The organism is Nesterenkonia sandarakina (assembly GCF_003003175.1).
Classification (GTDB): domain Bacteria; phylum Actinomycetota; class Actinomycetes; order Actinomycetales; family Micrococcaceae; genus Nesterenkonia; species Nesterenkonia sandarakina_A.
Genome location: NZ_PVTY01000004.1, coordinates 1 through 112,369 on the forward strand (window position 1 = coordinate 1; position 112,369 = coordinate 112,369).

At 68.2% G+C, this 112,369-nt stretch carries 107 protein-coding genes, 1 tRNA gene and 1 pseudogene (1 of these 109 cut by a window edge); 69 read left to right on the plus strand and 40 right to left on the minus strand.

Features of this window, described 5'->3' with window-relative positions:
• The 5 genes from BCL67_RS03840 to BCL67_RS03860 form a co-directional block, all read left to right on the plus strand.
• A partial coding sequence (locus tag BCL67_RS03840; RefSeq protein ID WP_146131069.1) for a transposase occupies positions 1–311 on the plus strand: 311 nt, incomplete at its 5' end.
• 138 nt (positions 312–449) lie between these two features.
• On the plus strand, positions 450–1,286 hold the full coding sequence (locus BCL67_RS03845; RefSeq protein ID WP_106122149.1) for a type II secretion system F family protein: 837 nt from the start codon (positions 450–452) through the stop codon (positions 1,284–1,286).
• Positions 1,283–2,191 (plus strand): type II secretion system F family protein, encoded by a 909-nt coding sequence (locus BCL67_RS03850; RefSeq protein WP_258174741.1) that lies wholly within the window; start codon positions 1,283–1,285, stop codon positions 2,189–2,191. Before BCL67_RS03845 ends, BCL67_RS03850 begins: the two co-directional genes overlap by 4 nt.
• Positions 2,191–2,835: a prepilin peptidase gene (locus tag BCL67_RS03855; protein ID WP_106122341.1), complete on the plus strand. Its 645-nt coding sequence runs from the start codon at positions 2,191–2,193 to the stop codon at positions 2,833–2,835. The genes BCL67_RS03850 and BCL67_RS03855 overlap by 1 nt, the downstream gene beginning before the upstream one ends.
• 442 nt (positions 2,836–3,277) lie before the next feature.
• Positions 3,278–4,237, plus strand: coding sequence for an ice-binding family protein (locus BCL67_RS03860; protein ID WP_258174742.1), 960 nt, complete (start codon positions 3,278–3,280; stop codon positions 4,235–4,237).
• A gap of 225 nt (positions 4,238–4,462) precedes the next feature.
• Here BCL67_RS03860 and BCL67_RS03865 read toward each other — a convergent pair whose 3' ends face one another.
• From BCL67_RS03865 to BCL67_RS03885, 5 genes are all read right to left on the minus strand, one after another.
• Positions 4,463–5,464, minus strand: coding sequence for a sugar phosphate isomerase/epimerase family protein (locus tag BCL67_RS03865; RefSeq protein ID WP_106122151.1), 1,002 nt, complete (start codon positions 5,462–5,464; stop codon positions 4,463–4,465).
• Between the two features lie 5 nt (positions 5,465–5,469).
• A complete protein-coding gene (locus BCL67_RS03870) occupies positions 5,470–6,720 on the minus strand; it encodes a Gfo/Idh/MocA family protein (RefSeq protein ID WP_106122152.1) in 1,251 nt (416 codons plus the stop codon).
• Between the two features lie 9 nt (positions 6,721–6,729).
• A complete protein-coding gene (locus tag BCL67_RS03875; RefSeq protein WP_106122153.1) occupies positions 6,730–7,785 on the minus strand; it encodes a substrate-binding domain-containing protein in 1,056 nt (351 codons plus the stop codon).
• 67 nt (positions 7,786–7,852) lie between these two features.
• The gene (locus BCL67_RS03880; protein ID WP_106122154.1) at positions 7,853–8,914 is read right to left on the minus strand and encodes an ABC transporter permease; all 1,062 of its coding nucleotides are present in this window, start codon (positions 8,912–8,914) and stop codon (positions 7,853–7,855) included.
• Positions 8,911–10,431, minus strand: a complete 1,521-nt coding sequence (locus tag BCL67_RS03885) for a sugar ABC transporter ATP-binding protein (RefSeq protein ID WP_219886395.1) — start codon at positions 10,429–10,431, stop codon at positions 8,911–8,913. Before BCL67_RS03885 ends, BCL67_RS03880 begins: the two co-directional genes overlap by 4 nt.
• A gap of 107 nt (positions 10,432–10,538) precedes the next feature.
• Between BCL67_RS03885 and BCL67_RS03890 the strand changes: the two genes are divergently transcribed.
• Positions 10,539–11,756 carry an ROK family protein gene (locus BCL67_RS03890; RefSeq protein ID WP_106122156.1) on the plus strand — a complete coding sequence of 406 codons (1,218 nt, stop codon included), beginning with the start codon at positions 10,539–10,541 and terminating at the stop codon, positions 11,754–11,756.
• A gap of 86 nt (positions 11,757–11,842) precedes the next feature.
• Here the strand turns inward: BCL67_RS03890 and BCL67_RS03895 are convergent, their stop codons facing one another.
• Complete coding sequence (locus BCL67_RS03895) at positions 11,843–12,058, minus strand: hypothetical protein (RefSeq protein ID WP_106122157.1); 216 nt, start codon at positions 12,056–12,058, stop codon at positions 11,843–11,845.
• The gene (locus BCL67_RS03900; RefSeq protein ID WP_106122158.1) at positions 12,055–12,294 is read right to left on the minus strand and encodes a hypothetical protein; all 240 of its coding nucleotides are present in this window, start codon (positions 12,292–12,294) and stop codon (positions 12,055–12,057) included. Before BCL67_RS03900 ends, BCL67_RS03895 begins: the two co-directional genes overlap by 4 nt.
• Before the next feature lie 124 nt (positions 12,295–12,418).
• On the opposite strand from BCL67_RS03900, the gene BCL67_RS03905 reads away from it, so the two are divergent.
• Complete coding sequence (locus BCL67_RS03905; protein WP_106122159.1) at positions 12,419–12,745, plus strand: hypothetical protein; 327 nt, start codon at positions 12,419–12,421, stop codon at positions 12,743–12,745.
• A gap of 19 nt (positions 12,746–12,764) precedes the next feature.
• On the opposite strand, the gene BCL67_RS03910 is transcribed toward BCL67_RS03905, so the two are convergent.
• The 8 genes from BCL67_RS03910 to BCL67_RS03945 are packed head-to-tail and all read right to left on the minus strand — an operon-like array spanning position 12,765 to position 20,416.
• Positions 12,765–13,307: a Na+/H+ antiporter subunit E gene (locus BCL67_RS03910; protein ID WP_106122160.1), complete on the minus strand. Its 543-nt coding sequence runs from the start codon at positions 13,305–13,307 to the stop codon at positions 12,765–12,767.
• On the minus strand, positions 13,304–15,163 hold the full coding sequence (locus BCL67_RS03915; protein WP_219886397.1) for a proton-conducting transporter transmembrane domain-containing protein: 1,860 nt from the start codon (positions 15,161–15,163) through the stop codon (positions 13,304–13,306). The genes BCL67_RS03910 and BCL67_RS03915 overlap by 4 nt, the downstream gene beginning before the upstream one ends.
• On the minus strand, positions 15,163–16,716 hold the full coding sequence (locus BCL67_RS03920) for a complex I subunit 5 family protein (protein ID WP_106122161.1): 1,554 nt from the start codon (positions 16,714–16,716) through the stop codon (positions 15,163–15,165). Before BCL67_RS03920 ends, BCL67_RS03915 begins: the two co-directional genes overlap by 1 nt.
• Positions 16,710–18,395: a complex I subunit 5 family protein gene (locus tag BCL67_RS03925; protein WP_106122162.1), complete on the minus strand. Its 1,686-nt coding sequence runs from the start codon at positions 18,393–18,395 to the stop codon at positions 16,710–16,712. Before BCL67_RS03925 ends, BCL67_RS03920 begins: the two co-directional genes overlap by 7 nt.
• An 8-nt stretch (positions 18,396–18,403) precedes the next feature.
• Positions 18,404–18,829, minus strand: coding sequence for an NADH-quinone oxidoreductase subunit K (locus BCL67_RS03930; protein WP_258174743.1), 426 nt, complete (start codon positions 18,827–18,829; stop codon positions 18,404–18,406).
• Positions 18,826–19,815 carry an MnhB domain-containing protein gene (locus tag BCL67_RS03935; RefSeq protein WP_106122163.1) on the minus strand — a complete coding sequence of 330 codons (990 nt, stop codon included), beginning with the start codon at positions 19,813–19,815 and terminating at the stop codon, positions 18,826–18,828. Before BCL67_RS03935 ends, BCL67_RS03930 begins: the two co-directional genes overlap by 4 nt.
• Positions 19,812–20,138, minus strand: a complete 327-nt coding sequence (locus BCL67_RS03940) for a cation:proton antiporter (RefSeq protein WP_106122164.1) — start codon at positions 20,136–20,138, stop codon at positions 19,812–19,814. The genes BCL67_RS03935 and BCL67_RS03940 overlap by 4 nt, the downstream gene beginning before the upstream one ends.
• Complete coding sequence (locus BCL67_RS03945; protein WP_106122165.1) at positions 20,135–20,416, minus strand: hypothetical protein; 282 nt, start codon at positions 20,414–20,416, stop codon at positions 20,135–20,137. Before BCL67_RS03945 ends, BCL67_RS03940 begins: the two co-directional genes overlap by 4 nt.
• A gap of 257 nt (positions 20,417–20,673) precedes the next feature.
• Between BCL67_RS03945 and BCL67_RS03950 the strand changes: the two genes are divergently transcribed.
• From BCL67_RS03950 to BCL67_RS03985, 8 genes are all read left to right on the plus strand, one after another.
• Complete coding sequence (locus BCL67_RS03950; RefSeq protein ID WP_106122166.1) at positions 20,674–21,603, plus strand: carbohydrate ABC transporter permease; 930 nt, start codon at positions 20,674–20,676, stop codon at positions 21,601–21,603.
• Between the two features lie 95 nt (positions 21,604–21,698).
• Entirely contained in the window at positions 21,699–22,559 is an 861-nt protein-coding gene (locus tag BCL67_RS03955) for a carbohydrate ABC transporter permease (RefSeq protein WP_106122344.1), read from the plus strand.
• A 94-nt stretch (positions 22,560–22,653) separates the two neighbouring features.
• Positions 22,654–23,973: an ABC transporter substrate-binding protein gene (locus BCL67_RS03960; RefSeq protein ID WP_106122167.1), complete on the plus strand. Its 1,320-nt coding sequence runs from the start codon at positions 22,654–22,656 to the stop codon at positions 23,971–23,973.
• Between the two features lie 149 nt (positions 23,974–24,122).
• Complete coding sequence (locus BCL67_RS03965) at positions 24,123–24,836, plus strand: dienelactone hydrolase family protein (protein ID WP_106122168.1); 714 nt, start codon at positions 24,123–24,125, stop codon at positions 24,834–24,836.
• A gap of 96 nt (positions 24,837–24,932) precedes the next feature.
• Complete coding sequence (locus BCL67_RS03970; protein ID WP_106122169.1) at positions 24,933–25,502, plus strand: dimethylamine monooxygenase subunit DmmA family protein; 570 nt, start codon at positions 24,933–24,935, stop codon at positions 25,500–25,502.
• On the plus strand, positions 25,499–26,434 hold the full coding sequence (locus BCL67_RS03975) for a PDR/VanB family oxidoreductase (protein ID WP_106122170.1): 936 nt from the start codon (positions 25,499–25,501) through the stop codon (positions 26,432–26,434). Before BCL67_RS03970 ends, BCL67_RS03975 begins: the two co-directional genes overlap by 4 nt.
• Positions 26,431–27,450, plus strand: coding sequence for a heme-dependent oxidative N-demethylase family protein (locus tag BCL67_RS03980; RefSeq protein WP_106122171.1), 1,020 nt, complete (start codon positions 26,431–26,433; stop codon positions 27,448–27,450). Before BCL67_RS03975 ends, BCL67_RS03980 begins: the two co-directional genes overlap by 4 nt.
• A gap of 4 nt (positions 27,451–27,454) precedes the next feature.
• Entirely contained in the window at positions 27,455–28,225 is a 771-nt protein-coding gene (locus BCL67_RS03985; RefSeq protein ID WP_106122172.1) for a LysR family substrate-binding domain-containing protein, read from the plus strand.
• On the opposite strand, the gene thiE is transcribed toward BCL67_RS03985, so the two are convergent.
• The 4 genes from thiE to BCL67_RS04005 all read right to left on the minus strand — a co-directional run bounded on the left by thiE (position 28,122) and on the right by BCL67_RS04005 (position 32,295).
• Entirely contained in the window at positions 28,122–28,850 is a 729-nt protein-coding gene (thiE, locus tag BCL67_RS03990; RefSeq protein ID WP_106122173.1) for a thiamine phosphate synthase, read from the minus strand. The genes BCL67_RS03985 and thiE overlap by 104 nt on opposite strands.
• 86 nt (positions 28,851–28,936) lie before the next feature.
• Positions 28,937–30,760, minus strand: coding sequence for an ABC transporter ATP-binding protein (locus tag BCL67_RS03995; protein ID WP_219886399.1), 1,824 nt, complete (start codon positions 30,758–30,760; stop codon positions 28,937–28,939).
• Between the two features lie 191 nt (positions 30,761–30,951).
• On the minus strand, positions 30,952–31,506 hold the full coding sequence (locus BCL67_RS04000; RefSeq protein ID WP_106122174.1) for a type 1 glutamine amidotransferase domain-containing protein: 555 nt from the start codon (positions 31,504–31,506) through the stop codon (positions 30,952–30,954).
• 177 nt (positions 31,507–31,683) lie between these two features.
• A complete protein-coding gene (locus BCL67_RS04005) occupies positions 31,684–32,295 on the minus strand; it encodes a malonic semialdehyde reductase (RefSeq protein ID WP_106122175.1) in 612 nt (203 codons plus the stop codon).
• Between the two features lie 179 nt (positions 32,296–32,474).
• Here BCL67_RS04005 and BCL67_RS04010 point away from each other — a divergent pair.
• From BCL67_RS04010 to BCL67_RS04075, 14 genes and pseudogenes are all read left to right on the plus strand, one after another.
• Positions 32,475–32,990, plus strand: a pseudogene (locus BCL67_RS04010) (RNA polymerase sigma factor); the annotation flags it as partial.
• Positions 32,987–33,496 (plus strand): hypothetical protein, encoded by a 510-nt coding sequence (locus tag BCL67_RS04015; RefSeq protein ID WP_106122177.1) that lies wholly within the window; start codon positions 32,987–32,989, stop codon positions 33,494–33,496. The pseudogene BCL67_RS04010 and the gene BCL67_RS04015, both read left to right, overlap by 4 nt.
• Entirely contained in the window at positions 33,489–33,881 is a 393-nt protein-coding gene (locus tag BCL67_RS04020; RefSeq protein ID WP_146131071.1) for a hypothetical protein, read from the plus strand. The genes BCL67_RS04015 and BCL67_RS04020 overlap by 8 nt, the downstream gene beginning before the upstream one ends.
• Positions 33,871–34,320, plus strand: a complete 450-nt coding sequence (locus tag BCL67_RS04025) for an Asp23/Gls24 family envelope stress response protein (protein WP_106122179.1) — start codon at positions 33,871–33,873, stop codon at positions 34,318–34,320. Before BCL67_RS04020 ends, BCL67_RS04025 begins: the two co-directional genes overlap by 11 nt.
• Positions 34,321–34,495: 175 nt before the next feature.
• Positions 34,496–34,566 (plus strand) — tRNA-Gly (locus BCL67_RS04030).
• A 2-nt stretch (positions 34,567–34,568) separates the two neighbouring features.
• Complete coding sequence (locus BCL67_RS04035) at positions 34,569–35,813, plus strand: FAD-dependent oxidoreductase (protein WP_106122180.1); 1,245 nt, start codon at positions 34,569–34,571, stop codon at positions 35,811–35,813.
• A 118-nt stretch (positions 35,814–35,931) separates the two neighbouring features.
• Positions 35,932–36,171 carry a sulfur carrier protein ThiS gene (gene thiS / locus BCL67_RS04040; RefSeq protein WP_106122181.1) on the plus strand — a complete coding sequence of 80 codons (240 nt, stop codon included), beginning with the start codon at positions 35,932–35,934 and terminating at the stop codon, positions 36,169–36,171.
• A 12-nt stretch (positions 36,172–36,183) separates the two neighbouring features.
• Positions 36,184–36,993, plus strand: coding sequence for a thiazole synthase (locus tag BCL67_RS04045; RefSeq protein ID WP_106122182.1), 810 nt, complete (start codon positions 36,184–36,186; stop codon positions 36,991–36,993).
• A 15-nt stretch (positions 36,994–37,008) separates the two neighbouring features.
• The gene (gene moeB / locus BCL67_RS15175; protein ID WP_146131072.1) at positions 37,009–38,316 is read left to right on the plus strand and encodes a molybdopterin-synthase adenylyltransferase MoeB; all 1,308 of its coding nucleotides are present in this window, start codon (positions 37,009–37,011) and stop codon (positions 38,314–38,316) included.
• A 29-nt stretch (positions 38,317–38,345) separates the two neighbouring features.
• Entirely contained in the window at positions 38,346–39,323 is a 978-nt protein-coding gene (locus tag BCL67_RS04055) for a carbohydrate kinase family protein (RefSeq protein ID WP_106122183.1), read from the plus strand.
• A 4-nt stretch (positions 39,324–39,327) separates the two neighbouring features.
• Entirely contained in the window at positions 39,328–40,284 is a 957-nt protein-coding gene (locus tag BCL67_RS04060) for an HAD family hydrolase (RefSeq protein WP_258174744.1), read from the plus strand.
• The gene (locus tag BCL67_RS04065; protein ID WP_106122184.1) at positions 40,285–41,118 is read left to right on the plus strand and encodes a glycerophosphodiester phosphodiesterase family protein; all 834 of its coding nucleotides are present in this window, start codon (positions 40,285–40,287) and stop codon (positions 41,116–41,118) included. It abuts the gene before it with no gap.
• Between the two features lie 6 nt (positions 41,119–41,124).
• Complete coding sequence (locus BCL67_RS04070) at positions 41,125–41,670, plus strand: AbrB family transcriptional regulator (protein ID WP_219886402.1); 546 nt, start codon at positions 41,125–41,127, stop codon at positions 41,668–41,670.
• Between the two features lie 13 nt (positions 41,671–41,683).
• Entirely contained in the window at positions 41,684–42,232 is a 549-nt protein-coding gene (locus BCL67_RS04075) for an AbrB family transcriptional regulator (protein ID WP_106122185.1), read from the plus strand.
• A gap of 45 nt (positions 42,233–42,277) precedes the next feature.
• Here the strand turns inward: BCL67_RS04075 and tctA are convergent, their stop codons facing one another.
• Genes tctA through BCL67_RS04090 form a run of 3 tightly spaced genes read right to left on the minus strand, consistent with a single transcriptional unit; the run spans position 42,278 to position 45,394 of the window.
• On the minus strand, positions 42,278–43,783 hold the full coding sequence (tctA, locus tag BCL67_RS04080) for a tripartite tricarboxylate transporter permease TctA (RefSeq protein WP_106122186.1): 1,506 nt from the start codon (positions 43,781–43,783) through the stop codon (positions 42,278–42,280).
• Between the two features lies 1 nt (position 43,784).
• Positions 43,785–44,381, minus strand: a complete 597-nt coding sequence (locus BCL67_RS04085) for a tripartite tricarboxylate transporter TctB family protein (RefSeq protein ID WP_258174746.1) — start codon at positions 44,379–44,381, stop codon at positions 43,785–43,787.
• Positions 44,378–45,394 carry a tripartite tricarboxylate transporter substrate binding protein gene (locus BCL67_RS04090; RefSeq protein ID WP_106122187.1) on the minus strand — a complete coding sequence of 339 codons (1,017 nt, stop codon included), beginning with the start codon at positions 45,392–45,394 and terminating at the stop codon, positions 44,378–44,380. The genes BCL67_RS04085 and BCL67_RS04090 overlap by 4 nt, the downstream gene beginning before the upstream one ends.
• A gap of 195 nt (positions 45,395–45,589) precedes the next feature.
• On the opposite strand from BCL67_RS04090, the gene BCL67_RS04095 reads away from it, so the two are divergent.
• A complete protein-coding gene (locus BCL67_RS04095; RefSeq protein WP_106122188.1) occupies positions 45,590–45,955 on the plus strand; it encodes a universal stress protein in 366 nt (121 codons plus the stop codon).
• Positions 45,956–45,958: 3 nt separating this feature from the next.
• Here the strand turns inward: BCL67_RS04095 and BCL67_RS04100 are convergent, their stop codons facing one another.
• Entirely contained in the window at positions 45,959–47,728 is a 1,770-nt protein-coding gene (locus tag BCL67_RS04100) for an alpha/beta-hydrolase family protein (RefSeq protein ID WP_106122189.1), read from the minus strand.
• Between the two features lie 236 nt (positions 47,729–47,964).
• Here BCL67_RS04100 and BCL67_RS04105 point away from each other — a divergent pair, with 236 nt between their 5' ends.
• The 5 genes from BCL67_RS04105 to BCL67_RS04125 all read left to right on the plus strand — a co-directional run bounded on the left by BCL67_RS04105 (position 47,965) and on the right by BCL67_RS04125 (position 53,961).
• Positions 47,965–48,351, plus strand: coding sequence for a PLD nuclease N-terminal domain-containing protein (locus tag BCL67_RS04105; protein WP_106122190.1), 387 nt, complete (start codon positions 47,965–47,967; stop codon positions 48,349–48,351).
• Entirely contained in the window at positions 48,335–49,678 is a 1,344-nt protein-coding gene (locus tag BCL67_RS04110; RefSeq protein WP_181255876.1) for a sensor histidine kinase, read from the plus strand. Before BCL67_RS04105 ends, BCL67_RS04110 begins: the two co-directional genes overlap by 17 nt.
• A gap of 116 nt (positions 49,679–49,794) precedes the next feature.
• Positions 49,795–50,451 carry a response regulator gene (locus tag BCL67_RS04115; RefSeq protein WP_258174763.1) on the plus strand — a complete coding sequence of 219 codons (657 nt, stop codon included), beginning with the start codon at positions 49,795–49,797 and terminating at the stop codon, positions 50,449–50,451.
• 109 nt (positions 50,452–50,560) lie between these two features.
• Positions 50,561–51,310 (plus strand): ABC transporter ATP-binding protein, encoded by a 750-nt coding sequence (locus BCL67_RS04120; RefSeq protein WP_106122193.1) that lies wholly within the window; start codon positions 50,561–50,563, stop codon positions 51,308–51,310.
• Entirely contained in the window at positions 51,307–53,961 is a 2,655-nt protein-coding gene (locus BCL67_RS04125; RefSeq protein WP_106122194.1) for an FtsX-like permease family protein, read from the plus strand. The genes BCL67_RS04120 and BCL67_RS04125 overlap by 4 nt, the downstream gene beginning before the upstream one ends.
• Positions 53,962–54,237: 276 nt before the next feature.
• Here BCL67_RS04125 and BCL67_RS15355 read toward each other — a convergent pair whose 3' ends face one another.
• The 5 genes from BCL67_RS15355 to ectA form a co-directional block, all read right to left on the minus strand.
• Positions 54,238–54,414: a hypothetical protein gene (locus BCL67_RS15355; RefSeq protein ID WP_181255877.1), complete on the minus strand. Its 177-nt coding sequence runs from the start codon at positions 54,412–54,414 to the stop codon at positions 54,238–54,240.
• Between the two features lie 105 nt (positions 54,415–54,519).
• A complete protein-coding gene (locus tag BCL67_RS04130; RefSeq protein ID WP_106122195.1) occupies positions 54,520–55,668 on the minus strand; it encodes an ABC transporter ATP-binding protein in 1,149 nt (382 codons plus the stop codon).
• 320 nt (positions 55,669–55,988) lie between these two features.
• Positions 55,989–56,387: an ectoine synthase gene (locus tag BCL67_RS04135; RefSeq protein ID WP_106122196.1), complete on the minus strand. Its 399-nt coding sequence runs from the start codon at positions 56,385–56,387 to the stop codon at positions 55,989–55,991.
• Between the two features lie 47 nt (positions 56,388–56,434).
• Positions 56,435–57,721, minus strand: coding sequence for a diaminobutyrate--2-oxoglutarate transaminase (gene ectB / locus BCL67_RS04140; RefSeq protein ID WP_106122349.1), 1,287 nt, complete (start codon positions 57,719–57,721; stop codon positions 56,435–56,437).
• 122 nt (positions 57,722–57,843) lie between these two features.
• Positions 57,844–58,389, minus strand: a complete 546-nt coding sequence (ectA, locus tag BCL67_RS04145) for a diaminobutyrate acetyltransferase (RefSeq protein WP_106122197.1) — start codon at positions 58,387–58,389, stop codon at positions 57,844–57,846.
• Between the two features lie 287 nt (positions 58,390–58,676).
• Here ectA and BCL67_RS04150 point away from each other — a divergent pair, with 287 nt between their 5' ends.
• Both BCL67_RS04150 and BCL67_RS04155 read left to right on the plus strand, forming a co-directional pair.
• Positions 58,677–60,074 carry a uracil-xanthine permease family protein gene (locus BCL67_RS04150; RefSeq protein ID WP_106122198.1) on the plus strand — a complete coding sequence of 466 codons (1,398 nt, stop codon included), beginning with the start codon at positions 58,677–58,679 and terminating at the stop codon, positions 60,072–60,074.
• Positions 60,075–60,192: 118 nt separating this feature from the next.
• On the plus strand, positions 60,193–60,393 hold the full coding sequence (locus BCL67_RS04155) for a CsbD family protein (RefSeq protein ID WP_106122199.1): 201 nt from the start codon (positions 60,193–60,195) through the stop codon (positions 60,391–60,393).
• Positions 60,394–60,535: 142 nt separating this feature from the next.
• On the opposite strand, the gene BCL67_RS04160 is transcribed toward BCL67_RS04155, so the two are convergent.
• Positions 60,536–62,062, minus strand: a complete 1,527-nt coding sequence (locus BCL67_RS04160; RefSeq protein ID WP_106122200.1) for an amidase — start codon at positions 62,060–62,062, stop codon at positions 60,536–60,538.
• A gap of 87 nt (positions 62,063–62,149) precedes the next feature.
• Between BCL67_RS04160 and BCL67_RS04165 the strand changes: the two genes are divergently transcribed.
• From BCL67_RS04165 to BCL67_RS04175, 3 genes are all read left to right on the plus strand, one after another.
• Positions 62,150–62,479 carry a rhodanese-like domain-containing protein gene (locus BCL67_RS04165; RefSeq protein WP_106122201.1) on the plus strand — a complete coding sequence of 110 codons (330 nt, stop codon included), beginning with the start codon at positions 62,150–62,152 and terminating at the stop codon, positions 62,477–62,479.
• Positions 62,476–63,495 (plus strand): prephenate dehydratase, encoded by a 1,020-nt coding sequence (gene pheA / locus BCL67_RS04170; protein WP_106122202.1) that lies wholly within the window; start codon positions 62,476–62,478, stop codon positions 63,493–63,495. The genes BCL67_RS04165 and pheA overlap by 4 nt, the downstream gene beginning before the upstream one ends.
• Before the next feature lie 344 nt (positions 63,496–63,839).
• Positions 63,840–65,297, plus strand: coding sequence for an endo-1,4-beta-xylanase (locus BCL67_RS04175; RefSeq protein WP_258174748.1), 1,458 nt, complete (start codon positions 63,840–63,842; stop codon positions 65,295–65,297).
• Between the two features lie 52 nt (positions 65,298–65,349).
• On the opposite strand, the gene BCL67_RS04180 is transcribed toward BCL67_RS04175, so the two are convergent.
• Positions 65,350–66,555: a diacylglycerol/lipid kinase family protein gene (locus BCL67_RS04180; RefSeq protein WP_181255878.1), complete on the minus strand. Its 1,206-nt coding sequence runs from the start codon at positions 66,553–66,555 to the stop codon at positions 65,350–65,352.
• Between the two features lie 126 nt (positions 66,556–66,681).
• On the opposite strand from BCL67_RS04180, the gene serS reads away from it, so the two are divergent.
• The 3 genes from serS (at position 66,682) to BCL67_RS04195 (ending at position 69,234) form a co-directional block, all read left to right on the plus strand.
• Positions 66,682–67,971 carry a serine--tRNA ligase gene (serS, locus tag BCL67_RS04185; RefSeq protein WP_106122204.1) on the plus strand — a complete coding sequence of 430 codons (1,290 nt, stop codon included), beginning with the start codon at positions 66,682–66,684 and terminating at the stop codon, positions 67,969–67,971.
• 115 nt (positions 67,972–68,086) lie between these two features.
• A complete protein-coding gene (locus BCL67_RS04190) occupies positions 68,087–68,590 on the plus strand; it encodes a Dps family protein (protein ID WP_106122205.1) in 504 nt (167 codons plus the stop codon).
• Positions 68,591–68,760: 170 nt separating this feature from the next.
• Entirely contained in the window at positions 68,761–69,234 is a 474-nt protein-coding gene (locus tag BCL67_RS04195) for a ribose-5-phosphate isomerase (RefSeq protein WP_106122206.1), read from the plus strand.
• On the opposite strand, the gene BCL67_RS04200 is transcribed toward BCL67_RS04195, so the two are convergent.
• The gene (locus BCL67_RS04200; protein WP_181255879.1) at positions 69,235–70,194 is read right to left on the minus strand and encodes a sugar-binding transcriptional regulator; all 960 of its coding nucleotides are present in this window, start codon (positions 70,192–70,194) and stop codon (positions 69,235–69,237) included. It abuts the gene before it with no gap.
• A gap of 149 nt (positions 70,195–70,343) precedes the next feature.
• On the opposite strand from BCL67_RS04200, the gene BCL67_RS04205 reads away from it, so the two are divergent.
• The 10 genes from BCL67_RS04205 (at position 70,344) to BCL67_RS04250 (ending at position 83,920) form a co-directional block, all read left to right on the plus strand.
• Positions 70,344–72,074: a dihydroxyacetone kinase family protein gene (locus tag BCL67_RS04205; protein ID WP_106122207.1), complete on the plus strand. Its 1,731-nt coding sequence runs from the start codon at positions 70,344–70,346 to the stop codon at positions 72,072–72,074.
• A complete protein-coding gene (locus BCL67_RS04210) occupies positions 72,071–72,841 on the plus strand; it encodes a triose-phosphate isomerase (protein WP_106122208.1) in 771 nt (256 codons plus the stop codon). Before BCL67_RS04205 ends, BCL67_RS04210 begins: the two co-directional genes overlap by 4 nt.
• Positions 72,842–72,950: 109 nt before the next feature.
• The gene (locus BCL67_RS04215) at positions 72,951–73,907 is read left to right on the plus strand and encodes a sugar phosphate isomerase/epimerase family protein (protein WP_106122209.1); all 957 of its coding nucleotides are present in this window, start codon (positions 72,951–72,953) and stop codon (positions 73,905–73,907) included.
• A 187-nt stretch (positions 73,908–74,094) separates the two neighbouring features.
• Positions 74,095–75,063, plus strand: coding sequence for a 3-hydroxyacyl-CoA dehydrogenase family protein (locus BCL67_RS04220; protein ID WP_106122210.1), 969 nt, complete (start codon positions 74,095–74,097; stop codon positions 75,061–75,063).
• Complete coding sequence (locus BCL67_RS04225; protein WP_106122211.1) at positions 75,060–76,463, plus strand: GntP family permease; 1,404 nt, start codon at positions 75,060–75,062, stop codon at positions 76,461–76,463. Before BCL67_RS04220 ends, BCL67_RS04225 begins: the two co-directional genes overlap by 4 nt.
• Positions 76,464–76,585: 122 nt before the next feature.
• The gene (locus BCL67_RS04230; protein WP_106122212.1) at positions 76,586–77,881 is read left to right on the plus strand and encodes an extracellular solute-binding protein; all 1,296 of its coding nucleotides are present in this window, start codon (positions 76,586–76,588) and stop codon (positions 77,879–77,881) included.
• Positions 77,882–78,215: 334 nt separating this feature from the next.
• Positions 78,216–79,502, plus strand: coding sequence for an extracellular solute-binding protein (locus BCL67_RS04235; RefSeq protein WP_106122213.1), 1,287 nt, complete (start codon positions 78,216–78,218; stop codon positions 79,500–79,502).
• 150 nt (positions 79,503–79,652) lie between these two features.
• The gene (locus BCL67_RS04240; RefSeq protein WP_106122214.1) at positions 79,653–80,501 is read left to right on the plus strand and encodes a carbohydrate ABC transporter permease; all 849 of its coding nucleotides are present in this window, start codon (positions 79,653–79,655) and stop codon (positions 80,499–80,501) included.
• Entirely contained in the window at positions 80,498–81,439 is a 942-nt protein-coding gene (locus BCL67_RS04245; protein ID WP_258174749.1) for a carbohydrate ABC transporter permease, read from the plus strand. The genes BCL67_RS04240 and BCL67_RS04245 overlap by 4 nt, the downstream gene beginning before the upstream one ends.
• 114 nt (positions 81,440–81,553) lie before the next feature.
• Positions 81,554–83,920 carry a glycoside hydrolase family 3 N-terminal domain-containing protein gene (locus BCL67_RS04250; RefSeq protein ID WP_106122215.1) on the plus strand — a complete coding sequence of 789 codons (2,367 nt, stop codon included), beginning with the start codon at positions 81,554–81,556 and terminating at the stop codon, positions 83,918–83,920.
• 126 nt (positions 83,921–84,046) lie between these two features.
• Here the strand turns inward: BCL67_RS04250 and BCL67_RS04255 are convergent, their stop codons facing one another.
• The 7 genes from BCL67_RS04255 to xylA all read right to left on the minus strand — a co-directional run bounded on the left by BCL67_RS04255 (position 84,047) and on the right by xylA (position 93,022).
• Positions 84,047–84,703, minus strand: coding sequence for a hypothetical protein (locus BCL67_RS04255; RefSeq protein WP_106122216.1), 657 nt, complete (start codon positions 84,701–84,703; stop codon positions 84,047–84,049).
• Positions 84,704–84,765: 62 nt separating this feature from the next.
• Positions 84,766–86,481, minus strand: coding sequence for an ABC transporter substrate-binding protein (locus BCL67_RS04260; protein ID WP_258174750.1), 1,716 nt, complete (start codon positions 86,479–86,481; stop codon positions 84,766–84,768).
• A gap of 93 nt (positions 86,482–86,574) precedes the next feature.
• Positions 86,575–87,444, minus strand: coding sequence for a carbohydrate ABC transporter permease (locus BCL67_RS04265; RefSeq protein ID WP_374955625.1), 870 nt, complete (start codon positions 87,442–87,444; stop codon positions 86,575–86,577).
• 74 nt (positions 87,445–87,518) lie between these two features.
• Positions 87,519–88,562 carry an ABC transporter permease gene (locus tag BCL67_RS04270; protein ID WP_106122217.1) on the minus strand — a complete coding sequence of 348 codons (1,044 nt, stop codon included), beginning with the start codon at positions 88,560–88,562 and terminating at the stop codon, positions 87,519–87,521.
• A 379-nt stretch (positions 88,563–88,941) separates the two neighbouring features.
• Positions 88,942–89,979, minus strand: a complete 1,038-nt coding sequence (locus tag BCL67_RS04275; RefSeq protein WP_106122218.1) for a LacI family DNA-binding transcriptional regulator — start codon at positions 89,977–89,979, stop codon at positions 88,942–88,944.
• 215 nt (positions 89,980–90,194) lie between these two features.
• Positions 90,195–91,640: a xylulokinase gene (xylB, locus tag BCL67_RS04280; RefSeq protein ID WP_106122219.1), complete on the minus strand. Its 1,446-nt coding sequence runs from the start codon at positions 91,638–91,640 to the stop codon at positions 90,195–90,197.
• A gap of 200 nt (positions 91,641–91,840) precedes the next feature.
• Positions 91,841–93,022, minus strand: a complete 1,182-nt coding sequence (xylA, locus tag BCL67_RS04285; protein ID WP_106122220.1) for a xylose isomerase — start codon at positions 93,020–93,022, stop codon at positions 91,841–91,843.
• A 107-nt stretch (positions 93,023–93,129) separates the two neighbouring features.
• Here xylA and BCL67_RS04290 point away from each other — a divergent pair, with 107 nt between their 5' ends.
• Positions 93,130–94,509, plus strand: coding sequence for an ROK family transcriptional regulator (locus BCL67_RS04290; RefSeq protein WP_146131073.1), 1,380 nt, complete (start codon positions 93,130–93,132; stop codon positions 94,507–94,509).
• Between the two features lie 131 nt (positions 94,510–94,640).
• Here the strand turns inward: BCL67_RS04290 and BCL67_RS04295 are convergent, their stop codons facing one another.
• On the minus strand, positions 94,641–95,966 hold the full coding sequence (locus BCL67_RS04295) for an aldose epimerase family protein (protein WP_106122222.1): 1,326 nt from the start codon (positions 95,964–95,966) through the stop codon (positions 94,641–94,643).
• A 320-nt stretch (positions 95,967–96,286) separates the two neighbouring features.
• On the opposite strand from BCL67_RS04295, the gene BCL67_RS04300 reads away from it, so the two are divergent.
• Positions 96,287–97,075 carry an HAD family hydrolase gene (locus BCL67_RS04300; RefSeq protein ID WP_106122355.1) on the plus strand — a complete coding sequence of 263 codons (789 nt, stop codon included), beginning with the start codon at positions 96,287–96,289 and terminating at the stop codon, positions 97,073–97,075.
• 80 nt (positions 97,076–97,155) lie between these two features.
• Here the strand turns inward: BCL67_RS04300 and BCL67_RS04305 are convergent, their stop codons facing one another.
• A complete protein-coding gene (locus BCL67_RS04305; RefSeq protein WP_106122223.1) occupies positions 97,156–98,871 on the minus strand; it encodes a carbon starvation CstA family protein in 1,716 nt (571 codons plus the stop codon).
• Between the two features lie 207 nt (positions 98,872–99,078).
• On the opposite strand from BCL67_RS04305, the gene BCL67_RS04310 reads away from it, so the two are divergent.
• The 14 genes from BCL67_RS04310 to BCL67_RS04375 all read left to right on the plus strand — a co-directional run.
• Positions 99,079–100,422 (plus strand): cytochrome P450, encoded by a 1,344-nt coding sequence (locus tag BCL67_RS04310; RefSeq protein WP_106122224.1) that lies wholly within the window; start codon positions 99,079–99,081, stop codon positions 100,420–100,422.
• Positions 100,423–100,475: 53 nt separating this feature from the next.
• Entirely contained in the window at positions 100,476–101,213 is a 738-nt protein-coding gene (locus tag BCL67_RS04315) for a GNAT family N-acetyltransferase (protein WP_106122225.1), read from the plus strand.
• Positions 101,206–102,489, plus strand: coding sequence for a DNA glycosylase AlkZ-like family protein (locus BCL67_RS04320; protein ID WP_181255880.1), 1,284 nt, complete (start codon positions 101,206–101,208; stop codon positions 102,487–102,489). The genes BCL67_RS04315 and BCL67_RS04320 overlap by 8 nt, the downstream gene beginning before the upstream one ends.
• Positions 102,490–102,640: 151 nt before the next feature.
• Positions 102,641–103,120: an inorganic diphosphatase gene (locus tag BCL67_RS04325; RefSeq protein WP_106122356.1), complete on the plus strand. Its 480-nt coding sequence runs from the start codon at positions 102,641–102,643 to the stop codon at positions 103,118–103,120.
• Positions 103,121–103,279: 159 nt separating this feature from the next.
• Entirely contained in the window at positions 103,280–104,110 is an 831-nt protein-coding gene (locus tag BCL67_RS04330; RefSeq protein ID WP_106122227.1) for an oxidoreductase, read from the plus strand.
• 114 nt (positions 104,111–104,224) lie between these two features.
• Positions 104,225–105,295, plus strand: coding sequence for a zinc-dependent metalloprotease (locus BCL67_RS04335; RefSeq protein ID WP_106122228.1), 1,071 nt, complete (start codon positions 104,225–104,227; stop codon positions 105,293–105,295).
• Entirely contained in the window at positions 105,292–106,299 is a 1,008-nt protein-coding gene (tilS, locus tag BCL67_RS04340) for a tRNA lysidine(34) synthetase TilS (RefSeq protein WP_258174751.1), read from the plus strand. The genes BCL67_RS04335 and tilS overlap by 4 nt, the downstream gene beginning before the upstream one ends.
• Before the next feature lie 39 nt (positions 106,300–106,338).
• Complete coding sequence (gene hpt, locus BCL67_RS04345; RefSeq protein ID WP_106122230.1) at positions 106,339–106,890, plus strand: hypoxanthine phosphoribosyltransferase; 552 nt, start codon at positions 106,339–106,341, stop codon at positions 106,888–106,890.
• Between the two features lie 111 nt (positions 106,891–107,001).
• A complete protein-coding gene (gene ftsH / locus BCL67_RS04350) occupies positions 107,002–108,963 on the plus strand; it encodes an ATP-dependent zinc metalloprotease FtsH (RefSeq protein WP_106122231.1) in 1,962 nt (653 codons plus the stop codon).
• Complete coding sequence (gene folE / locus BCL67_RS04355; RefSeq protein ID WP_106122232.1) at positions 108,956–109,576, plus strand: GTP cyclohydrolase I FolE; 621 nt, start codon at positions 108,956–108,958, stop codon at positions 109,574–109,576. Before ftsH ends, folE begins: the two co-directional genes overlap by 8 nt.
• 106 nt (positions 109,577–109,682) lie before the next feature.
• Complete coding sequence (gene folP, locus BCL67_RS04360; RefSeq protein WP_106122233.1) at positions 109,683–110,507, plus strand: dihydropteroate synthase; 825 nt, start codon at positions 109,683–109,685, stop codon at positions 110,505–110,507.
• Positions 110,508–110,511: 4 nt separating this feature from the next.
• Positions 110,512–111,480, plus strand: coding sequence for a 2-amino-4-hydroxy-6-hydroxymethyldihydropteridine diphosphokinase (gene folK, locus BCL67_RS04365; protein ID WP_106122234.1), 969 nt, complete (start codon positions 110,512–110,514; stop codon positions 111,478–111,480).
• The gene (locus BCL67_RS04370) at positions 111,477–112,025 is read left to right on the plus strand and encodes a DUF3180 domain-containing protein (protein ID WP_106122235.1); all 549 of its coding nucleotides are present in this window, start codon (positions 111,477–111,479) and stop codon (positions 112,023–112,025) included. Before folK ends, BCL67_RS04370 begins: the two co-directional genes overlap by 4 nt.
• A protein-coding gene (locus tag BCL67_RS04375; protein WP_106122236.1) for a PH domain-containing protein crosses the window boundary here: on the plus strand, positions 112,006–112,369 show its 5' portion. The gene runs 149 nt beyond the window's last position; the window shows 364 of its 513 coding nt (coding positions 1–364); it begins with the start codon at positions 112,006–112,008; the stop codon falls past the right edge of the window. The genes BCL67_RS04370 and BCL67_RS04375 overlap by 20 nt, the downstream gene beginning before the upstream one ends.

The window sequence follows — 112,369 nt, forward strand, 5'->3', positions numbered from 1 at the left end:
CACACCTGGGCCGCATTCGATCCGAGTCCGCGTTCGCCAGCCTCGCTGGAACCAGCCCCATCCCCGCGTCATCGGGCAACACCGTCCGGCACCGGATCAACCGGGGTGGCGACCGGCGCCTCAACCGAGCACTCCACATGGCCGTCGTCACCCGCATGCGAATGGACCCGCGAACCCGCGCCTACGTCGAGCGCCGTACCGCCGAAGGGCGCACCCTCCGGGAGATCCGTCGCTGCCTCAAGCGCTACCTCGCCCGCGACATCTACCGCCGCCTCAACACCGCCGCTCAGAATGAGCTCACCGGGGCTTGACAGACATAGGAGATTCAACGGACGGCTCGAACACCTGCGCGGCTCCGCACTCGGGTTCCGCAACCTGACCAACTACATCGCCCGAAGCCTGCTCGAGACCGGCGGCTTCAGACCCCAACTCCTACACCCCCGATTGGGATGAGCCGCCAACCTGGCCATGAGCCTATGCCGGGCGCCTTGGAACGCGGAGCGGGGACAGTGACGGCACTGGTGGAGCGGCTGATCCACCGACGGGGCACGCCGGTGGACGCCTCGACCCTGGAGCTCGCCGCGGTGAAGCTGCGACCTCAGGATTTCGTCTTCCTGGTGCTCGTGGGCTCGGTGGTGGGGTTCGCGCTCGGCCTGCTGCTCAGCGGAGTGCTGCTCGCCATCTTGCTCGCCGCAGTGGTGCCGCTGGGCGCGAAGATCCTGCTGGGGCTGCGGATCTCCAAACGCCAGAAACAGTTCGCCGACCAGCTCGACGATTCGCTGCAGCTCATGGCCTCGAACCTGCGCGCCGGGCACAGCCTGCCGAAGGCGCTGTCCTCGGTTGCGAGAGAAGCGGAGAGCCCCACCTCAGATGAATTTGTGCGGATTGTCAACGAGACTCGGGTGGGACGCGACCTCGGTGTCGCGCTGGACATGACCGCCGCTCGAATGGCGAACGAGGACTTCTCCTGGATCACCCAGGCGATCGCGATCAACCGCGAGGTCGGCGGAAACCTCGCCGAGGTGCTCGACGGCGTGGCCAACACCATCCGTCAGCGCAACGAGATCCGCCGCCAGGTGGCTACGCTCAGCGCCGAGGGTCGACTCTCGGCACTGATCCTGATGGTGCTTCCCTTCGGGCTCGCGGGATTCCTGCTGATGAGCAACCCCGGGTATCTCGCCCCCTTCACCGAGACCACGCTCGGCTACGGCCTGATGATCCTCGCCGTGGTGATGCTCACCATCGGGGGACTGTGGTTGCGCAAAGTTGTGGAGATCAAGTTTTGAACCCGGCGACGACACCGGTGGTTCTTGCCGCGACCTGCGCCGCGTTCGCAGTGGGGATGGCGGTCTGGCTCATCTGGACCGCGCTGGATCCCACTCGACGCCGGGTCCGCGAGAACCTGCGCCGCGCGGGCGTCACCTTGGTCGCGAGCGCGGACGGTGAGGGTCAGCGTGATCCCGGCTTCTCGCTCGCCTCGCTGGCCAGAAGAACAACGCCTCCAGCCATCGTGAAGACTCTGGACAGACAGCACGCCCTGGCCGGACGCCCCGCCGCATGGACGGTGGAGAAGCTCCTGGCGCTGAAGCTGGTGTGGCTCGTGGCGGCCATAGTGGTCAGCACGCTCATTCTCTTATCGGGGCCGCCCCCGCTCTTGGTGCTGATGACGTTGGGCGTCTCAGTGGTGGGCTATTTCCTTCCGGAGCTGCTGCTCAACAGCGAGGGGACCAAGCGCAACCAGCAGATCGAGCTCGAGCTCGCCGACACCCTGGACCAGATGATGATCGCGCTGGAAGCCGGGTTGGGATTCGACTCTGCGATGGCGCGCGCGGCGCAGAACGGCAAAGGGCCGCTGGCCAATGAGCTGGTCCGCACGCTGCAGGACATCCAGATGGGCAACTCGCGCCGGCAGGCCTTTGAAGCCCTGACTGTCCGCACCACGGTCGTGGATCTTCGCCGTTTCGTCCGTGCCGTGATCCAGGCGGACGCCTATAGGGTCTCGATCGCCGGTGTGCTGCGGACCCAGGCGGATGAGATGCGGCTCAAGCGGCGCCAGCGCGCGGAGGAGAAGGCTCAGAAGATCCCGGTGAAGGTCCTGGCACCGCTGATGCTGTTCATCCTGCCGGTGATCTTCATCGTGGTCATGGGGCCAGCCGCGATCAACATCGTCGACTCCTTCAGTGGCATGTGATGAGTGAACCCTTCGTGATCCCACTGGCGACGGCGCTGTTCGCCGCACTCCTGGGCTGGCAGCTCACTCCCGTCCTGCGCCCCTTCCTCGAAGGCGATTCCGAGAAAGTCGGAGCCCTCCTGCGGGTGCCCGTCGCGGCGCTGGCCGCCCTGTCGGGACTTGGGGCCGCGAACCTAGCACAGAGCGCCGCCGAGCTGGTGGCCTTCGCCGCCGTCGGAACCGGATGCTCGCTATTGGTCGTGATCGATCTGATGGTGCGTCGGCTGCCCGACGTTCTGGTCGCAGGGACGACTGTCGCCCTGCTGGCTCCCCTTGCGGTGGCAGCAGCCATGTCAGATGAATGGTCTGCGTTCGGCCGGAGTCTGTTCGCCGCCGTCGTCCTTCTCCTCGGGTATTTCCTGCTGGCGCTGATCGCTCCTGCGGGGCTGGGGCTGGGCGACGTGAAGTTCGCTTTTCTGATCGGCGGGTTCCTGGGCTGGTTCGGTTGGTCTCACGTGGCAGTCGGCACGGTGCTGGGATTCGTCATCAATGGGGCCATCGCGCTCATGGTGCTGCTGAGTAGGCGTGGTAGTAGAGACACGCAGATTCCTTTTGGGCCGTCCATGGTGCTTGGCACGATCTGCGCGTTGGTGTTCCTGCGGTGACTGCAAAGACCGACGTCTCGCAGCCGTTTGTGACGGAGTGCGGACCAGAGGAGTACTGGTGACACTCGGTCAATAGCCCGTCATTTCGAACCACGCAGAATTGTGACACAGGCTTTCGGACTGCGATTTCTCGGTATCACTGCACCTCAGGTCGTACCTGGTGATTCTTGCGGGGCCTGGTGACAAGAGTTGGCTTGTGGATCTTAGGTTCGCCCCGTAATCTCAGCAATAAGTGACCCAGATCTCCCGTTTCGAAAAGAGTGAAGAATCTGTTGGGCCTTATGCGAACGACTAGGTTCGATCGGCAACAATTGAATTCCTTTCTGGGGGAAAAATGAATAAGACGACCGGCTCGGCTCGCTCTGCGTCAGCAGCCCAGCGGCCTCACTTCACCGCACAGGCGAGGCTGCTCTTGGCAGTCTTGCTGGCCTCGTTCTTGGCGATGGCAGTCACCTTGTCCTATTCATCAGTCGCGTCGGCGGTGACCACACCGGGTGTGGGGCTGGGAACCGCCGGGTCGTATTCCGTACTTGGTGGACAGACTGTCACCAACACGGGGACCACCACCCTCAGTGGAGCGCTCGGTGTGAGCCCCGGAACAGCCGTGACCGGTTTCACCGCTGAGCAGGAGAACGCCGCGAACGTGGGCGGCGCCGCCGCTCAGCCCCAGGCTGATGCCAGCACCGCCTATGGCGTCCTGGCGGCGCAGGAATCGGACGCGGATCTCACTGGCCAGGACCTCGGGGGTCTTTCCCTCGTGGGAGGCGTCTACTCAGCCTCGAGCTCCATGGCGCTGACGGGAACGCTTACCCTCGATGGCGGAGTCGAGGACGGAGGCGTCTCCGATTCCGTCTTCATCTTCCAGGCTGGTTCCACCTTGAACGCGGCTACGGGAAGCGATGTCGTGCTCACCGGAGGCGCTCAGGCCTGCAACGTCTATTGGCAGGTGGGAAGCTCCGCGACGCTGGGCACAGGATCCAACTTTGTGGGGACGATCATCTCGTTGGCCTCGATCTCGGTTCAGACCAACGCGACGGTGCAGGGCCGGGCACTTGCACTCTCGGCAGGATCGGTGACCTTGGACAGCAACGTCTTCACGGACGCGAGTTGTGCCGCGGCTCCGCCGACTGACACCGGATCGCCGACCCCGACCCCTGATGCCGGGTCACCGACCCCGACCCCCACCGAGTCCTTGGTACCGACCGAGGTCCCCACCGAGTCGGAGTCACCTGAGGCGAATCCGACAGAGTCGCGGGGCGGTCCAGATTCCCGCACTGGCTCGGATACACCGGACGGCTCGGATTCCCCACCGGATCTGGCGTTCCAGCAGGATCCGACAGCGACTCAGGCGAAGCTGTCGCTGATCAGTCAGATCTCCCGGCCACCGGGCCCGGCGCGCTGACCAGCGTACTGGTCGGGCTGAGCGCGCTCCTGCTCCTGGGTGGCGCCGCGCTGCTGATCATCCGGCACCAGCGGTCACACTCGACCGACTAGTTCAACCCCGGACCTGACGCCTGGTCCAGGCAGCAGAAGGGCCCGATCTCGGAACCCGGTGGATGCAATCACCAGGGGCCAAGATCGGGCCCTTCTACGTGTCCTGCGATGCGGCCTCAGCCCCTGCGCAGAGTCAGGATGAGGAGAACGCCGCATCGAAGGCGGCATCCGAGGGTTCAAACGCGTTGGCCCGCACAAACTCCAGAGCCTGGGGTGCTCCGACCAAACGGTCCATGCCGGCGTCCTCCCATTCGACCGAGAGCGGACCGGTGTAGCCGATGGCGTTGAGCATCCGGAAGGCATCCTCCCACGGCACGTCTCCGCGTCCGGTGGAGATGAAGTCCCAGCCGCGTCGCGGATCGGCCCAGGCCAGATGCGAGGACAGCCTTCCGTTGCGCCCGTTGAGCCGCTTCTTCGTGTCCTTGCAGTGCACGTGATAGATCCGGTCCTGGTAGTCCCAGAGGAACGCCACCGAATCCAGGTCCTGCCACACCATGTGGGACGGATCCCAGTTCAGCCCGAAGGCCGATCGATGTCCGATGGCTTCAAGCGTGTGCTGGGTCGTCCAGTAGTCATAGGCGATCTCGGAGGGATGCACCTCGTGGGCGAACCTCACCCCCACCTCGTCGAAGACGTCGAGGATCGGGTTCCACCGGTCGGCGAAGTCTCGATACCCGGCCTCCACCAGCTCCTCGGAGGCGGGAGGGAACATCGCCACGTACTTCCAGATGGCAGAGCCGGTGAAGCCTGTCACGGTCTTGACCCCCAGGCGGGCGGCGGCCCGCGCGGTGTACTTCATCTCCTCAGCCGCCCGCTGCCGCACCCCCTCCGGGTCTCCGTCACCCCAGATGTGATCGGGCAGGATGTCCCGGTGGCGGGCGTCGATCGGGTCGTCACAGACGGCCTGGCCGCGCAGATGATTCGCGATCGTGTAGACCTTCAGTCCGTTCTTCTCCAAGATGTCCAGGCGGTCCTTCACATAGGCATCGTCCTCCGCCGCCCGCCGTGGGTCTAGGTGATCCCCCCAGCAGGCGATCTCCAGGCCGTCGTAGCCCCATTCGCCGGCGAGCCGGGCGACCTCCTCGAAGGGCAGGTCGGCCCATTGTCCGGTGAACAGCGTGACTGGTCGTGCCATGGTCTTCAGCTCCGTTCCTGATCGTGGATCTCGGTCCATTGGTGGGATGCCCCGCTCGAGTGTTGGATCGCCTCCAGCACCCGCTGCACGTGGAGTCCGTCCTCGAAGGAGGGCCGCGGGTCCTCCCCGGCGGCGATCCCACGCACCAGATCCACCACCTGATGGGTGAACCCATGTTCGTAGCCCAGCCCGTGGCCTGGCGGCCACCAGGACTCGAGATACGGGTGCTCCGGTTCGGTGGCCAGGATCCGGGTGAATCCCGAAGTCCGCGCCGGTTGAGTCGCATCGTAGTAGTGCAGGACGTTCATGTCTTCGAAATCGAAGCTGACCGCCCCCCGAGATCCTGAGATCTCGATGCGCAGCGCATTCTTCCGACCCCATGCGAAGCGCGAGGCCTCCAGGATCACCGGGGCTCCCGAGGTCAGCCGGGCGGTGACCAGCGCGGCGTCGTCCACCGTCACCGGACCCATCCCGACGGCGCCGGGCTCCTCGACCGCGGTGCCGAGACCGCCGCCGAGTCCACCCCCGCTGCCACCGATGCCCCCCGCCGCGACGGCGACCTTGGCGGCGAGCGGACGTTCCGCGACGATGGTGTCGAGCATCCCGGAGACCCCGGCGAAGCGCTGACCGGTGAGGAAGTAGGTCAGATCCACGATGTGGGCTCCGATGTCTCCCAGCGCCCCGGATCCCGCCCGGGTCTTGTCCAGCCGCCAGGACAGCGGTGCGGTCTCATCGCCGAGCCAGTCCTGCAGGTACTGGGCACGCACCTGTCGCACCTCACCGATCCGACCTTCGGCAATGAGCTCCTGCGCCAGCTTCAGTGCCGGCACCCGGCGGTAGGTGAAGCCCACCATCGCGTGGACGCCCTGGGCTCGGGCACGGTGGGCGGTGTCGTTCATCCGCTGCGCCTCCGCGACCGAGTTGGCCATCGGCTTCTCCACCAACACGTGCTTGCCGGCTGCCAGTGCCGCCTCGGCGATTTCCGCGTGGGTGTCGCCCGGGGTGCAGATGTCGATCAGATCGACATCCTTGCGCTCGAGCACCCGACGCCAATCGGTGGCGGATTCGACCCAGCCCAGCCGCTGCGCGGCCTGTTTGCTCCGCTGCGCGTCACGACCGACCAGCACCCGCATCCGCGGCTCCATCGGAAGGTCGAAGAACCGCGAGGCGGACCGCCAGGCCTGAGAGTGGACCCGGCCCATAAAGGCGTGTCCGATCATGGCCACGCCCAGACGTGGCTTCTCCAGTTCAGCCATGGCCGCGGCTCAGGACTCGAAGGCGTCGGGCAGGTACTGGTCCACGTTCTCTTCAGTGACCACCGGGGCGTAGAGCTGGATCTCGCGAGGAACGTCGCTCTGCACCAGGTCTCCCATGGCGCGACCCTGGGCGAGTAGCCGGGCCAGGCGGACACCGTCAGCGGCCTGGGAGGCCGGATACACGACCGTCGCCTCCACCACGGAATCCCCGGACTCGATCTCCCGCATCATGTTCGCCGAACCGGCACCGCCGACCATGAAGAACTCGTCACGCCCGGCGTTCTCGATGGCGGCGAGGACACCGACGCCCTGATCGTCGTCGTGGTTCCAGATGGCATCGATCTCCGGTGCTGCCTGCAGCAGGTTCGCGGCGGCACTCTCCCCTCCGGCGACCGTGAAGTCGGCCGCGACGCGGTTGTCGACCTCGAGGCCGCAGTCGCTGAGGGCCTGTTCGAAGCCTTCACTGCGATCCTGGGTGAGCGGCAGCGAGTCGATGCCGGCGATCTCGGCGACGACGGCATCTTCCTGGTCGCCGAGCTGTTCACAGATGTAGTTGCCTGCGGAGACGCCCATCCCGTAGTTGTCGCCGAGGATCGTGGTGCGTGCCGCGAAGGGGCTGGAGAATTCGCGGTCGACGTTGACCACGGGGATGCCGGCCTCCATCGCCTCGGTGGCGATCTCGGTCAGGGCCGCGCCGTCGAAGGGAAGGACCACGATCGCATCCACCCCGTCATTGATGAACTGTTCGATGTGGCTGATCTGCTCGTTGACATCATCAGTGCCTTCCGAGACCCGCAGATCGATGTCCTCGAAATCCTCGCCCTGGGCCTGGGCACCCTCCGTGATGGCGCCGATCCATCCGTGGCCGGCGGCGGGGCCGGAGAATCCGATGACGACCTCTTCGCCAGGTTCGGCGTTGTCACCGGCTGGCTCGGCGGCGGCCGCTGATCCGGCGTCGTCCTCGGACTCGACCTCCTCGGGGTCATTGGAGAGACAGCCGCTCACCAGCAGGGTGGCTGAGATGAGCGCGGCGGCCGAGAGATAGCGGGGGGTGAAGCGAGACATGGTTCCTCCTGGTGAGAGTTGATCAAGCGGTGCGGAGTGATTGCGGTAGGCGGGTGGTGGGCTGTCTCTATCTGGTCCGGTGCGCCGAGAAGCGCTGCTGCAGCAGGACTGCGGCGACGATGATGGCGCCGCTGACCACTGCCTGGACCGACGAATCGAGGTTGTTCTGGACGAAGACGTTGGTGAGCACGGCGAAGACCAGGACGCCGAGCACGGTGCCGAAGATGGTGCCGCGTCCACCGGCCAGCAGCGTGCCGCCGATGACGACGGCGGCGATCGCGTCCAGCTCGTAGAGGTAGCCGTGGGTGGAGGAGCCTGATGTGGTGCGGCTGATCATCATGACTGCCGCGATGCCGGCACAGAGACCGGCGAGGGTGTAGACCATCACCAGGTGACGATTGACCTTGATGCCGGCCAGCCGGGCGGCCTCGGCGTTTCCACCGACCGCGATCGTGCGCCGTCCGAAGGTGGTCCGGTTCAGCACGAACCAGCCGGCTGCCGCGACGATCAGGAACATCCAGACGATGATCGAGATGCCAAGGAAGTCCCCGCGGAAGACGTCGTTGAACTCCTGCACATTGACGATCTGGGTCTGCCGCCCGGAGATCAGCTCCGCGAAGCCTCGGGCAGCGACGAGCATCGCAAGCGTCGCGATGAACGGCACGACTTTTCCGTAGGCGATGATCACCCCGTTGATCACTCCTGCGGCGGCTCCGACGGCCAGCGCGGTGAAGAACATCACCGACCAGTGGATGTCTGTGGCCATGGCCTGGGTCCCCAGCGTGGTCGCCCAGATCGTGGCCAGTCCCATCACGGAGCCGACCGAGAGGTCGATGCCACCGGAGGTGATCACGAAGGTCACCCCGATGCTGATCACGCCGATCACAGCCGCCTGCTGCAGGATGACCATCAGGTTCGCCACACTGAGGAAGCGGTCGCCGCCGGTGATCACGCCCAATGCGATCAACGCCCCGAGGGCGAGGACCAGACCCAGGCTGTGTCCGAGGCTGAGCTTCGACCCCGCGACGGCCTTGGTGGACTTGTCCTCGACCGGGCTGAGGTCCCGACGCGGGGTCTCTTCATCGGCAGGGATTCCGGCGGGGGAGCCGGTTGCTGTCGTCTCACTCATCGGTGAGCTCCTTCCATCACAAGATCAAGCACCTGGTGTTCGTCCATGTCCTTGGATGCTCCGGTGTGGACCACCCTGCCGTCGGCGACGACGAGGACTCGATCGGCGAGCCCCAGGACCTCCTCGATCTCGCTCGAGACCATCAGCACTGCCGTGCCCTGCCGACTGAGCTCCCTGACCAGCCCGTAGATCTCTGCCCGGGCTCCGACGTCGACGCCGCGGGTGGGCTCATCCAGCAGCAGCACCTCGCATCCATGCACCAGCCAGCGGGCGAGCATCGCCTTCTGCTGGTTTCCGCCCGAAAGTGTGCGGATGTTGCGCTGGACGTCGGCGGGGGAGAGGTGCAGCGCCTCGGCCTGCTCGCGCGCCGCTGCGCGCTCTGCGCGTTCGTTGAGCAGGCCCGATCGGGCGAAGCGCGCAAAGGTGGAGAGGGTGATGTTGCGATAGATCGGCTCGTCCAGCAGCAGCCCCTGGCTCTTGCGCTCCTCGGGGGCGAGTCCGACCCCATGGCTGACCGCATCGGCGATGGAGCCGCGGCGCAGCTTCTTGCCCTTCACCCGGACCTCGCCGGCGGTGGCTCGGCGAGCTCCGTAGATGGTCTCGAGGATCTCCGAGCGGCCCGCACCCACCAGACCAGCCAGGCCGACGACCTCGCCGGGGCTGACCTCGAAGGACACCGGATCGAAGACTCCCTCGATGCTGAGTCCATCAACCTCCAGCAGCGGCTGGTCGCTGGTCGGCCCGACGGCGGTGCCGCCGAAGTCGGAGATGACCTCGTGGCCGGTCATCAGGGAGATGAGCTCTCGGGTCGGAGTGTCTTCGACCTCGAGGCTGGTGGCCACGGTGCGTCCGTCCTTGAGCACCGTGATCCGGTCCCCGATCCGCCGAATCTCTTCGAGACGATGCGAGATGTAGACCACAGCGACGCCCTGGTCCCGCAGCGCTCGCACGACGCGGAAGAGGTTCTCCACCTCTTCGGGGTCCAGGACCGCGGAGGGTTCGTCCATGATGATCAGCTGCGCATCATGGGAGAGCGCGCGCGCCATCGAGACGATCTGTTTCCCGGCCGCCGGTAGGCGTCCGACCTCGCGCTGGGCGGGGATCTCGGGGTGCCCCAGGCGGCGGAGCAGATCGCGGGTGCGCTCCAGGGCGGTGCCTCGGCGCAGCACGCCTCCGGAGCTGAGTTCATGGCCGAGGAAGATGTTCTCCGCGACGCTGAGCCCGTCGACGACGTCGAGCTCCTGGTACATCGTGGAGATGCCCAGGCGCAGCGCGGCCATCGTCGTCGGGATGGTGACCTCCTCGCCCTTCCAGAGGATCTCGCCCTTGGTGGGCTGGTGGGCTCCGGAGAGCACCTTGATCAGAGTTGATTTGCCGGCGCCGTTCTGACCCAGCAGGCAATGGACCTCACCGGCGCGAATCTGAAGATCGACGCCGTCGAGGGCCTTCGCGCCGGGGAAGTGTTTGATGATTCCTCGCATCCGGAGGAGCTCGGATCCACCATTTTGTGTGACCATGCTCACAATTTAGGCGGTACTTCTGTCGAGTGTCAATCAAAAGTCGACGGTCAGTTTGAAAACTTTCGGACTCTCAGTGACTGAAGCAGGGGTGGTTTACTTATCCCATGGCCTACGTCACCGTGATCGATGAGCAGAACAGCGCGGCCGCCGGCCCGGCAGCTAACGCCCTCCCCAACAGCGCGGGAGCACTGTTCCAGCTGCTGCGGGACGGGACCCCGCGGACTCGGTCTGACCTGACCGCGATGACGGGATTCGCCCGATCCACCATCTCCGCCCGGGTGGAGGAGCTTCTGGACTCCTCGCTGATCCGACCCGCGGGGGAGAACTCCTCCACCGGCGGCCGGCCGCCGAGCACCTTCAGCTTCAACCCCGATGCCCGGTCGGTGCTGGCCGTGGACCTGGGCGGCACCCATGCGCGGATCGCCGTGACGGATCTGGCTGCCCGGGTCCTGGCGGAGAAGGAGCAGGAGCTCGACATCACCCGCGGCCCGGTGGCCGTGCTCGATGCGGTGGGAGCGATCGCCATGGAGCTGCTGCAGGAGGCGGGCCGCAGCCCGGAGGACCTGCTGGGCGTCGGGGTGGGCGTGCCGGGCCCGGTGGAGTTCGCCACCGGCCGGCCGATGAGCCCGCCCATCATGCCCGGCTGGGACCACTTCGACATCCCCGGACATCTGCGCCAGTGGTTCCCGGGCCCGATCATGGTGGACAACGACGTCAACGCCATGGCCCTGGGGGAGCATGCGGTGACCTACCCCGGCGTCGCGAACATGATGTTCGTCAAGGTCGCCACCGGCATCGGCTCTGGCATCATCAGCGACGGCCGGCTGCAGCACGGCGCTCAGGGAGCAGCCGGGGACCTCGGCCACATCGCGACCCCCGACGGCGACACCACCCCGTGCACCTGCGGGAACTCCGGCTGTCTGGAGGCGGTGGCCTCGGGGCCGGCGATCGCGGCGCAGCTGCGCGAAAGCGGCTTCGACGTGCCGCATCATGCAGCGATGCTGGAGCTGGTGCGTTCTGGTGACTTGGAAGCGCTGCGCACCGTGCGTCAGGCGGGGCGGCAGGTCGGCTCGGTGCTGGCCGGCTGCGTGAACCTGCTCAACCCTTCGGTCATCGTGATCGGCGGAGTGGTCTCCACCGCAGGGGAGCATTTCCTCGCCGGCATCCGCGAGGCGGTCTACTCCCGCTCGCTGCCGCTGGCCACCCAGCATCTGCGCATCGTGGCCACCCAGACCAAGGCGCGCGCCGGGGTGCTCGGCGCCTCGACGCTGGTCACCGGTCACGGGCTCTCGATCGAGAACGTGAACCGGCTGATCGGCTGAGACTGACGCTGGAGAGATCAGGCGTCAGCTGCTCGGGTCGATGATCAGCACTCCGCCGATCAGGATGCTCAGGCCGAGCACCACGTTCACACTGAGCTCTGCTCATATCGGCGACGCCGGGCGAGCACGACGAGCCACAGGTTCAGTGCGACCGCCACAAGCACGGTCAGTCCGAAGAGCACATAGCTGGAGGTGGTCGTCTCTGCAGAGTTCCAGATGTTGACGAACTGCCACATCGCAGCTGCGGAAGACAGGAACGAAGCGATGGTCACGAGGATGTATGTGACCTTGGGGCTGCTCATGATTGCGCTCCTGATTCTGCACGCTTGTGTTCTTTGTGGTCTTGCGACTCGTCGCGCCGGGCGCGCTGGGCCTGGGCGCGCCGCAGCGCCAGAACCAGGGCGGTGCCCAGCATCACCAGGGCAAGGCCCCAGCCGAGTGTCGCTGTGTAGTCCGGCGCCTGCGGAATGGCCGAGAGCACGATGCCGATCGGGGCGAAGAACAACAGTCCATTGATGACGTTGTTGCGGCTTACCATGTGTTCAACCTCATCGTCGGGGGTAAAAGTGATCCGAGTCTCCAGACTATCGGAACACCGGTGACCCTCAGGAAACCTCATGTCAGGGGTTGACGGACGTAGGGAGAGTCGATCTAGTGGAGATATGGAGCTGCTGCTGCTGACCATTTCACTGATCATCGGGTCGACATTGTTCACGATGTCATTCCGAATGCTCAGCCAGGCCAACCCCAGCGAGCGCATTCCGCAGGTCTGGGGTCGTCCCACGCGCCACCCGGGCAGGATCTACGCGACCCGCGTGGCGGCCCTCACCTTCCTGTTCCTGGCCGTCTCTGGACTGAGCGGGTCGATCGGCTATTTCAGCGTGCTGCTGTTCGTGCTGGGCTGCCTTCCGGCGTGTGCGTTGAACATCGCGCACAACCGTCGAGTCGCACGAGGCCAGCACGGTCGCCCGGCAGAACAGCCAGCGTGAGCTGTGCGTCTGCCGCACCTCACACCCCGAACGCGGCACCGACCCGGCGCTGCAGCCGCGCCCACTGGTCGGCGGGATCCAGCTGCGGGGAGAGCGTGTGAAGCTGCACTGCGGACGGCGGCAGGACCGGGCCCTCGGCGGTGTTGTCCGCAGACTCACCGTCCGCGGTGACCACTTGTTGGACCATGGATCCGGGCATCAGGTTCATCATCACCAGGGCGAGCTGGCGGGCGTGACCAGGTTCTAGTGCGAAGGGCGCGACCACCACGCTGGGATCGACGTCGACCGGGCGGGAGAGCACCCGACGGGCCACATCCACCCCGCCGAGCACCGACTGCCCCAGGAACCAGCCGAGCAGCACGATCGAGGACCTGATCCGGCGCGGCAATTTACGCTGGGAGCTCCGTGACGAGGGTGGAAGCAGCACCAGGCTCAGCGCCGTGGCCAGTGCCACCGAGACCACCCCGTAGATCGCGTAGTCCGCGCCACCCCCGGAGAGCGCCCACCAGAGCAGTCCCAGGACGACGCCGCGCAGCACTGCTGCCAGCACCAGGGCACTCATAGGATCCTCCCTGCCACGAGCATCGTGATCACCGTGACCACGCTCAGCAGCATAACCAGCGTCAGCCCGGTGGATTCCCAGCCGCCCAGGCGGGCCTCCACCCAGGAGACTCCGTGCCGGCCGCGCTCCGCCGCGGCGGAGAAGAAGCTGCCCCACCGCTCCGCCGCCGAGCTGGTGAATCCATGCGCAGCATCCAGGGCCGTGCCTCCGCCGGACCCGACCCGGCGCAGCAGCGACTCCTCCGCCACCAGCAGGTCCCCGGGGGGAATCGCAGCCTTCTCGCTGCTGCTCAGCCGTGCCGGCAGCCACCCGCAGCGGGCAGCACCCCAGGCCAGCCCCGCAAGGAGGATGCCGAGCAGGATCGGCCAGGTCGCGTCCCACAGGGTGCTCGGCTCCCAGCTGGGCATGGCGACGCCTTCGGCCTGCACCGGATCGGTCACCCACCGGGCGCCGATCACCCAGGGCACCAGGATCCCCGCCGCGCAGACGCCCAGCCAGGAGAACAGCTCCCCATCGGCTCGACGGCGCGGGTCACGGTCTGCCGCCCAGATGACTGCCGCGAAGCGCAGCAGCAGCAGCGTAGAACCGGTCGCGATGAGCGGGAGCAGCTGATCGAGCCCCACTCCGAGCACCTCGATCCCGCTCACCGCCTCCTTGGACACGTACTTGCCGAAGGCGCCCGAGGTCAGCGGGGCGCCGGCCACGGCCAGACCTGCGCCGAGCATCCCGAGCAGCACCAGGCTCCCAGTCCGGCCCCGGGCGTAATGCTTGACCACCGGCACGCCCAGGAACAGGGCGCCCTTGGCCAGACCATGGTGGACCGCGTAGATCACCGCCGCCGCCGACGTCGCCGCCTGCAAGTCCGGGACCATCAGGCCCACTGCGACCAGTGCGGTGATGAACCCCATCTGCGAGATGGTCGAATAGGCCAGGACCACCTTCGGGTCGTGCTGGAGCACCCCGAGGACGACGGCGGCGAAGGCGCCGGTCAGCGCGAGGGCCAGCAGCACAGCCCCGGCGGTCTCGCCGTCGGGCAGGAAGCGCAGCCAACCGATCAGCCCCGCCTTGACCATGGCCCCGGAGAGCACCGCCGAGGCGGCCGGCGGCGCGGCAGGATGCGCCAGCGGCAGCCATACATGCAGCGGCACCGTGCCCGCCTTGACCCCGAAACCGAAGATGAGCAGCCCCTGGATCAGACCGGTGTGCGCGGTCCCTGCGGCGTCCGCAGAGTCGGTGAGCAGGAACCCGCCGGCGGAGGTGACCAGGATCAGCGCCGCCAGGATCGCGGTCTCGGACAGCACCGACATCACCAGGTAGACCCGGGTGGCACGCCGCGCGGCAGGGGTGCGGTAGTGGATCACCAGTCCGGCCGCCGAGAAGCTCATCAAGGCGAAGGCCAGGTAGAAGCTGGCGGCGTCGGCGGCGAGGTAGGTGCCGATGTTGCCGGTGAAGCTGAGCAGCAGGAACGCCGAGAGCGCACCCGAGCCGCGCTCGGCGTCGCGCAGCTTGATCCAGCTGATCGCCAGCAGCGCGGCCCCGTAGAGCAGCGCCGCGATCAGCAGCAGCGGCCTGGCGTAGAGATCCACCCCGAAGTGCGCACCGAAGAGCAGCCAGGGCACCTCCAGGGCGGCGGGGTCGGAACCGGGCTCCGCCAGCAGTGCGAGCAGCACCGCGGGAGCCACGGCCAGCGGCGCGAACAGGGTCAGCCGGCGACGCAGCGTGAAGGCCTGACCCGGAGGCAGCAGCCCGGCCAGCCCGAGCGCCAGCACGAGGACCAGCGGGGTCAGCAGGGACAGTGGGATCAGCAGCGATGGTGAGAACAGCGATAGTGACGACAGCGCTGGAGTGGCGAGCATCAGCCCAGCACCCCCTCGGCGATGAAACGGGCGATCTGCAGCGGGGCGAAGGCCAGGGAGGCGGCGATCCCGACGAAGAGGGTCAGCCCGGCGGTGATCAACGCCGGAGCCAGCAGGCTCTTCGGCTCTTTGACACGCAGCGGATCGGCCGAGTCGGCGTCGCCGCTGACCAGCGTCTCCGGGGCCACCTCATCGGCATCGACGAACCATAGCGCGTAGACCACGGGCAGGAAATAGGCGGCGTTGAGCAGCGAAGAACCGACCAGCACCCACAGCACCCAGGGGTGTTCCGAGGCGAGCGCCCCGGTGCCGAGCTGCCATTTGGAGATGAACCCTGCGGTGGGCGGCAGCCCGATCATCCCGAAGGCGCCCACGGTGAACGCGGCCGAGGTCAGCGGCATCCGGCGTCCCGCTCCGCGGAGCTGGCTCACCGTATGGGCCCGGATCACCTCGGCGAAGAGTCCCGCGCAGAAGAACAGCGTCACCTTCATGAGTCCCTGGTGCACCAGATGCACGATCCCGCCGCTGGTGGCGAGCACGTTGACCATCGCGACTCCGAGCACCACGTAGCTGACCTGCGAGATCGTGGAATAGGCGAGTCGCTTCTTGATCTCCTGCTGACGCAGCGCCTGATAGGAGCCGTAGAGGATGGTGAAGGCCGCGAGGATCAGCAGCGGGGTCAGCACTCCCAGCTCCGCGGCGGCCTCCACTCCGAAGACGTCGTGGAGCACCCGCACGATCCCGAACACGCCGGCCTTGACCACCGCCACGGCGTGCAGCAGCGCCGAGACCGGAGCCGGAGCGACCATCGCCAGCGGCAGCCAGCCGTGCAGCGGGAACAGCGCCGCCTTGACTCCGAGACCGCCCACGAGCAGCACGAAGATCAGCAGCGCCGGCACCGGGTTCGCGCGCACCAGCTCGCTGACGCCCTCGGCGCCGCCGTCGGCGAAGTCCACCGGACCCACATACATGGTCAGCCAGACCACCCCGATGAGCACGGCGAGTCCGCCGCCGAGCGCATAGCGCAGGTAGATCCGAGCGGCCCGCAGCGAAGCGGGGGTGCCCCAGTGCGCCACCAGAGGATAGGTCACCACGGTGAGCAGCTCATAGAACACCAGGAAGGTGATCAGGTTCCCGGAGAAGGAGATGCCCACGGTGGCGGTGACGCACAGGCTGAAGAACCCGAAGAACCTGCTCTTGTTCTTCGACCCGCGCAGGTAGCCGAGCGCATAGATGGTGGTCAGCAGCCACAGCAGCGCGGAGAGCCCGGCGAAGAACAGGGCCAGCGGATCCACCCGCAGGACCAGATCGATGCCCGGCAGGAAGGGGGCGGAGAACTCGGGCCGGGCGCCGTCGGCCACCACCGCCGGGACCAGGGCGATGATCAGCAGCACCTTGGCCACCGCGGCGGTCAGGTTGATCCCGGCGCGCAGCTTCACGCTGTTCTCGGGCAGCGGGAAGATCGCGACGGCAGCGGTCAGCGACAGCAGCACCATCACCACCGGGATGGCGGGCAGCAGCTCCGCCGGGATCTGCTCGAGCCAGGTCACCATGGGGCGCCCACCTCCAGGACTCCGGTGAGCCAGGCCCCGAGGAATCCGGTGAGCACGGTCAGCAGGCCCAGCACGAAGGGCGCCAGCTGGGCCTTGCCCGTCAGGGCGCGGTCATCCGGGTGGGTCTGCGCCTGCGGCAGGGTCAGCGCGGTCTGATCGTCCTCGCTCATCACCAGCAGCGGGGCCACCGCCTTGAGCAGGTAGGCGGCGCTGAACAGCGTCCCGGCGACCAGGACCACCAGGATCCAGTAGTGTCCGGCGGCGACGGCGGAGGTGGCCAGCAGCCACTTCCCGGTGAACCCCAGGGACAGCGGCAGCCCGATCAGGCCCACCGCGCTGAGTCCCATGCTCATCACCAGCATCGGGTGCGCCCGGCCGGCCCCGCGCAGCTCGTCGATCTCATCGGTGCCATAGAGATCCTTGAGGTGCCCGGCGGCCAGGAAGAGGCTGGCCTTGGCCAGACCGTGTCCCAGGGCCAGTGCCACGGTCCCGCCCAGAGCGCCCGCCAGCACGGCACCGTCCTCAAGGGTGGTGCCGGTCTGGCCCTCCAGCGCGGTGGTCTCCGGGTCCAGCAGCAGCGGCAGCAGCAGGAACCAATAACCGGCCTGCGCCACCGTCGAATACGCGATCAGCGGCTTGAGCCGGCTCTGCCGCAGCGCCATCACCGAACCCACCAGGATCGCGACGGCACCCATCCCGGCGAGCACCCAGGCCAGGATGACCAGTTCCGGGAGCGGGCCGGCGACCCACAGCCAGACGCGCAGCAGCACGAACAGCGCCGCCTTGATGACCAGCGCGGAGAGCAGCGGCGAGACCGCGCTGGGCGCTGAGGAGTGCGCCGGGATCAGCCACCGGTGCAGCGGCACCAGGGCGACCTTCAGCGCCAGTCCCAGGCTGATCAGGCACAGCGCGAGCACGACGGCGGCCAGGTCGGCGTCGTGCGAAGCGGCGAGCTCCGCGATGACCTCACCCGAGGCGATGATGTCCAGGGTGCCGGTCACCGAGTAGATCAGCGCGACCCCGATCAGGAACAGCAGCGAGCCCAGCACCGCGATGAACAGGTAGCGCAGAGCGGCGGGCCAGGCGTCGCGACCGCCCAGGGCGACCAGTGCGACGGCGGTCAGCCCCACCAGCTCCAGGCCCACATAGGTGTTGAACAGGTCGCCCGAGACGAACACCGCATTGAGCCCGGACCAGCAGCCCAGCCACAGCGGCCAGAACCCCGCGTGGCCCGCCCGCCAGACCGGGGAGGGGTCGGCGTGGACGACCGAGCGCGCCTCCCGGTGAGCGGTCGCTTCCGCACCGATGCCGGCGTCGGCGGGGTGGCTCCGGCGCCGCTGTTCGGCAGCCGGGACCAGCCGCTTTCCGGTGGCGGCGGGCCGCGCGGCGGCGTAGCAGCTGACCACCGCGCCGACGATCGCGGTCATCGCCAGGAACAGGGCGGAGAGGCCGTCGGCGCGCAGGGTGATGCCCAGCGGGGACTCGAAGCCGCCCAGAGCGAGCTCCAGGGTCTGCCCCGAGGTCACCTGGATCAGGATCGGGGTGACGAGGCCGAGCACCGTCACCGAGGTGATCACGCCCATGACCCGGCGCGCAGCCGTGCCCAGCAGCACGCTCAGCGCGCTGGCCAGCAGCGGGAGCAGCACCACGGCGGCCAGGCAGAACAGGGTGAGACTCATCGGTGCGGTCATTCCCGGTCCCCCGCGTCCCCGGAGCGTTCCGGGTCGTGGACGTCGTCGAGGGTGTGGGCGCGCTCCGCGTCCTGGGCACCCTCGATCCGGCGGATCAGCACCGCACCCAGTCCGGTGAAGGCCACCGTGATCACCAGCCCGGTGATCACCAGCGCCGAGAGCACCGGATCGATCCCTGACCCGGCAGCCTCTGTCCCGCCGGTCGCGTCTCCAGACTCCGCCGTCCGGGCCGCCAGGGCGAGGATGATCATCAGCGAGCCGATGCCGGTGACGTTGAGCGCGATCAGCCGGGCGAGAAGGTCTCGGGTGAGCAGCATCCGCACCAGCCCGATCACCGCGATCGCGGTGCCCACCAGCAGGTACCACTGCATCTGGGTCAGCTCCACCGCGCCCATGCTCAGGGCCCACTGCGCGAGCATCATGAGCCGGCCGCCCGCCGCACCGGGTTCCCCGAGCGGGGGTTCGCCAGGTTCGGGTTCTCCGAACGGGGATTCTCCAGGCTCAGGTAGATCGCATAGAGTCCGGCCGCGATCCCCAGGGTCAGCAGGACCTCCACGGCGAGCAGCACCGGGAAGGAGAAGGGCGCATCCAGATGCACCAGGGCGGCCAGGATGAAGACGACGACGCCGGCCACCAGCGCTCGCCGCAGCCAGCCTACGGTGAGCCGCTCCAGCGGCACGTGGGCGCTGCGCAGCAGGATCAGCACCGCGCAGAGCACCGCTCCGGATTGGAACGCCCCGCCGGAGTCGGTGCTGCCGGCGAAGAGCAGCCACAGCCCGACCAGGAACAACACCGGAGCGGTCACCCGGATCAGCCAGTGCAGGCTCGACGGGATCGCCGGCTGTGGGCTCAGCGCCGCCGAGAGCCCGGCGCGGGATCCCACGTCACCCTGGCCCAGCGCGAGCACCGCGACGCCGGTGAGCATCAGCACCGCGGACTCCAGCAGCGTGTCGTAGAAGCGGAAGACCAGCAGGACTCCGGTGATCTCATGCTCCACCCCGGTCAGGTCCATGTCGGCGGTGAGCGCGGCATCCCAGGCGGGCAGCGACTGCTCGGCTCGCAGCCAGACCGCCGCGGCGACGACGATCAGCGCGATGGCGCTGAGGGTGCCCACCACCGGGCGCAGCCAGGGCCACTTCGGGGCGGCGGCAGCATCGGGTGCGGGCTGGGCCGGTGAGCTCACCGAGACCCACACCAGCAGCGCGGCGAGGATCCCGCCGCCGATCCCGGCCTCGGCCAGCGCCACATCCACGCTGCCCAGCCGGAGCCAGGCCAGCGTGGTCAGCACGCCCAGGCCGAGCAGGCCCATGGACTGCGCGAACCGCGACCCGGGAAGGACGGTGCACAGCACCGAGGCGAGCAATCCGATCCCCAGCACCAGGTCGGCCCAGGGCACGCCGCCGATCATGACCGGGTCTCCGGCGATTCGGGTTCAGCTGGCTCGGCTGGCTCAGGCTCAGCGTCGAGCCCGCCGAGCACATGCGCCGAGATCGAGGCCGCGCCCAAGGCCAGCACCCAGGTCAGTGCCAGCACCACGGCGCCGGTCCAGCTGCCCAGCAGCAGCGCGATGCCGGTGAGCACCAGTCCGAGGCCCAGATTGTCGGCCTTGGTCAGCGCGTGCAGCCGGCTGCGAAGATCCGGGAAGCGGATCAGGCCCAGGGTTCCCACGGTGAAGAAGAAGGTCCCGGCCAGGATCAGGGCCAGCGCCACCACCTGGCTGAGCTCGCTCATGCCGGCCCCTCTGCGGCCGAACGGTGCCGGGCCAGCCCCGCGCGCACCGCCGCAGCGACCGCCGCCGTCCCGGTGAGGACCAGGGCCACATCGAGGTACCGAGAGCTGTCCTCGGACAGCGCGGCGAGCACCGCGGCCAGTGCCGCACCGGTGGTGCCGGTCAGCAGGACCACCAGCAGCCAGTTGCCGGCCAGCCCGCGGCGCGCGAACACCGCCAGTGCAAAGACGTAGTTGGCGAGCAGCACTGCGAAGACGCCCAGCAGCACCGCTTCGATCATCGCCGCTCCTCATTCGCCGGGCAGTCGTCGCTCACCCGGATCGTGTCGTCGTCTCATCAGTCTTCGTCCACGTCAGTCCTCGGGCTGCGCGGTCGACCCCACCAGCCTAGCGATCCGCGCCCGACTGTCAGGACATACACTGAGCACCTGTGATCTGTCTCTCACTTCGAGCAGGTTCACGTGGAGTTCACCCGTTGTCATCCTCTCCGTCGGTGACGTGGCTAACATGAGGTGAGTAATTACTGGAAGGAACCTGGATGAGCCCTGCTGTGCAGACTGAGCTGGAGCGGAAGCGTGTCCGTGCGCACCGGCGACGGCAATCGAAGAACTGGTCGCTGTTCCTGCTCTTCGCCGGCCCGAACATCCTGTTGATCCTTGCGTTCATCTACTACCCGCTGTTCTCCAACATGTACTACTCCACCCTGGACTGGCGGCTGGGCTCCTCCACCGCCACCCAGATCGGGCTGGAGAACTACGTGGCGTTCTTCACCTCGGACTCCGGACTGGAGGTCTGGCGGGTCACCGGCATCTTCACCGCAGGCGCGGTCCTGGGCTCGATGATCCTGGGACTGCTGATCGCGCTGGTGCTGAACAAGAAGATCCCGGGCAAGACCGCGGCCCGCACCGCGGTGTTCTCCCCCTATGTGCTCTCCGGCGTCGGGGTCGCGATGGTGTGGAACTTCATCTTCGACCCCACCCGCGGCGGCCTCTCGCACATCCTGGGCTTCTTCGGGATCAGCTCCCCGGAGTGGTACCTCAACGAGGACTGGTCGCTGTTCATGGTGATCATCGTCTACGTCTGGAAGAACCTCGGCTACTGCGCGGTGGTCTTCCTCGCCGGGCTGCAGTCCATCCCGAAGGACCTGATCGAGGCCGCCACCATCGACCGTGCCGGCCCGATCCGCCGCTTCGTCTCGGTCACGCTGCCGCTGCTGACCCCCACGGTGTTCTTCCTGCTGGTCACCAACATCCTCTTCTCGATGACCAACGCCTTCGACATCCTGCGCACCATGACCCCGACCGGTCACGGCACGAACACCATCATCTTCGAGATCTATCTGCAGTCCTTCGGCGCCTATCAGCGGGCCGGCTACTCCGCGGCCATCGCCGTGGTGCTCTTCTTCACCCTGTTCTTCATCACCGCTGTCCAGCTGCGCTTCGTCGAGCGGAAGGTGCACTACTCATGAGCCTCACCCGATCGCGACCTCCCAAGGACGACGCGCAGCGCCGCGGCATCGCCCCGGAGAAGAAGCCGAAGCTGACCAAGGCCGAGCGCAAGCAGATGCGCCGCGGCGGCTGGCTGGATGCGTTCAGCCGGCAGAACCTGGCAGACACCCTGCTGACCGGGTACCTGCCGATCATCGTGGCGCTGATCGTCATCGTGCTGCCGCTGGCCTGGATGGTCTCCTCCAGCTTCAAGCCGCCCAGCGAGATCGTCACGCTGAACCCCACGCTGCTGCCCCAGGACCCCACGGCAGGGAACTACAGCTCCGTCGTGGACCGGGTGCCGCTGCTGACCATGTTCGGCAACAGCATCTACGTGACCGTGGTCGGCTCCAGCATCAAGGTGCTGCTCGCGGTCACCACCGCCTACGCGCTGGTCTTCATCAAGGTCCCCGGCCGGAACTTCATCTTCCTGGGCATCCTGGTGGCGCTGATGGTCCCGCCCGAGGTCTCGATGCTGCCGAACTACCTGACCATCACCGGGCTCGGCGGCCGCGACACCCTCTGGGGCATCATCCTGCCCGGGCTGGGCACCGCCTTCGGCACCTTCCTGCTGCGCCAGCACTTCATGGCGCTGCCCAAGGAGATGTTCGAGGCCGCCGAGCTCGACGGCGCCGGACACTTCCGCAAGCTCTTCCAGATCGCGGCACCGGTGTCGATCCCGGCCATCGCGACCGTCGGACTGGTCACCGTGGTCAACGAGTGGAACAGCTTCCTGTGGCCGCTGGTGATCACCGGCAGCGCCGAGAAGATGACCCTGCCGGTGGGCCTGAACCTGCTGCAGTCGGTCGAGACCCAGGCCGGCAGCTACGGGATCCTGATGGCCGGCGCCGTCATCGTGATCGCCCCGATGCTCGTGATCTTCGCCGCGCTGCAGAAGTACATCGTGGCCGGACTGACCCAGGGGTCAGTGAAATGACCCCCGCCGCCAAGCGACGCGCCGGGCCGCCGCGCGGCACCTAGACCTCCCTGTATCGAACCCGAATCATTCACCGCACCACAAGGAGCACCTGATGAAAAAGCTGAACAGCAGGACGACGACGGGCGTGGCAGCCCTGAGCATCGCCGTACTCGCGCTGAGCGCCTGCGGCCCCGACACCTCCGGCGAGGAGCAGGAGGCCGGCGACGGTGTGGACTGGGCCGAGGTCGAGCCCGCCGAGGAGATCGTCTTCTGGTCCAACCACCCCGGCGGGTCGGTGGATCAGGAGGAAGAGCTGATCGCCGCCTTCACCGAGGAGACCGGCATCGAGGTGACCCTGGAGAACTCCGGCGCCACCTACGAGGAGACCTCCCAGGGCTTCCAGACCTCCCAGGGCACCGGCGCGACCCCCGACGTCGTCGTCCTCTCGGATGCGACCTGGTTCCCGAACTACCTCAACGATTCGCTGCTGGCGGTCGATGAGGTGCTGGAGGCCGCTGAGATCGAGACCGACGGCTACGTCGAGGCCCTCTACGAGGACTACGTCTACGAGGACGCCCACTACGGCGTGCCGTATGCGCGCTCCACCCCGATCTTCTACTACAACGCCGACCACTATGAGGAGGCCGGCATCGAGGCTCCCCCCGAGACCTGGGAAGAGGTCGGTGAGATCTCCCAGCAGCTGATGGAGGCCGAGACCGCGAACTCGGCGTTCTCCTTCCCGCCCCAGGAGGAGTACCCCGCCTGGTGGATGCAGAACCTGATCTGGGGCTACGGGGGCTCCTGGTCTGAGGAATGGGACTTCTCCCCGGTCGCCTCCGAGCAGACCGTGGAAGCCATCGAGTTCGCGCAGGACGCGACCGATGACTGGGCCTCTGTGTCCTCCGGCGACCCGGCCGATGACTTCGGCTCCGGCGCCACCAGCCAGATCGTGCAGTCCACCGGCTCGCTCGGCGGCATCCTGGACACCGCCGACTTCGAGGTGGGCGTGGCCTTCCTCCCCGGCGGTCCCGAGTCCGAGGGTGAGACCCCCACCGGCGGTGCAGGCCTGATGATCTCCGCCGACTCCGAGCCCGAGGAGCAGCTGGCAGCCGCGATGTTCATCGGCTTCTTGACCAACACCGAGAACACCGCGATGTTCTCCGAGGCCACCGGCTACATGCCGGTCCAGCAGGACGCGGACATGTCCGCCGTCTACGAGGAGACCCCGCAGTTCGAGGTCGCCGTCGACCAGCTGGAGCGCGCCCGCTCGCAGGACAACGCTCGCGTCTTCCTCCCCGGCGGTGACCTGGAGCTCTCGCAGACCCTGCAGGAGATCCTGACCAACGACGTGGACGTGGCCGAAGAGATGGAGTCCGTGCAGTCCTCCCTCGAGGAGCTCTACGAGCGCGATCTGGCCTCCGAGCTCGAGTAAGCACCGCAGCATATGAGTCACAGCAGCACCTGAACCGCAGCACCGCAACGCACGGAGCCGCCGCTCGATCCCACCAGGTCGGGCGGCGGCTCGGTGCGTTCGGGGTCATCTCGACTCCGGGGGATCCAAGGGTTCGTTAGAGTCAGACCATGAGTGAACAGACCCCACACCAGAACACCACCTTCCCGCTCAACGGCGCCGGCACCGGCGAGCAGACCGGACACGGCTACCTGGCGCTGCCTGAGAGCGGCTCCGGACCCGGCGTGATCGTGATCCAGGAGTGGTGGGGACTCACCGACCACATCAAGGACGTCACCGACCGCCTCGCCGCCTCCGGCTTCGTGGCGCTGGCCCCGGACCTCTACGGCGGCTCCATCACCCACGACGGGGACGAGGCCGGAGAGATGATGTCGAAGCTGCCCGCCGAGGAGGGCGCCCGGCTGCTCGCCGGCGCCACCGATCACCTGCTGGGACTGGACGCGGTCAGCTCCGCCACCGCCGGGACCATCGGCTTCTGCATGGGCGGAGGGTTCGTGCTGGCCATGGCAGCCCAGCAGGGCGACAAGATCTCCGCGGCCGTGCCGTTCTACGGGGTGGGCCAGGGTGTCCCGGAGAGCTACGCCGGAGTCACCGCAGCGGTGCAGGGCCACTACGCAGAACACGATGAGAGCTACCCGGTGGAGCAGGCCCGCGAGCAGGAGGAGCAGATCCGCACCGAATCCGGCGCGGAGGTCACCTACTTCTACTACGACGCCGGCCACGCCTTCCACAACGACACCAACGCCGCCGGCACCTACGATCCGCAGCGGGCCCAGCTCGCCTGGGACCGTGCGGTGACGTTCCTGCAGGAGAAGGTCGCCTGACCCAGCGCTCAGCGCCCGCACTGGGGCTTCCGCTGGTCCGCCGAGCGGCGATATCGTGTCCGCTACGGAACCGCTCTCGCTCACCTGGGAGGACCGATGGCGTCAGGCTCGCACCATTCGAGCGTCCCTGAGTGGGCGCGGACGCCCACCGGGCAGCCGGTGGACCCTGCCGCCGCGTCCTGCACGATCCTCAGCTGCGGGGCGACCTCGCACGCGGCAGGGTGGAGTCGCGAGCTGACCGAGCTTGGCATCGAGCACCGGATCATCGCGCTTCGACCCCGCGACGCCGCCGAGGTCCAGCGCATCATGACCGCAGAGCTGCGCCGCGCCGTCGTCGGCTGGCGGCTGATGCTCACCGGCCCGCTGGCTGAGGTGCTGCACGCCCGCGCACTGGCGCTGCAGGCGGGGCTGCTCGACGCGGAGATCATCGTGGGCACCACGGAGGTGGATCGGATTCCGGTCTCCTGCGCGCACTGCGCGACGACGACGCTCACCAGGCTGCCCTCCAGCACGCGCCCCAGGGCGCGAGCCATCCGGCTCGTCACCTGTGCGGGCTGTGCGGAGTCCCTGGTGGTCCAGGATCATCTCTCGCCGCTGCGCGGAGGCTTCCTCGGGGTCACACATGCGCCGGAGTCACGGCTCGAGCCGGCGGGCGAGCCGAGATGAGCGCCTTCCCCCTGGAGGTCACCGACGTGGTGGACGCGGCCCCGGAGGTCCGCACGCTAACCCTGGCGCGTCCCGATCGTCGCTGGCTGCCCTCCTTCACCCCTGGGAGCCATCTGGTCCTCGAGTGTGGTCCCACGGTCAACGCCTACTCCCTGCACGGGGAGTCCCAGTTGCCGGACGCCTACACGATCTCGGTGCTACGGACTGGGTCCGGACAGGGCGGATCGCGCTGGCTGCATGCGCGTCGCCCGGGGGACAGGATCATCGCCCGAGCTCCGCGCTCGCTGTTTCCCCCGATGCAGAAGGCCAGCAGGCACCTGCTGATCGCCGCGGGCATCGGGGTCACCCCGATCCTCTCGCATCTGCGCGCGGCGGCGCGTTGGGGCCACCCTGTGGAGGTCCGCTACCTGCACCGGCCCGGCCGCGGTGTCCACCTGGAGCAGCTGCGCGAGCTCGCCGCCGGCTCACTGCACCGCTTCAGCGACCGCGTCGAGTTCCGCGCCGCGCTTCAGCAGAGCCTGCAGCGCCAGCCCCTCGGCACCCACCTCTACTGCTGCGGGCCGGAGGGCTTCATGGACGCGGTCCGTGAGATGGCCGCGCACCGGGGCTGGCCGCTCGAGCGGATCCACACCGAACGTTTCGGCGCCGACGTGCTCGAGGCGGGGGAGGCGTTCGACGTCGCGCTGAGCGTCTCGCAGAGACGCATCACGGTGCCGCCCGGCCGCAGCCTCCTGGAGGAGCTCGAAGGCCAGGGGATCGCGGTGCCGAACCTCTGCCGACAGGGATTCTGCGGGGAATGCCGGATCGAGGTCACCGCCGGAGTCCCGATGCACCGCGACCACTACCTGCAGGACCAGGAACGCGCCGCCAACGATTCGCTCATGAGCTGCGTCTCCCGCGCCGCGTCCGGCGCGCTGGAGGTGCCGCTATGAGCGGCGGGTCGGGTGCCGGAACGGCCGCCGCGGATCGGATTCGCGCATTTCCGTTCCCCTTCGCCCAGGACAGCTACCGGTACTCCACCAATCTGGGACCCGCGGGTCAGCCGGTGCAGACGTCGACCGGCCGATGGGGAGACAGTGTGCTGCACATCGATGCTGGATACGCGGCCGAACTCGCCGAGCGCCGAGCCATCCTTGGCAGAGATCCCTCGCGGATGCAGGTGCTGCCGCATATGCGTCCGGCCGCGTGGGACGCCATGCTGACCCTGATGCAGGAGCTCGCTGCCACCTACCCGGACACCATGGCGCTGCACCGGGAACCTGCGGGGAGGTTCCGCTGGACCAACCGTCGCCGCGGCATCGACCAGCGATTCAGCTACGGCGATCCCAGCACGCTGCCACAGGCTCCGCTGGCGTTTATCGGCGACCAGGTGCAGGAGGACATCGTCCTGCTGGACCAGCGCGAGGGGCAGCTCTTCGTGGATGCGGGCCTGGTCTGCTTCGCGTCGAACTGGTCCTTCGGCTTCGATCTGGGCATGAGCTTCCTCGAGATCCACGGCCCGGTGCCGCGGGTCCACGACACCGGCGTCATCACCCGAGCCCAGCAGCTGCTCCTGCGCCTGCAGCCGGATGTCCCGTACCGCCGCACCAACTGGTCGCTCGCCGTCGGAGGTCACCTGGACCTGTCCACCGAGACCTACCCCGAGTGGGGACCCGGCAGAGACCGGATCCACGAGGTCGACGACGCGACCTTCGGGGCCGAGGTGCACCTCCGCGTGGAGGTCCAGCACCTGCTGCGACTCCCGGAGACGGGCTGTGTCATGTTCCTGATCCGCACCTATCAGCTCCCCCTCGAGGTCATCGCGGAGGTCCAGCCCTGGCGGGAGCGGCTGGCTGCGGTGCTCGCCGAGCTGCCCGAGGACATGGCCGACTACAAGGGCTTCACCGCCTACCGCAACCGCGCGGTGGACTGGCTGAGCGACCGAGCGGCGAGCGGCTCCGTAGACTGATCCGATGAGACTGGGAGCCATACCGGGCGCGACGCCGGACAAATGGGTGACGCGCTGGCGTGAGCGGTACCCCGACTTTGCGCTGAGCGTGGACCGCTTCGATGAGGCCGGTCAGCTGGAACGCCTCCGCGCCGGCACCGTGGACGTCGGCTACATCCGATTTCCCGAGAACGCACAGGCACCCACCGGCGATGACCTGCACCGAGTCTGGCTCTACCGCGAGGCCCCGGTGGTCTGCGCCTCTCGGGATCACTGGGTGGCCGCCGCAGAGACCTCCGTGACCTGGGACGAGATCTCCGCAGAGGCGTTCTTCGACCCCGCAGAGCTCGACACCTTCGACGCGGAGCAGCCCGCCGACGACGTCCACACGCCCAAGCTGGGAGCCGATCTGGCCGCAGGGGAGCGCATGGCCCTCGAGGTCGTCGCCTCCGGTGCCGGTCTCGTGATCCTGCCGAACTCGGTGGCCCGGATGCTGGCCCGTCGGGACATCGTGATCCGTGAGGTCGAGGGGCTTCCCGGCTACGACGTGGGCCTGGCCTGGCGCCGCGAGGCCGACGGGCCGGTGATCCAGGAGTTCATCGGCGTGGCCCGCGGCCGGAAGCCCGGGAGCGGTCGCAGCGAGATCAGCACCGGCGCCGATTCGAAGCCTGAGCCGAAGCAGAAATCAGGTGCTAAGCGGGCAGCTGCTCGCGCAGCGCCCGGGCGCTCGCGGCCGGGTCAGAAGCCTGCGTCACGGCGCGGACAACCACCACGCGGTCGGCGCCGGCCGCGGTGACCTCGCCGATGTTGGTCTCATCGATCCCGCCGATGGCGAAGAAGACCTTGGAGCTCTCCAGGCCTGCCGCCTGGGCGGGAAGGTCGAGGCCGACGGCGGCCCGGCCCGGCTTCGTCGGAGTCTCCCAGATCGGACCGGTGCAGTAATAGTCCAGACCGATGTCTGAATCCGCCTCCCGGACCTGCTCGATGGTCTGGCAGGACCGGCCGATGACGACGTCGTCGCCCAGGACCATGCGGGCCTCCTCCGTGGTCAGGTCGTCCTGACCGACGTGGAAGACATCGACACCGGTGATCAGGGCGACGTCGGCGCGATCGTTCGCCGCAGAGAGCCCGCCGTACTCGTTGGCCACCTGGCGCAGCAGGGTCAGCGCGGCGATCTCGGTCTGCACCGCGACGCCCTTGTCGCGGATCTGGATGATGTCGACGCCGCCGGTGTAGGCAGCCACGAAGAATTCGCGCAGCGCATCGAAGTCCAGCTCGTCCACCGGGCCCGCCTCGGGCCGCGTGATGAAGCGCTGCAGATCGGTGCAGACGTAGAGCCGCGCCGAGACGAGACGTTCACGGCGCAGATGGCCCATGTGGGAGGGATGCGGAGTGTGTGCCATGGTCTCAGTGTCATTCATGTCTCCAGATTAGGGCACCCCCTGGTGGCTGTGCAGCGCTCCGAGCCGAGACCGCGGAGATCCCGGTCTCTGAATTGGGCGAACCATCACCCCCGATCCAGGCGCAGCGCCCCCACCAGGTCCCGGTAGAGCGCGTTCTCCCGCAGCAGCTCCGCATGGGTGCCGGCACCGGTCACCCTTCCGGCATCCATCGCGATGATCTGGTCCGCGTCGATCACGGTGGAGAGCCGATGCGCCACGGTGATCACCGCCGCGCGGGAGGCGTGGTCACGGATCGTGGCATGGATGGCGGCCTCGGTGATCCCGTCCACCTGCGCCGTGGCCTCATCCAGCAGCAGGATCCGTGGTCTCGCGAGCAGGGCTCGGGCCAGCGCGATCCGCTGGCGCTGACCGCCCGAGAAGTTGGTGTCGGTGAGTCGCGCGTCCAACCCCTCGGGGAGGCTCGAGATCTTCTCGGTGAGCTGGAGCCGGTCCAGGACGACCTCGAGCTCCCGCTCCGTGGCCGCGGGGTTGGAGAACACCAGATTCTCGCGCAGCGTCCCGGGGATGACCGGGGTCTCCTGCTCGACATAGGCGAACGCGGCGCGCACCTGCGCGTGACTCAGCTGCGCGTACGGCGTGCCGAAGAGCGCCAGCGTGCCGGCCGAGGGCTCCAGGAAGCGCATCGCCAGCGCCAGCACGGTGGTCTTGCCCGCGCCGGAGGTCCCGACCAGCGCGACGTGACCACGCGCGGGGATCTTCAGATCAAGGTCAGCCACTGCCGGTGCGGAGTCTGCGCCGTAGTGGGCCGTCACGGAGGTGAACTGCAGCGCCGGCGGATCCCCTCCGCGGGAATCGGGCTCACGCGCCGGGACCCTGCTGGGGAAGATCGGTGAGGCAGCGTCGTCGTCGCCTCTGCCCGAGGAGGGGATGATGCTCACATCCGCCTCTTCCGACTCCACCTTCAGCTGTTGGATCTGACTGATCCGCCCGGCCGCGGCGAGCCCGGACTGCAGCGCGGTGAGGTCCTCGGTCAGCTCCATGACCGGGCCCGTAAGGCCCCACACGTAGAGCAGGAACGCCACCAGCACCGAGACGGTCATCTCCCCGATCGAGACCCGGTATGCCCCGATCGCCAGCACCATGATCACCGAGGCGTTGACCCCGGTCACCCCGATGGTCCAGGCGGCGGCCTGGATGCGCACCGAGCGGAGGCTCCAGCGGCGAGACTCGTCCACGTGGTGCATCAGCACGGTGAAGCGGCGGGCCTCCGCGGTGGAGGACTTCACGGTCTTGATCGCCCGTACCGTGCCTTCGAGCTCATCGCCGAGCTCCCCGAGGCTGGCCTGGGCCTGCTCCTCCACCTTCGAGATCTGCGGCAGCAGGAAGGCGAAGGAGAGGACCACCAGCACCACGCAGACCAGCGTCGTGCCCAGGAGCACCAGGTCGAGGTACGCCATCAGCGCCAGCGATCCGATGAGCATGATGGTGCTGTTGACCAGGCCCACGATCGAGTTCGAGGCCGCCTCATTGAGCAGCAGCGTGTCCGAGGTGACCCGGGTGACCAGCTGGCCCGGTCCGCGCTTGAGCAGCTCGAAGACCCGTGCCCCGAGATACCGGGTGATCATGGCGCGGCGCGCGTCATAGACCACATCCTCGGCGAGCTTGCCCAGCATCACCCACTGGAACCAGGTCACCACCGCACCCAGCACCAGCAGGCCCACAAGCACGAGCACCGGGTCCCGCAGCGAGTCTCCGTCCGCGACGGTCTCGAGCACCCACTGGGTCACTAGAGGAGTGGCCAGTGCCATCGCGGACACCACCAGTGAGAGCACCAGCGCCAGCGCCAGGATGTGGGCGTAGGGGCGGGAGAAGGCCCAGAGCAGACGCATCCTGGCGGAGGTGGAAGCAGCGCTCTCGCTGGCCGACATGGACTCTATTGAGGCACGCGGAGATTCCGCGCGCAATGACTCAAGCCCCGGCGGGGACGCTCCGCCGGGAAGGGCCTCTGCGCTTCAGCTGGCCTCCGGACACAGCTGCGGCCAGGACCCGTGTCGGGTCCTGGCCGCAGTGCCTCTCCGCCCTCAGCTCATCGGCCGGGTCGGGATGTTCCTCAAGATGTTCAGGACTTCGCGACCAGCGTCAGGAACGCGTGGTTGAAGTCCTCCAGGTCATCGGGGGTCCGTGAGGTGACCAGGCGATCGCTGACGACGGCGGACTCGTCCACCCACTCGGCGCCTGCGTTGGTGAGGTCAGTCTTCAGTGACGGGTAGCTCGTGACCCGGCGGCCCTTGACCTGCCCGATGTCGGTGAGGATCCAGGAGCCGTGGCAGATCGCCGCGACCGGCTTCTCGGCCTCGAAGAACGCGGAGACGAACTTCTTCGCGTCCTCATCGATGCGCAGGCTGTCGGCGTTCAGCGTGCCGCCGGGCAGCACCAGGGCGTCGTAGTCGTCGGCGGAGGCGGAGGCGACCTGGACGTCGACGTCGAAGTGATCCGAGTGGTTCCAGTCGCCCTCCATCGCCTGCAGCGACTTCTCGTTGGGGGAGACGATCTTTGCGATGCCGCCGGCGGCCTTGATGGCGGCGATGGGTTCGGTCAGCTCGGGCAGCTCGACGCCGTCGGTGACCAGCAGTGCGATGGTCTTGCCGGTGATCTGTGGTGAATTCTCAGCCATGGTGATGCTCCTTGGTATCGGTGGTCAGGTCAGGCCTTCGAGGGGCTCATGCACCTGTCGAATCTAACGGGTGGCGCTGGGCGGGGCCAGCGCGGCTCCTGCATGGGAGCTGGTTCTTGAGGTCGCGGCCGCGCTCAGCGGCGCTCGCGGACCAGGTTCCACGGGTCCCGGGGATGCTCAGAAGACCTGGGAGATCTGGGCGAAGTCGAAGCGCTCTCCCCGTGGATACTGGGCGTCGCCCTCGGTGCTGGGGCCGTGGCCCACGTTGAGCACCATCAGGGTCTTCCACCCGGTATCGGCGTGGACCTCGGCGTCGACCCCTGGGGCGTCCAGTCCGGCCATCGGCCCGACGTCGAGGCCGTGCGCGCGCAGCGCCACGATGAAGTAGCCGGCCTGCAGGAAGGCGTTGTCGCGTCCCATCTTCTCGCGGAACTCGAGCCGATCGGCGAACTTCTCCCGCAGGCCCTCTGCCTGGGGATAGAGCGTGGGCATGTGCTCGTGCCAGTTCGGGTCATAGGCCAGGACCACGGTCAGCGGTGCCGCGGTGGTCTTCCTGCCGTTGTCACCCTTGAAGTGCTCGACGACGGCGTCGCGCCGTTGACCGGGGTTCAGCACGGTCAGGCGCATCGGCTGACAGTTCATGGAGGTCGGGGCCCAGCGAGCGTCCTCGTAGGCCCGGTGGACCAGCTCCAGGTCGACTGCGCCCTCGGAGAAGAGGTGCGTGGTGTGCCGGCCCTCGAAGAGCCGGTGCATCGTCTCGCGGTCCAGTGCTGCAGTCGCCGTGGGCATGGATCTCCTCGTGCTCGTCGGTGTGCGCTTGAAATCGCCGGTTTCGGCTCCATCAGAGAAGAACGTCGAACCCGCCGAAGTTCTTCCCAGTGTCTGTGTACTATTAGCCCATGTCACGCTAGACCACCGGCGCCGGAGCACCTTCCCCCGGTCCCGATGAGGTCACGCTTGTCGCTCGCGCTCAGGACGGTGACCTGGTGGCATTCGAGCAGCTCGTGGACCGTTATGAATCCCGACTGCTCGGACTGTGCATCCGCATGCTGCGCAACCGCACGGACGCCGAGGACATCGTGCAGGACACGTTTCTCACGACCTGGCGACGACTCGACTCGCTGCAGGATCCGGCGGCCTTCAAGTCATGGGTGTTCCGACTCGCCAGCAATGGGTGCCTCGACTTCCTGCGGCGCCGCGAGGTGCGCAGAACTGACGCTGTTGATCCCGCAGACATGGTGGGAGAATCGGCGACAGGGCCCTCAGTGGAAGACCGCGCCGAGACATCGGCGGCGGTGAGGGAGCTGGACCATGTGCTCATCACGCTCTCCCCGGAACAGAGAATCGCCTGGCTGCTCTACGAGATCGAGGGCCAGTCCTATGCCGAGATCGCGGAGGTGCTGGGTGTGACCGAAGGAAGCGTGCGAGGACGGATCCATCGCGCACGCCTGGCCATCGTCGAGGGGATGAAAGGATGGGCATGACACAGCCGCCCTCAGACCCACGGGAGCCTGCGGATCAGGATGTCTTCGGTGACATCAGCGAGGCCCAGGCGCTGGAGAGCTACGACCGGCTGCGCAGCGTGGTGGATGACTACCGGCGCACCGAGACCGCCGCGGGCGACCAGGTCAGCGGCCTCAAGGCCCGCATCATGAGCATCGTCGAGGACGAGGCCGCGCGCGGACCCAGCACCGCGCTCTACTCTTCTGCAGGACTTCCCTACGTCATGACGACCGCCTCGCTGCGCGCGCAGGTCCGGGCCGCCGTGGACGAGGAGCCCGGGCTGCGCGCCCGCCGGGTCAAGGTCACCTCCGAGAGCGCTCCGGGCAGGCCGCTGGATCTGCGGGTGACGCTCACGATGGCGTTCGGGCTGTCACTGACCGAGTTCGCGCCGCGGCTGCGCGCTCGCATCGCCGAACGCATGGAGCTGATCATCGGCGTGAAGGCCGGCCACGTGGATCTGGTCGTGGAGGATGTCCACGATGAGTGATCTCCCGATGAGCGGATCCCCCGAGGACGATGCCGCGCGCAGCGCGGCGCCCGGAAGCGACAGGGCGGCGCTGGAGGCGGCCGTCGTGGAGTCCGTCTCCGTGGTGCCAGGCGTGGCTCGTCTGGTCCCGAGCTTCCGTCAGGTCCTCACCGCGACCGCAAGACGGCTGCTGAACGCCGAGACCAGTCCAGCCACCGGCGTCGACATCGTCACCGAGGCCAGCGGCGGCGTCGTCGTCTATGTGGATCTCTACACCGATGGCACCCGTCCGGCAGGCAGTGTGGTGGACGACGTCGCCGCCGAGGTCCAGGCGCTGATCCTCACCCACGAGGGTTCCTCGGCACAGGTCAAGGTCCGCGTCATGGGTGTCATGGATGCTGGTTGAGGATCCTGGGCTGAACGCCGGGCACCCGGTCGATCCGGTCCCGAGCCCGCTCGTGACCGAGCGCGGGGTCACCACCGTCGAGGAGACCGTGGTGCGCAAGCTCGCCGGCCTCGCAGCGCGACAGGTCCCCGGGGTGCACGCCCTGGGAGGTGCCGCGCGCCGGTCCTTCGACGCGCTCTCCGAGCGGATCCCGGGATCCCGCATGCAGGCCGGCAGCGGAGTCGCGGTGCAGAAGGGCGTCCGCCAGGCGGCCGTGGATCTCGTGGTGATCGTGGAATTCGGGGCACCGATCGTGGAGGTCGCCCAGAACATCCGCCGCGAGGTGGTCCGCGCGGTGGAACACGGCACCGGCCTGGAGGTCGTCGAGGTCAACATCACCGTCGCCGATGTCCACGTCCCCGGTGACGAGGGGCTGCCCGGGGATGGCGCCCTCCGCTGACGGCCCTTCCGCCCGACACCTCACGGATCTGTCGCATGTCTCTGCCAGGTCCCATGGTTGTTTCCGTCCATAGCGATGGGACATGGCAGGGGCATGCGAGAAACCGATGGGCAGTGAGCGAGCAGCCGCCCGGCGCACCTGGTAATCTCGAGTCCTGGCCTCAACGGGCCGGAATGCGGGCGTAGCTTAATGGCAAAGCTTCTGCTTCCCAAGCAGACGACGCGGGTTCGATTCCCGTCGCCCGCTCTGTGAACACCAGGGCGAACACCGCAGTGATCGGCGCCGGCGTGCTCGGGCTGTTGACCGCCTGGCAGCTGCGTCTGTCCGGGCACGACGTCACCGTCATCGCGCCGAGCATCGCCCAGGACGCCTCCTGGGCCGCCGCCGGCATGCTTGCCCCGATCAGCGAGGTCCAATACGGGCAGGACGATCTCTGGCCGATCATGACCGCCTCCCGGGCGGAGTACCCGCAGTTCCTCGCCACGCTTTCCCGCGCCACCGATGTGCCCACCGGTTACCGCGAGAACGGCACGCTGCTCATCGCCGCCGATCGTTCTGATCGCGACGCCGTCGCCGAGCTCGCCGTGCTTCAGCGCGAGCACGGCATGGACGTCACCGCGCTGACCAGCTCCACCCTGCGCCGTCGTGAGCCGGGCCTGGCCCCGGGACTCTCCAAGGGCTTCGACGTCCCCAGTGACCATCAGATCGATCCGCGCCAGCTCGTCGCCGCCGCCTGCGCCGCCCTGGAGGCCGAGCTGGACCCGGAGCACTTCCCCGGCGCGGGCCACCCGGTCCGCTGGCTCACCGCCACGGTGACCGCCGTAGAGGACTCACCAGACGTTGACGAGTCCGCTGCCCCGGCCATCCCCGGGGCGGAGGCAGAATCAGCTCCGCGCTTCACCGTCACCACCGAGGACGACGCGGCCCACCCGTTCGACGCGGTGCTGCTGGTGGCCGGACTCGGCTACTCGTCGATAGCAGGACTTCCGGAGACCTGCCCGCTGGACCTGCGTCCGATCCACGGCGACGTGCTGCGCCTGCGGGTCAACCCGGCCCAGCTGATGCGCGGGGAGTCCCACATCCTCGACGCCACGGTCCGGGCGCGGGTCAACGGCCGTTCGGTCTACCTGGTTCCGCGCGCCGACGGCGGACTGGTCATCGGGGCGTCCTCCCGCGAGGACAGCCTCACCGGCACCCACGCCGGATCCGTCCAGGAGCTGCTGACCGACGCCGTCGCCGTGCTGCCCGGGGTCAAGGACATGGAGCTCGTCGAGATCACCACCCGCGCCCGTCCCGGCACCCCTGATGAACGCCCCTTCCTGGGCGAGCTGCGCCCCGGACTGGTCGTCTCCACCGGATACTCCCGGCACGGCATCCTGCTCGCCCCGCTCGCCGCCAGGCTCGGTGCCGCTCTCCTGGGATCTGCACCTGAGCTCGGCGCAGAGGACCAGCAGCTTCTCACCAGCATGCGGCTCACCCGACACCGGGGCTGACTCACTAGACTGGACCCGGCCCGCGCCGCGCTGGCCCGAGTCCTGGATCGGACCAGGAACACACCCGGCCCGCGCCGTGTTGTGCCAAGACCACCCGCACCTGATGACGTGGAGAACCATGCTCACCGTCCGCATCAATGAAGAACCCGTGACGCTGCCCGAAGACGCCACCGTGGTGGACGCCGTCGCCCAGACCACCGGGCGCAGCCTCAACCCCGACGGCACCCCCGCCGACGGTGGAAGGCTCGGCGTCGCCGTCGCACTCGACGCCGCCGTCGTCCCGCGCAGCCGCTGGTCCGCGACCACCCTGACCGGTGGCGAAGACCTCGAGATCGTCACCGCCGTCCAAGGCGGCTGAGAAGAGAGCCCTATGAACCCCCCACTCGCCGAAGCGGATCTGCCTGCCCTGCAGGTCGGTGACTACACGCTGGCCAATCGCCTCATCATGGGCACCGGCGGCATCACCGACCTCGACGCGCTCGAGCGCGCCCTGCTGGCCTCGGGCACCACGCTGACCACCGTGGCGATGCGCCGGTACAGCCCCGAGACCAAGACCTCCGTGTTCTCGATGCTGGAGCGGCTCGGAATCGACATCCTGCCCAACACGGCCGGCTGCTACACGGTCAAGGACACGGTGCTCACCGCCGAGCTCGCCCGTGAGGCGCTGGAGACGAACCTGATCAAGGTCGAGGTCATCGCCGACGAGCACACCCTGCTCCCGGACGTGATCGAGACCCTGGAGGCCACCGAGCAGCTCGCCGACCGCGGGTTCATCCCGATGGTCTACACCTCCGACGACCCCGCCGTCGCGCTGCGCCTGGAACAGGCCGGCGCCGCCGCGGTGATGCCGCTGGGCGCCCCCATCGGCACCGGCCTGGGCATCCTGAACCGGCACAACATCGAGCTGATCACCTCCCGGGCCAGCATCCCGGTGGTCCTTGACGCCGGCATCGGCAGCGCCTCCGAGGCGGCCCTGGCCATGGAGCTCGGCTGCGACGCCGTGCTCGTCGCCTCCGCGGTCACCCGCGCCCAGCGCCCCACCGAGATGGCGGTCGCGATGCGGATGGCCGTGCATGCCGGCTACCTCTCCGCCCGCGCCGGCCGGATCCCGCGGCGCGAACACGCCCAGGCCTCCTCCGCCTTTGCTGGCCGGATCTCCCCGATCGACGAACTCACCTGAGGACCCTGCCCCACGATGAATGATCTCTCCCAGTTCTCCCGCTCCCAGATGGAACGGTTCCAGCGGCACTTCTCCCTCGACGGCTTCGGCATCGAGGCCCAGGCGAAGCTGCTGAACTCCCGCGTGGTGGTCGTCGGCGCCGGCGGCCTGGGCGCACCGATCCTGACCTATCTGGCCGCCGCCGGGGTGGGCACCATCGACGTGATCGACCACGACGTCGTCGACCGGTCCAACCTGCACCGCCAGGTGATCCACTCCGAGGCCAGCATCGGGGAGCCCAAGACCGCGTCTGCGGCCGCGGTGATGCGCGGGCTGCACCCGGAGATCGTCATCAACGAACACCGCGAACCGATCACCGCGGCCAACGCGCTGGAGCTCATCGACGGGGCGGACATCGTGGTGGACGGCTCCGACAACTTCACCACCCGCTATGTGGTTGCCGACGCCTGCGAGATCGCTGACAAGCCGATGGTCTCCGGATCGATCCTGCGCTTCGCCGGACAGGTCAGCCTCTTCTGGGCCAGCCGCGGACCGACCTACCGCGACCTCTACCCCGAGGCCCCCGACGCCGGCGAGGTCCCCACCTGCGCCCAGGCGGGAGTGCTCGGCGTGCTGCCCGGCGTGATCGGCTCGATCATGGCCACCGAGACGATCAAGTTCCTCACCGGCATCGGTGAGACCCTGCTGGGACGGGTGCTGATCTACGACGCGCTGGGCGCCAGCTTCCGCGAGATCAGCCTGCACCCGGATCCCGACCGGGTGCCGGTCACCAGCATCGGCGCCGACGTCGCGGGACTGGGCGGGTTCACCGCCAACGCGCCTGCCGCTGCTGTCTCCACCACGGCTGTTCCCCCCGCAGCATCCCGCGCGGCCGAGGAAGATGCGGCGGATGTTACGGAATCCATCACCGCCGTTTCCGTGGACGGCGCCGCACCCGCTGCTGAACCGACCCCCGAGCCTGCCGTCGTCGAGGACCTCGACTTCAACCCCTTCACCGGGGACCCGAAGCTCGACGATGACGTCACGCCCAAGGAGCTGCGCGAACTCCTCGACGCCGGCCTGATCGGGGGCATCGTGGATGTCCGGGAGCCCTGGGAGCACCGGATGGGCACCATCGAGGGCGCGGTGAACGTCCCGCTGGGAGATCTCTGGCACGGCGACACCGGAGTCTCCGGGCTCGATGACGCCGCGGGAAAGCCGGTGGTGCTCTACTGCAAGATCGGTGTCCGCTCCCGCCAGGCGCTGGAAGTGCTGCGCCAGCGGCACCCCCGGGCGGAGCTGCGCAACCTCATCGGAGGTTACGAGCTGTACAAACAGCTCTGAGCCTTCCCTGGGTGCGGTAGTTTAGTGGGGTGAGTGCATACCTGGCGGTCATCGGTGAATGCTTGGTGGATGTCGTCCATTCGGAGACATCTGCCCCCAAGGCGCACGTCGGGGGCTCGCCGTTCAACGTCGCGGTGGGACTCGCCCGGCTCGAGCACGACGTGGTCTTCGCCGGTCGCCGCGGAGACGACGACTACGGCCGGATGATCGCCCGCAGCCTGCGCGCCCAGGGCATCACCGCCCTGCTCGACGCCGATGCCTCCCCGACCTCCGTCGCCCGCGCCACCCTGGATCCCACCGGACAGGCCAGCTACGAATTCACCCTGGACTGGACCCTCCCCAGCGCCGCTGAGCTGGAACAGAAGTTCTGCGCCCTGGCCCGGGAGAACAAGCCGACCGTCGGCGACGCCGGCCCGCTGGAGCACCTCCACACCGGCTCGATCGGCGCGATGCTCCAACCCGGCGCTGAGACGGTCAAGGGGGTGCTGGACCGGGCGCGGAAGGTCGCGACGATCTCCTATGACCCCAACTACCGCCCCACACTGGTGCCCAACCGCGAGGAGGCCCGGCGGCAGGCGGAGGAGTTCATCGCCCGCGCCGACGTCATCCAGGCCTCCACCGATGACCTGGACCTGCTCTACCCTGAACGCAGCCACCGCGAAACCATGGAGGCCTGGCTCCAGATGGGCCCGGCCCTGGTCACCGTCACCCGCGGCCCCTCCGGGGCGATGGGGCTGACCCGGGCCGGCTTCGCCGAGCAGGAGGCCTTCTCCATAGAGGTCGCCGACACCGTCGGCGCCGGAGACTCCTTCATGGCCGCCACCCTCTCCACGCTGCGCCGGATGAACCTGCTCGGCGCCTCCCGACGTGCCACGCTGCGCGAGATCAGTGCCGACCAGCTCGCGACGGTGCTGCGCACCGCCGCGCGCGCCGCCGCGATCAACTCCTCCCGGTTCGGCGCCCAGCCGCCCACGGCGGAGGAGCTCACCCAGGCCCTCGAGAGCTGAGTCGATGACCGAGCTCTCCTCGCCCGCCTCCGCTCCGACGCTCACCGGCGGGCCGGTGCATCTGATCGCCAGCGACATCGACGGCACCATCCTCAGCTACACCCACACCCAGTCCGGCACCGTCTCCACCCGCACCGTGGAAGCCTTCCAGGCCGCTCAGGCCGCAGGAATCCGGGTCGTGCTGGTCACCGGACGGCCGGTGCGCTGGCTCAAACACATCCGCGAGACCCTGGGCGCCCCGGGCACGGTCATCGCCTCCAACGGCGCGGTGATCTACGACCTCGCCGCCGACCGGCTGATCCACGAGGCGGCCCTGGACGCGGACGCGCTCTTCGACGTCAAGGACATAATCGGCCGGATCGACCCGCGCGCCTCCTTCGCCGCCGAGACCCTCCAGCACCTGCACATGGAGGAGCCCTTCATCGCCGGTTCGATGTTCTTCGAGGAGGACCGCCGCCGCGCCGCCGGCGTCACCGAGGAAGACCTGCGGCTCGGGCCGCTGGATGAGACCCTCGAGCGTGACGGGCTCGGCGGCGCGGCCCAGACCCCGGGCAGCGACGTCACCAGCGCCCACGTGACCGACCGGGTGGTCAAGCTGCTGTGCAAGACCGACACCATGGCGCCGGATGAGTTCCTCGGCCGCGTCCAGGAGCAGGTCGGGGACCTGCTCACCGTCACCCATTCCGCTCCCGGGATCAGCCTGCTGGAGCTCTCCGCGCGCGGAGTGAACAAGGCGGCCGGGCTCGCCCGCTACGCCGCCTCCCAGCAGATCGACCGGGAACGCGTCGTCGCCTTCGGGGACATGCCCAATGACATCGAGATGCTGCGCTGGGCCGGGACCTCCTGGGCCGTCGGCTCCGCCCACCCGGAGGCCCGCTCCGCCGCGAACCACACCGCAGCCTCCTGCGACGAGGACGGCGTCGCGCAGGTGATCGAGAAGCTGCTCGCCGGAGAGCTCTAGATGCCCACGCCCTACCGCCGGCACGCCTACCGGGACGCTCCGTACCTGCTGAACTCCCTGCCCGGAGCGCTCCACCACCGGCCGCTGGCCTTCGCCCACCGCGGCGCCGATCCGCGCCGCGAGAACACCATGGGCGCCTTCCGCCACGCGGTGGACCTCGGCTACCGGTATCTGGAGATCGATGTCCGCACCGCCGCCGACGGCACCCTGGTGGTCTTCCATGACGAAGAGCTGGACCGCGCCACCAGTGGCAGCGGTCTGCTGAGCGAGAAGACCTGGGAGCAGCTCGCCGAGCTGCGCGTCGGCACCGGTGATGGGTTCACCGAGCCCCTGGTCCGCTTCGAGGAGCTGCTGAGCACCTGGGGCGACGTCCACCTCAACGTGGATCTCAAGGACGCCGCGGCCGTGACCGAGTTCGCCCGGCTGGTGGAGAAGCACCAGGCCCATGACCGGGTGCTCGCCGCGAGCTTCAACGATGCCCGACGGCGCAGCGTCCGACGTCGGCTCACCCGGCCGGTCGCTGCCTCGGGCGGCTGGGCGGCCACCGCGCTGATCGTGCTGCTGGGTCCGCTCGGGCTGATGGGACGGCTCGGCGGACGAGTCGCCGACATCGACTGCGTCCAGGTCCCGGTCTCCCAGGGGCGGATCCGCGTCGTGACCCCACGCTTCGTGCAGCGCTGCCACCGGGCCGGCCTCCAGGTCCACGTCTGGGTCGTCGATGACCCCGCCGAGATGCACGAACTCCTGGACATGGGCGTGGATGGTCTGATGACCGACGACGCCGAGGCGCTCGCCGAGGTCATGCGGGAGCGTTCCGTCTGGCCTCAGCGCTAGAGCCGGATGGAAGAAGACCTGACCGCCGGGGACGCGGGTTCGCATATGACCCGGCTGCTCGGCATCGGAAAGCTGCTGCTCGGCGGAGTGAGCGTGGGCTCGGTACTGGAGCTCCTCGGCGTCCCGGCCGGGATGCTGATCGGCAGCGTGGTGGGCGCGGCGCTGGTCAACCAGCCCTGGACCCGCCGGATGAGGCCTTCCAGCCTGCCGATCGTCGCCCGACAGATCGGCCTGACCACCGTCGGGCTCGCCGCGGGGGTCCTGCTCACCGTGGATTCCCTCCTGAACACCGCGGTGATCGCGCTGCCCGTCGTGCTGGCCTACCTGGCTCTGACCGCGCTGAACCTGGTCTTCGTCACCGTGCTGATGTCCCGCTACCAGGTGGATCCGGTCACCGCGGTCCTGGCGGTGACCCCCGGGGGGCTCGCCGAGGTGACCTCGATCGCGATCGACAAGGGCGCCCAGGTCGCAGTGGTGCTCAGCGTCCACGCGGTCCGGCTGTTCTCCCTGGTGCTCGTGATCCTGCCGATCCTGCTGCTGGTGCTCTCATGAGGTCGGCGCGCCCATGACCCAGCTGCTTCCGCTGCTCGCGGTGATGGCGGGATCGGCCGCCGCCGCACTGATCTTCCGCCGGTGCCGGATCCCGCTGTGGCCGATCACCGGGGGCCTGGTGGGCGCCGCGGCGATCAACCTCGGCTTCGGCCTGGCGGTGCAGGTCCCGAACCTGATCGTGCTCCTGGCCCAGCTCCTCGTCGGCACCGCGATCGGCGCGACGATCGCCCCGGACACGTTCCGTCAGTTCCGGCGCTTCCTCGCACCGGGTTCCCTGGCCGTCGGTGCCGTGCTCGGAGCCGGGCTGCTCTTCGGGTGGGCGTTCGCCGCGCTGGGGATCCTCGACCCAGCCGAGGCGATGCTCTCACTGATGCCGGGCGGGGTCGGGGAGATGGTGACCGCCGGCGTCGCCCTGGGCTTCGACGGTGCGGTCATCATCGGCGCCCATATGGTCCGGCTCTTCACCGTGCTGCTGAGCCTTCCCCTGGTCCTGTGGGTGGCGGTGAAGATCCGGCAGCGCTGGATCGCGGACCCGGACGAGACCGGACCCCAGCAGCCCTGAGGTCAGCCGCTGCGGTCACCGCCGCGCGGGAGAGATCCGCAGGACTCAGATGTCCTGGCGGCTCTTCCTGCGGACCGCCGCACGCACCGTGAATGCCAGGACCAGTGCCAGCAGCCCGTAGATGAACCAGGTGATCGGGCTGTCGATCAGGGCCGCGTAGTCCCCGTCGGAGGACAGCAGCGCGTCGCGGACCGAGGTCTCGGCCAGGGGTCCCAGCACCATGCCGATCATCAGCGGAGCCAGCGGGTAGCCGTAGCGGCGCATCCCGAAACCAACCAGACCGATGCCCAGCAGAAGCAGCAGGTCGAAGACCCGTCCCGAGGTGGCGAAGACGCCGAGCCCGCAGAACAGCGCGATGCCGGCGTAGAGGTAGGGCTGCGGGATCAGCAGCAGCTTGGCCCACAGCTGCGCAAAGGGCAGGTTGATGATCAGCAGCACCACCATGGCGATGAAGAAGCTGGCGAGCAGCGCCCAGACCAGGTCGGGGTTGCGGTCGAAGAGCAGCGGTCCGGGCTGCAGGCCGTACTGGCGGAAGGCCGCGAGCATGATCGCTGCTGTGGCGGAGACGGGCAGACCCAGGGCGAGCAGTGCACCCATCGCCATGCCGGTCGTGGAGTTACCGGCGGCCTCCGGTGCGGCCAGGCCGCGGATAGCGCCCTTGCCGAACTGCGGGAGGCGACGACGCCGGTCCAGTCGGCGCTCCACGTCATAGGCCATGAAGGTGGGCACCTCGGAGCCACCCACGGGGATCACGCCGAAGGGCAGTCCGATCACCGTGCCGCGTCCCCAGGCCGGAGCGGCCTCCTTGAACTCGGCCCATTTCAGCCAGGGGCGACCGGCGGACCGGGTCTTCAGATCGGGATTGTCGCGCCGGGCACGGGAGGCCACGTGGAACACCTCGCCCAGGGCGAGGATCGCGACGGTGACCGTGATCAGCGAGACGCCCTCGAAGAGCTGCGGGGCACCCATGGTGAAGCGCTGTGTGCCGGTGACCGCGTCGATGCCGACCGTGGAGATCCCCAGACCCAGCATCAGCGAGGCCAGACCCTTGGGCACCGAGTCCGAGACCACCGAGGAGGTCGCGATGAACGCGAAGACCGCCAGGGCGAAATACTCCGCAGGTCCGAAGTACCGTGAGAGCTCCGCCAGAGTCGGAGCGAAGAACACCACAATGGTCGAGGCGATGATGCCGCCGATGAACGCGCCGATGGCCGCAGTGGCCAGCGCCTGGGGAGCCCGTCCATCCAGGGCCATGCGGTGTCCCTCGAAGGTCGAGGCGATCGCGGACGCCTGACCCGGGGTGTTCATCAGGATGGCCATGGTGGAGTCCCCGAACAGGCCGCCGAAGTAGACCCCGGCGAAGAGGATGAACGCCGCCGTCGGGTCAAGGGCGAAGGTCATCGGCAGCAGCAGCGCCACGGCCATGGACGAACCCAGGCCCGGCATCACGCCGACTGCGGTGCCCAGCAGACAGCCGACCACCACCCAGAGCAGGTTCGTAGGGGTGAAGGCTCCGGCGAAGCCCTCCATCAACAGTGGAAGTGAGTCCATGTCAGAAACCGCCTCCGAGGATGCCCGAGGGCAGGTTCAGGCCCAGCGCCACGCTGAAGCCGAGATATGCGACGGAACTCATGAAGAGGCCGACCAGGATGTCGAAGAGCGGACGCCGGGAGCCGAAGCCCCGAGCCACGGACCAGAACAGCAGCCCCCCGGTGAGGATCCAACCCAGCCAGGGCAACAGCACCGCGAAGGCGAGGAACCCGCCGACCGTCCAGCCCAGCGCGGTGAAGTCGGAGTGGAACCGCCAGGACCGCCCGGAGCTGTTCTCCGGGTGTTCCGGTCGCCGGAGGATCCCGGCCGCGATGATGCCCGCGAGCACCAGGCCGAGCACGCCCAGGATGCCGGGGAAGAACTGTGGACCCGGGAAGTCAGCGTCCCCGACGTCCATGGTGGCGACACCGATCAGGATGTAGAGGCTGAATCCGACGATGACCACGGGCATGATGAGGCCCGAGCGCCCGTGCCAGAAGGTGCCCGCCCCTGCGGGAGTCGGGCCCGGAAGGTCACCCTGGTCGGGGCCCGCGCCGGAGCCTGCCGGGGGGAGGGCGTCGTCCTGCGCCGGAGACGAAGGGGTCATCGGGGTGCTCACTGTTCCATCTCCTCAAACAGGCCGCCGATGCGCACTGTCTCGTCTTCGATGAACTGGTCGAACTCTTCGCCCTGCAGCGGGGCCTCTCGCCAGTAGTTGCGCTCCACGGTGGCGGCCCATTCGGGTGTCACCACAGCCTCATCCACCAGTTCTCTGAGCTCTGCGACCTCGTCCTCGGTGGCGCTGGGTGGGGCGAAGAGCGCCCGCCAGTTGGTCAGGGTCACGTCGTAGCCTTCCTCGGCCAGGGTCGGAATGTCGTCCACCCCCTCGAGTCGGTCCTCCGAGGCAACGCCGAGGACCCGCAGGCGTCCCGACTCAACCTGGGGGTACATATCGGCGAAGCCGCCGGCGGAAGCTGCGGCGGTGCCGTTGAGCAGCGCCTGGATGGCCTCGCCTCCGCCGTCGGAGGGGATGTAGGTGGTGTCGCTCGGGTTGATGTCCGCGGCCAGGGCGATCTCGGTCATCACCAGCTGGTCGAAGGAACCACCACCGGTCCAGGGGGTGCCGCTGGGGTTCTCCTGCCACGCCTCGACCAGGTCATCCATGGTCTGGTGGGGTGAATCGGCCGGCACCACAACGATGTCGTACTCCTCGACGACCCTCGCAACCGGAGTGACGTCCTGGATGGTAGACGTGGTACCGAACTGGATCTGCGCAGCGATCTGTCCGGTGCCGCCGACCATCAGGTTGTTCGCCTCAGGCAGTTGCGCCACATTGCCCAGCGCGATCGTGCCACCGGCGCCTGGGACGTTGATGACCTGGACGTTGTTCACCAGGTCGTTGGTCTGCATGCTCTGCTGCAGCTCGCGCTGGAAGGTGTCCCATCCGCCGCCTGCAGCGGCGGGGGCGATCAGCGTGATGTTGTTGCGCACGTCGGTGCCGCCGGATGCGGCCTGGATGGAGAAGAACGAGGCTGCTGCGACGCAGCCCACCGCCACGACGGCGAATCCGCCGGTCAGGATCTTCTTCCTGCGCGATCTCGTGGCGGCATCGGGTGTGGCCTGCTGGCTCATCAGTTCCCTTCGGTGCCGACCGGCGTCACTGCAGGTCGGATTTTGACTATGGTGCGGCGCTTACCCGATCCTGAGTGATGGGTATCACGCCATAGGGCGGTAGCATACACAGGTTGGCCCCGGTGTTCGCAGTCCCGAGACCAGGCATCCACTGTGTGGCCCTCGACCCCGATACTTGACCCCTAGGAGCACCCCATGACCGTCCTCGTCGCCGGCACCGATACCGCCGAAGGACAGGCCGCCTACGTCTTCGCGCTCCAGGAGGCGGCCCGACGTGGTGAGGACCTGCTGTACTTCGGGCTCAGCGGTGAGCGCCCCGCACCGGGTGCGGCGGAGGAGGCCGGTGTGCGCGAGACCTACGCCGAGCCGGACGCCCGCGGCAAGGACGGAGTCGGGGATCTGCTCGACACCGCCGAGCGCATCGACCCGTCGGTGATCGTCATCGGCATCCGCCAGCGCACCCCGGCGAGCAAGTTCATCATGGGCTCCTCGGCGCAGCAGATCATCCTGCAGGCCAACACTCCCGTCCTGTGCGTCAAGCCGGGAATGATCGACGCCTGAGGGTCACTCCCAGGTCGGGTCGTGGGTGTCGATTCCTTCGATGACGGCTTGGACCGCATCCAGCTGACCCGGGCTGCGGCCGTGACCTGGGAGCACCTGCGCCCAGCCGTCCACCGCGACGTCGCCGAAGTTGTGGCCGTGGCTCGGCGGGACCGCCTCGCTGACCAGCATGTCCGCCGTCAGGTGCAGGAACGTGACGCCGGGGATCCACCGCATCGAATCGCTGACGTCGGAGCCTCGCCCGCCGGAGGATGCCGGTCCGCTGAGCCATTCGGGGGAGCGGTAGATCACCGCAGGGTCGAGCCAGGTGATCGGGTCGGTGGCATGCTGAAGGTAGCCCAGCCGAGGCTCGCGCCAGGGACCCTCCAGTGCCGCGAAGTCCCCAGGCTTCGACTGCCAGCGCACCCGCTCACCGTCGCGGAAGACCGGCTGCCAGACGGGGCTTCCGGGATCGCGGTTGAGCTGCAAGGTGCGCCACGGTTCGGAGTTCGCCGGAGGTCCGGTGAACAGGGCCGCGTCGGTGCACGCCACCAGGTCCTCGAGGCTCTCGAAGCTGCCGGACATTCCCAGGGCGCCCAGGCTGAGGCCATAGACCACCAGCCGGGGCCGGTCCGCCTCCGGCAGCGCCTCCCATCGCGCATGGACGGCGTCGAAGAGAGCTCGGCTCGACTCCTCCGGCAGCTCAGGGTCGAAGAGGAACGACACCCAGCTGGGCTGCACCGAGTACTGCATCGACGCGGTGGCGGTGTCTCCGGCGTAGAGGTACTCCAGGGCGGCGATTGCCTGCGGCTCCAGCCAGCCGGAGCCGGTCGGGGTGGCGACGAGCAGCACCTCACGGTCGAACCCGCCGTGGCGCTCCAGCTCCTCCACTACCAGCTCCGCCCGGGCGTGAACGTCCGCCCCCTGGGACAGCCCGGCATAGGCCCGGACCGGTTCCTGGGCCGGGACGCCGGTGACCTGTGTGATGTGCGCGGCGCTGGGACCGCCGCCGGCGAAGGCCCGGCCCTGTCGGCCCAGCCCGCCCCACTCGAGAACGGAGTCAGGACCACCGGAGCGACCGGGAAGCACCGGGGGTGAGCTGCCCTCAAGCGTGCCGGCATCGCGGTCCTGATAGATCTGCCCGACGACGCCGAGCCCGCCGCCGATCAGTCCCAGGATCAGCACGAGGATCGTGATCACACCCGTGACCCGTGAGGCCCAGCGGACCTGGAGCGCTGAGCCGCCGCGGCGAGCCACGCCGCGTCCCACCCGGTCTCGCAGCGCCCCGATCCCCTTGGCGATGCTGAAGAGCACGACCATCGTGATCACCATGCTGGCCAGGAACGCGACGTGGCCGGGCCCGTCGACCGGTTCCATCTCCACCAGTTCGCGGACCTCGTTCTGCCAGGACACCACGAGTGCCCCGTAGCCGAGCACGTAGAGCAGCAGGCCCGCGCCGATGGCAGCCGCGAGGCCACCCGCGCGAAGCGCCGAGCTCTCCCGCCGCCCGCCGGGTGTGGCGCTCCCAGGAGCGTCCTTCGCCGCGGTCGAGAGCCCTGATGACCGGTGGCCGACACGTCGGCGGAGATTCCGTGCGGCGACGCGCACCGCGAACCCGAGCTGAAAGCCGACCATGAACCACAGCCCCGCCATGACGCCCTGGAACGCCGTCGGACGCGGCACCAGCGAGGGGGTCAGTGCGAGGGACGCCAGGGCCAGCGCGCAGACGAGATTGACCAGGTGCGCTCGCAGGAACGCGGCGCTGCGTGTGGAGAGCCTCATCAGGTCGCTCACCCCTCCGCTCCCGATCCTCCTGGTGACCTCTGGCTCGCGCGGGGGAGACCCCGGGTGTGATCCGTGAGCGAAGTCTAAGCGCGCAGCCGCTGGTTCCGGCAGGCCTGAACGGTGATGATCTGCGGGGAGGCCGGCGAGAGGTCAGCGCGCGAGGTGGCGGTGACGGCGCCGGAGGTGGTGCGGATCTGGTCCCATAGTATGAGGACCCGCCCGGACGCGGCTTCTAGACTGGGGAGGTGAATCCCTCCGACTACGCCATCGCCACGCGCCTGCTCACCGAGAGCAATCCCGTCTGGGCCTGGGGGCTCAGTGTCACCGCAGTGGGACTGCTGGTGGCGGCGCTGATGGTGCTGGTCCAGGACGAGGGCAAGACCGGCAGGCGCGCCGCGGTCTGGGGTGTGGTGATCTTCCTGCTGCCGATCATCGGTCCCGCGGTCTACCTGGTCTGGGAGACCGTCCGCTATCGCCGTGAGCATGGCCGTCCCGAGAAGGGCATGGTCGAGAAGTACGCCCCTGAAGAGGTGGCGCAGCGCCGCGAAGATGCACGCCGAGCAGAAGCCCGCGCAGCGGAAGCCCGGACAGCTGGAGAGCGGGGTGAGGACCGCGATGCCACTGCCGACTGACACCTCGGTGGCTGGGCACCAGGAGGCCAAGACCCGCACCCGGCGGCGGCTGATCGATGCACTGATCAAGGTGCTCCCGCTGCTGGTCCTGATGCTGTTCTCGCATTCCGGCGGCATGCGCTCCTCCGGGGAGATCGGGATCCAGGTGCCCTGGTGGGTGATCATTCTCGTCGAGGTGTTCGCCATCCTGCCCCTTGCCTTCTCACGCACGAATCCCGGAGCGGCCGCCGGAGTGATCGCGGTCTTCTGTGCGACGCAGCTGGTGATCGGCACGGCGCCGGGGGTCTCCGCGCTGGCGGTGCCGCTGGTCCTCTACGCCTGCGCGAAGTACAGCACCCCACGCGTGTCCTGGAGCTTCCTCGCAGTGGCGCTGCTCGGCGCGGCGGCCCTGGGGGCCTATTTCATATTCCTGGACATGTATTACATGCAGCAGTACGACTACTACAACAGCTGGACGAATTCGCTGGTCAGCGCGGGCCTGATCGCTGGATTCGCCGCTGCCGTGGCGCTGACCTCCTGGCTCGCCGGGCACCTGGCCGGGCGTCGTCGTCGTGAGCTCGGCGCCATCTCCGAGCGCAACCAGCTGCTGATCCGCGAGCGGGACCAGGAGGCGCGGCTCGCCGTGGACGCCGAGCGGATGCGCATCGCCCGGGAGATGCACGATGTGATCTCGCATTCGATGTCGGTGATGATCGCCCAGGCCGACGGCGGGCGATATGTGCTGCAGCAGAGTCCGGAACGCGCCGAACGGGCCTTCGCCACGATCAGCGACACCGGTCGCGAGGCGCTCACCGAGATGCGCAGGATGCTCGGGGTGCTGCGCGACGAGGACGGCGCGCTGCAGAAGCGCCCGGCGCCGGGGGTCCAGGATCTGCCCCAGCTGATCGAAGACGTGGCCGCCTCGGGCCTCCCGGTCCGGCTGCACATGCTCAGCGACTCGATTCCTAAGCTGCCCGAGGGCGTGGGACTCGCGGCCTATCGGATCGTCCAGGAGGCGCTGACCAACACGCTCAAGCACGCCGGCCCGCAGGCCCATGCCGAGGTCTGGGTCGCCACAGCGGCGGAGGCCGAGCCGGCCCTGATGTTGGAGGTCCGTGATTCCGGACGCGGCGCGGCGGCACCCGACGACGGCGCCGGCTCCGGGCTGCTCGGCATGACCGAGCGGGCCCGGCTCTATGGCGGGACCGTCACCACCCGCGCCCACGCGGGCGGCTTCGACGTGCTCGCCCGCTTCCCGCTGGGCGCCGACTCGGCCGGATCAGCCGGGTCACCCGCCGGATCCGGCGATCAGAGCGCACCGCCGGACCAGGTCGAGGAGACCCGATGACCGCCGCACAGAACCCCTCGGCTGCACAGAACTCCTCCGCTGCGCAGAACGCAGCCTCGACCGCTTTGCCGCATGCGCCCGCACCGGCGTCGCAGGCCGGGCAGACCAAGATCCGGATCCTGCTGGCCGATGACCAGGCGCTGCTGCGCGCCGGCTTCGCCATGGTGATCGACTCCCAGCCAGACCTCCAGGTGGTGGGCCAGGCGGGCAACGGCCAGGACGCGCTCGCCGCGGCCGGTGCCCATCACCCAGACGTGGTGCTCATGGACATCCGGATGCCGGTCATGGACGGGCTGGAGGCCACCCGCCGGATCACCGAGGATCCTGCGCTGTCGGAGACCCGGGTGATCGTGCTGACCACCTTCGACACCGACGAATATGCCCTCGAGGCGCTGCGCGCAGGCGCCTCAGGCTTCCTGCTCAAGGATGTGAAGCCTGAGGCCCTGCTGGACTCGATCCGCACGGTCACCACCGGCGGAGCCGTCATCGCCCCGACCACCACCCGCCGGCTCCTGGACTCCACGCTGCGTGACGGCGGGCGACGCCGCAGCCCCGACGCCGAACAGCAGCGGCGGCTGGACCGGCTCACCAACCGGGAGCGGGAGATCCTGCTGGAGCTCGCCACCGGGGACTCCAACACCGAGATCGCCGCTCGGCTCTTCGTCTCCGAAGCCACGGTGAAGACCCATGTCGGGCAGGTGCTCGCCAAGCTCGAGGTGCGCGACCGGGTCCAGGCCGTGGTCTACGCCTACGAGACGGGGCTGGTCGCCTGAGGTCATCCCTGGCTCCAGCTCGGAGGGGCCGCGCTCATCCTGCAGGATGAGGCGCAGACCGGCCTGTGGTCCGATGTGGGAGCATCCCGCTCGTTCGTAGTGTGAACGCATGATCACCACACTGACTCCCGCCCTGCGCGCCAGGGCGCTGAACAAGACCTACGGCACCGATGACGCGGCCGTCCACCCGCTCCGCGACCTCTCCATCGAGTTCCCCGCCGCGAAATTCACCGCGGTGATGGGCCCCTCGGGCTCCGGAAAGTCCACCCTGCTCCACGTGCTCGCCGGACTGGACACCGCCGACGACGGCGAGGTGATCCTCTCCTCGGCGCGCGGCGAGACCACCCTCACCGGGCTCAGCGAGAAGCAGCTGACCCGGGTCCGGCGCGAGAGCATCGGCTTCATCTTCCAGGCCTACAACCTGGTTCCGGCGATGACAGCCGAGGAGAACATCCTGCTGCCCGCGAACCTAGGTGGAGCGTCCGTGGACCAGGAGTTCTACGATCAGGTCATCGAGCGGCTCGGGCTCACCGATCGTCTGGCGCACAGGCCCTTCGAGCTCTCCGGCGGACAGCAGCAGCGCGTGGCGGTCGCCCGTGCCCTGGTCGCCAGGCCCGCGGTGATCTTCGCCGACGAGCCCACCGGCAACCTGGACCAGACCACCGGCGCCGAGGTGCTGGGTCTGCTCCGCACCGCGGTCGACGAGTTCGGTCAGACGGTCATCATGGTCACCCACGACGCCAACGCGGCGGCCCAGGCCGACCGCACCGTGCTCCTGGCGGATGGCCGGGTCGCCGGCACCCTGGAGAAGCCCAGCGCAGAGCAGCTCGCCGCCGCCCTGATCGAGGCCGGCCGATGAGCGGCAGCCCGGTGCTCCGGGTCAACCTGCGCTCGGCCGGGAAGAAGCTCGTCGCCGCCGGTGCGGCGGTCGCCATCTCGGTCGCCTTCATCGTGGCAGGGATCCTGATGCTGGACTCCTTCACCCGCGGTCTCACCCAGCAGATCGAGGCCGAAGCTGCCGGAAGCGACCTGATCATCGACACGATGCAGCTCTCCGCCTGGGATGAGGACACCGAGGAGTACCTGCGCGACGACATCGAGCTGGCCGAAGCCATCGAAGAGCTCGACGGGGTCGCCGTCGCCGACGCCATCGGATCCGGCTACCTCAGTGAGGTGTCCGCGGACGGCAGCTCCACCATCGGCTTCGAGGTGGGCGAGCAGTCAGAGACCAGGGTCGGGGAGATCAGCCAGGGGCATCAGGCCCAGGCCGAGGACGAGGTCGTGGTCAGCTCCGCCGCCGTCGAGGGCAGGGGCCTTCAGCTCGGCGACACCTTGACTGCGCAGAACTTCGTCTACGAGGACGACGCAGGGGAGGGCGCAGAACCCACCGTCGAGGAGGAGGACTACACCGTGGTGGGAGTGGTGGACACCCAGGGTGCTCCGCGCGGCTTCCTCACCGCCGAGGGGATGGACCGGATCCCGTTCAGCACGAGCCCTGCAGAGATCCGCGTGCAGCTCGATCCCAGCGCTGATGCGGCCCAGGTGCAGGCCCAGATCCAGGAGCTCATCCCCGAGCAGGCGGAGGGACTGGAGTCCCAGCGCGCCGCGGAGCTCAGCGGCCTCGAGGTGCAGACCACCGAGGAGATCGTGGACGCCCGGATGGCAGAACAGGCCGGGAGCGCGAACGTGCTGGCCTACCTCGCCATCGGCTTCGGCAGCATCTCGGTCTTCGTCTCCGGGCTGGTCATCTCCAACACCTTCCAGGTGCTGGTCGCCTCCCGGCAGCGAACGCTCGCGCTGCTGCGGGCCATCGGCGCCACCGCCACGCAGCTCAAGCGCGCGACCCTGCTCGAGGGCGCACTCCTGGGTCTGATCGGCGGCGCGGCCGGGGTCGTGCTGGGCGCCGGCGCGGCACTGGGCTTCTCGCTCATCGCCCGGGCCAGCTTCGCACCCGACCTCCCGCTCGCCACCCCCACCGTGCTGGCCACCGTGATCGGGCTCGGACTGGGCCTGGTCGTCACGGTGCTCTCCGCGCTGCTCCCAGCGATCAAGGCCGGACGCGTCTCACCCATGGCCGCTCTGCGCCCGGCAGGACTGACTCCCGCCTCAGCGCGACTCTCGAAGTCGCGGCTGGTGATCGGGCTGCTGCTGACCCTGATCGGGTTCGGCGCAGTGCTGGCCGCGGCGCTGCTCGCGACCGCGGAGGACGACCCGCTTGTCCTGCCGGCGCCGCTGGTGGGGGTCGCCGGTGCGATGATCGGATTCATCGGGGTCCTGCTGCTGGCCCGCCTGATCGTGCCGCCGCTCGCGGCGCACGGAGGACGCCTGCTGGGCCTCCTGCCCGGGCTGCGGGTCAACGCCCCGCTCGCCGGCCAGAACGCCCGGCAGGTCCCCGGACGCACGACGGCGACCGCCTCGGCCCTGCTGGTCGGGGTCACCCTGGTCGGCACCATGATGGTGGGCGCCTCCACCGCGCAGACGGTGCTCTACGACGAGCTGGCCGAGCAGTACCCGGTGGAGGCCTCGATCGGCGTCATGGACGAGGACCTCGACGCCGATCTCGAGGCGAGCTCCCTGGTGGGAGCCCATTCCAGCGCACCCGGTGCGCCGGTGACCATCACCGGCAGCCGGGGAAGCACCGAAAGCCAGGCGGTGCTCGTCGACGAGGACACCTTCGCCGAGGTGGCCCGCACGGAAGGACTGGCGCCGGGTCCGGGCGAGGCGATCGTCTCGCCGCAGCTCAACGCCGAGGGAATGGTCTTCGAGGGCGAGCAGCCCGAGCTGGAGCTGACCCCGTACGGCACCGGGAGCTCGCGCGCCGGGGAACAGGCGGTCACCGTCCAGGCGAGAGCGGCGGCCTGGCTTCCTGCCGGCATGGTGCTGATCTCTGCGGGCTCGCTGCCGGAAGAGGCCCGGATGCAGCCCCTGGCAGAGGATGCGGGCCCGTGGACCTTCACGGCGGAGCAGGGCATCACGCTGGTACGCACCGCGGACGGGATCAGCTCGGCCGAGTCCTACGGGCTCGCGCCGCTCTTCCAGGATCACACCGAGGAGTTCAACGACTCCGGGGCCGTCATGCGGGCCAGCTTCGGCGAGACCATCGACATGGTGCTGCTGATCGTGCTGGTCCTGCTCGGAGCCTCGGTCCTGGTCGCCGTGATCGGGGTCAGCAACACGCTCTCGCTCTCGGTGCTGGAGCGGCGCCGGGAGGCGGCGCTGCTGCGAGCTGTCGGCATGAACCGCCGCTCGGTGGGACAGATGATCACCATCGAGGCACTGCTGCTGGCCGGGGCGGCGCTGCTGATCGGCACCGGGCTCTCGGTGTTCCTGGGCTGGGCCGGCGTGGCCTCGATGGCCGCGGTGCCGGACTGGACCGTGACGGTGGATGTGCCCTGGCTGCGACTCGCGATGCTCTGGGGGATCACGCTGCTGGCCGCCGCGCTCGCGGCGCTGCTTCCGGCCCGGGCGCTCTCCAGGGTCGAACCGGCAGCCGGGCTCAGCGAGGATTGAGCCTCGCGGCCGTCTTGCCGCTGAGTGGATGGGTCGCTGAGCTGATGAGGCGCTGGGCGGCTGAATTGCTGAGCCGATCCCCCGCCGGGCGCAGCAGGAGGGCGGGATCCGATGACTCGGATCCCGCCCTCCTGAGCGTGTTGCCAGGTTCAGCGGATCAGGTCACCAGGATGACGATGATCACGATGAGCAGAATGGCGGTGAGGCTGATTGGAAGGATACGTCCCATGATGTCTTGCCTTTCGATAAAGATGCGTCTGGGTCATTCGCGAGCGGTCATTGCTGACGTCGGCTGACGGTCCTGACGATGAAGAGGATTCCCACCACCACCAGGATCACAAGAACAATGTTGAAGAACAGGTTCAGAACGACACCAAACAGCCAGAGGGCGATCCTGAGGACCACCAGCACCAGCACAATGGAAATGACAATAGATAGTGCTCTATTGGCCATGACCCCACCTTACGGATGTGTACCTGGACGGGAGCTGGGTACCGGGGTCCCCACCTCCGCTCCGAAGGGCGTCAGAACTCTCTGACCTGGACGATGCCGCCGCTGTCAGTCCTCGGCGTCGGCCAGGGCCTCCACGTCGGAGAGCGAGGCGTGGGGGGTGTGCTCCGGGACGTAGCCGTTGAGGCGCAGGCCGTTCTCGACGTCGAAGAGGTGCACGTGGTTCGGGTTCGGCTTGATCGTGACCCGCTCGCCGCGCATGGGGGGACGGCGTCCGTCCACCCGGACGATGAAGGGCTGGAAGGTCTTGATGCCGTCGGGGGTGCCGAAGATGTAGGCGTCGGCGCCGAGCTCCTCGACCAGGTCCACGGTCATCTGCAGGCCGGTGCCATCGGTGCTGAGCTCCATGTCCTCGGGACGCACGCCGAGGGTGACCTGGTCGCCGTGGGCCTTGTCCAGGTGGCCGTCAGGGATCGGGAGGACATCCTGTCCGACCACGACGCCCTGACCCTGGATCTTGACCTGGAAGAGGTTCATCGCCGGGGATCCGATGAAGCCGGCGACGAAGACGTTCGCGGGGTTGTCATAGAGGTTGCGCGGGGAGTCGACCTGCTGCAGCACGCCGTCCTTGAGCACGCAGACGCGGTCACCCATCGTCATGGCCTCGACCTGGTCGTGGGTGACATAGACGGTGGTGGTCTGCAGCTCGCGGGTCAGCGCGGCGATCTGGGTGCGGGTCTGCACGCGCAGCTTGGCGTCGAGGTTCGACAGCGGCTCATCCATCAGGAAGACCTTGGGGGAGCGCACGATCGCGCGGCCCATGGCCACGCGCTGACGCTGACCGCCGGAGAGGGCCTTGGGCTTGCGCTCCAGGTAGGGGACCAGGTCCAGGATCTCAGCGGCCTTCTTCACCCGCTCGGCCCGCTCCTCCTTGGAGACGCCGGCGATCTTCAGCGCGAAGCCCATGTTCTCGGCCACGGACATGTGCGGGTAGAGCGCGTAGTTCTGGAAGACCATGGCGATGTCACGGTCCTTCGGCGAGACGTGGGAGACGTCTTCGCCGCCGATCATGATGGCTCCCTCGTTGACCTCTTCGAGGCCGGCGAGCATGCGCAGTGCGGTGGACTTGCCGCAGCCGGAGGGTCCCACGAGGACCAGGAACTCGCCGTCGGCGATCTCGAGCTGGAGCTGATTGATAGCTGGTCGCGCGCCGGGGGTGTAGATCCGGCTGGCGGAGGCATAGGTCACAGAAGCCATGATGATATGTCCCTTTCACGGGCAGGTACGTGCCCGACGATCCGTTGTGAAGGTGATTGTGGTGACACGCGACTCACGTGCGGTGCGTCACATGTCTCGTGCATCACATCACAGCTTCTGGCAGAAGTCCAAAACCGTCGCACGCCCCCGGCGCAGGAGACTCGCCGCCGCAGACTCACCTCAGGACGCGCCAGACACGACGACGGCGCCCGCCCACCTGGTCCACGGTGTCTTCCGTGGTGGAGGTGGGCAGGCGCCGTCGTGCGCTGGAACGTCAGGCGCTGGGACTCAGCCTGATGGAGTCCCAGGTGTCCACCAGATCAGGCGTTGTCATCCTCGAGGATCAGCGGGTAGACGCCGTTCTCGTCGTGGACCTCGCGGCCGGTGACCGGCGGGTTGAAGACGCAGACCACGCGGATCTCCTCTTCCACCTCGACCCGGTGCTTCTCCTGGCCGTCGAGCATGTAGAGGAAGCCATCGGTGATGGTGTACTTCTCTCCGGTCTCGAGATCGGTCAGCGTGCCCTTGCCGCCCACGCAGTAGACGGCTTCCACGTGGTTGGCGTACCAGAACTCATTCGTGGTGCCGGCGTAGAGGGTGGTCTCATGCAGCGAGAAGCCGACCTTCTCCTTGGCCAGGACCATGCGCCGTGAGCGCCAGTTCTCCTGCTGGATGTCGCGGTCGGTGCCGTTGAGGGCGTCGATGTTCAAGGTGTACACGCAGATCTCCGATCAGTGGCGTCTCAGGTTGCGGGGACGAAGGGCTTTTACCGGGGTGCTCGCAGGCGGGAGGGCTCTGAGAGGTTGCCGGTGGCCGCGAGGAGGGACTCCTCGATGATGGCCAGACCCTTCTGCAGATCTTCGGACTCGATGTTCAACGCGGGCATCAGCTTGATGACCTCGTCCTGCGGTCCGGAGGTCTCCACCAGCAGATTACGCTTATACGCCTCGGCTGCGACCTTGCCGGCCGTGTCGGGGTTGGGGAAGTGGATGCCGGTGAGGAATCCGCGGCCCCGGATCGAGGAGCCGGGGACGTGCTCGGCGATGCGCTTGAGTCCCTCGTTGAGCTCGGTGATCCGCTCGGCGAGCTGGTTCTGGAAGCTGTCGTCGGCCCAGAAGAGCTCCAGCGCCCGGGCGGCGGTGACGAACGCGAGGTTGTTCCCGCGGAAGGTGCCGTTGTGCTCGCCGCCCTCCCAGACGTCGAGCTCGGGCTTGAACAGGGTCAGCGCCATGGCCAGGCCGTAGCCGGAGATCGACTTGGACACGCAGACGATGTCTGGGTAGAGGCCAGCCTCTTCGAAGGAGAAGAACTTGCCGGTGCGGCCGCAGCCTGCCTGGACGTCGTCGACGATCAGCAGGATCTTGTGCCGGCGCAGCAGGTCGGAGAGCGACTTGAGCCAGTCCATCCGAGCGGCGTTGAGCCCGCCCTCGCCCTGGACGGTCTCCACGATCACCGCGGCAGGCTTGTCCACGCCGGAGCCGGAATCCTCGAGGATCTTCTCCAGCCACAGGAAGTCAGGCATGTCGCCGTCGAAGTAGTCGTCATAGGGGATCTTCGAGGAGTTCGTCAGCGGGATGCCGGCGCCGCGGCGCTTCATCGAGTTGCCCGTGACGGACAGGGCGCCGAGGGTCATGCCGTGGAAGGCATTGGTGAAGGAGAGGATGTGCTGGCGGCCGGTGACCTTGCGCGCGAGCTTCAGCGCCGCCTCGACGGTGTTGGTGCCTGTCGGGCCGGGGAACATCACCTTGTAGTCCAGCTTGCGCGGTTCCAGGATGATCCGCTCGAAGGTCTCCAGGAAGCGCCGCTTGGCGGGGGTCTTCATGTCCATGGAGTGGGTGACGCCGTCGTTCGCGACGTAGTCCACGATCAGATCGCGCAGCTCGGGGTGGTTGTGTCCGTAGTTCAGCGCGCCGGCCCCGGAGAAGAAGTCCAGGTAGCGGGTGCCGTCCTCGGTCCACTGGTACGGGCCTGAGGCCTTGGCGAAGGTGGCGGGCCAGTTCATGCAGTAGCTGCGGACCTGGGATTCGCGTGTGTCGAAGATATCTGTAGCCATGGTGCTCATCTGTCCTTACGTTCCGGGGAAGTCGGGTGGATATTCACTCAGAGCGACGGCGTGGCCGCCTGGGGCTTCTCAGCTCAGCGGGTGCACCGTCAGGGTGCGTGCGGGGGAGGTTCTCAGCTCAGCGGTGCCACGGTGTAGAGGTCCTCGGCGGCATGGACCTCGCCGGATTCCTCGGCTGAGGGGAAGACGGCCTCGTCGAACAGTGCCGTGGTGGTGATCTCGGCGTTCTTGTCTCGTGCGAGACCGGTGAACAGCGCGATCGAGGCCGCATTGTCGGAGGTGATGGTCGTCTCCAGTCGGTGCGGGGCGGCCGAGTCCACCAAGGTGCCGAGCATGCGGGAGGCCAGTCGGCGACCGCGGAAGCGGGAGTCGACGGCGACCTGCCAGATGAAGAGGGTGCCGGGGTCGCTGGGGCGCCGGTATCCGGAGATGAATCCGGCGGGCTCTCCGTCGACCTCGGCGATCACCGAGGTCTCGGCGAAGTCCCGGGCCCACAGGATGTAGGCGTACGGGGTGTTCACATCCAGCACGCCGGTTCCGGCGGCGAGCCTCCACAGGGAGGTGCCGTCGGCCACGGTGGGCGTGCGAATCTCAACTCGTTCCGAGCCCGTGGAGGCATCGGCGGAGTTCTGGGCAGGGCTATCTGCAGTATCAGGCATCGGTCTCCACAGTAGTGAGCCAACATTGAGATTCAACCGAGAACCTCGCGAACGGGGGGTGAAATCGCGGGTTGGAGAGGCCGGAAAAGTTTAGGCCAGAAGTTATCAGCGACGACGCATGCCAGAGGCGGCAAGGGCAAGCGGCCATCGACGACTTCTTCCGGCGGAAATATCTTGAATGTAATCATCATGTGATTGATTTAAGGATAACTGGAATATCTGGAAGTGATGCGGCCCATGCTCAGCGCCCGCAGTGAGGGTGCTCAGGTGGAGCTAAGGTTGCTGTGATGACTACCCACAAGAAGAGCCGCCTTCCCGGTTTCGGATGGACGCTCCATGGCGATGGCAAGACGGTCCGACCGGGCGCGGTGGTGACCCCCGACGAGCGGCTGGGCTGGCTGCAGACCACCGGGGTGGGGATGCAACACGTGGTCGCGATGTTCGGGGCCACCTTCCTGGTGCCGCTGATCACCGGCTTCCCACCCTCGACCACGCTGTTCTTCTCAGGTGTCGGAACCGTGCTGTTCCTGATCATCACGGCCGGACGCATCCCCAGTTACCTGGGTTCCTCCTTCGCCTTCCTTGCCCCGGTCGGCGCCGCCACGGCGCAGTACGGCATGTCAGGCGCGCTGGGCGGGATCTTCCTGGCCGGGCTGGGACTGGTGGTGGTCGGACTCATCGTGCACTTCGTGGGCAGCCACTGGATCCAACGGGTGATGCCGCCGGTGGTCACCGGCGCGATCGTTGCGCTGATCGGACTGAACCTCGCCCCGGCGGCGTGGAACAACGTGGATCAGGCCCCGGTCACCGCCACGGTGACCATCGTGTCGATGCTGCTTGCGGGCGTGCTCTTCCGTGGCCTGCTCGGTCGGCTCTCGATCCTGCTCGGCGTCGTCGTGGGCTACGTGGTGGCCGTGGTGCGCGGGGAAGTGGACTTCTCCGGCATCGGCTCCGCCGGATGGGTCGGGCTTCCGGAGTTCACCACCCCGACCTTCCACATCGGAGTGCTCGGTCTCTTCATCCCGGTGGTGCTCGTGCTGGTGGCCGAGAACGTCGGGCACGTGAAATCGGTGGCGCTGATGACCAAGCGGGATCTCGACCCGGTGACCGGGCGCGCGCTGATGGCTGACGGCGCCGCCACCATGCTGGCCGGCGCCGGCGGCGGCTCCGGCACCACGACCTACGCGGAGAACATCGGCGTGATGGCGTCCTCACGGGTCTACTCCACCGCCGCCTACTGGGTGGCCGGGCTCTTCGCGATCGCGCTGGCGCTGCTGCCGAAGGTCGGAGCGCTCATCGCCACCGTGCCGGTGGGCGTGCTCGGCGGGGCCGGCACCGTGCTCTACGGGATGATCGGCGTCCTCGGGGTGCGCATCTGGGTGCAGAACCGCGTGGACTTCGCGAACCCGATCAACCTCGCCGTGGCCGGAGTGCCGCTGGTCATCGCGATCGCCAACTTCACCATGGTCTTCGGCGAGATCGTCTTCGAGGGCATCGCGCTCGGCAGCTTCGCGGCCCTTGCCATCCATCACGTGATGAGCGCGATCGCGCGTTGGCGCGGCACTGACGTCGGCTTCGCCACCGACGACGCCGACGCCCTGGCGACTCCGATAAATGCCGAGGACCTGGCCGCCCAGGCCCGTGACGAGCAGCCCCGGGGCAACCCGGAACATCGCGAGCCCTAGGTTGCGGAGCGGCATCATTTCGCTGTGAGTTCCCTGGAAAGTGCCTTTTCGGGGCGACAGTGCCCAGCGTGGTCGGTAGCGTGACAAGGGACTTGTCCGCCGACGAAAGGAGTCACCTATGGGACTCGATGACAAGACGAGCAACAAGACCGAAGAAGCCACCGGCTCCGCGAAGGAAGGCTTTGGCAAGCTGACCGGCGATAAGGAGACCCAGGCTGAAGGCAACAGTCAGAAGACCCAGGCGAAGGCCAAGGATGCCGCCCAGGACGTGAAGGACAGCGTCAAGGGCTTCGCCGAAGGTCTCAAGAAGAACAACTGAATCTGATCCAGTGCTGCTCCGCTCACCGCGGAGCGCCGCTGAGAGATTCCCGGCGCCGGGTTCGAGAAATCGGCCCCGGCGCCGTCGTGTGCGGACATCGGTGCGTGAGCACCTCAGTGCACCTCGGGGCGCTGCTGGCCGCTCACGCCTGCGTGATGGTCGCAGCCAGGGCGAGCAGCTGTTCCTCCGCGCCGACACGACCGATGAGCTGGATCGACCAGCTCAGGCCCTCGGCGTCGGTATGGGTCGGAACGTTGATCGCCGGCAGGCCCATCACGTTGACCACTGAGCTGTACGGGGTGAAGCAGCACTGTTCCCGATAGTTCTCCTCCGGGTCCAGGCTGGCGAACCATCCGATCTCCGGGGGCGCGTAGGCCAGCATCGGTGTCGCGAGGACATCCCATGGACCCAGGAGGGTCTCGGCGTCGGTCGCGAAGTCCTCCAGGGCCGCGATGGATTCCTGTGTCTCGCGCTCCGGCCGGCGCTTCGCCAGTTCGATGAAGTAGCGGGTCAGCGGGGCCATGGCGGCCAGCTGTTCGGCGGGCGGGTCCAGTTCGCCGAGCGGGGAGGTCCACAGCGCCTGGAAGTCTCGGTGGTAGCCGGCGGGCCAGAAGGCCTCGGTCCCGGTGCAGTGACTGCTGCCCTGCAGGATGTGGCCGCGCTCCTCCAGCAGCGCGAGCCCCTGTTCCAGCGCGAGGACTGCAGATTCCGCGAGGACGATGTCCAGCTCCGGGGAGAAGGGAGACTCCGTGATCACTCCGATGCTCAGCTGGTCCAGCCCGTGGTTCAGCGCCGCGCGCACCTGAGCAAGCGCGGGACCTTCCGGCAGACCGTCGCCGGCCTCCGAGGGGCGGAAGCGGTGACCGGCCATCACGTCGAAGAGCAGGGCCGCGTCCTCGGCGGTGTGAGCAATCGGTCCTGAGACGGCCAGGTTGCGCACGCCTACGAGCTGATTGTCATCCGGGAGCCGTCCGCGCCCAGGTTTCAGGCCGACCAGTCCGCAGGCGGCGGCTGGGATGCGGACGGATCCGCCGCCGTCGCTGCCCGGGGCCATCGGGAGCATGCCGGCCCCGACGGCAGCCGCTCCACCTCCGGTGGATCCGCCCGCTGTGCGGGCCGGTGCCAACGGGTTGCGAGCGGCGGGGCCGAGCTCGTTCTCCGAGTAGCAGGGCAGTCCGAACTCCGGGACCTGGGTCTTGCCGATGCTGATCATTCCGGAGCCATGGACGCGCCGGGCCAGCGGATGATCGTGGGCCGGTGTGCTGGGGGGCAGGGCGGCCGTCCCGCGGGTGGTGGGCATCCCCGCGACGTCGAGAAGATCTTTGAATGCGGTGGGCAGTCCGAGCAGCGGGGCGCGGGCCGCGAGCTCCGTCATGGCGGCGCTGCGGGACGCTCCGGTGCGGGAGTCCAGCACCGCTCGCCGCACCTGGTCGATCTCCGCGGCCCGTGCCAGTGCCGACTCGGGATCCAGATGCAGGAAGGCGCCGAGCTGGGACTGGGATGTGGCTGCGGTGATCGCGGTGGTGGTCAGCTCCACCGCAGAGACCTCGCCGGCGACGAAGTCACGGCGCCACTGCACCGCGCCGGCAGCGCGGAAGTCGATCATCGGCGATGCCGAGTCCGGGACGGGTGCTTCGACGAGCGGGGCGGGATCAGCTGCATGCACCATGGGCTCACTCTATGCGGACCGAACTTGGCAGGCGATAGTCTTGAGGGCGCACCGGAGAAGTCCCCACCGCATTGAAGGAGGCCGCAGATGGCAGATTTCGAGACCGTCCGCGCCGCAGACGTCCCCGCCGACGGCGCCCTCTTGGACGTGCGGGAGGACTACGAGTTCGCCGAAGGGCATGCTCCCGGCGCGCTGCACATCCCGGTCGAGCAGATCCCAGCGCGGTTCGAGGCCGAACTTGATCCGGATCAGGACTACTACGTCATCTGCCGCACCGGCGGTCGAGCCGTGCAGATCACCGCCTGGCTGACCTCCCAGGGGTATTCCGCAGTCTTCGTCGGTGACGGCATGGGCGGCTGGCTCGAGGCCGGGCGCCCGATGGAGTCCTCCACCGGCGACGCGCCCCAGGTCCGATGAGCCCCTCCGTGAACCCTGCTGCGCAGTCCGGTCTCGATGCTCAGACCTACTCCTTCCTCGGTCCCAGCGGCACCTTCACCGAGGCCGCCCTGCTGCAGGTCCCCGGGGCCGAACAGGCCACCAGGGTCCCCGCCGGGTCGGTGCTGACTGCGCTGAACATGGTGGAATCCGGGGAGGTCGACGCCGCGATGGTCCCCATCGAGAATTCGGTGGAGGGCGGGGTCACGGCGACCCTGGATGCCATCTCGGTCGCGCATCAGCTGCACATCCTGCGTGAAGAGCTGGTGCCGATCAGCTTCGTGCTCGCCGCGGCGTCCCCGCTGACGCCGGCTCAGATCCGCAGCGTCTCCACGCACACCCACGGCTGGGCCCAGGTGCGCCGCTGGGCCGAGTCGGCGATCCCCGGGGCGGAGTTCGTCCCCGCCTCCTCCACGGCGGCCGCTGCCCGCGGACTGCTGGAAGAGACCCCGGTGGCCGATGCGGCCGTCTGTTCCCCGCTGGTCGCCGAGCAGCTCGGTCTGCACGTGATCCAGCACGGCATCGAAGATGTGACGGGCGCGGTGACCCGGTTCGTGCTGGTCTCCCGACCCGGGATCATCCCGGCGATGACCGGTGCGGACAAGACGACGATCATGATCCCGCTGCCGCAGGACCGGGCAGGAGCCCTGATGGAGCTCCTGGAGCACTTCGCGACCCGCGGGGTGAACCTCTGTCGGATCGAGTCCCGGCCCACCGGTGATGGTCTCGGGCAGTACTACTTCTCCATCGACCTGGAGGGGCACATCGATGAGGCGCGCGTGTCCGATGCGCTCGCCGGCATCCACCGGATCGCTCCGGGCATCCGGTTCCTCGGCTCCTACCCCCGCGCGGATCGCAAGCCTCAGCAGCCCGCCGCCGAAGTCTCCGATGAAGCCTTCACCGCCGCTGCCGCGTGGATCAGCTCGCTTGAGACACGCGTAAGAGAGCCCGGCGCGGGCCCCGCCCCTCGGCGAAGCCGTGGGGTGGGAGCCGGGTGAACGGGATCAGCCTCGCTTGAGACACGCGTAAGAGAGCCCGGCGCGGGCCCCGCCCCTCGGCGAAGCCGTGGGGTGGGAGCCGGGTGAACGGGATCAGCCTCCTGGAACATGTGTCAAAAAGTCTCCACTCCTGATCGAATGCCATGTGAGCCTTGACACAATGGTGGTCAATTTTTTAGTCTCCTGGTAATACAAAATAGTGGTGCGGGTCACATCTGCGCTTCCGAGGGCGGCATAAATGCTGGCCAGCGGGATGCGCCAGGATCGTCTCACCCAAGTCACCTTTTTGTATCGCGGCACACGCCGCCGTCCATGCACGTCAATGGCGACAACGAGGAGAATGCATGTTCACCCGATCGAACCGACGAACATTGACCGCCGCGGTGGTCTGTGCGGGCGCCCTGGCGCTCGGCACACCTGCCATGGCCGGCGCTGCGCCTGGCCCGGCACAACAGTCCGGCGTGCTGTCCGCCGATGCGGGCATCAGCGCCAAGGCCGGCGACAAGGCAGGCCAGAAGTCCAACGGCCGCCCCGACCATGCGGGGCAGCCCGGCAGGCCCGATCACGCAGGCCAGCCCGGGCCTCCGGACCATGCCAACGGCAAGGGGAAGGGAAACGGCAAGGGCAAAGGTCATGGCAATGGCGGGGGACAGGACGCCCCCGAGCAGACGCAGTGCCAGTTCGCCCCGGAGGGAGGAGCCGTCGAGGGCTCCTGGGATCGCGACACCTTGGCCGGCGTCGCCCCTGACGACCTCCGGATCGGCAACATCGCGGCGGGCGGCGGACATCACTCCGACGCCGACTACCCAGACCCGTTCCCCTCGGACCCTGAGTACCGGGAGCACATGGCGCAGGAGTATTCCTCACTGACCCACGAGAACTACCTGAAGTGGGAGTTCGTGCAGCCGGAGCAGGGCGTCTACGACTTCGAACAGGCCGACGCCGTGGTGGCCTTCGCCGAGGCCAACGGCATGGACCTGCGCGGACACGCGCTGTCCTGGCATTCGCAGAACCCGGACTGGCTGGAGGAGGGTGACTTCTCCGAGGCGGAGCTGCGCGAGATCCTCGAAGACCATGTCCGCACGGTGGTCTCCCGCTACGCCGGGTGCATCGACCAGTGGGACGTGGCCAATGAGATCTTCCAGGACGACGAGGCAGCCAGCATCCGGGACAGCGAGAACATCTGGATCCGCGAGCTCGGCCCCGAGATCCTCGATGACGTCTTCACCTGGGCGCACGAGGAGGATCCTGACGCGCTGCTGTTCTACAACGACTACAACGTCGATGGACTCAACGCCAAGGCGGACCGCTACTACGACCTGATCAGCGATCAGCTCGAGCGTGGCGTGCCGGTGCACGGATTCGGCGCCCAGACCCACCTGTCCATGCAGTACGGATTCGACGACACCTACCAGGAGAACCTCCAGCGCTTCGACGATCTCGGTATCCACACCGCGGTGACCGAGATCGATGTGCGCGGCGTCGTCGACGAGAACGACCGCATGTCACCGGAGGATCGGGCCGGTGCCGCGGAGCGCTACGCCACGGTGCTGCAGGCCTGCCTGGATGTGAGCCTGTGCAACTCCTTCACCATCTGGGGAACCCTGGACGATCAGAGCTGGGTGCCCAACACGTTCCCCGGCGAGGGTGACGCGACGGTGCATGAGGGCGACTACGAGCGCAAGCCCACCTACTGCATCGTCCAGCGCACGCTGGTCGAACATGCTGAGGGTGCGTCTGCCTGGGAGGACGACGCCAGCTTCGAGGAGTGCCGCGGCATCCTTGACGCTGCCGGCATCTGATCCACCCAGGTCAGCGCAGCTGGCCGCTCCACCCGGGGCCCCGGGGAGCCGATCAGGCTTCCTGGGGCTCCTTGGTGATCCGACCCTCGGTGAGCACAGGGCCGCCAGCCTGATCCGTCGGCTGGTCTGACTCGGCGTCGTCGTCGGCGGCCTCGAGATCCTGGATGCCGCGGACGGAGACGCCGTTGACCACCAGGGCGTGCGGGCGGACGCGCGCAGAGACGCTTATGACTTCGCCCACGGCGTCGCCGTCGATCTGGAACGGCATCGGCTCGTCCATCGTGACCGTGGCGCGCTTGGCCTGGCGCACGGTCATCACCGGGATGTCCGCGGCGAAGCGGGTCACGGTCTTCGCCATGATCCTCGCCCAGTCCCACGCGTGGCGGGGACTGAAGAGGACCGCGTCCATGTGGCCGTCGTCGAACTTGGCCGAGGGCACCAGGACCATGCCGGCCTGCAGCGAACCGCAGTTGGCCAGCAGCACCGAGCGCACCCGGTGTGAATGGGCCTCGCCGTCGTCGACCGTGATGGTGATGCTGGAGCGCGCGCCCATGATGTGGCGCAGCCCCGCCTCGCCGTAGGCCAGCCAGCCGGCGCGCTGCTTCAGGGCATCCCGAGTGTCGCCCATGACCTCGGCATCGAGGCCTCCGCCGGCGATGACCAGGGAGATCTCCTCCTCGGTGCTCCCGTCGGGGCGTTCCAGGGTCAGGTCAAGGGTGTCCACGCGGTGGCTGCGGCCGTGGATCGCTTCATCGACGCAGGCCCGCAGATCCTGGAAGGGCAGCCCGACATTGCGGGCGAAGAGATTTCCGGTGCCCAGCGGCACGATGCCCAGCGCGGTCTGCGTCCCGGCCAGCTCGGCGGCCACGGCGCGCACGGTGCCGTCGCCACCGGCGGCGATGACCGTGGTGGCGCCCGCCTTCAGCGCCCTCCTGGTCATCTCATGGCCCGGATCCTCTGCACTGGAGGCCATCACCAGCGGTGCCCGCATCCCGGCGCGGGAGCAGGCCGAGTGGATCTGGCGCACGACGTCGTCGGAGGAGTCCTTGGTCGGGTTTACGACCACGGCCACCAGGCGGCCCGGCGCCTCGGCCGCCGCCCCACGCTCCGCCGGCTTGGTCTCGAGCTCCTGGGTGAGTTCCGCGGTGCGGCGCCGCAGCCGCTGGTGCGCGAGCCCCAGCCAGACCACGACGACTAACAGGATCGCGGCAAGAGCGAGCGAGGTCCAGAGGAGGGCGCTGAGCGTTTCAGTAGTCATCATCGCCAGTCTACTGCGGCGAGTTCCCGGGGCCGCGGGTGCCCGGCGGGAAGGAGCCGCGCCGTCTGCGGGCGCGACCTGGACCTCGAGGCGCCGCTCAGCGCCGGTGGCGATAAGCTGGGGGACGTGATCGACATCAAGGACCTCATCGAGAATCCCGAGAAGTACCGGGCCAGCCAGCGTGCACGTCAGGCGGACGAGTCCGCTGTGGACTCGCTGATCGACGCGCAGCAGGCGCGCAGCGCCGCCATCACGCGCTTCGAGACGCTGCGCGCGGAGCAGAAGTCCTTCGGCAAGAGGGTCGCGCAGGCCGCCGGGGAGGAGAAGCAGCAGCTCCTCGCCGAGGTCAAGGAGCTCTCGAACCAGGTGAAGGCCGCCGAGGCGGAGTCCCAGGAGGCCGAGGAGCGGCTGCGCCGAGTCCAGGGCGCCTTCCCCAATCTGATCCACGACGGGGTCCCCGCCGGCGGCGAGGATGACTTCGTCGTGCTGCGCGAAGAGGGTGCTGCCCGCGACTTCGTCGCAGAGGGCTTCACGCCCAAGGACCACCTCGAGCTCGCCGAGTCCTTCGCCGCCCTCGACATGGAGCGCGGCGCCAAGGTCTCCGGGTCACGGTTCTACTTCCTCAAGGGCATCGGGGCGCGCCTGGAGCTGGCCATGATGCAGATGGGCATGGACCAGGCGGTCGAAGCCGGCTTCACTCCGATGATCACCCCCACCCTGGTGCGCCCGGAGACCATGGCCGGCACCGGATTCGACGTAGAGCACGACGACGAGATCTACCGGCTCGAGCGCGACGACCTCTACCTGGTCGGCACCTCGGAGGTCGCGATCGCCGGATATCACTCCGACGAGATCCTCGACCTCGGCAAGGGGCCGGAGCGGATCGCCGGCTGGTCCACCTGTTATCGCCGCGAAGCCGGCTCCCACGGACGCGACACCCGCGGGATCCTGCGCGTGCACCAGTTCAACAAGCTGGAGATGTTCATCTTCTGCACCGCCGAGGAGTCCGCCGCCGAGCATGCCAAGCTGCTGGCCTGGGAGGAGCAGATGCTGCAGAAGATGGAGCTGCCCTACCGGGTGGTCGACATCGCCGCCGGGGACCTGGGCCTCTCGGCCGCGCGCAAGTACGACTGTGAGGCGTGGGTGCCCTCGCAGCAGACCTACCGCGAGCTGACCTCGACCTCTGACTGCACGACCTTCCAGGCGCGTCGGCTCAACATTCGGGAGCGCACGGTCAAGGAGGACGGCTCCAAAGGCCCGACGACGCCGCTGGCCACGCTGAACGGAACGCTGGCGACCACGCGCTGGCTGGTGGCCATCCTGGAGAACCACCAGCAGGCCGATGGCACGGTCCGGGTGCCCGCCGCGCTGCGTCCCTACCTCGGAGGCCTGGAGGTCATCGAGCCGGTCGCGTGAGCAAGCTCAACTGAGGATAGGCTCATCTGCCTAGCCAGCGCTTTTCTGAATCATTAGTATCAAGAAGGTCGGCGCCGAACAGCGCCAATTGCCTCAACAGCACAAGGAGTGTCACATGACTCAGAAGTACTCCGACTACACCGCACCAGGTCTCGCGCAGGAGAACGGCCATGAGATCGCCGGCCTGCTGCAGAGCCGCCTCTACGCCCTGAACGATCTCCACCTCGCGCTCAAGCACGTGCACTGGAACGTCGTGGGCCCGAACTTCATCGCGATCCACGAGATGCTCGATCCGCAGACCGAGGTCGTCCGCGGCTTCGCCGACGAGGTCGCCGAGCGCATCGCCACCCTCGGCGGATCCCCCTCCGGCCTCAGCGGCGAGCTGGTCGCCAAGCGCCACTGGGAGGACTACCCGCTCTTCAAGGCCGACGGCGCAACCCACCTGGCCGAGCTCGAGAAGGTCTACGACGGGGTCATCGGCGATCACCGCGATGTGCTCAACAAGGTCGGCGAGCTGGACCCGATCACCGAGGACCTGCTCGTCGGGCAGGTCAAGGAGCTCGAGCTGTTCCAGTGGTTCATCCGCTCACACCTGGACAAGGCAGGCTCCGCCTCCTGATCGACTGATCCAGGGTGATCTCGAAGAGCCCCCCGTCAGCACCTCGCCGGTGCCGACGGGGGGCTCTTCTGCGCCGCCTGGCGAGCGGACGGCTTGAACAGATGTATTTGACGTTTGTTCGGCGCGACGTAGCATGGAGTCAGACCCCAGGGACCAGTTGAGGAGACACCATGAAGAGTCAGTTTCGCATCGTCATCGGCAGCGATGAGGCCGGATACTCCTATAAGGACGCGTTGAAGGCCGATCTGGAGGCCGACCCCCGGGTGTCCGAGGTGATCGACGTCGGAGTCGGCGACGACTCAGACAAGACCGCGTACCCCAACATCGCCGTGGCCGCAGCAGAACACGTCGCCTCGGGGCGAGTCGACCGCGCCCTGCTGATCTGCGGCACCGGACTGGGTGTGGCCATCTCCGCCAACAAGGTCAAGGGCGTGCGCGCGGTCACCGCCCATGACGCCTATTCGGTGGAGCGGGCAGTGCTCTCCAACAACGCGCAGGTCCTGTGCATGGGTGAACGCGTGATCGGCAAGCAGCTCGCGCGGAAGCTCGTGGACGAGTGGCTCAAGCACGAGTTCGACCCCTCCAGCGGATCGGCCGAGAAGGTCGGTGCGATCACGCGCTACGAGGACACCGGCAGCTGCTAGCTAGAGCTGACGATCCACTGCGCGAGCAGTGGACTCATCGGTCACGAGGATGTTGAACCAGCCGGCATTGGCGGCTGCGATGATGCTGGGCGCCTTGTGGGCGCCCACGGCCGCGGCGATCCGCGTCGGGACCGCGCGCAGCGTCTGACCGGGGACCCGGACCATGCGTTCGCTGCCCGGGAAGGTGACCTCATTGCCCTGCGGGTCATAGAACGCCAGACACACATCGCCGATCGACTTGGCCAGGTTCGGGTGATGCCGAGGCACCGATTGAGCGATCGAGTTCCGTGACAGCGGTGCTGCGCCGATGCCCACCAGTGCCACCTTGGCCGAGTTCCAGTCGGCCACCACCTGTCGGTACCCCGGGTCATCCTGCAGGGCCGAGAGCAGCGCCTCCGAGGGCATCGAGGGGGCGAACAGGTAGTGCGGATAGCCGCCTGAAGTGGCCGCGAAGGCGCGGACCACCTCGTTGGTCTGGTGCCACGGGTCAGGTTCGGCCTGCCCGCCCACAGTCGGTGCCACCACGACCCCGGAGAAGTTCCCGAGACGCTGCTGCGCCAGCGCGTAGGTGGTCTCACCGGATGCCAGCAGCAGCACGTCGCCGGCGCGGAGATTCGCTCCGGCCAGGGCGGCCCGGGTCACCGGACCGAGGCCGAGTCCTACGCGCTGGGACTGATCTCCCGGGGCCAGGTGCACGCCGTCCAGACCCAGCTTGGCCTTGAGCCGCTCACTGAGCTCATCCATGCCCGTCGAGGCGGGCCGGTGCACGCGGATCTCCACGATCCCCTGTGACCGCGCCTCAGCGAGCATCCGGCTGACCGACGGGCGCGAGATCTTCAGCTGCTCCGCCACCTCGGCCTGCGTCGCACCCTGCTCGTAGTAGAGCTGAGCGGCGCGATAGAGCCGTTCGAGCTCGGACGTGCTCGCGGCCGCCTCCTTCATGACCTCAGTTGGCTCCATCGAAACATCGTATCTGGCGTCGCCCGACGAATCCGACGCAGGAGTGGTGCCGATCACGTCATCTGCTCTAGTGTGGCCTCAGCACATATGTCAGCGAACATCTGTACCGCCGGTCTCCGGAGGGCAGATCCGGGACCACGAGGACAGACATGACCTACCTGCTCAACTCAGCATCTGATTTCTCCCACGAGGCGCTGCTCGGCTTCGCCGCCGCCAACTCCGCGTACGTCACAGCCGTCCACGGCGGCGTCGTGCGTTCCACCGAGACGCCTGAAGGTCAGCCGGCGCTCGTCATCGGCGGCGGCTCCGGGCACTACCCGGCATTCGCCGGCTGGGTAGGCCCCGGCATGGGCCACGGCGCACCCTGCGGCAACATCTTCTCCTCACCCTCGGCCTCCCAGGTCTACTCCGTGGCCCGCAACGCCGAGAACGGCGGCGGCGTCATCATGGGCTTCGGCAACTACGCCGGAGACGTCCTGCACTTCGGCGCCGCGGCCGAGAAGCTGCGCGCCGAGGGAGTCGACGTCCGGATCATCCGAGTCAGCGACGACATCGCCTCCAACACCCGGGAGAACCACCGCGACCGGCGAGGCATCGCCGGTGACCTCCCGGTGTTCAAGATCGCCGGGGCGGCCATCGAGGCCGGGGCCGATCTCGATGAGGCTGAGCGCATCGCGTGGAAGGCCAATGACGCGACCCGCTCCTTCGGGGTGGCCTTCGACGGCTGCACCCTGCCCGGCGCCGACGAGCCGCTGTTCCACGTCCCCGAGGGCACCATGGGGGTCGGGCTCGGCATCCACGGCGAGCCCGGCATCCGCGACATCCCCATGGGGACGGCGAGCGAGGTCGCGGACCTGCTCTTCGAGGGGATCATCGAGGAAGCCCCCCAGGAGCGCTCCGGTCGGGTGGCTGTCCTGCTCAACGGTCTCGGCCGGGTGAAGTACGAGGAGCTCTTCGTCGTCTACCACCGCGTCGCCGAGCGCCTCTCCGAGGTCGGACTCACCGCCGTCGCGCCAGAGGTCGGCGAGTTCGTCACCAGCCTGGACATGGCAGGACTCTCGCTGACCCTGGTCTTCCTCGACGAGGAGCTCGAGCAGCACTGGAGCGCCGCCGTGGACACCCCCGCCTACCGCCGCGGCGAGCTGCGCGACCTGTCCGCCCACGCCGACCGGGCCCCGCGCACCGAGTTCTACACCCCCGGTGCGGAACAGGTGCCCGAGGCCTCGGCGGAGTCCCAGGCCGGCGCCGGCTCCGTGCAGGAGATCATCGAACTCTTCGCCGAGGTCTGTGCCACCCACGAGGCCGAACTGGGCCGTCTGGACGCCGTCGCAGGAGACGGCGACCACGGCCAGGGCATGGTGCTGGGCACCCGAGGCGCTGTGGAAGCAGGGAACAAGGCGCTGACACGCGGAGCCGGAGCGCGGACGCTGCTGGTCCACGCCGGCACCGCCTGGGCCGAGGCCGCAGGCGGCACCTCCGGTGCGCTCTGGGGTTCGGCGCTGACCGCCGCCGGACGGGCGCTCTCCGATTCCGCCAGCCCCGACGAGGCTGCTGGTGTGGAGGCGCTGCTCAATGCCGTCGAAGCGGTCCAGCGGCTCGGCGGCGCGCAGCCGGGGGACAAGACCATGGTCGACGCCGCCGCACCCTTCGCGCAGGAGCTGCAGAAGCAGTTCCAGGCCGGAGGAGGACTCGCCGCTGCGCTGACCTCGGCCGCCGAAGCCGCCACCGAGGCCGCGGCATCCACCGCGCAGCTCAAGGCGCGCCTCGGGCGCTCCCGCGTGCTGGGTGAGAAGTCACTGGGCACCCCGGACCCCGGTGCCACCTCCTTCGCGCTGCTGATGACCGCGCTCGCGCAGCGCCTGGAGTCGGTGGCCCGATGACCCGCTGGATCGGCACCAGCTGGAAGATGAACAAGACGGTGGCCCAGGCGCGCGACTACGCGCGGGGGCTCCGTTCAGCGCTTGAGCAGCGGCCTGAGCTGCTGGCAGGGGTTCAGCCGTTCATCATTCCGCCGCACACCGCGCTCACGGCCGTGGCCGAGGAGCTCGGACCTGAGTCTGCCAGGACGGTCCGCCTCGGTGCGCAGAACGCCCACTGGGAGGACGACGGCGCCTGGACCGGGGAGATCTCCGTGCCGCAGGTCGCCGACGCCGGGGCGTCGCTGGTCGAGATCGGGCATTCCGAGCGCCGCGAACACTTCGGCGAGACCATCGAGACCACCCGGCTGAAGGTGGCAAGCACGCTTCGGCACGGGCTGATCCCCCTGCTGTGCATCGGCGAGCCTGCCGAGGTCCAGAGCCGCGGCGAGACCGCCGACTACCTCCTCGACCAGGCCCGCGGCGCGCTTCGAGACCTCTCCGCCGACCAGCTGAGCCAGGTCCTCATCGCCTACGAGCCCATCTGGGCCATCGGCGCGCAGGGCCGTCCGGCCACGGTCGCGGAGCTGCGCGAGCCCTTCGAGGTGCTCAGCCGCGAATACGGCGGACGCGTCCAGGCGCTGCTCTACGGCGGCTCCGTCTCCACGGACAACGCCGCACAGCTGCTCGAGCTCGCGGGCGTCGAGGGGCTCTTCGTCGGCCGCGCCGCCTGGACTCTCGAGGGCTATCTGAATCTTCTCGAGATCGCCGCCGAGGCCTCAAAACCATAGGTCAGCGGGCTCCCAAGAGCCCATGACCCTGCCCATTCACCGGTGTGACGCTTGACACAGCACCGCAACTGCCCAAAGATGAACCCGCACGCACGTTTGAAGGGAACAAATGTTCACAGCAGCCTCATGGCCCATCGCCGGCAACATGCTCGCCTTCGGAGGCAAGACCTCCGAGGGTGTTCCGGTCTGGCAGGCATCGGTGACCTATTGGTCCGACTGCCTCCGCCAGATGCGCGAACTCGGGTTCGACCACATCGACCCCACCGACGCATGGCTGCCCCTGCAGAAGCTCTCTCCAGCGCGTCTGGAGGAGTTCAAGAAGGTCCTCGCCGACGAGGGCCTCAAGATCTCGTCGATCTCGATGACCCGAAACTCGGTGATCGACCGGGAGCACGGCGAGGCGAACCTCGCCGATGCCCACCGGCTGATCGACATCGCCCCGGAGTTCGGTGCCACCATCGTGAACACCGGCTTCATGCAGGCCCTGACCCCCGCGCAGGAGCAGGCGCTGTGGTTCTGGCTGGCCGAGGGACACCACGACGACCCGGCCCTGCGGCCGCTGGCGGTGGAGCGCATCCGTGAACTCGGAGACCACGCGCAGGCCAACGGCATCGAACTGAGCCTGGAGATGTATGAGGACACCTTCCTCGGCACGGCAGATGAGGCGGTGGCCTTCCACGCCGATGTGAACCACCCCTCGGTCGGCCTCAACCCCGACCTCGGCAACTTCATCCGACTGCATCGACCGATGCCGGCCTACGAGGAGATGTTCGAGAAGGTCCTGCCGCACGCGAACTTCTGGCACATCAAGAACTACACCCGGGATGAAGATCCAGCGGTCGGCGGCTACTCGTCGACGCCGATGCCGCTGAAGTACGGAGTGATCAACTACCGCAAGATCATCCGACGCGCGCTGGAGCTGGGCTACAGCGGCCCGTTCTGCTGCGAGCACTACGGCTCCGACTCCATCGGCGTGTGCGCCGAGAACAGCAGCTACATCCGGCAGATCCTCACCTCGGCGGAGAACTCTCCGCTGCTCGGCGCCACCCAGGCCGAGAGCGGCTGAGCCCCGCGGGTCCACCGGCCCGCTCATCGCGGCTCCACCGCCTCGCTGATCTGCGACCGCACCGTCGATCCACGACCGCGCCGCAAGCGCGCCCGGGTCGGAGCGTTTCCCGACTCGCCGGGCTCCGGAACCACCCCGCACCACGTGAGAACCCACACCTCCCCATGACGAAAGAGATCTGAGACCCATGGCTAGAACCATCAACACTGTCACCGTCGTCGGCGCCGGCTACATGGGCGGCGGCATCGCCCAGTCGCTGGCGCTGGCCGACCTGCAGGTGGAGATCGTCGACGTCGACGTCGAAGCCGCCCGCAAGGGCCTCGCCCGACTCCTGACCGAGGCCCAGGAGTTCGAGGATCAGGGGTTCTACGCCGCCGGGTCCACCGAACGCATCAAGGCGAACCTGACCGCCGGACGCACCCTGGAGGAGGCTGTCGCCCAGGCAGACTTCATCGAGGAGGCGGTGTTCGAGTCTCCCGAGGTCAAGCGGGAGGTGCTGGGGAAGATCTCTGCGCACGCCCGCCCGGACGCGATCATCGGCACCAACACCTCGACCATCCCGGTGCACGTGCTCGTCTCGGCCGTGAAGCACCCGGAGCGCTTCCTCACCGTGCACTTCTCCAACCCCGCCCCCTTCATCCCCGGCGTCGAGCTGGTCTCCGGCGTCGCCACCACCCCGGACGTCGTGGACGCGGTCAAGGACCTGCTGGCCCGCGCCGGCCGTGAGGGTGCAGAGGTCGCCGACACCCCGGGCATGGTGCTCAACCGGCTGCAGTACGCGCTGCTCAAGGAGGCCGCCTCCGTGGTCGAGGAGGGCATCGCCACCGCCGAAGACGTGGACACCGTGGTGCGCACGACCTTCGGCTTCCGACTCGGCTTCTTCGGCCCCTTCGCAATCGCGGACCAGGCCGGGCTCGACGTCTACGGAAACGGCTTCAACACCCTCGCCGAGGCCTACGGCGAGCGTCTTGCCGCGCCGCAGCTGCTCAAGGACAACGTCGACGCCGGACGGCACGGCCTGAAGAACGGCAAGGGCTGGACCGGGGACTTCGACGAGGAGACCAAGGCCGAACTCATCGCCTACCGCAACAAGGCATATGCGCGCATGGGTGACCTGGTGCGCGAGCTCGGACCAGCGCCTAAGGGCAAGAAGTGAACGAGGAACTGACGCTCGCCTTCGAGCTGCCCACGGCGGCGCTGCTGTTCCTGGCGCTGGGCTCCATCATCCTGCTCCTGGTGCTGATCGTGAAGGTCAAGCTCCACGCCTTCTTCTCCCTGATCATCGTCTCGCTGGTCACGGCGCTGGCTGCCGGCATCGCCGTCGAGGACGTCTTGTCCGTGGTGGTCGGCGGCTTCTCGACCACCGTGGGCAATGTGGCGCTGCTCATCGGCTTCGGCGCAGTGCTCGGACGCCTCGTCGAGGTCTCCGGCGGCGCCCAGGTCCTGGCGGACAAGATGCTCAAGACCTTCGGCGAGAAGCGGGCGCCGCTGGCGCTGGCCGTGGCCTCGCTGTTCTACGCCTTCCCGATCTTCCTCGACGCCGGCTTCATCGTGATGCTGCCCGTCATCTACACCGTGGCGCGACGGCTCGGGGGCAGCTTCATGCTCTACGTGCTGCCCTCCATCGGCGCCTTCCTGATGATGCACGCGCTGACCCCGCCGCACCCGGGACCGACGGCGGCCGCCACAGTGATGGGCGCAGACATCGGCCTGGTGCTGATCGTGGCCCTCATGGTCGGGCTCCCGACCTGGTATCTCGCCGGCTACCGGCTGGGACTCGTGATGGCCAAGGGCTACCCGAACTTCCCGGTGCCGAACCTCTTCGGCGAGTCCCGGGTCACCGAGGAGCACGAGCGCCCGGCCTTCGGCACCGTCATCCTGGTGCTGCTGCTGCCCCTGGCGCTGATCTTCTACAACGCGCTGTCCAACACCCTGGCCGCCGATGGACGGATCAGCGAGGACAGCTTCGGCTACGCGCTCTCACAGCTGATCGGACCCACCCCGGTGGCGCTGCTGATCTCCACCCTGATCGCGATGTACCTGCTCTTCATCAGGCCGCGCAAGGGCACCGGCAAGCTCGGCGACGCACTCTCGGACCTGATCGACAACGCACTCGCCCCGGTCTGCTCGATCATCCTGATCACCGGCGCCGGCGGCGCGTTCGGTGCGGTGCTCACCGCCACCGGGATCGGCGGATCCATCGCCGAGGGACTGGACGCCATGGGACTGCCGGTCATCCTGGCCGGCTTCCTGGTCGCCGTGGTCATCCGCATCGCGCAGGGCTCGGCCACCGTGGCGGCGACCACCGCCGGCGGCATCATGGCCCCCGGGGTCATGGAGCTGGGACTCGACGGCTTCGCCCTGGCGGCCCTGGTGGTCGCCATCGTGGCGGGATCGATCACCTTCTCGCACTTCAACGACTCCGGATTCTGGCTGGTGGGCCGCTTCTGCGGCTTCGACACGATCACCACCTTGAAGACCTGGTCCGTCATGGCCACCGCCATCGGATTCATGGCCTTCTTCCTCAGCTGGGGCGTCTACGCCCTCGTCGCCTGAGGACCCACCGCCGAGGCTGACCCGCCGAGGCGCACACAGCGCAGGGCGCGTGCTGAATCATGCGCGCTGCATCACTGGACCGAACGATCACTCGCACTTTGATGAGACAGGGAATGATTTCTATGTGGGGAAGAAAAACAAAGCTGAGCACCGCGGTCCTGGCGGCGGGATCCCTGTTCGGGCTCTCCGCCTGTGGGGGAGGAGGCGACTCGGAGTCCGAGCCGGACGCCTGGGTGCTCAACGGCGGCGTCTGGACCGTCGTGGAGGAGGACTTCGAGGCCTGGAACGAGGAGAACCCCGAACAGGCCTTCACCGTGGAGAGCTTCGCCAACGACATCTACAAGGAACGCATCCGCACCGCGGTGGGTTCCGGCGAAGCGCCCACACTGATCGTCGGCTGGACCGGCGGCGGACTGCTGGAATACGTCGAGGGTGACTACGTCGCCGACATCACCGAGGACACCGAAGAGCTGCGCGAGCGACTCATCGATTCCGTGGTCGCCAACGGCGAGGTCGACGGCGCCACGTATGCGGTGCCGATGAACAATGTGCAGCCGGTGATGATGTATTACAACCAGGAGCTCTTCGACGAGGCCGGCATCGAGGTGCCCACCGACTGGGACGAGCTGCTCGAGGCCGTCGAGGTCTTCCAGGACCAGGGCGTCCACCCCTTCTCGCTCGCGGGCGGCTCGCTCTGGCCCATGCTGATGTGGGCCTCCTATCTGACCGACCGGATCGGCGGGCCCGAGGCCTTCGAGGCCGTGGTGGCGGGGGAGCCCGACGCCTGGTCCCACCCGGCGATCATCGAAGCCATGGAGCGCTGCCAGGAGCTGGTCGACGCCGGAGCCTTCGACCCCGGCTTCGCCTCCGTGGTGGCCGACAACAACGAGGATGCACACCTGGTGGCCGACGGCCTCTCGGCCATGGTCCTGCAGGGGTCCTGGGTCTACTCGCGGCTGCTGGAGGAGAGCCCGGACTTCATGGAGACCGGCAACCTCGGGGTCGCGCCCTTCCCCGCCATCCCCGGTGGCGAGGGGGATCCCAACAGCATCGTCGGCAACCCGGCGAACTTCTGGTCGGTCTCGGCCAACGCCACCGAGGAGGAGCAGCAGGCCGGAGTCGATTACCTCTCCGACTGGCTCTTCAACGATGACTACGTCGACGGCATGCTCGACACCGGCAACATTCCGCCGCTGACCGGGCTCGAGGACAAGATCGCCGAGACCGAGGACCCCGAGTTCCTCAGCTTCGCCTACGACATGGTCCAGGAGGCGCCGAACTTCCAGCTCTCCTGGGACCAGGCAGTCGACCCGAGCCAGGAGCGCGCGCTGCTGGAGAACCTCGGTCAGATCTTCGAGGGAAGCATCACGCCGGAGCAGTTCGCGGACAACATGAATGCCACCCAGCCCGCCGACTGAGGTCTGGCTCGCTTCACTGGCCAGGGGCCTGACCAGCGGTGCAGCCGATGCGCCCGGTCAGGCCGCTGATCAGTGTTTCGCCATGTTGCGCGACTGTGACGGCGGTCATGTGTTGTGTCTTGACACACACCCGGCGGCTATTTAGTCTTACGGCAAGACGAAATACAGATCACAGTCTGCGCCAGGTTCTTTTTCTGGTCCCAGGCAGGGTCTGGTTCGGACTTCGGCGCTGTACTGCTGAGCATTCCCCACCCGGCCGATCCGGACACCTGGGAGGCCTTGGCCATGTACCGGTACAGAGCTGGGGCTCGCCTTGATGAGAAAGGACGCGACGATGCGTAGAACAACTCGAATTGCAGCAGCAGGCCTCGGAGTCACCTCCCTGATGGCCCTCTCGGCCTGCGGCGGCGGCGGAGAAGGCGGCGGCGAAGCCAATGCTGACGCATGGATCCTCACCGGAGGCGGCTGGCCCGCCATCCAGGAAGACTTCGACCGTTGGAACGAAGCCAACGAAGACGCCCAGATCGACATCGAAGCCATCGAGAACGACTCCTACAAGGGTCAGATCCGCACGGCCGTCGGCTCCGGCGAGGCACCCACGCTGATCATGTCCTGGACCGGCGGCGCCCTGCTGGAGTACGCCGAGGAAGAGCGCATCGTCGACCTCAGCGACCACACCGGCGAGCTCGAGTCCCGGGTCTTCGAATCGGTCTGGCAGAACGGCCAGGTCGACGGCAGCACCTACGCGGTGCCGCTGAACGACGTGCAGCCAGTGGTCATGTACTACAACCAGTCGGTCTTCGATGAGGTCGGCGTCGAGATTCCCGAGACCTGGGAAGACGTCGAGGCCGCGATCGAGACCTTCAACGAGAACGACGTCGCACCCTTCTCACTGGCCGGCGGCTCCGTCTGGCCCGCCCTGATGTGGCTGCAGTACCTCACCGATCGCCACGGCGGCGAAGAGGCCTTCCAGGCCGTGGTCGAGGGTGAAGAGGGCGCGTGGGACAACGAGTCCATCCTCTTTGCACTGGAGACCATGCAGGACCTGGGTGAGAACGGCGGCTTCATCGACACCTACAACTCGGTGACCGCGGACCAGAACGAGGATGCCCAGCTGCTGGCAGACGGCCAGGCCGCCATGCTGCTGCAGGGCTCCTGGGTCTATTCCACGATCAACCAGGACTTCCCGGAGTTCGCCGAGTCCGGAGACTTCGGCTTCACCTCCTTCCCGACCCTCGAAGACGGCGCCGGTGATCCCTCGAACATCGTGGGCAACCCTGCCAACTTCTGGTCGGTCTCTGCTGACGCCTCCGAGGAGGAGCAGCAGATCGCGTTCGACTACATCAGCGAGAACCTCTACAACGAGGAGACCGTGACCTCGATGCTGGAGGCCGGCTCCCTGCCGCCGCTGTCCGACATCGAGGACCAGATCGCCGAGACCGAGGACTCAGACTTCCTGCAGTTCTCCAGCGAACTGGTGGGCGAAGCGAACCACTTCCAGCTCTCCTGGGATCAGGCAGTCGCCCCTGAGGTGGCCCAGCCGCTGACGGACAACCTGTCACAGATCCTCCGCGGGGACATCACCCCCGAGCAGTTCGTCGAAGCGATGAACTCCCTCTGATACACCCCTGAAATCGGTTCGGGGCGGCTGATGAAGCCGCCCCGAACCGTTTGCCTTGCACCGACAACCAGGATCTGAATCGAGCCCATGACTGAAACCGCTGCTCGAAGCAGGACGACCGGATTGGGCCATAAGGGACCTTCATTCCTCATGGCGCTGCCCGCTGTCCTGTTCTTCGGAATATTCGCACTGATACCGCTCATCGGAGTGGTCGTGATCTCCTTCATGGAGTGGAACGTTCTGGGCTCTCCCACCTGGGTGGGTCTGAGCAACTGGCAGGCAGTGCTCTTCGACCGGCCCTTCACCTGGACCGCCCTGGGCCTGACGATCACCTTCGTCATCGGCTCCTACCTCTTCCAGGCCCCGGTGGCCCTGCTGCTCGGCGTCTTCATGGCCGGCCAGCAGCGCTACCGCGCCCTGCTCGCGGTCCTCTACTTCCTCCCGCTGCTGTTCTCCTCGGTGGCCGTTGGCCTGACCTTCCAGTCGCTGTTCTCCCCGAACTACGGACTCTCCGCGGCGCTGCCCTTCGAATGGCTCCCCAATGACTGGCTGTCGAACTCCGACCTGGTCATGTGGGTGATGATCTTCGTGGTCGGCTGGTGCTTCGTGCCCTTCCACGGTCTGCTCTACCAGGCAGGCGTGCGCCAGATCCCGCAGTCCATGTACGAGGCCGCCACCATCGACGGTGCCGGCCGGGTCCGCCAGTTCTTCTCGATCACGATCCCGCAGCTGCGCTACACGATCATCACCTCCTCGACGCTGATGCTCGTGGGCTCGCTGACCTACTTCGACCTGATCTTCGTGCTCACCGGCGGCCAGCCCGCCGACGCGGTGCGGATCCTGCCGCTGGACATGTACGTGACCGGCTTCAGCTCATACAACCTCGGCTACGCATCGGTCATCGCAGTGATCCTGGTGGCCATCGGACTGACCCTCTCCTTGGCCCTGAACATCATCTCCGGTTCATCCAAGATGGAGAGCGACAAGGCAGGCGCATGATGACTCACACCGCAAGCACCCAATCCGCGACCCCCGACGCCGGCAAGGCCCTCACCCCCGAGGTGCCCGGCTTCGAGCACCGCGACGTGAAGCAGAACAAGGTCCGCCGCACCGGCGCCCCGGGAGAGAAGCCGAACCTCCTCGGCGGCCTCGGCGGCTGGCTCTGGCTGGCCGTCATCATCCTGCCGATCTACTACATCCTGATCACCTCGTTCCGGACCAGCGAGGACCTGCGCTCCTCCAACCAGCTGCTCCCGACCACCAACCCGACGCTGGCACCGTTCATCAAGGTGATCCAGAACGACTTCTTCCACTACTTCACCAACTCGCTGATCGTGACGCTCTCGACGGTCGCCGTCGTGCTCGCCGTCTCGGTGATGGCCGCGTACTACATCGCCCGGTCCACCACCCTGGGCGGCAGACGGCTGTTCCAGGTCATCCTGCTGGGCATCGCGATCCCGGTGCAGGCCACGATCATCCCGGTGTACTACCTGATCCAGCAGCTGGGTCTCTATGACACCCTGTGGGCGCTGATCCTGCCGCAGATCGCCTTCGCGATCCCGTTGAGCGTGCTGATCATCGTGAACTTCGTCCGCGACATCCCGATGGAGCTCTTCGAGTCGATGAAGGTCGACGGGGCCGGCGAGTGGAAGATCCTCACCGCGCTGGTGCTGCCGATGGCCAAGCCGGCGCTGATGACCGTGGGCATCTACCAGGCGCTGCAGGTCTGGAACGGCTTCCTGTTCCCGCTGGTGCTCACCCAGAGCAGCGACGTCCGGGTCCTGCCGCTCTCGCTGTGGGAGTACAGCGGACAGTTCGGCATCGACGTGCCGGCCACCCTGGCCGCCGTCGTGCTCTCCGCGCTGCCGCTGCTGGTGGTCTACATGCTCGCCCGCCGCCACATCGTGGCCGGGCTGACCGCGGGCTTCGGCAAGTGACCCTCGGCGCCACCCTCTGATCCCCTCAGCGAAGCTGCCGGTCCACCTCGACCGGCAGCTTCGCTGTTCCCCGACTGACCGCGACAGCTGCGCTGCAACCCAAGGAGTTCACAGATGACCAACCAGATCCCAGAACGCATCACCGGCCCATGGAACGACACCTCGCTCTCAGCCGCCGAGCGCGCCGAGGCGCTGCTGGCGCGGATGACGCTGGAGGAGAAGGTCTCCCAGCTCGGCTCGCACTGGGAGATGCGCGAGGATCCGGACACCCAGGGTGAGGTGGCGCCGATGGAGGACGCCATGTCCGCCGGCAAGCTGCCCTTCGAGTCCGAGATCCTCGACGGCGAGGGCCACCTGACCCGCACCTACGGCACTGTGGCCCTGTCCGTGCCCGAGGGCGCCGCGGATCTGCGCCAGCGCCAGGCAGCGGTGGTCGCGGCGAATCGCTTCGGCATCCCCGCGATCGCCCACGAGGAGTGCCTCACCGGATACACCGCCTACCAGGCCACCGTCTACCCGACCTCGCTGGCCTGGGGCGCGACCTTCGACCCGGAGCTGATCGAGGAGATGGCCGCCGCGATCGGCGCCGACATGGCCGCCACCGGCGTCCAGCAGGGACTCTCCCCGGTGCTCGACGTCGTCCGCGACGCGCGCTGGGGCCGGGTGGAGGAGACCATCGGTGAGGACCCCTATGTGATCGGCACGCTGGCCACCGCCTACGTCAAGGGACTGCAGTCTGCAGGGATCATCGCCACGCTGAAGCACTTCGCCGGCTACGCCGCGTCCCGTGCGGCGCGGAACCACGCCCCGGTGCACATGGGCAGGCGCGAGCTGCTCGACATGATCTTCTACCCCTTCGAGCTCGCCGTGCGGGAGGGCAAGGTCGGCTCGGTGATGAACTCCTACGCCGACATCGACGGCGAAGCTCCGGCCGCCTCGCACTGGCTGCTCACCGAGGTGCTGCGCGAGCAGTGGGGCTTCGAGGGCACCGTGGTCGCCGACTACTGGTCGGTCGCGTTCCTGGAGAAGATGCACCACGTGGCCGCCGACCAGGCCGAGGCCGCCCGGCTCGCCGTCTCCGCCGGTCTCGACGTGGAGCTGCCGCACACCGGCGGCTACCGCACGCTGGCCCAGCAGGTCCGGGACGGGCTGCTCGAGGAATCCGTGCTGGACACCTCGCTGCGCCGGGTGCTGCGGCAGAAGGCGGAGCTCGGTCTGCTCGACCGCCGCGAGGGCGACGCCGACTGGGAGCCCAGCATCGACGAGTCGGTGAACCTGGACTCCGAGAGCAACCGCACCCTGGCCCGCACCGTGGCCGCAAAGTCGCTGGTGCTGCTGAAGAACGACGGCGTGCTGCCGGCCACCGCCGACTCGCTGGCGGGCAAGCGGATCGCCGTCGTCGGGCCCTCCGCGGACGAGCCGCGCACCATGATGGGCTGCTACTCCTTCCCCAACCATGTGCTGGCCAAGTACCCCGCCGGGACCTTCCCGCACAAGGGGATCGGCGTGCCGATGCCCTCGGTGCTGGAATCCCTGCGCGAGACCTACTCCGAGGCGGAGGTCACCTACAGCTACGGCGCACCGATCGTGAGCTATGACGACTCCGAGATCGCCGCCGCCGCAGAGTCAGCCGCCGGCGCAGATCTGGCAGTGGTGACCGTCGGCGACCTCGCCGGCATGTTCGGCGCCGGCACCTCCGGCGAAGGCTGCGACGTCGCGGACCTCAAGCTCCCCGGCGCTCAGCACGAGCTGGTCGAAGCGGTGCTCGCCACCGGCACGCCCGTGGTGCTCGTGGTCATCTCCGGACGCCCCTATGCCCTCGGCGGCCTGGCCGAGCGCTGCGCGGCGATCGTGCAGGGCTTCTTCCCCGGTGAAGAGGGCGGCCCCGCCATCGTGGACCTGCTCAGCGGAGCGATCGAGCCCACCGGTCGGCTGCCCATCGGCGTCCCGGTGCACCCGGGCGGACAGCCGGTCGGCTATATCGCGGCACCGCTGGGGCTCAACAGCCAGGGCGTGTCCAACCTCGATCCCACCCCGCTGTACCCCTTCGGCCACGGACTGAGCTACACCACCGTGGAGTACTCGGACCTCACCGTCTCGCAGGCCCAGGTACCGGTCGACGGCGCCGTGGAGGTCTCGGTGACGCTGACCAACACGGGTGAGCGGCCCACCGAGGAGGTCGCCCAGCTCTACTTCGGTGATCGCGTGGCCTCCGTGGCCCGTCCGGTCCGGCAGCTGCTGGGCTACTCCAAGGTGGCGCTGGCCCCGGGGCAGAGCCGCACGGTGACCTTCGAGGTCCACGCCGACCGCTTCGCCTTCACCGGAGTCCACTATCGCCGGATCGTGGAGCCCGGCGCGATCGATCTCTATGCCGGCCCCTCCGTCGGGGAGCTGCCGCTGCAGGCAGAGGTGACCCTGATCGGTGAGGTTCGGGAGATCGCCGGCCAGCGCGTGCTGACCACTCCGGCGCGCGTGAGCTAGGACCCGGCTGCGCAGCACCGCGGCGCGGTGCTCCCCGTGGACACAGACAGGCCCCCGACGCATCGGCGTCGGGGGCCTGTCTGTGTGATGCCTGCTGTGTCCGTGCGGCCCATACCGGCCCGCGGCTCAGTTCTGCTGGACCACCAGGTCCGACTGGATCTGCGCCAGCATCGGGGTCACCGTGCGGGCCAGGAGAAGCAGCAGGAACGAGGCCAGGAACACCGGCAGCCAGTCGGAGACCACCACGATCAGTCCGCCGGTGAGCACGATCATCGAGATGATCCCCAGTGCGGCGAGCGGGGCCGAGGCCGCCCCGTAGAGCGAGACCTTGAACAGGTCTCGGCTGCGGAAGGAGAAGTTCGCGATCACCACCAGCGCGGTCACGGCCGCGATCACCGCGGCGACGCCGATCACGATCCCGGCGACGATGAAGCCGATCCCCACCTGGGCGTAGGCGGCGTTGAAGGCGGCCAGCGCCAGGAGCGCCACGGCGGGGACCCAGATCAGCAGCGACTGGGCCGCACCATCGATGTATCCCTTCCAGAAGCGCAGCCAGGGCACCACGTCGTGGTCTGTGCGCCAGGCATAGATCCCGGCGGTGATGGCGGGTCCGAAGAGCAGCGCGCACACCGCGTAGAGCGGGATGTTGCTCGGGTCGGGTTCGAGCAGGAAGATGCCGATGAGCCCCGGCGCGGTGGCCAGCACGAAACCGAGCTCGATGATCAGCAGCCGGTACACGAAGTTCGTGACCCGGCTGAGCGGGCCGTTGCGATCGATATCCATATAGCTCCAAGGTAGTGCGCCCCGGCCTGTGAAGGGCCGGGGCGCATCGGGGATCCTGCGACTCAGTCCTCGACGACCTCGCCGTCCAGGTTCTCCTGGGCTCGCTGGTAGGCCTCGTTGTGCAGCTCCACGAACTCAGCCATGCCGGAGGATTCCAGCTCTGCGACGAAGGAGTCCCACTCCTCGATGTCGCGCTGGCCCAGGATGAACTGGGCGGTCGCGGTGCGGACCTGGTCGGTGAGCTGGGTCTGGCTGATCGAGGCGCGCTCCCGCTCGAGCTCGTCCAGCGGACGGGCCGGGTCCGGGGTGAGCCGTTCCTTGCTCTCCATGGAGTCACGGAACTCGATGACCTCGTCGCGCAGCATGGACTGGACCAGCTCCGTGGAGGAGCCGTGGGCGAGCATGAAGACGCCGTTGTGGTAGCCGTAGTCGACGTTGAGCTGCTCCTCGCCGTCGGGGTTCAGCCCGTTCATGTCGACGTTCTCCGCAAGCGTGCGGGTGCCGTCCTCATCCTTGGTGTAGGTCTCGCCCTCCACACCCCACTTGCTGAACTCCATGCCCTCATCGGAGTAGTAGAGCCAGTCCAGGAACTGCATCAGGGCGACGAAGTCCTCCTCCTCGGCGACGTCGGCGGAGAGCGCCATGCCGGACTCGAGTCGGCTGGCGTCCACCATGTCGCCGGCGGGGCCGCCAGGCACGCGGATCAGACGCACCTCCATGTCCTCGTCGCCGACCTCCTCGATGGAGGTGCGGTAGGTGAGCAGCTCCTGATCGTTGGCGCCGATCACGGCGGAGCTTCCCGAGGCGAACTTCTGGATGGCCTGGTCATCGTCCTGGGTCAGCGACTCCGAGTCCATCAGGCCCTCCTCCACCAGGCCGGCGAAGTAGGCGAGCAGGTCACGGTACTCGTCCATCGCGCCGGCGTAGACGAACTCGTCTGCCTCGGCGTCGTAGTGCATGCCGTCGCCGTAGCCCCAGCCGGCGCTGGTGCCGAAGTTCGGAGCCGCCACGTTCAGCGTCGCCTCCAGGGGTCCGTTCTCCGACCAGCGGTCGGAGTAGGGGACCATGTCGGGGTAGGCCTCTTCGACCTGGCGCAGCTGATCGGCGAACTCCTCGAAGCTCTCCGGGTCCTCCAGGCCCAGCTCATCCCAGATGTCGCCGCGCACCGCGAAGGAATACTGGTGCTGCGGGTCCTCGAGCAGCCCGGGCAGCACGTAGAACTTGCCGTCCTCCTGGTAGAGCGAGGCGAAGTCCTCCTCCAGCTCCCAGGACTCGATCTTCTCGGTCAGATTGGGCATCAGGTCCAGGTAGTCGCTCACCGGCAGCAGCGCCCCTCCGGCGATGAACTGGGTCTCGTCCCCGGGGTAGGTGATCGGGATGAAGTCCGGGGCGTCGCCGGCGCCGATGACCAGCGCGCGACGCTCCGCCCAGTCCGAGAGCGGGGCGTTGCTGGTCTCCAGCGTCACCCCGTGCTCCTCCTCAAGCTTGGTGATGAACTCCCAGTCGTCCTGGATCGGGTAGTTCGGGTGGTCGCGGTAGAGCAGCGAGAATTCCACCGGCTCGGTGGCGACGAAGGTGTCGCCGGCGGCGAAGTCCTCCATCGCCCCGACCCCGGAGGTCTCCATATCGAGCTCGGCGGCGGCATCGCCCTCACCTTCGGCATCGCCGCCGCAGGAGGCCAGCAGCAGCGCTGATGCGGCCAGCACCGAGGTGACCGGCCAGGCGTGCCGCATGCGTCGACGTCGTCCCTCAGCGGAGCGGGTGACTGGAGTGTTCATGTGCGAGTGTTCCTTTCGTGCCTGACCGAATCGATCATTGATCCGGTGCGAGGTCTGGTGCCGTCGATGGGGCTCGACGGTTCGGGGAAGGGGTCAGGCTTTGACGGATCCGAGCATGATGCCGCGGACGAAGTACTTCTGCAGGAACGGGTAGAGACAGATGATCGGCAGCGTGGTGAGCAGCATCGTCACCGACTGCACGTTGGACGCGATCTGGGTGCCCTCACCTGCGGCTCCGCCCATCTGCTCGGTGCCGGTGGCCCCGGCGAGCAGGTTCCGCAGGTAGACCGTCACCGGGTAGAGCTCGCGCCGGTCCAGGTAGAGGAAGGCCTGGAACCAGGCGTTCCAGAAGCTCACCGCGTAGAAGAGGATCATGGTCGCCATGACGGCCTTCGAGAGCGGGATCACGATCCGCCACAGGATCCCGTAGGTGGTGAGGCCGTCGATCTCGGCGGCCTCCTCCAGCTCCTGGGAGAAGTTCTCGAAGAACGCCTTCATCACCAGCAGGTTGAACACGCTGATCGCGTTGGGCAGCACGATCGCCCAGATCGTATTGGTGAAGCCCATCGCGTTGATCAGCACGTAGTTCGGGATCAGGCCGCCGTTGAAGAACATCGTGAAGACCGCCAGCCCGATGAAGAAGCTGCGCCCCTTGAGGTGCCGCTTGCTCAGCGCATAGGCGAAGCAGGTGGTCAGCACCATCGCGATGGCGGTGGCCACCACGGTGTAGATCACGGTGTTGGCGTAGTTGCGCCAGAACATCGAGTCGCTCATCACCACTTCGAAGGTGGTGACGTTGAAGCCGCGTGGGATCAGGTTGACCTGGCCGGCGTTGATGTAGCCCTCCGAGGAGAACGACTGGGCGATGATGTTCATGAACGGGTACAGCGTCACCAGGCAGATCACGATGATCGCGATGCCGTTGAAGACCCGGAACGCGGAGTAGGACTTCGAGTCCTTGATCTTGATGGTCTGGGTCGGGCGGGACCCGAGGCGCGGATCCTGCTCGACCTTGGTGCCGGGTTCGGCGGGGATGGTCACCACAGCGAGTTACCTCCGAGCTTGCGGGCGATGCCGTTGGCGGACAGGATCAGGACCAGGCCGATGAGCGCCTCGAAGAGGCCGATGGCCGCCGCGTAGGAGAAGTTCGACGAGGTGATGCCCACGCGGTAGACGTAGGTCGCGATGATGTCGGCTGTCTCATAGATCAGCGGGTTATAGAGCAGCAGGACCTTCTCGAAGCCCACCGCCATGAAGGTGCCCACGTTGAGGATCAGCAGCACGATCATGGTCGGGGTGATGCCCGGGATGGTCACGTGCCACATCTGCTTCCACCGGTTGGCGCCGTCGATCCGCGCCGCCTCGTAGAGCTGCGGGTCGATGGTGGTCAGCGCCGCGAGGTAGAGGATGGTTCCCCAGCCCACGGTCTGCCAGACCTCGGAGGTGACATAGACCGTGCGGAACCACTCGGGCAGCTGCATGAACGGCATGCCTTCTCCGCCGAAGGAGCCGATGACCTGGTTGATTGTGCCGTTGACGCTGGTCAGCTGCAGGACCATGCCGGCGACGATCACGATCGACATGAAGTGCGGCAGGTAGGAGATCGACTGCGCGATCCGCTTGAACTTGTTGCTGCGCAGCTCGTTGAACATCAGCGCGAGCACGATCGGCAGCGGGAAGCAGATCGCCAGGGTCAGCGTTCCGAGGATGATCGTGTTCCAGAAGACCCGCCAGAACGTCGGGTCCTGGATGAACATCTCGATGTAGTGCATCCCGACCCACTCGTCACCGAAGATCGAGGATCCGGGACGGAAGCGGCGGAACGCGATCACGTTGCCGGCCATGGGCAGGTACCTGAAGATCAGCAGGAACAGCACCGGCAGGATCAGCAGCGTGTAGAGCCGCCAGTCGGTCTTCAGCGCGTGCTTCCAGGTGTTGGTGTTGTTGGTCCCGGCGTAGCCCTTGCGATTCGCCCGGCGCTGCTTCTTCGGCTTCGTCTCAGGCTCTTTGAACTCGGGCACGACGCCGGCTTCGCGCAGCCCCGGCTGGCTGCTCCCCTCGGTGACACCGATGGCGCTCATGCAGCTCCCCTCAGAGTGATTCAGCTACCCTGCGATGAAAAGACGGACCGTGATCCAGGTCACAAGGTAAGCGGTTTCCTAGAACTTAGTTGCATCACGCACCTTAAGTCAAGGCCATCAGTGGAATAGGTCACATCGCGTCGCCGAAGTCCCCACCAGCGTGGTGAGCGAGACGAGCGGCGGCCGGGTCGGAGAGCGTAGCCGGGGGAGGGTGCCAGGGCGCGAGGGCGCGCGGTGATGCCCCGGAGCCCCCGGGGGTGCGGTCCCGGCCGCAGAGGTGGCGCAGCGGCGCTGAAGGGGTGCTTCCGCGGTGCCCGGTGCTGCGGTGGATCAGGCCAGCTGTGGATCAGACCAGTGGTGGATCGGCCCTGTGGGCTGATCAGCGCTGTGGAGTGCTCGCGCGCAGGACCACCTGGGTGCTGATCGGCAGGCGCACCGGTTCGCGGCCGGATCCCAGCGCCATCCGCACCGCGCTGCGTCCCAGCTCGTGCAGAGGGACGTTCACCGAGGTCATCGCGGGGTTCACATCCTCGGTGAGCCCGACGTTGTCGAATCCGGCCAGCGAGATGTCCGCCCCGACGCTGTGCCCGTGGTCCCGGATGGCGGTGGCGGCGCCGAAGGCCATCATGTCGGAGGTGGCGAAGACGGTGTCCAGCGGTGCGCCGAGGTCCTTGTGCCGGTGCAGCAGCTCGTGCATGCCCACGTAGCCGCCGTCGCGGGTGAACTCGGTCTCCACGATCGCGTCATCGGTCAGGGTCAGGCCGCGCTCGGCCAGGCCGGTGCGGAACCCGTCGATCCGGTCGGCGTTGGTCTGCAGGGTCACCCGTCCAGAGACCACCCCGAAGTGCCTGCCGCCGCGATCGACCAGCGCGTGCGCGAGCTTCCGGGCGCCGTCGTGGTTCTGGATGTCCACCAGGTCGAAGGGGGAGGGGCCCTGGGAGATCACGACGACGCGCCCGCCGGTCTCGGCGTAGGTGCGCAGCTGCCCGGTGAACTCCTGTGCGTGGGTGTTCTCCTCATCCCGCGAGCCCGCGACGATGATGGCCTGGGGCCGCTGGCTGCGGAAGGTGCGCAGTATCTGGAGCTCCCGCGCGGGGCTGCGCTCCGAGGCCGCCATCGTGACCATCAGCGCAGCCTCGCTGGCACCCGCCATGATGCCCGCAGCGATAGCGCTGAAGTAGGGGTCGGCGATGTCGCTGAGCAGCACTGCCACGGTGGGGGAGGCGCCCTTGGCCACCGTCTGCGCGGAGAGGTTCGGCAGGTAGCCGAGCTCCTCCGCGATGCGCTTCACCCGGACGGCGATGTCCTCGCTGACCCGGCGTGAGCTGCCGTTGATCGCGCGCGACGCGGTCGCGGTGGAGACGCCGGCCGCACGTGCCACCTCGGTGAGGGTCACCTGGTGCTGCTGGGCTGCCATGCGGGTCCTTCCTGCTCAGCGCGTCAGCGACAGCGGCGTCTGTGACGCCGCGACGAGCTGCGCAGCGGCTGTGACCGGCATGGACACCGGCCACAGCCGGGCCGGATCACAGACAGTGTGCCACGGGTCGGGGTTCCAGACCAGAGCAGTTGCACAGACCGCGGGGCAGAGCCGCTGAGCAGGGGCGCTGGGCAGCGCCACTGCTCAGCCGAGCATCAGTGCTTCTCGGCGATGAGTCCCCGCCGGGCTGCGTAGGCCTGACGCACCTCCGGGGTCGGGGTGCCGGTGATCGTCTGGGTCTCCACCGTGGACCATGCGGGCGGCTTGGCCTCCCCGGAGAGCACCCAGGCGGCCTGGCGGGCGGCGCCGTCGGCCACGTACTCGCCCGGAGCCGGGACGCTGACCTCGCGGCCCAGGATCGCCGGAGCGATCTGCTGGACGGCCGCAGAACGGGCGGCGCCGCCGATCAGCGTGATCGACTCCACCGGAACTCCCTGCGAGGTCATCGCCTCCAGGCCGTCGGCCAGGCCGCAGAGCAGTCCCTCCACGGCCGCGCGGGCCACGTCCTGCGGGTTCATCGAGGCCAGGGTGAGTCCGACGAAGGATCCGGTGGCGTGGGGCAGGTTCGGGGTGCGCTCGCCCTCGAGATAGGGAACCAGGGTCAGCCCATTGGCGCCGGGCTGCGCCGCGAGGGCCAGCTCGGCCAGCCCCGCGTGGTCCACCCCGAGCATCTTCGCCGCGCCGTCGAGCACGCGGGACCCGTTGAGGGTCACCGCCAGCGGCAGGAACTCCCCGGTCGCGTCGGCGAAGCCGGTGACCATCCCTGACGGATCCTGGATCGGCCGGGGAGAGACCGCGGAGACCACGCCGGAGGTGCCGATGGAGATCGCGACGTCACCGGTGCTCATCCCCAGGCCCAGGGCGGCAGCGGCGTTGTCGCCGGCGCCGGGTCCCAGCAGCAGGTGCCCCCAGCCGCGGGCGGCGTCACCGCTGCCCACCTGTTCAGCAGGTCCGCAGACCCGGGGCAGGATGATGCCGCGGGCGGCGTCCTCGGTGATCCGCAGCGCGCGGGCCAGCAGATCGTAGCGGTAGCTGCCCGCGGCGGTGTCGAAGTAGCCGGTGCCTGAGGCATCGGAGCGATCCGTGGCCAGCTCATCGAGCTCGGTGGATCCCGAGAGCTTCCAGGTCAACCAGTCATGGGGGAGTGCGACGGCGGCCACGCGGCCGGCGTTCTCCGGCTCGGCGTCGGCGAGCCAGCGCAGCTTGGTCACGGTCAGCGAGGCCACCGGGACCGAGCCGGTCATCGCGGTCCAGGCCGCGGCCCCGTCGGTCCCGCCGCCGTATTCGTCGATCAGCTCCGCTGCGGCATCGGCGGAGCGGGTGTCGTTCCAGAGCAGCGCGTCACGGATCACCGCGCCCTGCGCGTCGAGGGCGACCATCCCGTGCTGCTGGCCGCCGATCGAGGCCGCAGCGACGTCGTCGAGCCCGCCTGCGGCCGTGATGGCCTCCAGGAGAGCGTCCCACCAGGCGGCCGGGGCGACCTCGGTGCCCTCGGGGTGCTTCGCGGAGCCGGTGCGCACCAGCTCTCCGGTGTGCGCGTCGCGGATGACGACCTTGCAGGACTGTGTGGAGGAATCGATTCCTGCGACCAGAGTGGGCATGCGGTGTCCTTTCGTCGCCCGGGCCGGGCCGCCCTCTTCAGGGTCGGCCGGGGAGACCCGCGGGCGGAGCTGGCGGGGGATGGTCTTGGAGGTTTTTCGAGAATCTCACAGCGGTGGCCGGCCGCCCCAGTTTCCTGGTGCGACCGGCCACATGATGAGGCTCAAGCTGTTCGACCGAGGCTCGGCAGAACGGGTGAGGATCAGCCGATCAGGTGCTTCATGGCCAGCTGGTTGAGGTTCACGAAGCCGTATTCGCGCTCGGCCGCCTTGTCCACGTCGAAGTTCTCGTAGGTGGAGGTGTCGGCGAGGAAGTCGGTGAGCGACTCGCCGGCGGCCAGGGTGGACTCGCCGAGCTCGTAGACGCCGGAGGCCTTGAGCGCGGCCTGGACCTCTGAGTCCGCGCGGAAGGCCTTGGCCTTGTCCGCGAGCATGGTGACCATCTCGACGTTGGCCTTCGCCGAGTCCCAGATGCCCTGCACGTAGTCCGTGCGGGAGGGCTTGTAGTCGAAGTGCATCCAGCCGTCATACTTCGGTCCGCCGCCGGGGAAGCCGTTGACCAGCAGGTCGATGGTGAAGAAGGCCGAGGCCAGTTCGCCGTGGCCGAAGACCAGGTCCTGGTCGTACTTGATGGAGCGCTGACCGTTGAGGTCGATGTGGAAGAGCTTGCCCGCCCACAGCGCCTGGGCGATGCCGTGGGTGAAGTTCAGCCCGGCCATCTGCTCGTGACCGGTCTCCGGGTTCAGTCCGACGATGTCGCCGTGCTCGAGCTTCGCGATGAAGCCCAGCGCGTGACCGATGGTGGGCAGGAAGATGTCGCCGCGGGGCTCGTTGGGCTTGGGCTCCAGCGCGATGCGCAGGTCGTAGCCCTTGTCCTTGATGTAGCTGGCGATGGTGTCCACGCCTTCGGCGTAGCGCTCGTGAGCAGCGAAGAGGTCCTTGGAGCCGTCGTACTCGGCGCCCTCGCGGCCGCCCCACATCACGAAGGTCTCGGCGCCGAACTCAGCGGCGCGGTCGACGTTGCGCAGCAGCTTCCGCAGGCCGAAGCGGCGCACGGAGCGATCGTTGGAGGTGAGCCCGCCGTCCTTGAAGACCGGGTGGGAGAAGGTGTTGGTGGTGACCATCTCGACCTTCAGGCCGACCTCGTCCGCGACCTCCTTGAAGCGGGTGAAGTACTTCTCCCGCGCGGAGTCGTCGGTGCCGAAGGGTGCGACGTCGTCGTCGTGGAAGGTGACACCGGAGGCGCCGGCCTCCTTCAGCTTCGGCAGGTACTCCCACGGCTCGAACTCGGGGCGGGAGGCCGAACCGAACTGGTCCTGCGCGGTCCATCCGACGGTCCAGAGACCGAAGGAGAGCTTGTAGTCAGATGCTGGCGTCGATGCCATGGGGGCCTCCTGCAAGGATTGTTCCGGGTGCACCGGGAAGGCTGTGACCCGGCACTCATTTTGTTTCTAGATGTAACCTAAATCGTATTGGGGCTAAGATCAAGTCCGTGACCCAAGACACTACCCGCCGGACCGCAGGACCTCGACCGAGCACCGCGTTCGGTGTGACCTCGCGCGGCTCGCTGGCCCGGCTGGGCCGCAGCTCCGGAGACGACCACGGCGACTTCGCCCGCACCCCGCGCGGCGAGGGCGGGGCGAGTGACCACTCCTCCCGTCCCGGCGCCCGCCAGGAGACGCTGCGCGAATCGAACCTGCTGCTGCTGACCGAAGAGATCTTCTCCGCCGTGGAGCCGCTCTCCCGCGCTGACCTGGCGATGCGCACCGGGATGACCCGCTCCACCGTCTCGCGCCTGGTCGATGACCTGCTCGCGGCCGGGATCATCCGGGAGGGATCCCCCGCCGTCGGCGGAGGATCCCGCGGCCGGCCTGCGGTCCCGCTGCACCCGGCGCGTGCGACCCTCGCCGGGCTCGGCGTGGAGATCAGCGTGGACTTCATGGCCGCCCGGGCGCTGGATCTGACCGGGGAGACCCTCGCTGAGGAGATCATCGATGGAGACTTCCGCGGCTCGGATCCTTCCGAGGTGCTGCCCCTGGCCGGCGCGATGGCGCTGCGCGTGGCCCAGCAGGCGACTGCCCGCGGCGCCCGCGTGGTGGGCACGGTTCTGGCGCTGCCCGGCCTGATCGGGGCGGATGAGCACTCGCTGGTGCTGGCGCCGAACCTCGGCTGGCGCGGCGTGGACGCCGTGCCGCTGCTGGTCGGGGAGCACCGCGATGCTTTCGGTGGATTCATCCATGCCGCGAACGAGGCCAAGCTGGCGGCGCTCGCCGTCGCGCAGGAGCTGGCGGCGGCGGATCAGCAGGAACAGACCTTCCTCTACGTCTCTGCGCAGATGGGCATCGGCGCCGCCGTGGTCATCGAATCGGTGGTCGACGTGGGACAGCACGGCTGGGCCGGGGAGATCGGACACATCTCGGTGGAGCCCGAGGGGCCGCAGTGCGGCTGCGGGGCGCTGGGCTGCCTGGAGACCTACGCCGGAAAGCGATCGCTGCTCGCCGCGGCCGGGATGGAGCGCAGCGCCACCGCCCAGGACCTGGTGGAGCTCAGTCAGCGCGACGACGATGCCGGCCGGACCGCCTGCGAGGCGATCGACCGCGCCGGATGGGCGCTGGGCGTGGCCCTGGCCGGGGCGATGAATCTGCTCGACGTCCACGACATCGTGCTCGGCGGGGTCTACGGCCCGCTCGCAGACATGCTGCGTCCGCGCATCGAGAAGGAGCTCAACTCCCGGGTGCTCTCCGCCCAGTGGAGCACCTTCCGGGTGCGCACCGCCTCGAGCCAGGCCGCACCCGCGGCCACCGGCGGTGCGCTGCGCGCGATGCGCTGCGTGGTGGACGCACCGCTGCAGTGGGTCCCGCAGCCCGCCTGAGCCCGGCCGCGGGTCGCCGCAGCTCCGCGAGCCTGAGCCGCGCTGCGGCTTCGGCCGCTGCGCGTCGCAGGCCCGGCGCAGACCGCTGGGTGCAGCAGCCGCAGCGCCTGAACCGTCTCCGCTGAGGGTGCTCAGTCCACCCGGATGGCTTCGATGCTGAAGCCGGTGCGGAACCATTCGCCGGGGACCAGGTGGATCAGGTCCTCGCCGCTGTTGAGCGCATTGGGCGGGCAGGTCATCGGCTCGACCGCGACGCCGGCGCGACCGATCCGTTCGCCGGTGTAGACCTGCACCCAGGGGGAGTCGGCGATCATGCGCACGACGAACCCGGAGGGTCCGTGGACCAGCTCTGCGGTCCATCCCTCCTCGGGGAGATCGGTGAACGCGTGATCGATGCTGCGTCCCGCCAACAGCGGACCATTGGTGAGATCAAAGTCCTGGGAGACCGGTTCGCGGCCGGTCACGGCACCATCGGCCTCGGTGTGGAGCACCGTGCGTGCAGGAAGCCGCAGCCGGCATTCGGTCAGCGACGCCCCGCCGGCGGTCAGGTAGGGGTGGAAGCCTGCGCCGAAGGGCGCGGTCTGTGGCACCGAGGCGGGTGCGGTCTCGGTGCTCACATCGTCACCCTCCTCGAGGGTGGCGTCCGTGGAGGTCGTCTCTCGGTCTTCGCTCGCAGAGGCGGCCAGGTTCAGCTCGGCTGCGTCATCGGCGGCCGCCTCATCCGCTGCCGGGTCGTCGTCCGCGGCGTCAGCGTCCGTGGTGTCGGCGTCCGTGGTCTCTGAGCCGGCGTCCTCGGCCTCCGTCGGGCTGTTGCCCTCCGGGTCCTCCGCGCCGAGCTCAGCGACGTCGTCGTCCTGGTCGACGGTGTCGAGGTCATTCGCATCGAGGTCACTGTCGTCGAGGTCGCTGGCTTCGTGCTCACCGTCGACGAGGTCATCGCTGTCTTTGAGCTGATCGCTGTCGAGATCGGCGTCATCCTGCTCGGTCAGCGGCGCGCCTGCCTCCAGAGCGCCGTCCTCCTCGAGCTCCTCGGGGCGGTAGCGGGCCATCAGGGTCGCGGCGAGGCCGACGTCGGCGGAGACCCGGTAGGTCAGCGCGATGTCGAGGCCGAAGGGGTAGCCCTCCGAGCTCTCCAACCAGCCGGAGAGCTGCACCTCGGACTCCTTCTGGGAGATCACGTGCAGCGGCAGGTCGAGGAGCAGCCCGTGCAGCGCTGCACCGGTGGCCTCCTCGTTGACCGGGAGCATGTGCTCCACGCCCGCGTAGGTGTAGCTGCCGCCCTGGGTCCGATTGGGCCACGGGGCCAGCACGGCGCCGGCGAAGGCGCCTTCGGTCTGTGCGGCGGGCACGATGAGCTCGTCCTCGTGGTGCGTGAGGGTCAGCAGCTGGCCGCCCAACAGGCTGACCTCTGCCGTGTAGCCGCCTCCGGTGATGGAGACCGAGTTCGTCGCGTCCATTAGTGGTGCCTCCTACGAAGCGTCGCAATCCTCCGCGTTTCCCTGACACTGCCCCGACCCGGCTGAAGACCAGGCGGACGATGGCAGTGAAACGCAAAGTTACATGTATGGCAACAGTACCCAAAAGGCGATACTTCGGCCTATTCGTGCCGAACCAGCGCTGGCGGGGGTGCAAGACTGGCTCATAAGGCATAATGACCGGTTACCCCTTTCAAGCGAGTGTGATGACAATGAATATCTCAGCAATGACAGCCTCTGAAAAATTCTCGATCCCCGCCGCCGGCGCCGGTGGCAGCTTCTCCCACACACCCGGGAAGAAGATGGTCTGCCTCGACGTCGACGGCACGATCGTGTTCCACGACGGTCGGATGTCCGACGCCGTGAAGGAAGCCGGTCGCGCCCTGGTCGCCGATGGCCACACCGTCGTGGTCTCGACCGGGCGGTCGCTGCCAGCGACGCTTCCGGTGATCGAGACCTTCGGCATCGAACACGGCTACGCGGTGTGCAGCAACGGCGGAGTGACCGTGCGCATCGATGCGTCCCTGGAGGACGGCTACGAGATTCTGGACCGGCGAGTCTTTGACCCCGCCCCCGCGCTGGACGCGCTGGTGGATCGGCTGCCGAACGCTCGCTACGCCATCGAGACCTCGGTCGGGGACTTTCTGTCCACCGAGCGTTTCGAGGACATGTCCTTCGGACTCGATGCCCGCGGTGTGAGCTTCCAGGAGATGAAGGAGGCCGAAGCCGTCCGGCTGGTGGTGAACTCCACCGAGTCCACGGCCGAGGAGTTCGCCGTCGCGGTGCAGAGCATCGGACTGCACGGGGTGACCTACTCGGTGGGCTGGTCGGCCTGGCTGGACATCGCCGCCGCCGGCGTCACCAAGGGCTCCTCTCTCGAGACGCTGCGTGAACGGCTCGAGGTGCCCGCGGAGGACACCGTCGCCGTGGGTGATGGACGCAATGACATCGAGATGCTGGGCTGGGCCGCTCGCGGCGTGGCCATGGGGCAGGCTCCCCAGGAGGTCATCGACGTGGCCGATGAGCTCACCGCTGCGGTGGAGGACGACGGCCTGGTCCCGGTCCTGCGGAGTCTCCTGACGCAGGACTGAGGGTCCGTACTGCGGGGCAATCCGCTGCACACTCGATGTGAGGTGGCCCGACGGAATGCGCCGGCACGAACGCCCCTGGCTCAGCGCAGAGGCAGCTTCTCGTCTGCGGTGAGCGCGACGTCGTCCTCAGGCTCCTTGTCTCCGCGCCATGCCCGCTTCATGGAAACGACGCATTCCGCGAGGACCCAGACCGCGGCGAAGATGATGATCACGTTGAGTGTGAACAGCAGCCACTCGCCCTCATTGAAGAAGCTGAACACCTGTACCACTGCGGCGTAGGAGCTCATCAGGATCACGAACGCCATGGGGATCAGCACCGGCAGGAACGGGCGCTTCTTGCGCATCAGCATCACCACGATGATGCCCAGCGTCAGCGAGGCCAGCAGCTGGTTGGTGGTGCCGAACAGCGGCCAGATCAGCATGCCGCCGGAACCGTCTGCGCCCTGTGAGAAGGTCAGGCCGCCACCGATGACGACCACGACGATCGTGGCGGTGAGAACACCGATCCGGACCCTGGCCAGCTCGCCGATCTCCTGTACCACGAAGCGCATCAGGCGCACCCCGGTGTCCATGGTGGTCGCAGCGAAGAGCACCGCCATGGTCGCCAGAATCGTAGCGGAGAGGCCCTCGGGGATTCCCAGGCCGGTGTTCATGATGGTCCCTCCACCCTGGACGAAATTCGCGACCGGACCGTCGTTGTAGGAGGCGTAAACCTCTTCCCACTGGGTGAGTGTTTGGAAGCCCGCGGTGGTGGCGATGATCGCACCCAGCGCCAGCAATCCCTCGCCGACGGCGCCGAAGTAGCCGACGAAGCGAGCGTCGGTCTCGCGGTCGAGCTGCTTCGAGGTCGTGCCGCTGGCCACAGTTCCGTGGAAGCCGGAGATCGCGCCACAGGCGATGGTCACGAATAACAGCGGGACGATCGAGGGGGTGCCCTCAGGGACGTTGGTGTTGAAGGCCGGGGCCACGATGGTCGGAGTGGCGATCATGGTGGCGCCGTAGAGGATCCCCAGACCGATGAACAGCTGCACGCCGTTGATGTAGTCGCGGGGCTGCAGCAGCACCCATACCGGCAGCAATGAGGCGATGCCGGCGTAGAGGAAGAGCAGGATGATCCAGACGCCGTTGGGCGCGAGGCCGAAGGTGCTCTCGGGGAGGCTGATCGGGTAGGTGTCGCCGAGTACGATCAGCGCGTAGAGGGCTATGACGCCCACGGCGGTCACGGCCAGCAGGTTCCAGCGGAAGCGGTAGATCGCCTGGCCCACCGCCAGGGCCACGATCAGTGCGCCCCAGGTTGGGATGACCGACCCCGGCTGGGCGACCAGCAGGTCCGAGATCACCACGGCAAAGGCGGCGACCACCATCAGCAGCAGCAGGAACACCACCACCAGGAACAGATTGCGGCCGCGGGCGCTGATGTAACGGCCCGAGAGTGTGCCGATGGACTGTCCGCGGTTGCGCTGGGAGGCCCAGAGTGCACCCAGGTCATGCATGCCAGCCATGAACACGGTGCCGAGGGTGACCCACAGGAAGGCCGGCAGCCAGCCCCAGATCACGGCGACCGCGGGACCTACGATGGGTGCCGCGCCGGCCACCGAGGTGAAGTGGTGCCCCCAGAGCACGTAACGGTTAGTGGGGACGTAATCCACGCCGTCGTTGAACTGGTGTGCCGGAGTCTTGAACTCCGCGTTGAGCCTGTAGACCTTCTTCGCGAGGAACCGCGAATACAGGAAATAACCGCTCAGCATCATGGCGATGCCGATCACGGCGATGACCAGAGAATTAACCCCGTCCATATTGTCCTCCTCATTGAGGGTCGCCTACTCCAGGGCAGGCGCCGGCTGCGGTGCGATTGATGTGATGGCAGACATAGTACGCAGATTGTGTGATCGGGGACACCGCGGTCCCGCGCGTTGTGCCTGATCTGAGGGGTCCGTAGGCTGAAGCGTGGGGACGCCGACCGAGAATCAGCCGATTCGCAACTGAAGAGCAGAAGGTGCGCCATGACCGCCAGCCCGATCTCACCCGTGAAGAACCCGCTTCCGAAGGCCTCCCTGGCGGAGACCGCTCAGGTGCTCCGAGACGTGCAGGGACCGATGGTCGCCAAGGGGCCCATCATCAGGCGCCCGAAGGTGGTGGCAGCCTCGGAGCGCTTCGACCTCGACGGCCGGGGCGTGCGTCGGGCGCAGGTCTTGTCCGACAAATATGGCCGCGGACCGCTGATGCTGAACATCCCGGGCCGCAAGATGGCGCTGATCCTCGATCCCGACGACGTCCACCGCGTGCTGGATGACTCTCCTGAGCCCTTCGCCACCGCCGAGACGCTCAAGCGCCACGCGCTGAAGCACTTCGAGCCCAAGGTCGCGCTGATCTCCCACGGCGAAGAGCGCACCCAGCGACGGCGACTCAACGAACACACGCTTGACCACGGGCACCCGATCCACCAGATGGCGGCCACGTTCATGCCCGCTGTGCAGCAGGAGGCGGAGGCCCTGCTGGAGGAGGCGCGCACAGCAGGCGGCGTCCTGGAGTACAAGCCCTTCCTCGACGCCTGGTTCCGGATCGTGCGACGAGTCGTCCTGGGCGACTCCGCGCGGGAAGACACCGACCTGACGCAGCTGACCGAGAAGCTTCGCGGGGACGGCAACTGGGCGTTCCTCAAGCCGGTGGACAAGACCGGGCGGGCCGCGCTGCTGGCGCAGATGCAGGCGGCACTGGACCGTGCGGAGCCGGGCAGCCTCGCGGCGTTCATGACTCAGCAGCCGCAGGGTTCCGCAGCGGAGCCGGCCCAGCAGATCCCGCAATGGCTCTTCGCGTTCGACCCCGCCGGGATGGCCACCTTCCGCGCGCTGGCGCTGCTGAGCGCCCACCCCGCGACCCTTGACGCCGTCAAGCGCCAGATCCGCGAGGAGCAGCAGGAGACCGCTCCGTTGCTGCCGTTGCTGCGCTCCACGGTCCTGGAGTCGCTGCGGCTCTGGCCCACCACACCGATGATCCTGCGCGAGACCACGACCGAGGTGGAGTTCGCCCATGGAGTGATGCCCGCGGGAACCTCCGTGCTGGTGTTCGCGCCGTTCTTCCACCGCGATGACCGACAGCTGGACTTCGCGCACCGCTTCGCTCCGGAGCTCTGGGAGCGACCGCGCACCCGCGAGGACTGGCCGCTGGTGCCCTTCAGCGCCGGCCCGGGTCTGTGCCCTGGGCGGCATCTGGTGCTGCTGCTGACCTCGAAGTTCATGGCGGAGATCCTCAGCCGCGCAGACCTGGAGCTGGAGTCCCACACCCTGGACCCGGACAACCTGCCCTCGCTGCTGAACAACTTCGGGCTGCGCTTCACGGTCAGCTGAGCGGCTCGCCGGGTACCCGGAGCTGAAGCAGGCGGCACCGCTAGGATCGAGTGATGCCACAGCCCAGTGACCACGAGGTGACTCCCGCGCAGACCCCCGCACGCACCCTGGAGGAGCTCTGGCCGCCCTTCGGGCTGCGCATCGAGTCTCCCCGCCTCGAGCTGCGCGTCGTGCGTGAGACCGACTTCCCCGCCTACGCCGCGGCCGCCGCCTCGGGGGTCACCCACACCAGTAGAAACCCATTCCGTTTCGCCTGGAACGAGAAGGGGCCGAAGGATCTGGTCAAGGCATCTCTGCCGTTCCTCTGGTCCACCCGTCCAAGCATCGGCCCGGATCACTGGTACCTGGCGTTCGGGATCTTCGTCAAAGACGCCGACGGCGCGGAGGGCTCCGCAGCCCAGGAGTCCGGCGAGCTGATCGGGATGCAGGGCTGTTACGCCCATGACTGGCCGATCCTGCGCACGGTCAGCTCCGGCAGCTGGCTGCGTGCGGATCGGCAGGGTCAGGGGCTGGGCACGGAGGCCCGGGCTGCGATGCTGCTCTGGGCCTTCGACCACTTCGGCGCCGAGTATGCCGAGTCCGGCGCGTACACCTCGAACGAACGCTCCCGGCGGGTCTCCGAGACTCTGGGCTACTTCACCTCCGGCACCCGCCGGGTCCCCGACGCCCATGGCGAGAAGACTGAATGGGAGCACATGTTCCGGCTGCCGAAGAACGACCTGCTCCGACCGTCCTGGCAGATCCAGGTCACCGGCAACGATGAGCTCAAGAGTTTCTACGGCCATGACTGAACCCCAGACAAGCTCCACGCGGAAGACGACACGGTCACCCACGACGACGACGCCGCCAGCACTGCCCGTGAGCGCCGACTGGGTCCGCGCCGTCGTCACGGGCGCCCAGCACATCCCGGCCCCGGCCGGCCCCGGAGACTATGGAAGCGCTGCGGAGGTGCTGCGCGGGATCGGGCTGATCCAGCTGGACCCGCTGACCCGGGTCTCCACGGCTCAGCGGCTCACCACGCTGACCCGGCTGCCGCGCAGCGCCCGGGCCGAGGATGTCGACTCCTCGCTCTGGCCGGCCGGAGCTCCGCTGCATGGGGCCCCGGTCTCCTTCGAGGCCTTCACCAAGGTGGCCTGCGTGTTCCCGATCGAGGACTGGCCGCTGCTGCAGCTGCGCCGGGAACGGGTCCGCGAGACCCATGCGCTCGGCCTGGATCCTCGGATGCGCGCCCAGATCCGCGAGGTGGTCGCCGCGACGGAGAACGGCGCCCAGATCGGTGCCATCGAGGCTGCGATGGGGGCCGCGCGCACCACCGGATGGAACTGGTCTCAGATCAAGCACGCCGCCGAGCTGATGGTCCGTACCGGGGAGCTGGTGATCACCGCGCGCAACGGGATCATCCGGCTCTTCGACCTTCCCGAACGTGCCCTGCCGCAGGAGATCCTTGAGGCCGCCCACCTTCCGCCGGATCAGCTGCGCGCCGCTCTTGCGCGCCGCGCCGCCGGCACCTTGGCCGTGATGACCGTGGCCGACTTCGCCCACCACTATCACCTCTCCGCCCCCGACGCCGCCCGTGGGATCGAGCTGGCCGGACTGGCTCCGCTGCAGGTCCAGGGGTGGAAGGACCTCGCCTACTGCCTCCCGCAGCTGCGCGATGAGGCGCCCGGCGCAGGGACCTCGGTCGTCGGCGGCACCTCCGAGCCGGGAACCCCCGAGCCGGGCACCGGCCCGGCAGCCCGGTCACGACTGATCGGCCCCTTCGACCCGCTCCTGCGTGACCGCGGGCGGGCTCGCAGGATCTACGACTTCGACTACACCTTCGAGGCCTACGTGCCCAGGACGAAGCGGCTCTATGGCCACTATGTGATGGCGGTGCTCTCCGGTGCCGAGATGGTGGGCCGGGTGGATCTCCAACGCGTGGGCGAGGTGCTGCAGATCAACCGGATCTTCCCCGAGCCGGGACACAGCACCCGCTCGGTCACCGCCCGCGCCCGCGCCGGAGCCAGGACGCTGGGAGCCCAGCTCGGGATCGAGGTGGAGCTTCCCGGCCGTCCCGACGACCGGTGACCGTGGACCGCCAGGACCGCCAGGACCGTTGACCGGGTGCAATGTGTACGCTTGGGCGTGGAAGCGGACGCGCACCGGAGCGCTCTCATGGGCACCCGGCGCGGCCGCACAGCAGTGCTCTTGACGCTCAACACTAGGAGAATCCGTGGCCCTGACTCACGATGTCACCGTCGAAATCCCTGAAGGCTCCCGCGTGAAGTACGAGATCGACCACGAGACCCACCGTCTCCGTCTCGACCGCGTGCTCTTCACCCCCATGCAGTACCCCACTCACTACGGGTACTTCGATGACACCCTCGGGGAGGACGGCGACCCGCTGGACGCGATGGTCTGGATCCCGGGCGTGGACCTGGTCCCCGGCGTCGTCGTGGAGTCCCGCCCGGTGGGCGTGCTGAACATGACCGACGACGGCGGCGGCGACGCGAAGCTGCTCTGCGTCCCCAAGGACAAGCGCTTCGACCACATCCAGGAGCTCGAGGATGTAGATCAGTGGACGCGCCAGGAGATCGAGCACTTCTTCACCCGCTACAAGGACCTCGAGCCCGGCAAGTGGGTCAAGATCGAGGGCTGGGCCGGACGCGCCGAGGCCGAGGCCGAGCTGACCCGCTCCATCGAGCGCTTCAAGGGCTGATCCAGCCCCACTTCCCATCGAGTGGGCGATCTGCGGGGCTCTTCCGCCGTTCTGGCCGGTCATTCCGCCGCAGACCGCCCACTCGATGTGTGCCCGCCGGCATCTTCCGCGCCCCGGCGCGCGCGGACCACGTCACCCGAACACGCAAAGGCCGCCTGCATGACCTCCCCACAGCCCGTCGCGCTGGTCACCGGAGCCTCCTCCGGGATCGGAGCCGCGACGGCCCGCCGGCTCGCCGCCGCCGGATACCTCGTCTACGGGGCTGCGCGCCGCGCTGAACGCCTCGAGGAGCTGCGCGGCGACGGCGTCGTGCCGCTGGTGCTGGACCTGCTCGACGAGGGTTCGCTGACCAGCGCGGTCACACGGATCCGCGAAGACACCGGTCGGCTCGACCTGCTGGTCAACAACGCCGGCTACGGCGCCTTCGGGGCGGTGGAGGACGTTCCGATGGAGGAGGCGCGCCGGCAGTTCGAGGTCAATCTCTTCGGCCTGGCCCGCCTGGTGCAGCTGAGTCTGCCGATGATGCGCTCCCACGGCACCGGCACGATCATCAACGTCTCCTCGGTCGCCGGACGGGTCGCCGGACCCCTGGGCGGCTGGTACCACGCGACGAAGTTCGCGCTGGAGGGCTTCAGCGACTCGCTGCGCCAGGAAGTTGCGCCCTTCGGGATCCGCGTGGTCGTGGTCCAGCCGGGCGCGATCAGGACCGAGTGGGGCGCGAATGCGCTTGTTGCGGCCCGCAGCGCCTCGGGCGAGGGGCATTACTCCCATCGGGTCGAGCGCCTGGCCCGAGGCATCCTGAACCCCGACGGCGTGCAGCGTCGCGCCTCCGGACCCGAGCTGATCGCCCGGGTGATCGAACGGGCAGCGGGCTCGCCACGTCCAAGGACCCGCTACGCGTTGGGCCACCTGGCCTGGGCCGGGCTCTTCGGCCGCCGGATGCTCAGTGACAGGCTGCTGGACCAGATCACCGGACGGGTGATGGGCTGAACCTCGACAGCGTGGACTGAGCGTGGACGGAGCGCAGCCGTCGGCTGTGTCCGGGCTCGGCCGCCGGGCTGGTGCCCGGCCCTGGCGTCGAGGTTGTTGTGATGTGATGGAGCGATGAACAGCATCTCCACGGCCCGAGCCAGCGACCTGATGATCAACTGGGAGCTCGCCGGCACGACGGCGGCACGAGTCGCCCCGGCAGGACCCCGGTTCAGCGCAGCCCAGGTCAGCCAAGAGGTGGCCGCGCTGCGCAGCGCCGCCGCGGAGGCCGTGGACCACGTGCACCGGATCACCGGTCTGGAGGTCGCACGGGACCTCGGCACCGATCCCGCCGAGACCTTGGTGGTGGATCGCGCGACCTGGTCCAAGGCCAATGTGGAGAGCTTCCGCGAGCTGCTGGGCCCGGCGCTGAAGATCGCCCTGGAGCAGAAGCCCGAACTCGGCAAAGAGGGCTCCAACGCCCAGGTCTTCGGATCCTCCTTCGCCGGCGCCGAGCTCGGCGCGGTGCTGGCGTTCCTCTCCGCCAACGTGCTCGGGCAGTTCGACCCCTTCACCCAGAACCGGCTGATCCTGGTCGCTCCGAACATCGTGGAGATCACCAAGGAGCTCAACGTGGTGCCCGAGGACTTCCGACTCTGGGTATGCCTGCATGAGCAGACCCACCGGGTTCAGTTCGCCGCCGCCCCCTGGCTCGCGGATCACCTCAAGTCCAAGATCACCCAGCTGAGCTCCTCCACCATGGGCATGGCCTCAGGGCTGGGGGACCGGCTCGGCGAGGTGATCGAGCAGATGCGGGCCGGCCGCGGGCTGATCGAGGTCATCCAGACCCCGCAGGACCGCGAGACGATGTCCCACCTCACCGCGGTGATGAGCCTGCTCGAGGGCCACGCCAACGTCATCATGGACGGCGTCGACGCCTCGATCGTGCCCTCCGTGAAGACCATCCGGCGGCGGTTCGAGGCCCGCGGGAAGACCCGCACTCCACTGGAGAAGTTCATCCGCAAGCTGCTTCAGCTCGACGTGAAGGCCGCCCAGTACCGGGACGGACAGAAGTTCGTGGGTCACATCGTGGACACCATCGGAATGGACTCCTTCAACATCATCTGGGAGTCGCCCGAGCACCTGCCCACCGAGCACGAGCTCCACCACCCGCAGGAATGGATCGAGCGCATGGGACTGGCGTGAGCCCACGCTTCCCTCACTCGGTCAACCGCGCCCGGCGCGCGGTGGAGGCCGCCCTGGACCCCGAGGGTCTGACCCTGGTGGCCTGCTCCGGGGGAGCAGACTCCCTCGCCCTGGCCGCCGCGGCAGCCTTCCACCGCGCGCGGGACTCGGCCCGGGTGGGCGCCGTCGTCGTCGACCATCAGCTGCACCCGGAGAGCGAGCAGGTCACCGCGACGACGCTGGCCCAGCTCACCCGCCTGGGCCTGACACCGGTGATCTCGGTGACGGCGAGCGTGGACCCCGACTCGGGGGAGGGCCCCGAGGCGGCCGCCCGCACGGCCCGCTACCGCGGGTTCGCGCAGGCCATGGCGCAGACCGGCGCCACCCGGATCCTGCTGGCCCACACCCGCGACGACCAGGCCGAACAGGTCCTGCTCGGCCTCGCCCGCGGCTCCGGCACGCGCACCCTGGCAGGCATCCCCGCCGTGCGCGGACCGTTCCGGCGACCGCTGCTGGGACTCACCCGGGCAGACACCGAGGAGATCTGCGCCCACGCGCAGCTGGACCCCTGGCAGGATCCGACCAACGCCGACCCCCGCTTCCTGCGCTCCCGGGTCCGCACCGAGATCCTGCCCTACCTCGAGGCCCAGCTCAGCGGGTCCATCCGGGAGTCGCTGGCGCGCACCGCACAGATCGCGGCCGAGGACGCGGCCTATCTGGAGGACGAGGCGAAGTCCCGGTTCGCCCGGCTGCTCGAGGATCCCGGACCGCAGGGGGAGCTGCGCATGGAGCTGCAGGCGCTGCTGGCCGCGCCACCGGCGATCCGCCGCCGGGTCATCGCGCTCGCCGTCGTCGCCGCCGGCGGATCCACCCCCTCCTTCGAACGCCTCGCAGCGGTGGAGAAGCTCCTCGCCAAGACCGGCTCGGCGGGCCCGATCGAGCTCGAGGGCGGGGTCCTCGCGCACCGCGGGACGCGGGGGAGCCCGGACTATGCGAAACTTGTCATCGTTCCACGCCTGAACTGAGGAACGCGAGACTCACCTACAAGGAGCTGGACACCACCCATGGACGCTCAGGATGTCAGTGCAGATCTCACCGAGGTGCTCTACACCAAGGAAGAGATCAACGCGAAGATCAAAGAACTGGCCGCGGTCATCGACCGTGACTACGCAGACAAGGACGTGCTGCTGGTCGGAGTCCTCAAGGGCGCCGTCATGGTCATGGCCGATCTGGCCCGGGCGCTGCGCTCCCACGTGACCATGGACTGGATGGCGGTGTCCTCCTACGGCTCCGGCACCAAGTCCTCCGGAGTGGTGCGCATCCTCAAGGACCTCGATGCAGACCTGATGAACCGCCACGTGCTCATCGTCGAGGACATCATCGACTCCGGGCTGACGCTCTCCTGGCTCAAGACGAACCTGGAGTCCCGCGGACCGGCGTCACTGGAGATCTGCACCCTCTTCCGCAAGCCCGACGCCGTGAAGGTCGACATCGACGTGAAGTACGTCGGCATGGACATCCCGAACAAGTTCGTCGTCGGCTACGGCCTGGACTTCGCCGAGAAGTACCGCAACCTCGACTGCGTCGGGATCCTGGCTCCGCACGTCTACCAGTGAGCTGGCGGCGAACGTCGCCGGACAGGTTACCCGTGTGACGTGGAGCCCGAGTACCTTTAGAGGCCCTGGCAGTCGAGCAAGGCCAGGCACATCTGCGTCTGACGGAGCTGCATGAACTTCAAGAAGATCTTCACCGGACCACTGTTCTGGATCGTGCTGGCAGTGGTGCTGCTGCTGCTTGTCGTGCCCTTGATGTTCTCCTCCTCGGCCAACGGCCAGCGGGTGGACACCAACGTCGGCATGGAGCTCCTCGCCGACGGCGAGGTCGTCGAGGCCTCGGTGGAGGACGGCGACCAGCGCGTCGACCTGAACCTGAGCTCACCGTATGAGCAGGACGGGGAGGAAGTCGGCGACGTCGTCCACTTCTTCTACTCCACCGCTCGCGCCGAGACCGTGGTCCAAGCCATCGCCGACGCCGACCTCGACGGCTACACCGACGAGCCGGAGCAGTCCAACTGGCTCCTCTCCATGCTCGGCTTCATGATCCCCTTCCTGATCATCGCGCTGCTGTTCATCTGGCTGCTGACCCGGATGTCCGGCGGCAACTCCCGGGTGATGCAGTTCGGCAAGTCCAAGGCGAAGATGTTCGACAAGGACATGCCCCAGGTCGCCTTCGGCGACGTGGCCGGCGCGGAAGAGGCCGTGGAGGAGCTCCACGAGATCAAGGAGTTCCTCTCCGAGCCCGAGAAGTTCCAGCGCCTGGGCGCGAAGATCCCCAAGGGCGTGCTGCTCTACGGCGCCCCGGGCACCGGCAAGACCCTGCTCGCCAAGGCCGTGGCCGGCGAGGCCGGGGGAGCCTTCTACTCGATCTCCGGCTCGGACTTCGTGGAGATGTTCGTCGGCGTCGGCGCCTCCCGTGTGCGCGACCTCTTCAAGCAGGCCAAGGAGAACGCCCCGGCGATCATCTTCGTCGACGAGATCGACGCCGTGGGCCGCCAGCGCGGCGCCGGCGTGGGCGGCGGCAACGACGAGCGCGAACAGACCCTGAACCAGCTCCTGGTGGAGATGGACGGCTTCGACGCCAACACCAACATCATCGTCATCGCCGCGACCAACCGCCCCGACGTCCTGGACCCGGCGCTGCTGCGCCCCGGGCGCTTCGACCGCCAGATCCCCGTGGAGGCCCCCGACTTCGCGGGCCGGCGCGCGATCCTCGAGGTCCACGCCAAGGGCAAGCCGATGGTCGAGGACGTCGACCTCAAGGCCGTGGCGCGCAAGACCCCGGGCTACACCGGCGCTGACCTCGCCAACGTGCTCAACGAGGCCGCCCTGCTCACCGCGCGCTCCAACGCCGACCTGATCGATGACCGCGCGATCGACGAGGCCATCGACCGGGTCATGGCCGGACCGCAGAAGCGGACCCGGATGATGAAGGACCACGAGCGTCGCGTCACCGCCTACCACGAGGGCGGACACGCCCTGGTCGCGGCGGCGCTGAACTACTCCGCGCCGGTCACCAAGATCACCATCCTGCCGCGCGGACGCGCCCTGGGCTACACGATGGTCGTGCCGGAGGAGGACAAGTACTCCACCACCCGCAACGAGCTGCTCGACACCATCGCCTACGCCATGGGCGGCCGGGTGGCCGAGGAGATCGTCTTCCAGGACCCCTCCACCGGGGCAGCGAACGACATCCAGAAGGCCACCGAGACCGCCCGCCGGATGGTCACCGAATACGGCATGAGCGCCCGGGTGGGCTCCGTGAAGCTCGGCTCTTCAGACACCAGCCCCTTCCTGGGACGTGAGATGGCCCAGGGCAAGGAGTACTCCGAGGACCTCGCCGCGGTCATCGACGCCGAGGTCCGCGCCATCATCGACGAGGCCCACGACGAGGCCTATCACGCGCTGCACGAGAACCGGCACGTGCTGGACCGCCTTGCCGAGGAGCTGCTGCGGGTGGAGACGCTCAACGCCAAGGAGGTCGCCGCGATCTTCCACGACGTGATCAAGCGTCCGGTGCGCCAGGTCTGGGAGTCCTCCCCGGGCCGTCCGGTCACCATCACCTCCGAGGTCGTGCCGGAGGATGAGCGGGACCCCGAATATCAGTTCGGCGGCGAGAACCACGATGCCTGAGCGTCCTGCGCCGGCCGGTGCGCCGGCACCGCTCGAGGGCTCGGTGGACCTGCCGCGGATCGAGGCGGCGGTGCGTGAGATCCTGCTCGCCGTCGGTGAGGATCCCGAGCGCGACGGCCTCCAGGGCACACCCTCACGGGTCGCCCGGGCCTACGAGGAGGCCTTCCAGGGTCTGCGCGAGGACCCGGCCGAGCTGATGTCGACCACCTTCGACATCGGCCACGAGGAGCTCGTGCTGGTCCGCGACGTCCCCTTCTACTCGATGTGTGAGCACCACCTGGTGCCCTTCTTCGGCCACGCCCACATCGGCTACATCCCGTCCCCGGAGGGCAAGGTCACCGGCCTGAGCAAGCTGGCCCGGCTGGTGGACATCTTCGCCAAGCGTCCTCAGGTCCAGGAGCAGCTCACCACCCAGGTGGTCGACGCCCTGGTGGAGCACCTGGCGCCGGGCGGGGCGATGGTCGTCGTGGAGGCCGAGCACCTGTGCATGTCCATGCGCGGGGTCTCCAAACCCGGAGCGCGGACCATCACCTCGGCGGTGCGCGGCCAGCTCCGCGACGCCGCCACCCGCGCCGAGGCGATGAGCCTGATGCTCCACGGCAGGCCGCACTAGCCTGGCGCCACGGCCCAGCCGCACCTGAGCTCAGTCCCTGCCCCCGGGCCGCCCCCACCGAGACCCAGCCGCCTTCCCAGCCAGTCCAACTGAATCGGAGAGCCAGATGAGCACTTCCATCATGGGGATTCTGAACCTCACCCCGGATTCCTTCTCCGACGGCGGCCGGTTCGACGACGGCGCGGGCACCCCCGACGTGGCGGCCGCGGTCACCGAGGCGCTGCGCATGACACAGGCCGGGGCAGACCTGATCGACGTCGGCGGGGAGTCCACCCGCCCGGGCGCCGAGCCCACCCCGGTGGCAGAGGAGCAGCGCCGGATCCTGCCGGTGCTCGAGGAGCTGCTGGGCTGCGGGATCAGCGTCTCGGTGGACACCCGCCGCGCAGCCACCGCACTGGCCGCGCTGGAATGCGCCGACCGCACCGGGGTGGACCCGCGGACGCTGACCATCAACGATGTCTCCGGGGCACTCACCGACCCGGCCATGCCGGAGCTGATCGCGGAATCCGGGGCGCAGGTCGTGATCACGCACAACCGCGGCGACGCGAAGACCATGGGGTCGCTGACCTCCTACGACTCGCTGCTCGAGGACGTCACGGGCGAGCTGCTCGCCATCCGAGACCGATACCTCGACGCCGGCGCCCGTCGGGACCAGCTCATCCTGGATCCCGGGATCGGGTTCTCCAAGACCCATGAGCAGAACTGGGAGCTCATCCGTGGGCTGGAGGACTTCGTCCGGCTCGGACACCGGGTCCTCTTCGGCGCCTCGCGCAAGGGATTCCTCGCCCCGGTCAGCTCGGGGACGGCACGGGACACCGCCACCGCGGTGCTCTCGGCACTGGCGGCCCAGGCCGGGGTCTGGGGCGTCCGGGTCCACGACGTGCAGTCAAGCCGCGATGCTGTGCAAGTGATCTCCAAGCTGAGAAGCTAGAGAAATGTCCAGCAGGAGCAGAGCCCGAGACACCATCCGGCTCACCGGACTCACCGCCACCGGCCACCACGGGGTCTTCGACTTCGAGAAGCGCGAAGGCCAGATCTTCCAGGTCGACGCCGCCCTCACCCTGGACTTCTCCGCGGCCGGGCGCAGCGATGACCTCGCCGACACCGTCTCCTACGTGGAGATCGCCGAGCTCATCCACGCCGCCATCGTCGGGAAGCCCTTCGACCTGATCGAGGCCCTCGCCGATCACCTGGCGCGCGAGATCCTGCGCACCGACGAGCGCCTCGCCGCGGCAGAGGTCACCGTGCACAAGCCGGAGGCCCCGCTCACCCAGTCCTTCCACGACGTCTCGGTCACCGCCCGCCGGGACCGCACAGACATCGACCGCACAGACATCGCTGCGCCGCAGGATCTCGCGCAGCGCCCCGGGGCGGACCCGGATGCGGCGCCCAGCACCGAGGTCACCTCGGTGCTGGCGCTGGGGTCGAACCTCGGCGAATCGGCGGTGACGCTGGCCTCGGCGGTCGCGGCCCTGGAGCGCGCCGAACAGGTCAGGGTGCTCAGACAATCCCCGATCGCTAAGACCAGCCCCGTCGGCGGTCCCGCGGCGCAGCCCGACTTCCACAACCAGGTCATCGAGATCGCCACCACACTGAGTCCGCACGCCCTGCTCGCCCAGACCCAGCAGATCGAGCAGGACCACCATCGGGCCCGCGGCGCCGAGAACGGCGAGGTCCGCTGGGGCCCGCGCACCCTGGACATCGACATCATCACCTACGGCCCGGAGCGGATCTCCTCGCTGACTCTGCAGGTGCCGCATCCGCGGGCGGGCACGCGCGGATTCGTGCTGGTTCCCTGGTCCTGGATGGACCCGCAGGCGCAGCTGGACGGGACGCCCGTGGCAGAGCTGGCCCGGCACGCCGCCGATGCGCCAGGCGTGGAACCGCTGGAGAGCCTCCGATGAGCCGGCTCTCGGCAGTGCGCCTGCTGATCATCGCAGTCCTCGCCGCTGTCGCCGGATTCATCACCACGGTCTCCATGTCCGGCCAGGGGATGGGCTCCCCGGTGCTGCCCCGGACGTCATTGGTGACCCTGCTCGGGATCGCGCTGATCGTGCTCACCCTGGGGCTGCTGGTGTGGCGCGACCAGCGACGGATCGCGGCGGCCGCGGCGAAGGGGCGGCGCATCGAGCGCAGCCTGCACCCGCTCCACGCCGTCCGCGTCGTCACCGCCGGGCAGGCGGGGGCCTACGCCGGGGCGCTGATCGCGGGCTGGCATGCGGGTATCCTCGGTGACCTGGTCCCCGCCGCAGCGCTGAGCGCGCCGAACGTGAACTCATCCCTACTGATGATCACGGGAGGCGTGATCTCGGTGATCATTGGATTCGTGGTCGAGCTGCTCTGCAGGATCCCGCCGGATGAGAATCCTCCGGGTGAACGACGCCGCAGGGAACCCGAACGCCACACAGGACCATTACCAGAGGAGGGCTATGCCCGCGGAACCCATTGATCCCACAGGTGTCACTTGGACCCGAGTGGACGAGCGGTACATCACCGTGAAGTTCATCACCGGCATCATCGGCTGGGTGATCACAGCGGCGATCGTCGCGACTCCGATCGTGCTGGACGCGATCGGTGTCTTCAGCGGCATTCCGCTCTGGATCAAGATCGTGGTCTCTGCCATCGTGCTGGTCTGGGCCGCGATCGACCTCTCGCTGATCCCCCGACGAATCCGATCTATCGGCTATCACGAACGCGAAGATGACCTGCTGATCCGCCGCGGCATCCTCTTCCAGCGCGTGGTCGCGGTGCCCTATGGCCGGCTGCAGTACGTCGACATCGAGGCGGGTCCGC

What these genes read in the sequence shown, in the direction of transcription:
- BCL67_RS04235 (WP_106122213.1), top strand. Translation starts at nt 78,216, where the DNA reads ATGCGTAGAACAACTCGAATTGCAGCAGCAGGCCTCGGAGTCACCTCC.
- thiE (WP_106122173.1), bottom strand. Translation starts at nt 28,850, where the DNA reads ATGAATGACACTGAGACCATGGCACACACTCCGCATCCCTCCCACATG.
- BCL67_RS04200 (WP_181255879.1), bottom strand. Translation starts at nt 70,194, where the DNA reads ATGGAGCCAACTGAGGTCATGAAGGAGGCGGCCGCGAGCACGTCCGAG.
- BCL67_RS03875 (WP_106122153.1), bottom strand. Translation starts at nt 7,785, where the DNA reads ATGTCTCGCTTCACCCCCCGCTATCTCTCGGCCGCCGCGCTCATCTCA.
- folE (WP_106122232.1), top strand. Translation starts at nt 108,956, where the DNA reads ATGCCTGAGCGTCCTGCGCCGGCCGGTGCGCCGGCACCGCTCGAGGGC.
- folP (WP_106122233.1), top strand. Translation starts at nt 109,683, where the DNA reads ATGAGCACTTCCATCATGGGGATTCTGAACCTCACCCCGGATTCCTTC.
- xylB (WP_106122219.1), bottom strand. Translation starts at nt 91,640, where the DNA reads ATGCCCACTCTGGTCGCAGGAATCGATTCCTCCACACAGTCCTGCAAG.
- BCL67_RS04180 (WP_181255878.1), bottom strand. Translation starts at nt 66,555, where the DNA reads ATGACTACTGAAACGCTCAGCGCCCTCCTCTGGACCTCGCTCGCTCTT.
- BCL67_RS04335 (WP_106122228.1), top strand. Translation starts at nt 104,225, where the DNA reads ATGAACAGCATCTCCACGGCCCGAGCCAGCGACCTGATGATCAACTGG.
- pheA (WP_106122202.1), top strand. Translation starts at nt 62,476, where the DNA reads ATGAGCCCCTCCGTGAACCCTGCTGCGCAGTCCGGTCTCGATGCTCAG.
- BCL67_RS03935 (WP_106122163.1), bottom strand. Translation starts at nt 19,815, where the DNA reads ATGATCGGCGGCGTGCCCTGGGCCGACCTGGTGCTGGGGATCGGATTG.
- BCL67_RS03855 (WP_106122341.1), top strand. Translation starts at nt 2,191, where the DNA reads ATGAGTGAACCCTTCGTGATCCCACTGGCGACGGCGCTGTTCGCCGCA.
- BCL67_RS04160 (WP_106122200.1), bottom strand. Translation starts at nt 62,062, where the DNA reads ATGGTGCATGCAGCTGATCCCGCCCCGCTCGTCGAAGCACCCGTCCCG.
- BCL67_RS04090 (WP_106122187.1), bottom strand. Translation starts at nt 45,394, where the DNA reads ATGAGCCAGCAGGCCACACCCGATGCCGCCACGAGATCGCGCAGGAAG.
- BCL67_RS04240 (WP_106122214.1), top strand. Translation starts at nt 79,653, where the DNA reads ATGGCGCTGCCCGCTGTCCTGTTCTTCGGAATATTCGCACTGATACCG.
- BCL67_RS04150 (WP_106122198.1), top strand. Translation starts at nt 58,677, where the DNA reads ATGACTACCCACAAGAAGAGCCGCCTTCCCGGTTTCGGATGGACGCTC.
- BCL67_RS03845 (WP_106122149.1), top strand. Translation starts at nt 450, where the DNA reads ATGAGCCGCCAACCTGGCCATGAGCCTATGCCGGGCGCCTTGGAACGC.
- BCL67_RS04230 (WP_106122212.1), top strand. Translation starts at nt 76,586, where the DNA reads ATGTGGGGAAGAAAAACAAAGCTGAGCACCGCGGTCCTGGCGGCGGGA.
- BCL67_RS03950 (WP_106122166.1), top strand. Translation starts at nt 20,674, where the DNA reads ATGAGCCCTGCTGTGCAGACTGAGCTGGAGCGGAAGCGTGTCCGTGCG.
- BCL67_RS03955 (WP_106122344.1), top strand. Translation starts at nt 21,699, where the DNA reads ATGCGCCGCGGCGGCTGGCTGGATGCGTTCAGCCGGCAGAACCTGGCA.
- BCL67_RS04060 (WP_258174744.1), top strand. Translation starts at nt 39,328, where the DNA reads ATGACCGAGCTCTCCTCGCCCGCCTCCGCTCCGACGCTCACCGGCGGG.
- BCL67_RS04245 (WP_258174749.1), top strand. Translation starts at nt 80,498, where the DNA reads ATGATGACTCACACCGCAAGCACCCAATCCGCGACCCCCGACGCCGGC.
- folK (WP_106122234.1), top strand. Translation starts at nt 110,512, where the DNA reads ATGTCCAGCAGGAGCAGAGCCCGAGACACCATCCGGCTCACCGGACTC.
- BCL67_RS03900 (WP_106122158.1), bottom strand. Translation starts at nt 12,294, where the DNA reads ATGGTAAGCCGCAACAACGTCATCAATGGACTGTTGTTCTTCGCCCCG.
- BCL67_RS04025 (WP_106122179.1), top strand. Translation starts at nt 33,871, where the DNA reads ATGCTGGTTGAGGATCCTGGGCTGAACGCCGGGCACCCGGTCGATCCG.
- BCL67_RS03870 (WP_106122152.1), bottom strand. Translation starts at nt 6,720, where the DNA reads ATGGCTGAACTGGAGAAGCCACGTCTGGGCGTGGCCATGATCGGACAC.
- BCL67_RS04255 (WP_106122216.1), bottom strand. Translation starts at nt 84,703, where the DNA reads ATGGATATCGATCGCAACGGCCCGCTCAGCCGGGTCACGAACTTCGTG.
- moeB (WP_146131072.1), top strand. Translation starts at nt 37,009, where the DNA reads ATGAATGATCTCTCCCAGTTCTCCCGCTCCCAGATGGAACGGTTCCAG.
- BCL67_RS03865 (WP_106122151.1), bottom strand. Translation starts at nt 5,464, where the DNA reads ATGGCACGACCAGTCACGCTGTTCACCGGACAATGGGCCGACCTGCCC.
- BCL67_RS04300 (WP_106122355.1), top strand. Translation starts at nt 96,287, where the DNA reads ATGGTCTGCCTCGACGTCGACGGCACGATCGTGTTCCACGACGGTCGG.
- BCL67_RS04165 (WP_106122201.1), top strand. Translation starts at nt 62,150, where the DNA reads ATGGCAGATTTCGAGACCGTCCGCGCCGCAGACGTCCCCGCCGACGGC.
- BCL67_RS04070 (WP_219886402.1), top strand. Translation starts at nt 41,125, where the DNA reads ATGGAAGAAGACCTGACCGCCGGGGACGCGGGTTCGCATATGACCCGG.
- BCL67_RS03920 (WP_106122161.1), bottom strand. Translation starts at nt 16,716, where the DNA reads ATGGTGACCTGGCTCGAGCAGATCCCGGCGGAGCTGCTGCCCGCCATC.
- BCL67_RS03960 (WP_106122167.1), top strand. Translation starts at nt 22,654, where the DNA reads ATGAAAAAGCTGAACAGCAGGACGACGACGGGCGTGGCAGCCCTGAGC.
- BCL67_RS04045 (WP_106122182.1), top strand. Translation starts at nt 36,184, where the DNA reads ATGAACCCCCCACTCGCCGAAGCGGATCTGCCTGCCCTGCAGGTCGGT.
- BCL67_RS03985 (WP_106122172.1), top strand. Translation starts at nt 27,455, where the DNA reads ATGAGACTGGGAGCCATACCGGGCGCGACGCCGGACAAATGGGTGACG.
- BCL67_RS03925 (WP_106122162.1), bottom strand. Translation starts at nt 18,395, where the DNA reads ATGAGTCTCACCCTGTTCTGCCTGGCCGCCGTGGTGCTGCTCCCGCTG.
- ectA (WP_106122197.1), bottom strand. Translation starts at nt 58,389, where the DNA reads ATGCCTGATACTGCAGATAGCCCTGCCCAGAACTCCGCCGATGCCTCC.
- BCL67_RS04205 (WP_106122207.1), top strand. Translation starts at nt 70,344, where the DNA reads ATGACCTACCTGCTCAACTCAGCATCTGATTTCTCCCACGAGGCGCTG.
- BCL67_RS04130 (WP_106122195.1), bottom strand. Translation starts at nt 55,668, where the DNA reads ATGGCTTCTGTGACCTATGCCTCCGCCAGCCGGATCTACACCCCCGGC.
- BCL67_RS04000 (WP_106122174.1), bottom strand. Translation starts at nt 31,506, where the DNA reads ATGGCTGAGAATTCACCACAGATCACCGGCAAGACCATCGCACTGCTG.
- BCL67_RS04075 (WP_106122185.1), top strand. Translation starts at nt 41,684, where the DNA reads ATGACCCAGCTGCTTCCGCTGCTCGCGGTGATGGCGGGATCGGCCGCC.
- BCL67_RS03980 (WP_106122171.1), top strand. Translation starts at nt 26,431, where the DNA reads ATGAGCGGCGGGTCGGGTGCCGGAACGGCCGCCGCGGATCGGATTCGC.
- BCL67_RS03905 (WP_106122159.1), top strand. Translation starts at nt 12,419, where the DNA reads ATGGAGCTGCTGCTGCTGACCATTTCACTGATCATCGGGTCGACATTG.
- BCL67_RS03970 (WP_106122169.1), top strand. Translation starts at nt 24,933, where the DNA reads ATGGCGTCAGGCTCGCACCATTCGAGCGTCCCTGAGTGGGCGCGGACG.
- BCL67_RS03885 (WP_219886395.1), bottom strand. Translation starts at nt 10,431, where the DNA reads ATGGTCACACAAAATGGTGGATCCGAGCTCCTCCGGATGCGAGGAATC.
- BCL67_RS03860 (WP_258174742.1), top strand. Translation starts at nt 3,278, where the DNA reads ATGGCAGTCACCTTGTCCTATTCATCAGTCGCGTCGGCGGTGACCACA.
- BCL67_RS04175 (WP_258174748.1), top strand. Translation starts at nt 63,840, where the DNA reads ATGTTCACCCGATCGAACCGACGAACATTGACCGCCGCGGTGGTCTGT.
- BCL67_RS04210 (WP_106122208.1), top strand. Translation starts at nt 72,071, where the DNA reads ATGACCCGCTGGATCGGCACCAGCTGGAAGATGAACAAGACGGTGGCC.
- BCL67_RS03945 (WP_106122165.1), bottom strand. Translation starts at nt 20,416, where the DNA reads ATGATCGAAGCGGTGCTGCTGGGCGTCTTCGCAGTGCTGCTCGCCAAC.
- BCL67_RS03975 (WP_106122170.1), top strand. Translation starts at nt 25,499, where the DNA reads ATGAGCGCCTTCCCCCTGGAGGTCACCGACGTGGTGGACGCGGCCCCG.
- BCL67_RS04275 (WP_106122218.1), bottom strand. Translation starts at nt 89,979, where the DNA reads ATGGCAGCCCAGCAGCACCAGGTGACCCTCACCGAGGTGGCACGTGCG.
- BCL67_RS03895 (WP_106122157.1), bottom strand. Translation starts at nt 12,058, where the DNA reads ATGAGCAGCCCCAAGGTCACATACATCCTCGTGACCATCGCTTCGTTC.
- BCL67_RS04020 (WP_146131071.1), top strand. Translation starts at nt 33,489, where the DNA reads ATGAGTGATCTCCCGATGAGCGGATCCCCCGAGGACGATGCCGCGCGC.
- BCL67_RS04015 (WP_106122177.1), top strand. Translation starts at nt 32,987, where the DNA reads ATGACACAGCCGCCCTCAGACCCACGGGAGCCTGCGGATCAGGATGTC.
- BCL67_RS04155 (WP_106122199.1), top strand. Translation starts at nt 60,193, where the DNA reads ATGGGACTCGATGACAAGACGAGCAACAAGACCGAAGAAGCCACCGGC.
- BCL67_RS03890 (WP_106122156.1), top strand. Translation starts at nt 10,539, where the DNA reads ATGGCCTACGTCACCGTGATCGATGAGCAGAACAGCGCGGCCGCCGGC.
- ftsH (WP_106122231.1), top strand. Translation starts at nt 107,002, where the DNA reads ATGAACTTCAAGAAGATCTTCACCGGACCACTGTTCTGGATCGTGCTG.
- BCL67_RS04330 (WP_106122227.1), top strand. Translation starts at nt 103,280, where the DNA reads ATGACCTCCCCACAGCCCGTCGCGCTGGTCACCGGAGCCTCCTCCGGG.
- BCL67_RS03965 (WP_106122168.1), top strand. Translation starts at nt 24,123, where the DNA reads ATGAGTGAACAGACCCCACACCAGAACACCACCTTCCCGCTCAACGGC.
- BCL67_RS04065 (WP_106122184.1), top strand. Translation starts at nt 40,285, where the DNA reads ATGCCCACGCCCTACCGCCGGCACGCCTACCGGGACGCTCCGTACCTG.
- BCL67_RS04215 (WP_106122209.1), top strand. Translation starts at nt 72,951, where the DNA reads ATGTTCACAGCAGCCTCATGGCCCATCGCCGGCAACATGCTCGCCTTC.
- BCL67_RS04315 (WP_106122225.1), top strand. Translation starts at nt 100,476, where the DNA reads ATGCCACAGCCCAGTGACCACGAGGTGACTCCCGCGCAGACCCCCGCA.
- BCL67_RS03915 (WP_219886397.1), bottom strand. Translation starts at nt 15,163, where the DNA reads ATGCTCGCCACTCCAGCGCTGTCGTCACTATCGCTGTTCTCACCATCG.
- BCL67_RS04095 (WP_106122188.1), top strand. Translation starts at nt 45,590, where the DNA reads ATGACCGTCCTCGTCGCCGGCACCGATACCGCCGAAGGACAGGCCGCC.
- BCL67_RS03995 (WP_219886399.1), bottom strand. Translation starts at nt 30,760, where the DNA reads ATGTCGGCCAGCGAGAGCGCTGCTTCCACCTCCGCCAGGATGCGTCTG.
- BCL67_RS03880 (WP_106122154.1), bottom strand. Translation starts at nt 8,914, where the DNA reads ATGAGTGAGACGACAGCAACCGGCTCCCCCGCCGGAATCCCTGCCGAT.
- thiS (WP_106122181.1), top strand. Translation starts at nt 35,932, where the DNA reads ATGCTCACCGTCCGCATCAATGAAGAACCCGTGACGCTGCCCGAAGAC.
- BCL67_RS04370 (WP_106122235.1), top strand. Translation starts at nt 111,477, where the DNA reads ATGAGCCGGCTCTCGGCAGTGCGCCTGCTGATCATCGCAGTCCTCGCC.
- BCL67_RS04125 (WP_106122194.1), top strand. Translation starts at nt 51,307, where the DNA reads ATGAGCGGCAGCCCGGTGCTCCGGGTCAACCTGCGCTCGGCCGGGAAG.
- BCL67_RS04310 (WP_106122224.1), top strand. Translation starts at nt 99,079, where the DNA reads ATGACCGCCAGCCCGATCTCACCCGTGAAGAACCCGCTTCCGAAGGCC.
- hpt (WP_106122230.1), top strand. Translation starts at nt 106,339, where the DNA reads ATGGACGCTCAGGATGTCAGTGCAGATCTCACCGAGGTGCTCTACACC.
- tctA (WP_106122186.1), bottom strand. Translation starts at nt 43,783, where the DNA reads ATGGACTCACTTCCACTGTTGATGGAGGGCTTCGCCGGAGCCTTCACC.
- BCL67_RS04220 (WP_106122210.1), top strand. Translation starts at nt 74,095, where the DNA reads ATGGCTAGAACCATCAACACTGTCACCGTCGTCGGCGCCGGCTACATG.
- BCL67_RS04120 (WP_106122193.1), top strand. Translation starts at nt 50,561, where the DNA reads ATGATCACCACACTGACTCCCGCCCTGCGCGCCAGGGCGCTGAACAAG.
- ectB (WP_106122349.1), bottom strand. Translation starts at nt 57,721, where the DNA reads ATGGCTACAGATATCTTCGACACACGCGAATCCCAGGTCCGCAGCTAC.
- BCL67_RS04190 (WP_106122205.1), top strand. Translation starts at nt 68,087, where the DNA reads ATGACTCAGAAGTACTCCGACTACACCGCACCAGGTCTCGCGCAGGAG.
- BCL67_RS03940 (WP_106122164.1), bottom strand. Translation starts at nt 20,138, where the DNA reads ATGAGCGAGCTCAGCCAGGTGGTGGCGCTGGCCCTGATCCTGGCCGGG.
- BCL67_RS04320 (WP_181255880.1), top strand. Translation starts at nt 101,206, where the DNA reads ATGACTGAACCCCAGACAAGCTCCACGCGGAAGACGACACGGTCACCC.
- BCL67_RS04260 (WP_258174750.1), bottom strand. Translation starts at nt 86,481, where the DNA reads ATGAACACTCCAGTCACCCGCTCCGCTGAGGGACGACGTCGACGCATG.
- BCL67_RS04295 (WP_106122222.1), bottom strand. Translation starts at nt 95,966, where the DNA reads ATGGACGCGACGAACTCGGTCTCCATCACCGGAGGCGGCTACACGGCA.
- BCL67_RS04195 (WP_106122206.1), top strand. Translation starts at nt 68,761, where the DNA reads ATGAAGAGTCAGTTTCGCATCGTCATCGGCAGCGATGAGGCCGGATAC.
- BCL67_RS04305 (WP_106122223.1), bottom strand. Translation starts at nt 98,871, where the DNA reads ATGGACGGGGTTAATTCTCTGGTCATCGCCGTGATCGGCATCGCCATG.
- BCL67_RS04250 (WP_106122215.1), top strand. Translation starts at nt 81,554, where the DNA reads ATGACCAACCAGATCCCAGAACGCATCACCGGCCCATGGAACGACACC.
- BCL67_RS15355 (WP_181255877.1), bottom strand. Translation starts at nt 54,414, where the DNA reads ATGGCCAATAGAGCACTATCTATTGTCATTTCCATTGTGCTGGTGCTG.
- BCL67_RS04110 (WP_181255876.1), top strand. Translation starts at nt 48,335, where the DNA reads ATGCCACTGCCGACTGACACCTCGGTGGCTGGGCACCAGGAGGCCAAG.
- BCL67_RS03910 (WP_106122160.1), bottom strand. Translation starts at nt 13,307, where the DNA reads ATGAGTGCCCTGGTGCTGGCAGCAGTGCTGCGCGGCGTCGTCCTGGGA.
- BCL67_RS04005 (WP_106122175.1), bottom strand. Translation starts at nt 32,295, where the DNA reads ATGCCCACGGCGACTGCAGCACTGGACCGCGAGACGATGCACCGGCTC.
- xylA (WP_106122220.1), bottom strand. Translation starts at nt 93,022, where the DNA reads ATGGCATCGACGCCAGCATCTGACTACAAGCTCTCCTTCGGTCTCTGG.
- BCL67_RS04270 (WP_106122217.1), bottom strand. Translation starts at nt 88,562, where the DNA reads ATGAGCGCCATCGGTGTCACCGAGGGGAGCAGCCAGCCGGGGCTGCGC.
- BCL67_RS03930 (WP_258174743.1), bottom strand. Translation starts at nt 18,829, where the DNA reads ATGATGCTCGCGCAGTGGGCCCTGAGCATGGGCGCGGTGGAGCTGACC.